This window comes from Pseudomonas sp. 22526 (assembly GCF_052044735.1).
GTDB lineage: Bacteria > Pseudomonadota > Gammaproteobacteria > Pseudomonadales > Pseudomonadaceae > Aquipseudomonas > Aquipseudomonas piscium.
Genome location: NZ_JBQENK010000009.1, coordinates 1 through 111,803 on the forward strand (window position 1 = coordinate 1; position 111,803 = coordinate 111,803).

Below are 111,803 nucleotides of genomic sequence, written 5' to 3' on the forward strand. Positions count from 1 at the left end.
AGGCCGTACGCAGGGGCAAGCGTTTTTTGGTTACTTTTTTTGGCGTTTGAAAAAAAGTGACCCGCCGTAAGGGCGGAACCCTAAGTGGCCGTTACCGCAGGAATGGATATGTACACCATCCAAAAAATGCAGCGCCAGAACAGACGCCATCGCGGGCAAGCCTCGCTCCTACAGATCCGTGGCGCACCAAAAACAGTCGCTGCGTCATCGAACGAGAGTGCCGACATGATTGATCCCATCAGTCCCAAAAAGGGAACGATAGGTCCCTTTCTGGGAACGATCAAGCCGTTCGACAGGACCTAGGACAACCCCGCCTTCACCAGCATCTCCTCCAACCCCAGCAGATCCGGGATCTTCGCCACCTGTTCCCCCACCTGCACCGCGGCCTTTTCCAGCCGGCACAGCGGCACGTCGACATAACTCAGCTGGCTGTCGAGCCGGCAGGAGCGCGGGATGCCCTGGATCACCAGGGCGATGAACTTCAGGCGCTCGCGGCCGCCCAGGGTGTTGAGTACGACGATGCGGGCGCGCTCGCCGATGGCCAGGGGCTGGCCGCAGGCGGCTTCGAAGCTGATCAGCGGCAGCTGGCGGTCGCGCCAGGCGACAGCGCGCAGGTACCAGGGCGGTGCGTCGCTGGCGGGTTCGCCGCGCTGGTAGTCGATCAGTTCGGCCACCGCGACGTTGGGCAGGATCAGGGTACGGTCGGCCAGGGGCAGCAGCAGTCCGGTAAGGAAGCTGGCGCGGTAGTCATGCATGGGGTCTGCTCCACTGGGCGATGCTTTCCAGCAGCACCGACTCCTGATAAGGCTTGCCGAGGTAGTCGTTGACGCCGATGGCCATGGCCCGGTCGCGGTGTTTCTGGCCGGTGCGCGAGGTGATCATGATGATCGGCAGCTGTTGCAGGCGCGGGTCGGCGCGCACCTGCATCGCCACCTCGAAGCCGTCCATGCGCGGCATCTCGATGTCCAGCAGCATCAGGTCCGGGGTGTGTTCCTGCAGCAGCGCCATGGCGTCGACCCCATCCTTGGCGGTCAGCACGTTCATGCCGTGGCGTTCCAGCAGGCGGCTGGTGACCTTGCGCACCGTCACCGAGTCGTCGACCACCAGCACCAGCCTCGGCCGCAGCGGCTCGACCTCGGCAATCACTTCATCGCCGGCCGCCATGCGCGGCACCGGCAAACGCGTTTGCAAGGCGCGGATATGCGCCAACAGATCGAGAATCAGCACCACCCGGCCATCGCCGAGGATGGTTGCGCCGGACAGGCCCTGCACCGCCGCGAACTGCGGACCCAGGCTCTTGACCACGATTTCCCGGGTACCGGCCATGGCGTCCACCTGCACGGCGATCCGGTGTTCGTTGTAATGCACCAGCAGCACCGGCAGCGGCAGGCTCTGCCCCAGCAGTTTCGGACGGGCCACGGTGTGCAGCAGCTCGCCGAGGTAACACAGCTCATAGCGCTGGCCGGCGTATTGGTAATGGGGCGAGTCGAGCTGGTAGTAGCTTTCCAGTTCGTGGGGCAGTACCCGGACGATGCCCTCGATGGTGTTCAGCGGGATCGCGTACTGCTCCTCCAGGCACTGCACCATCAACGCCCGGTTGACCGACAGAGTGAACGGCAGGCGAATGCGGAAATGCACGCCCTGCCCCGGGATCGAGTCGATGGTCATCGAGCCGCCGAGCTGGCGCACCTCTTCATGGACCACGTCCATGCCCACACCGCGTCCGGAAATCTGGGTGATTTTCTCCGCCGTGGAAAACCCGGGCTGCATGATGAACTGCAGCACGTCGCGGTCGCTGATCTCGACATTGGGGGCGAGCAGGCCACGCTTGATCGCCTTGCGCCGCACCGCCTCCAGCGGCACCCCGGCGCCGTCGTCGCGCATGTCGAAGACGATATCGCCGCCTTCGTGGGACAGGTCCAGGGTGATCCGCCCCTGCTCCGGCTTGCCCGCGGCGCGGCGCACCTCGGCGGATTCCAGGCCATGGTCGACGGCGTTGCGCAGCATGTGCTCCAGGGGCGCGACCATGCGTTCCAGCACATTACGGTCCATCTCGCCCTCGGCGTTGCCGACGCTGAACGCCACGTCCTTGCCCAGCTCCTCGGCCACCTGGCGGACGATGCGCTTGAGGCGCGGCACCAAGCGCTCGAAGGGCACCATGCGCGTGCGCATCAGGCCTTCCTGCAGCTCGGTATTGACCCGGCCCTGCTGCTGCAACAGGTTTTCCGCGTCCTGGTTGCGCCGGTCCAGGGTTTCCTTGAGGTCGAGCAGGTCGGACGCCGACTCGAACAAGGCCCGCGACAGCTGCTGCAACTGCGAATGGCGGTCCATCTCCAGCGGGTCGAATTCCTCGTACCCCAGGCGCTCGGCCTCGACCTGCTGGCGGCTGAGAATCCGACCCTGGGTTTCGGTGTCCAGGCGACGCAACTGGTCGCGGATACGCTCGATGGTGGTTTCCATTTCGCTCAGGGCCACCCGTGCATCGTTGACCTGCTGCTCGATGCGCCCACGGAAGATCGAGGTTTCCCCGGCCAGGTTGACCAGGTCGTCCAGCAGCTCGGCCGAGACCTTGACCATATCCCCGGCCACCGCGGCTTCCGCCGGCACCGCTGGCGGCTCGGGCTTGCTCGGCGGGCCAAGGTCGGGCAGCAGCAGAGGCGGCGCTTCGGCCTGGGCCGGATGGGTGAAGCCGCGAATCGCCTCGATCAGGCTGTCGGCCGGCTTGATCGGTTGTTCGGCACGGGCGGCGTCGAGCATCTGCGCCAGGCGGTCGTGACTTTTCTGCAACAGGCCGAACAACGCCGGGGTCGGTTGCAGCAGGCCCGCGGACAGGCCTTCGTAGAGAAATTCCAGCTCATGGGCCAGGTCGCCGATCGGCGCGATCTCCACCATGCGCGCGCCCCCCTTGAGGGTGTGCAAGTCGCGCAGCAGGGTTTCCACTTCCTGGCGGTTCGCCGGCTCGGCCTGCCAGCGCGTCAGCGCCGCCCCCGAACTGTCGAGGATGTCGAAGCCTTCTTCGAGGAAGATCTCCAGCAGCTCCGGATCCTGGGCGGCCGAATCGTCAGCCACCGCGGCCTCGGGCACCTCGCTGGTGATCCCGCTGCGCTGGCGAAAGCTGCGAATCGCTTCGATCAACGCCTTGGGATCGCTCAGCGCTTGCTGCGCCTGCAATTGCTGCAACAGCAGCGCCAGTTGCTCATGGCTGCGTCGCAGCAGCTCGGCCAGGGCCTCGCCATGCTGGTAACGGCGATCCACCAGGCCTTCGTAGAGGTTTTCCAGTTCCTGGGCCAGGTCGCCCACCGGCCCGACTTCGGCCATGCGCGCGCCGCCCTTGAGGGTGTGCAGGTCGCGCTGCAGGGAAGACAGCGGCGCTGTGTTGTCCGGGTCGGCCAGCCAGCGCTGCAAGGCCTGGCCAGCGCTTTCAAGAATATCCACCGCCTCTTCGAGGAAGATCGCCACGATTTCATCGTCCGGGCCCTCCACCTCGATCGGCGCCTGCTGCTCCATCTTGGCGGTGGCGCTAGCCAGGTCGGTGATGCTCAGGGTACGGCTGCCGTCGCTGCGGATCAGGCCCATGGCCGAGGGGTCGAGGCCTTCTTCGAGCAACTTGCGCAATGCGCGGATCAGGGCCGGCTGCGGGCTGACTTCCTGGCCGGCGGCCAGTTCGTCGAGCATGTTGATCAGGGCTTCGTGGGCGTTTTCCGCCTCATGGAAAAACCGCTCGCCCACCGCCAGGCTGCTTTCTTCCACGGCGCCGTACAGGTCCAGCAGCGCTTCGCACAGCTCGTCCATCGGCTGCAGGTCCGCCAGGTGCGCGCCTTCGCCGAGGGTGGTCAGTTCGTCCAGCAGCGCACTGAGCTCCTGGCGCTCGCCGGGGTGCTGCTGCCAGCGGCGCAGCAGGTTTTCGGCATCCAGCAGGATGTCCATGCCCTGGGCCAGGAAGCTGCTGATCAATTGCGCATCGCGCTTGACCCGCAGCCCGGTATTGGGCGCGCTGAGCAGGCTTTCCAGGCGCTCGGCGGTCAGCACCTTGACCCGTTCGATCAGGTCGGCGGCGCCTTCGATGGGCACCAGCGGATCGCTGCCCAGCTGTTGCAGGCCATGGCGAAACAGGCCCTCGGCTTCCAGCAGCAGCTCGACTTCGTCCAGGTCCAGGGCCATCAGGTGCGCGCGGTACTCCCGGGCCAGCAGGTCCAGCGGCGCCGCCAGCTCGGCGATCGGCAGCACGCCGGCCATATGGGCGCTGCCCTTGAGGGTGTGCAGGGCACGCTGCAATTCATCGCTGGCCTGCAAGGGCAGGTGCTCGGCAGCCTGCTCGAGAAAGCGCTTGATGCTCTCCAGATGGGTTTCGGCCTCGTTGCGGAAGATCTCCAGCAACTGCGGATCGAGCCCGTCTTCCAGCTCGTCTACCGACGCCGTGTCGCCCTTGGCCAGGGCGTGCGCCCGGGCAGCCAGGCGGTCGACATCGTCGCGCTGGCGCTGGGCCTGGGCGGCGAACTCGGCGACCAGCTCCGGCAGCAGTTGCAACACCTCGTCGAGCAATTGCCGCACCTCGGCCCCCGGCTCCACGCTGTGCTCCAGCACGCGATTGAGCAGGTTTTCCACGGCCCAGGCCAGCTCGCCCAATACCAGCGCGCGCACCATCCGCCCGCTGCCCTTGAGGGTGTGGAAGGCCCGGCGGATTTCGCCCAGCGCCGCCTTGCCGTGAGGGTCGGCGGCCCAGCGCGGCAGGTACTCGCGCAGCACGTCGAGCACTTCGTCGGTCTCTTCGAGGAAGACTTCGCGCAGCTCGTCGTCCACCGGCGCTTCATCGCCCGGCGGCGGCAACAGGCTGCCCGGGGTGTCCAGCGCCGGCGGGTTGAGCGCCGAGACCGGGCTGGCCAGCACCTCGGCCAGGGACTGCGCCACTTCCGGGCTGTCCAGCTCCTGCAGGTCCTGCATCACCAAGGCTTCGTTGGGGCTGAGCACATCGCTGAGCAGCGGCACCTGCTCGCTCGCTACCCACTCGTCCGGTGCCTGTTTTTGTGGCTCATAGCCCAGCGCGGCCAGGCCCTGCTCGGCCACGTCGAGAATCTTTTCCCCCGGCGCCTGGTGATCGTCGCTCAGGCGCTCCAGGTAGTACTCGATGCTGGTGATCACGTCGGCCAGATTGTCCAGTTGCTGCCAGCCGGGCTGGCGCGGGTCCAGCAACAGGTGTTCGCGCACAAAGCCGATGCAGGCTTCCAGCAGGCCCGCCGCCCGGCTCAGGGGAATCATCGCCAGGGCGCCACGCACCTGGGTCAGCAGCTCCGGCAGCGCCTGCAAGTGCTCGCGGTCCCAGCCGGCGTCGATGTAGTCGACGATCAGGTCCTTGGCCTGCTGCAGGCAGATCCGCGCCTCCTTGATCACCAGTTGGTGGATCTGGGTCAGGTCGGTGGTCGGCAGGCGGCTTTCTTCGCGGCTCTCGGGCTCGGCCGGGCCGATCATGCCGGCCAGTGTCGCCTCGACATACAGCAGGGCCCCGGCCACATCCATCAGCACCGCGTCATTCGGTTCGCGCTGGCCCTGGGCCAGGCTCAGCACCACCGCCAGCTGGTCGATGATGACCTTGCGCGGCTGGCCGAAACCCAGCACTGCCAGGGTGTCGGCGATCTGCCGCAGGGGCGCCAGCAGGCTGTCCAGGTCCGACGCATGCTGGCGGTCGCTGCGCACGAACAGGTCCAGGCGTTCCTTGACCCGCACCAGTTCCTCGCACAGGGCCGACAGCACCGAGCGCATGGCGTCGCGGTCCGGGCCGGCCATGCGGGCCCGCTCCTGGTCCACCAACGCAGTGTCGGGCAAAGCGTCATCGAGTCCGTAAGCGTCTTTCATGGTCTGCATCTGCGCGGTGGGATAGCGGGCCTTGGCGATGTAAAACAGCAGGCTTTTCAGCAGTTCGTCGGGGGCCGGCTGGTTGATCCCGGCGATGCCTTGTTCATAGAGGCGCTTGAGCTCCCGGTCGGCATCCTTGAGCAGGCTGCGCACCGCCGGGCTGTTGGCGATCGCCCCGCTGCCCATGCCTTCCACCAGGGCCAGGGCGATCTGCCACAAGGGCCCCAGCGGAGCGTTCTGGCACAACACCTGGAGGCGCTCGAAGACCTTGGCCATGTAGCCCAGGCTGTTTTTCACATCCTGTTCGCGCAGCAGGTCGACCAGCGCGGTTTGCAGCATGTGCCGCAACTTGCGCAGCAGGATGGTCAGGTCGGGGGGCGCCAGGCGGTTCAGCGTCGCCTCGTCCAGCGCCGGCAGGTCCGGCAGCTGCGGGCTGAACAGGCTGGTTTCGCTCAGCAGGCCCTCGCCCCGGGCGCTGCGCAGGTCGTTGAGCAGCGGCAAGACCACCAGCGGCAAGTCGCGACGCGCGCTTTGCACCCGGTCGAGGTACTGCGGCAACTGGCTGATGGCTTGGCGCAGCAGGTAGATCGCCTCGTCGCGCTGGGCCACGCGGTACTCGCGCAGGGCCAGGGTCAGGGCTTCCATTTCTTCGGCGAGCAGCGCCGCGCCATAGAACTCGACCATCTGCAGGCTGCCGTGGACCTGGTGGATGCAGTCCAGGCACTGGTCGAGGGCCTCCACCGCCTGCGGCTCGTCGACCAGATGATCGAGCGCCTGGTGGGCCTGCTTCAGCGTTTCGGCAATTTCGCCCTTGACCCATTCCAGGGCCACATAGTCGTGCCGATCACCCATTACCATTCCCATCAAAGTCGTGCTCCGGCCTCAGCGGCTTTCCCGCGGCGTCTGCTCGCGACTGGCCGGCAAGGTGAAACCGGACACCGAGCGCCGCAGCTGGCTGGCCATTTTCGCCAGGTTGCCGATGCTTTCGGCCGTCGCGGTCGAGCCGGACGAAGTCTGTGAAGTAATCTGCTGGATCACGTTCATGGTCAAGGATATCTGTCCGGCCGACGAAGTCTGCTGCTGGGCGGCGTTGGAGATGCTCTGGATCAGCGCCGCCAGGGTCTTGGAGACGCCTTCGATTTCTTCCAGGGCCACCCCGGCATCCTGCGCCAGCCGGGCGCCGCGCACCACTTCCGAGGTGGTCTGCTCCATGGAGATCACCGCCTCGTTGGTGTCGGTCTGGATCGCCCGCACCAGGGTCTCGATCTGCCGGGTCGCAGCCGAAGAACGCTCCGCCAGGCGCTGCACCTCATCGGCCACCACCGCGAAGCCGCGCCCGGCATCCCCGGCCATGGAAGCCTGGATCGCCGCGTTGAGCGCCAGGATATTGGTCTGGTCGGCAATGTCATCGATCAGGCTGACAATATCGCCAATTTCCTGGGAAGACTCGCCCAGGCGCTTGATCCGCTTGGCAGTGTCCTGGATCTGCTCGCGAATGTTGTCCATGCCATGGATGGTGTTGTGCACCACCTCGTTGCCCTTGTTGGCGATCTCCACCGAACGCTCGGCCACTGCCGAGGACTCGGCGGCGTTGGCCGACACCTGGTCGATGGACTGGGCCATTTCGTTGATCGCGGTGGAGGCTTCGGAAATCTGCTGGGCCTGATGCTCCGAGGCTTCGGCCAGTTGCATGGCGGTGGCCTGGGTTTCCTGCACCGCGCCGGCGACCTGGCCGGCGGTGAGGTTGATGGTCGCCACCAAGTCGCGCAACTGGTCCACGGAATAGTTGATCGAGTCGGCGATGGTGCCGGTGAAATCCTCGGTCACCGAGGCGGTCACCGTGAGGTCGCCGTCGGCCAGGTCCTCGATCTCGTCCAGCAGACGCATGATCGCGTTCTGGTTGCGCTCGTTCTTCTCCGCGGTCTCATGCAGCTGGCGATTGGTTTCACGCACCATCACCAGGCCGATCAGGATGATCGAGGCCAGCGCCGCCAGGCCCAGGACATAACCGCCGATGGTGTCCAGCGAACGGCCGCCGGCCAGGTTCTCGAAGCCGATGGCCAGGTGCGAGGCTTCATCCAGCAGGGTCTGCGACAGGCTGAAGATATTGCTCGCCGATTCGCGGACCTGGAACAGCTCGGGAGAGGTTTCAAGGATTTCGTCCACCGAGCCGGAAACGAACTGGAACAGCTCGCTGATTTCGGTCAGTCGCGCCCGCGCATCGCGGTCCTCGACCTGGCTGATCTTCAGGGTCGGGTTGCCCTGGAGCATACCGCTCAGCACCTGGCCGAAACGCGCCGCGTCACGGCCAAAGGCGTCGGCGGCCTGCACCGCGTTCTCGTCGCCGGCCAGCACGGTATTCACCGCGCCGAGAATCCGCTCGGCGAGCAGCGACTGGCGTTGCGCCATGGCCACCTGGGAGGCCGGAGCACCGCGCTGCAGGAGGATCTCCACGACCTTTTCATACTCGACCTGCAACTGCGGCACGGTTTCCGCCAGGGTCGCGGCCACCTGATGCAGGGACAGCACAGTCTGTTCGCTGGCCAGGATCGCGTCGGCGTTGTGCAGCAGCTTGTCCCAGTCCTGCTGGACCGCGTGCATTTCCTGGCGCACCGCCACCGGCGCGGCGGGCAGCCCGGTGGCCGGGTCGCCTTTTTTCAGGTAGCCCCAGCGCTGGGCGAAATCGTTGCGCGCATCGCCCAGCAGCTTGAAGGCCGCGGCCTTGCCCGCCGCGGCTTCCGTGGCGTTCTTGGCGATGCGCTGGGACAACACCCGCAGCTCGCCGGCGTGGCCGATGTACTGCTTGTCGTAATTGGCCTGGGTGTTGAGGTAAGCGAAGTTGGCGAACAGCAGCATGATGAACACGATCAGGGCGATGAACAGCACGATGATCTGCGAGCGGCTGCGCGATCCTTCCATTGGCTTGCCTGGGTTGGCTTTTAGCATCTGCACACCTGAATTCCGGTTGTTCTGTTGCCCGCGTTATCCATTGCGCGGGCAAGGGCTAGGCGCCCCCTGCTCCTACAGCGCTACATCCAGAAACCCCGGCGACTGCGCCAGGGCGAAGGGACTGAATACCCACCAGACCTGCTCGCAGGGGAAATACCCGCGCAGGTACGGCGTGATGGCGCCCTGTTCATTACCGCTGGCAGCCGTCTTCAGGCTGCTCTGCTCGAAATGCTGCATGCCGGCCACCTCGTCCACCATCAAGCCGGCGAACACCTCTTTGTGCTCGACCACCAGCACCCGCCGCTGCTTGCGCAGCGCCGACAGCTCATAGCCGAAGAAGCCGCACAGGTCCATGATCGGCAGCAGCCGCCCGCGCAGGTTGGCCACGCCCTTGACCCAGGGCTTGACCCCGGGCAGCAGGGTGTAACGGGGCTCGTGCAGGACTTCGCTGACTTCGCCCATCGGCGCCACATACCAATGCTCGCCGATGCGAAAGCCAATGCCGCTCCAGCCATGCTGGCGGGTTTCCTGGGAGGGCAGGTCGGCCGCCAGCAGGCGGCAACGCTGGTCGATTTCGAGCAGCAGTTCGAAGGCGGTTTGCGACTCGGCCATGGCGCGGGCGGTCAGCCGGCCAGGACGTTGTTCAGGGTCTTGATCAGGGTGTCTTCGTCGACCGGCTTGGTCAGGTAATCCTTGGCGCCCTGGCGAGTCCCCCAGACCTTGTCGGTTTCCTGATCCTTGGTGGTGATGATGATCACCGGGATATGGCTGGTTTCCGCGTCCTTGGTCAACTGACGGGTGGCCTGGAAGCCGTTGAGGCCGGGCATGACGATGTCCATCAGGACCGCGTCGGGTTTTTCCTGGCGCGCCAGGGCCACGCCGTCGGCGCCGTTTTCGGCCTTCAGGACTTCATGACCGTGCTTTTCCAGCATGCCGGTCAGTTTGTACATTTCAGTCGGCGAGTCATCGACGATCAGAATACGAGCCATGGTCTTCCCCATACGAATAGGCGTGCGGCCCGCTGGCCGGACCTCAATGTGCTTGTTCTACTGCGGCGAACCCCGGCACATGGGCCTTGATCGCGCTCAGCAGCTCTTCCTTGCTGAAAGGCTTGGTCAAAAACTGGTCAGAGCCGACGATGCGACCCTTGGCCTTGTCGAACAGACCGTCCTTGGAGGACAGCATAATCACCGGTGTGGACTTGAACGCGCTGTTGTTCTTGATCAGTGCACAGGTCTGATAGCCATCGAGCCGCGGCATCATGATGTCGACGAAGATAATGTCCGGGTGGTGGTCGGCGATCTTGGCCAGGGCCTCGAAACCGTCGATCGCGGTAATGACTTCACAACCCACATTCTTCAGCAACGTTTCGGCCGTGCGGCGAATCGTCTTCGAATCATCGATCACCATCACCTTGAGGGCGCTGGATTGCTGTTCCATATCTGCTCTACCATCGCCACAGCGAATCGATTTTCTGCCCGTACTGGTGGCCAGTGCCTCAAGCCCTTGATGTTCAAGGCCTGAGCACGGCATGCGAGCCTTTTTAGCATACTCTCCCCATGCAATCTATCGGCCGACCGGCGCGGTGGTTTTTCCTTGACCGGGAACCGCCTGAGCGCCACTCTGACGCCACTTTTTCAAGCCATTGCGCCCACTAATTTTCGAGGAAACCGCCCATGAGCGTTCGCGTCGGGATTGTCATGGACCCTATCGCCAGCATCTCCTATAAGAAGGACAGCTCGCTGGCCATGCTGCTGGCCGCCCAGGAGCGCGGCTGGACCCTGTTCTATATGGAACAGCGGGACCTGTACCAGGCGACCGGTGGCGTGGCCCGGGCGCGGATGCGTCCGCTGAAGGTGTTCGCCGACCCGCAGAAGTGGTTCGAACTGGAAGCCGAGACCGACAGCGCCCTGAGCGAACTGGACGTGATCCTGATGCGCAAGGACCCGCCGTTCGATATGGAGTTCGTCTACTCCACCTACCTGCTGGAGCAGGCCGAGCGCGACGGCGTGCTGGTGGTCAACAAGCCGCAGAGCCTGCGCGACTGCAACGAAAAGCTGTTCGCCACCCTGTTCCCGCAGTGCACGCCGCCGACCATCGTCAGCCGTCGCCCGGACGTGTTGCGCGAATTCGCCGACCATCACGGCGACGTGATCCTCAAGCCGCTGGACGGCATGGGCGGCTCGTCGATCTTCCGCCACACCGCCGGCCACCCGAACCTCTCGGTGATCCTCGAAACCCTGACCCAGCATGGCAAGCAGCAGATCATGATCCAGGAGTATCTGCCGGCCATCGTCGATGGCGACAAACGCATCCTGATGATCGACGGCGAACCCGTGGATTATTGCCTGGCGCGGATTCCCGCCCAGGGTGAAACCCGTGGCAACCTCGCCGCCGGTGGCCGTGGCGAAGCCCGACCGCTGACCGAGAAAGATCGCTGGATCGCCGCCCAGGTCGGCCCGACCCTGCGCGAGAAAGGCCTGCTGTTCGTGGGGCTCGACGTGATCGGTGAGCACCTGACCGAAATCAACGTCACCAGCCCGACCTGCATCCGCGAGATCGACAACGCCTTCGGCACCAATATCGGCGCAATGCTGATGGATGCCATCGACAAGAAGCTGCAAGCGGCGAGCCGCAAGCCATAAGCTTGACGTGCATCACATGCAGCTTGTCGCTTGAAGCTTGAGGCTTACGGCTTGAAACCAACATTGCGTTATCATGCGCCGCCTGTGAAACCCGCAATGTTGGTCTTGTGAAGTTTTTTGTGATGTTGAACCGCTGATGACTTTTGTGAACCGCTGATGGCTCTCCCTTCCGATCTGCCCCCCGAGCTGGCCCACAGCGGCGTGCGCCCGGTCGATCGCCTGGGATTTACCCTGTTCCTGGCCGCCCTGCTGCATATCGCGCTGATTCTCGGCCTGGGTTTCTCCTTCGCCGAACCCAAGCAGATCAGCAAGACCCTGGAAATCACCCTGGCCACCTTCAAGAGCGAGACCAAGCCGAAGAAGGCCGATTTCCTTGCCCAGGAAAACCAGGAAGGCAGCGGCACCCTGGACAAGAAGGCGATCCCGAAGACCACCGAAGTGGCGCCGTTCCAGGAAAACAAAGTCAACAAGGTCACCCCGCCGCCTCCGGCCAAGACCGAGGTCAAGGAAGCCGCGCCCAAGGCCGCGGTCGCCACCACCGCGCCGAAGCCGAAAAAGACCGTCACCAAGCGTGAAGAGGTCAAGACCGAGGCCAAACCCAAGGTTCCCGTACCGACGTTCGACAGCGAGCAGCTGTCCAGCGACATCGCCAGCCTGGAGGCCGAACTGGCCCAGGAGCAGCAGCTGTACGCCAAGCGCCCGCGCATCCACCGCCTGAGCGCGGCCTCGACCATGCGCGACAAGGGCGCCTGGTACAAGGACGAATGGCGCAAGAAGGTCGAGCGCATCGGCAACCTCAACTACCCGGAAGAAGCCCGGCGCAAGCAGATCTACGGCAACCTGCGGCTGATGGTGTCGATCAACCGCGACGGCTCGCTGTACGAGGTGCTGGTACTGGAGTCCTCCGGCCAGCCGCTGCTGGACCAGGCGGCCCAGCGCATCGTGCGCCTGGCGGCGCCGTTCGCACCCTTTACCGGCGACCTGTCGGATATCGACCGGCTGGAGATCATCCGCACCTGGAAGTTCGCCCGCGGCGACAGGCTGTCCAGCAACTGATCCCCCTACCTCTTGTAGCCGCTGCCGAGCCTGCGAGGCTGCGTACGGGCGCGTAGCGGCCGCAAAAAATGTCCATGCAGTGTGCCAGGCGAAACGTGCGGGCAGATTTGCGCCTGCTGCGCAGTCGTACGCAGCCTCGCAGGCTCGGCAGCGGCTACAGGGTTCGTGGGCAATGGGAGCATCCCCAGCTTGTCAGTTCGCCCCTCCACCGCCACACTAGCGCTCATGAAGAACGTCAGCCCCAGCTACCTCAAGCATCACTTCCTGATCGCCATGCCGCACATGGCCGACCCGAACTTTGCGCACACCTTGACCTACATCGTCGAGCACAATGCCAATGGCGCCATGGGGTTGGTGGTCAACCGTCCGCAGGACCTGAACCTCGCCGACATCCTCGAACAACTGCGCCCCAATATCGACCCGCCTGCGCTCTGCCAGCATGTGCCGATCTTCATCGGCGGCCCGGTGCAGACCGATCGCGGCTTTGTCCTGCACCCCAGCGGCCCGACCTTCCAGGCCACGGTCGAGCTTGACGGTCTGTCGCTGTCGACGTCCCAGGATGTGCTGTTCGCCATCGCCGACGGCGTCGGCCCGGCGAAAAGCCTGATCGCCCTGGGTTACGCCGGCTGGGAAGCCGGGCAGCTGGAAGCCGAACTGGCGAATAACGCCTGGCTGACCTGCCCGTTCGACGCCGACATCCTGTTCAACACCAGCAGCGAACTGCGCCTGGAAGCGGCGGCCAAGCACCTGGGCATCAACCTCGCCCTGCTGACCAGCCAGGCGGGCCACGCCTGATGGCCCTGCGACTGATCCTCGGGTTCGACTACGGCACCAAGCAGATCGGCGTGGCGGTCGGCCAGGCGATTACCGGCCAGGCCCGCGAGCTGTGCACCCTGAAGGCGCAGAACGGCGTGCCGGACTGGAATCAGGTCGAAGCCCTGATCAAGGAATGGAAGCCGGATGCGGTGGTGGTCGGCCTGCCGCTGAACATGGACGGCACCCCGAGCGAGATGTGCGTGCGCGCCGAGAAGTTCGCCCGACGCCTCAACGGTCGCTACAACCTGCCCTTCTATACCCATGACGAACGCCTGACCACCTTCGAGGCCAAGGGCGAACGCCTGGCCCGTGGCGGCCAGAAAGGCAGTTACCGCGACAACCCGGTCGACGCCATCGCCGCCGCCCTGCTGCTGCAAGGCTGGCTCGACGAAAACGCAGCGCTGTTGAACAACTGAAACGCCGAATCCTGAAGATGCGTGGTCAACCCCCGGCCACGCGCCTCCTGGCCACAACACCAGCCGTAAGACCCTGCGCCTTGCTGCACGCAACCAGGCGCGGGCCCACGAAGGAGCAATCATGAGCCTGCCCAATCCCGCCGAACTGATCAGCCAGATGGCCGTGCGTCTCACCGCCCACCTGGAACAACGCGCCATCAGCGAGCCCCGCTATATCGGCATCCGTACCGGCGGCGTCTGGGTCGCCCAGGCCCTGCTCGCCGAACTGGGCAGCGACGCGCCGCTGGGCACCCTGGATGTGTCCTTCTACCGCGACGACTTCAGCCAGAACGGCCTGCACCCGCAGGTGCGCCCTTCCGAGCTGCCATTCGAGATCGAAGGCCAGCACCTGATCCTGATCGACGACGTGCTGATGAGCGGCCGCACCATCCGCGCTGCCCTCAACGAGCTGTTCGACTACGGCCGCCCGGCCAGCGTGACCCTGGTCTGCCTGCTGGACCTGGACGCCGCCGAGCTGCCGATCCGCCCGAATGTAGTCGGCGCCACCCTGTCGCTGGCCGCCCACGAGCGGGTAAAATTGTCCGGTCCTGCGCCGCTTCAACTCGAGCTTCAAGACCTCGCCCTTTAATTTGCCCATCCAAAGAGTCCATTGCGATGACGCCTCTAGACGCCAAGCGCCCGCTGCAGCTCAACGATCAGGGCCAGCTGCGCCACTTCCTCTCGCTCGACGGTCTGCGTCGCGAGCTGCTGACGGAAATCCTCGATACCGCCGACTCCTTCCTCGAAGTCGGCGCCCGGGCGGTGAAGAAAGTCCCGTTGCTGCGCGGCAAGACCGTGTGCAACGTGTTCTTCGAGAACTCCACCCGCACCCGCACCACCTTCGAACTGGCGGCCCAGCGCCTGTCGGCGGACGTGATCACGCTCAACGTGTCCACCTCCTCGGCCAGCAAGGGTGAAACCCTGCTCGATACCCTGCGCAACCTCGAAGCCATGGCCGCCGACATGTTCGTCGTGCGCCACGGCGACTCCGGCGCCGCGCACTTCATCGCCGAACATGTGTGCCCGCAGGTGGCGATCATCAACGGCGGCGACGGCCGCCACGCCCACCCGACCCAGGGCATGCTCGACATGCTCACCATTCGTCGGCACAAGGGCGGCTTCGAAAACCTCTCGGTGGCCATAGTCGGCGACATCCTGCACTCGCGGGTGGCGCGCTCGAACATGCTGGCCCTGAAAACCCTGGGTTGCCCGGACATCCGGGTGATCGCGCCCAAGACCCTGCTGCCGATCGGCATCGAGCAATACGGGGTGAAGGTCTACACCGACATGGCCGAAGGCCTGAAAGACGTCGACGTGGTGATCATGCTGCGCCTGCAGCGCGAGCGCATGCAGGGCGGCCTGCTGCCGAGCGAGGGCGAGTTCTACCGCCTGTTCGGCCTGACCACCGCGCGCCTGGCCGGCGCCAAGCCTGACGCCATCGTCATGCACCCGGGGCCGATCAACCGCGGCGTGGAGATCGAGTCGGCGGTGGCCGACGGTCCGCACTCGGTGATCCTCAACCAGGTGACCTACGGCATCGCGGTACGCATGGCCGTACTGTCCATGGCCATGAGCGGGCAGACCGCCCAGCGACAATTCGAGCAGGAGAACGCCCAGTGAAGCTCAGCATTCTCGGCGCCCGTGTCATCGATCCAAGCAGCGGCCTGGATCAAATCAGCGATATCCATCTGGAAGCCGGCAAGATCGTCGCCATCGGCGCCGCGCCCGCCGGTTTCAGTGCAGTCGAAAGCCTCGACGCCAAGGGCCTGGTGGCCGCGCCCGGGCTGGTGGACCTGAACGTCTCCCTGCGCGAGCCGGGCTACAGCCGCAAAGGCAGCATCGCCAGCGAAACCCGCGCCGCCGCCGCCGGTGGCGTCACCAGCCTGTGCTGCCCACCGCGCACCAAGCCGGTGCTGGACACCTCGGCAGTGGCCGAGCTGATCCTCGATCGCGCCCGCGAAGCCGGCAATACCAAGGTGTTCCCGATCGGCGCCCTGAGCAAAGGCCTGGACGGCGAACAGCTGGCCGAGCTGATCGCCCTGCGCGACGCCGGTTGCGTGGCCTTCGGCAACGGCCTGGAGAGCTTCCGCAGCACCCGCACCCTGTGCCGGGCGCTGGAATACGCGGCGACCTTCGACCTGACGGTGATTTTCCACTCCCAGGACCGCGACCTGGCCGAAGGCGGCCTGGCCCACGAAGGCGCCACCGCCAGCTTCCTCGGCCTGCCGGGCATTCCGGAAACCGCGGAAACCGTGGCCCTGGCCCGCGACCTGCTGCTGGTGGAGCAAAGCGGCGTGCGCGCCCACTTCAGCCAGCTGACCAGCGCCCGGGGCGTGGCCCTGATCGCCCAGGCCCAGGCCCGCGGCCTGCCGGTGACCGCCGATGTGGCGCTGTACCAGCTGATCCTCACCGACGACGCGCTGATCGACTTCTCCAGCCTCTATCACGTACAGCCGCCGCTGCGCTCGCGCGCCGACCGCGAAGGCCTGCGTGAAGCGGTGAAGTCCGGGGTGGTCCAGGCCATTTCCAGCCATCACCAGCCCCATGAACGGGACGCCAAGCTGGCGCCTTTCGGTGCCACCGAGCCGGGCATCAGCAGCGTCGAGTTGCTGCTGCCCCTGGCCATGACCCTGGTGGAAGACGGCCTGCTCGACCTGCCGACCCTGCTGGCACGCCTGAGCAGCGGCCCGGCCGATGCCCTGCGCCTGCCAGCCGGCAAGCTGGCGGTGGGCGCTCCGGCGGACCTGGTGCTGTTCGACCCGAGCACCTCCACCGTGGCCGGCGAACACTGGCTGTCGAAAGGCGAGAACTGCCCGTTCCTCGGCCATAGCCTGCCGGGCGTGGTGCGCTACACCCTGGTGGATGGGCGGATCAGCCACAAGGGCTGACGGCCATGATCGCGAGCAAGCTCGCTCCTACAGGTACGGCGCAGACCCCATTGGCGCCGTACTTCTTCTGTAGGAGCGAGCTTGCTCGCGATGGCGTTCCTGCATTCAACGCCGCTGCGCGTTACGCAACGACACCTGGTCGTTCAGCGTCCAGAAGTCATACAAGACCCCCAGAAAGAACACCCCGCCAGTCAGCAGGTACAGCAGGCCGCTGATCCATTTGCCCTGATACATGCGGTGCACGCCAAAGATCCCGAGAAAGGTCAGCAGGATCCAGGCGACGCTGTATTCGATAGGTCCCGGGGTAAAACGCAGGTCGGCCTCGCGGTCCATGGCCGGGATCAGGAACAGGTCGATCAGCCAGCCGATGCCCAGCAAGCCCAGGGTGAAAAACCAGATAGTCCCGGTAATCGGCTTGCCGTAATAGAAGCGGTGAGAGCCGGTAAAACCGAAAATCCACAACAGGTAACCGATCACCTTGCTGTGGGTGTCATGGGTCGAGCCGTCGGCGCGATAGGTGTTCATTGAGTACCTCGTTCCACGCAATAGATAAATTTTCTTTAATTCTTTGTGACTTTTTTACAGGCGGCCGACGTGTGGCGAATGTTAAGGTCTCTGCCGTGAAACCCTTGCACTGCCTGACTTCTGTCGGACAATTGCGTCAATTTGCCGCCTCTTCAGCGAATTTGACCTCCAGGTTGAATCGACCAACGGCCTGAGAAGTGACAAAAAAGCTGTTATAAAGTTGCGCGCTAACCCATATGAGCCTTGCCTAATGCGTCCATTTTTCAAGACATGGCTAACCATTTGCCTATTGATGCCACTGGCCGCCCACGCCACCAACCGTGAGCAACGTCTTCCTAACGTGAACGGCTTCACTCCAAAAGCCCACGTCACCCAAGTCAGCAAGAACAGCTCCAAGAACAAGCTGTCGGTCAAACGCCCGACTCACCTGAGCAGCGTCAGCAGCAAGCCGGTGCCGCAGATGGCGGCCAAGCAGAGCAGCACAGTGCTCAGCCGTGCCGTCAACGTACTGGGTACCCCTTACCGTTGGGGCGGCAGCAGCCCAAGCAAAGGCTTCGACTGCAGCGGCCTGGTGAAATACGCCTTCAACGACGTCGCCGCCGTCGATCTGCCGCGCACCTCCAATGCCATGGCCAACGGTCACGGGCAGAAAGTCGAGCGCAAGGACCTCAAGCCTGGCGACCTGCTGTTCTTCAACCTCAAGAGCCGCCGGGTCAACCACGTCGCCATCTACCTGGGCAACGATCGTTTCATCCACGCGCCGCGCCGCGGCAAATCGGTGACCATCGACACCCTGAAGAAGCCCTACTGGGACAAGAACTACGTAGTGGCCAAGCGGGTCCTGCCCAAAGAGCAGAACACCCTGCGCATTGTTCAGCGCTGATCCGCTTTCCCTGATCGCGAGNTCGCGATTGCATTTGCCGCCCCTCAAATACTCTCCGGCGCCCGCGCCTTCTCCCGGGCGTGCTCCCGGCTGACCAGCCCAGCATCCACCAGCGCCTTCAGGCTCATGTCCAGGGTCTGCATCCCCAGCGCCCCGCCGGTCTGGATCGCCGAGTACATCTGCGCCACCTTGTCCTCGCGGATCAGGTTACGGATCGCCGCAGTCCCCAGCATGATCTCGTGAGCCGCTACCCGGCCGCCGCCGATACGCTTCACCAGTGTCTGAGAAATCACCGCCTGCAGCGATTCCGAGAGCATGGAGCGGACCATCGCCTTCTCCTCGGCCGGAAACACGTCCACCACCCGATCCACGGTTTTCGCCGCCGAAGTGGTGTGCAGGGTGCCGAACACCAGATGCCCGGTCTCCGCGGCGGTCAGCGCCAGGCGGATGGTTTCCAGGTCGCGCATCTCGCCGACCAGGATCACATCCGGGTCTTCGCGCAGGGCCGAACGCAGGGCCGTGGAGAAGCTGCGGGTGTCGCGATGCACCTCGCGCTGGTTGATCAGGCACTTCTTCGATTCGTGGATGAACTCGATGGGATCCTCGATGGTGAGGATGTGCTGGTGCCGGCTCTGGTTCAGGTGATCGATCATCGCCGCCAGGGTGGTCGACTTGCCGGAACCGGTCGGCCCGGTCACCAGCACCAGGCCGCGGGGTACTTCGCTGATGCGGCGAAACACCTCGCCCATGCCCAACTCGTCCAGGCCCGGCACCTTGGCGGGAATGCTGCGAAAGACCGCGCCGCCGCCGCGCTGATGGTTGAAGGCATTGACCCGGAAGCGCGCCAGGCCCGGCACCGCGAAGGAAAAGTCGATCTCCAGCGCGGCCTTGAACTCGGCCCGCTGTGGGTCGCTCATGCTGGCCAGGATCAGCTCGTGCACCTGTTGCGCCTCCAGCACCGGCAGGTTGATCCGGCGAATATCGCCGTCGATGCGAATCATCGGCGGCAAACCGGCCGAGAGGTGCAGGTCCGAAGCGCCCTGTTTGACGCTGAAGGCCAGCAACTCAGTGATATCCATAGCGTTCCCCAATTCCAGTAGAATGCCGCGAACCCAAGACCCGCTGGCGTACATCGAATGTCCACGATAGCAGACAACATCGCCCTGGTTAGCGCACGGATCCGTGCCGCGGCGCAGGCCTCGCAACGTGACGCAAGCAGCATCCGCCTGCTGGCCGTGAGCAAGACCAAGCCCGCCGCGGCGCTGCGCGAAGCCTACGCTGCCGGGCTGCGCGACTTCGGCGAGAACTACCTGCAGGAAGCCCTGGGCAAACAGGCGGAACTCGGCGACCTGCCCTTGAGTTGGCACTTCATCGGCCCCATTCAGTCGAACAAGACGCGTGCTATCGCCGAGAACTTCGCCTGGGTGCATTCCGTGGATCGCTTGAAAATCGCTCAACGCCTGTCCGAGCAACGCCCGGCCGACTTGCCGCCGTTGAACATCTGCATTCAGGTCAATGTCAGTGGCGAGGCCAGCAAGTCCGGCTGCGCACCGGCCGACCTGCCCGCCCTGGCCAGCGCCATCGGCGCCTTGCCGCGCTTGAAACTGCGCGGGCTGATGGCGATTCCCGAGCCGACCGAAGATCGCGCCGCCCAGGACGCCGCCTTTGCGGCCGTACGCCGCCTGAACGAAAGCCTGGACCTGCCAACCGACACACTTTCCATGGGCATGAGCCACGACCTCGAAGCGGCCATCGCCCAAGGCGCCACCTGGGTACGTATCGGTACCGCCCTGTTTGGTGCCCGCGATTATGGCCAGCCATGACCGTGGCGGCCTCACCTCTGAATAAGGACCTGTCATGAGCAAGACTCGTATCGCCTTTATCGGCGCCGGCAACATGGCTGCCAGCCTGATCGGCGGCCTGCGCGCCAAGGGCCTGGACGCCAGCCAGATCCGCGCCAGCGACCCGGGCGCCGAAACCCGCGCCAAGGTCCAGGCCGAGCACGGCATTGAAGTGTTCGCCGACAACGCCGAGGCCATCGCCGGCGTCGACGTGGTGGTGCTGGCGGTCAAGCCACAGGCCATGAAGGCCGTGTGCGAAGCCCTGCGCCCCAGCCTGAAGCCGCACCAGCTGATCGTGTCCATCGCCGCCGGCATCACCTGCGCCAGCATCAACAAATGGCTCGGCGAGCAGCCGATCGTGCGCTGCATGCCCAACACCCCGGCCCTGCTGCGCCAGGGCGCCAGCGGCCTGTACGCCACCGCCGCGGTGAGCGCGGAGCAACGCCAGCAGGCTGAACAACTGCTGTCGGCCGTGGGCATCGTCCTGTGGCTGGAACAGGAGCAGCAACTGGACGCGGTAACCGCCGTGTCCGGCAGCGGCCCGGCGTATTTCTTCCTGCTGATCGAAGCCATGACCGCCGCCGGCGAGAAACTCGGCCTGCCACGGGAAACCGCCCGCCAACTGACCCTGCAGACCGCGCTGGGCGCGGCGCACATGGCAGTGTCCAGCGACGTCGACGCGGCCGAACTGCGCCGCCGCGTGACCTCGCCGGCCGGTACCACCGAGGCGGCGATCAAGTCGTTCCAGGCCAGCGGCTTCGAAGCCCTGGTGGAAAAAGCATTGGGTGCCGCAGCGCACCGCTCGGCCGAGATGGCCGAACAACTGGGCCAATAAGGAGCCAATGATGATTGGATTGAACACTGCGGCGGTGTACGTGCTGCAAACCCTGGGCAGCCTGTACCTGCTGATCGTGCTGCTGCGCTTCGTGCTGCAACTGGTACGCGCCGACTTCTACAACCCGCTGTGCCAGTTCGCCGTGCGCGCCACCCAGCCGCTGCTCAAGCCGATGCGCCGGGTCATCCCGAGCCTGTTCGGCCTGGACATGTCGTCGCTGATCCTGGCGATCGTCGTGCAACTGCTGCTGATGGCCCTGACCCTGCTGCTGACCTACGGCACCACCGGCAACCCGGTGCAGTTGCTGATCTGGTCGATCATTGGCGTGACCGCGCTGTTCATGAAGATTTTCTTCTTCGCCCTGATCATCAGCGTGATCCTTTCCTGGGTCGCCCCGGGCAGCCATAACCCTGGCGCCGAGCTGGTCAACCAGATCTGCGAGCCGGTCCTGGCGCCATTCCGCCGCATCCTGCCGAGCATGGGCGGCCTGGATATCTCGCCGATCCTGGCGTTCATGGTGCTCAAGCTGATCGACATGCTGGTGATCAACAACCTGGCAGCGATGACCATGATGCCGGAAATCCTGCGCCTGCTGATCTGACCCGGCCTCTGTGATGAGCTACTTTCGCTGGGACGGCGACGACCTGATCCTGGAGTGTCACCTGCAACCTGCGGCCCGTAGCGATGACTTCGCCGGGCTGCATGGCGAGCGCCTGAAGATCCGCCTCACCGCGCCGCCGGTGGAGGGCAAGGCCAACGCCCACCTGATGGCCTTCCTGGCCAAGGCGTTCGGCGTGTCCAAAAGCCAGGTGAGCCTGATCAGCGGCGAGCTGAACCGGCAGAAACGGGTGCGGATCAACGCGCCGAAGAAGCTGCCGGATCTGCCGGAATTACAGCGTCCGTCCGCCTGATTTCATCATCGTTCATCGCGGGCAAGCCTCGCTCCTNGGAGCGAGGCTTGCCCGCGATTGCCTCACTGCGCTTCAACTGCCTGAAATCAGCCCCGGCCTTTGCTTGCCGCTGGGGGCAGCGGTCTTTAGACTTACGCCTCATTTAAACGAGAGCAGGGTCGATGCCAACTGCCTTTCCCGCCGATTCCGTTGGTCTGGTGACGCCGCAAGTGGCGCACTTCAGCGAGCCCCTGGCCCTGGCCTGCGGCCGCTCCCTGCCAGCCTATGATCTGATCTTCGAGACCTACGGCCAGCTGAACGCCACGGCGAGCAATGCCGTGCTGATCTGCCACGCCCTGTCCGGCCATCACCACGCCGCCGGCTACCACAGCCCCGACGACCGCAAGCCGGGTTGGTGGGACAGCTGCATCGGCCCGGGCAAGCCGATCGACACCAACAAGTTCTTCGTCGTCAGCCTGAACAACCTCGGCGGCTGCAACGGCTCCACCGGCCCGAGCAGCGTCAACCCGGACACCGGCAAGCCGTTCGGCGCCGATTTCCCGGTGCTGACCGTGGAAGACTGGGTGCACAGCCAGGCGCGCCTGGCCGACCGCATCGGCATCCACCAGTGGGCCGCCGTGATCGGCGGCAGCCTGGGCGGCATGCAGGCCCTGCAGTGGACCATCACCTACCCGGACCGGGTGCGCCATTGCCTGGCCATCGCCTCGGCGCCCAAGCTGTCGGCGCAGAACATCGCCTTCAACGAAGTGGCGCGCCAGGCCATCCTCACCGACCCCGAATTCCACGGCGGCTCGTTCCAGGAACAGGGCGTGATCCCCAAGCGCGGGCTGATGCTGGCGCGGATGGTCGGGCACATCACCTACCTGTCCGACGACTCCATGGGCGAGAAATTCGGCCGTGGCCTGAAGAGCGAAAAGCTCAACTACGACTTCCACAGCGTCGAGTTCCAGGTCGAAAGCTACCTGCGTTATCAGGGCGAGGAGTTCTCCGGGCGGTTCGACGCCAACACCTACCTGCTGATGACCAAGGCACTGGATTACTTCGATCCGGCGGCGAACTTCGACGATAACCTGGCGAGAACCTTCGAAGGCGCCAAGGCCAAGTTCTGCTTGATGTCCTTCACCACCGACTGGCGCTTCTCCCCGGCCCGCTCGCGGGAGCTGGTGGACGCCCTGATGGCCGCGCGCAAGGACGTCAGCTACCTGGAAATCGACGCCCCACAGGGCCACGACGCCTTCCTGATCCCGATCCCGCGTTACCTGCAGGCGTTCGGCAACTACATGAACCGAATTACCCTGTGAGGAGCCCGTCATGAGAGCGGATCTGGAAATCATCCAGGAATGGATCCCCGCCGGCAGCCGCGTGCTCGACCTCGGTTGCGGCAATGGCGAACTGCTGAGCTGGCTGCGCGATCACAAGCAAGTCACCGGCTACGGCCTGGAAAACGACCCGGAGAACATCGCCGAGTGTGTGGCCAAGGGCATCAACGTCATCGAACAGGACCTGGACAAGGGCCTGGGCAACTTCGCCAGCAACAGCTTCGATATCGTGGTCATGACCCAGGCCCTGCAGGCCGTGCACTACCCGGACCGGATCCTCGACGAAATGCTGCGGGTCGGCCGCCAGTGCATCATCACCTTCCCCAACTTCGGCCACTGGCGCTGCCGCTGGTACCTGGCCAGCAAGGGACGGATGCCGGTCTCGGAGTTCCTGCCGTACACCTGGTACAACACGCCGAACATCCACTTCTGCACATTCGAGGACTTCGAAGAGCTTTGCCGCGAACGTGAAGCCAAGGTCATCGATCGCCTTGCGGTGGATCAACAGCACCGCCACGGGTGGGCCAGTAAGCTATGGCCTAATCTGTTAGGTGAGATCGGCATCTACCGCGTCAGCAGCCCCGGCCTGCAGGATCACCAGATCGCGGTATAAACCAGATTCAAAGCAAGGAGAACGATCATGGGTCGCTTGGTTACTTTTCTATTGGCAGCGTGCCTGAGCGCGTCGGCGATGGCCGCGGAGCCCATCAAGGGCGAGCGCCAGGAAGTGTTCGGTGACGTGACAGTGCACTACAACACCTTCAACTCCACCTTCCTGCAACCGGACATCGCCAAGGCCGCGGAGCTGGTGCGCAGCAAGAACCAGGGCGTGATCAACGTTTCCGTGCTCAAGGCCGGCAAACCGCTGGTCGCCCAGGTCACCGGGACCGTCAAGGACCTGACCAGCCAATCGGTGCCGCTGAAATTCAAGCAAATCACCGAACAGGGCGCGATCTACTACATCGCCCAGTACCCTGTGGAACAGCAGGAAACCCGCACCTTCGAAATCAAGGTGCAGACCGGTGACGCGATCAACACCATCAATTTCAACCAAGAGCTTTTCCCCGGCGAATGATGACTTTTACCCAACTCGTACTGGCCAGCCATAACGCCGGCAAACTCAAGGAACTCCAGGCCATGCTCGGCGACTCGGTGCACCTGCGCTCGATCGGCGAGTTCAGCAGCGTCGAACCGGAAGAGACCGGCCTGTCGTTCGTCGAGAACGCCATCCTCAAGGCCCGCAACGCTTCGCGCATTTCCGGCCTGCCGGCGCTGGCGGACGATTCGGGCCTGGCGGTGGACTTCCTCGGCGGCGCGCCGGGTATCTACTCGGCGCGTTACGCCGACGGCCAGGGCGACGCAGCGAACAACGCCAAGCTGCTGGACGCCCTGAAGGATGTACCCGAGGCCGAGCGCGGCGCGCAGTTCGTCTGCGTGCTGGCGCTGGTACGGCATGCCGAGGATCCGCTACCGATCCTCTGCGAAGGCCTGTGGCACGGGCGCATCCTCACGGCCGCCAGCGGTGAGCACGGTTTCGGCTACGACCCGCTGTTCTGGGTGCCGGAACGCAACTGCTCCAGCGCCGAACTGGACCCGATCCAAAAGAACCAACTCAGCCATCGCGCTCGCGCCATGGCCATTCTGCGGCAACGCTTGAGCCTGCAATGACCATAGATTCGTCCGCGCAACCGCTGATTCTCGGCGGTGCGCAAACGCCCCGGGCGGCCCTGCCCCAGCTGCCGCCCCTGGCGCTGTACATCCACATCCCGTGGTGTGTACGAAAATGCCCTTACTGCGACTTCAACTCCCACGCCGCCAGCCCGGTGCTGCCGGAAGAAGAGTACGTCGACGCCCTGCTGGCCGACCTCGACCAGGACCTGCCCGCCGTCTACGGCCGCGAGCTGAGTTCGATCTTCTTCGGCGGCGGCACGCCGAGCCTGTTCAGCGCCCAGGCCCTGGGCCGACTGCTCAAGGGCGTGGAGCAACGCATCCCGTTCGCCCACGACATCGAGATCACCCTGGAAGCCAACCCCGGGACCTTCGAGCAGGAGAAGTTCACCGCCTATCGCGCCCTGGGCATCAATCGCCTGTCGATCGGCATCCAGAGCTTCCAGGAAGACAAGCTCAAGGCCCTGGGCCGCATCCACAACGGCGACGAAGCAGTCCGCGCCGCCGGCATGGCGTGCCAGGCCGGGTTCGACAACTTCAACCTGGACCTGATGCACGGCCTGCCGGATCAGTCCCTGGACGACGCCCTGAGCGACCTGCGCCAGGCCATCGCCATGAAGCCGACCCACCTGTCCTGGTACCAGCTGACCCTGGAACCCAATACGGTGTTCTGGAACCAGCCGCCGACGCTGCCGGAAGACGACACCCTGTGGGACATCCAGGAAGCCGGCCAGGCGCTCCTGGCCGAGCACGGCTACGCCCAGTACGAAGTCTCGGCCTATGCCCAGCCCGGCCGGGCGGCCCGGCACAACCTCAATTACTGGAGCTTCGGCGACTTCATCGGCATCGGCGCCGGCGCCCACGGCAAGCTCAGCCATCCGGACGGGCGCATCGTGCGCACCTGGAAGACCCGACTGCCCAAGGACTACCTCAACCCGGCGAAAAACTTCAAGGCCGGCGAAAAGGACCTGAGCAACGAAGAGCTGCTGTTCGAGTTCCTGATGAACGCCCTGCGCCTGACCGCAGGCGTCGAGGCCCGGCTGTATCCGGAGCGCACCGGGCTATCCCTGGAAAGCCTCGCCGAAGGTCGCCGTGAAGCCGAACAAAGCGGCCTGTTGCAGGTCGAACCGTCACGCCTGGCGGCCACCCCGCGCGGCCAACTCTTCCTCAATGACTTGCTGCAGAAATTTCTGAGCTGATTTCAGCCCTAAGGGAAAACGCATGGATTTGATACTCGACCTGCTCGCCACCGTGTCCCGCTGGAGTCGCAGCAACCTTTCAGAAATCTCCCTGGCCCTCGTCGGCTGCCTGCTGGTGCTGTTCGGCGCCGATATCAAAGGCTGGGTCGAAGCGCGCCTGGGCGGTCTCGCCGGCGCCCTGCGCGTACCGATGATGGCGCTGCTGTGCATGATCGGCAGCGGCGCGGCGCTGATCTACGCCACGCCATGGATCGTCCGCGGCCTGAGCCAGTTCAACAACTACAGCCTGGCGCCGGTGCTGCTGGTGGTGCTGGTGCTGATCGGGGTGGTCGCCGACCGCCGCTGACCTGTAGCCGCTGCCGCAGGCTGCGATTGGCTGCGCAGCAGCCATAAACCCAGACACTGCGTTACACCTGACGTATCGCATCGACAGGCTTGGCGGTCGCTTCGCAACCGATCGCAGCCTGCGGCAGCGGCTACATGACTTATGCACAAGGATGAATATGAGCAGGAAAGCCGCCGAAGAAGTCAGCAAATTCCTCAGCTACGTGCTGCGCCATGAGCCGCAGGCGATTGGCCTGCAGCTGGACAGCGAAGGCTGGGCCGGGGTCGATGCCTTGATCGAGGGTGCCGCCAGGGATGGACGCCAGCTGACGCCCGAATTGATCGCCGAGGTGGTCGCCAGCAACGACAAGAAACGCTTCGCCCTGTCCGAGGACGGCCAGCGCATCCGCGCCGTGCAAGGCCACTCCAGCAAGAGCGTGAACCTGCAACTGGCCGAACAGCAGCCACCGGCCGTGCTTTACCACGGCACCGCCACGCGGTTCATGGACTCGATCAACGAGAAAGGCCTGATCCCGGGCGCACGCCATCACGTGCACCTGTCACAGGACCTGGCGACCGCCGAAGCGGTGGGGCAGCGTTACGGGAAGGTGCTGATACTCAAGATCGCCGCACAGGACATGCAGGCGCAAGGCTTCAAGTTCTATCAGGCGGAGAACGGGGTCTGGCTGACCGATCAGGTTCCCGTCGGATTTATCGAAGCGCTGTTGTAGGAGCGAAGCTTGCTCGCGAGCAAACTCCGCTCCTACCGATTGGCTCAAGCCAGCTTTTCGAACTTCAGATCCCACACACCATGCCCCAGGCGCTCGCCGCGGCGTTCGAACTTGGTGATCGGGCGCTCGGCCGGGCGCGGCACGCACTTGCCGTCTTCGGCCAGGTTGCGGTAACCCGGCGCGACATTCATCACTTCCAGCATGTACTCGGCATAAGGCTCCCAGTCGGTGGCCATATGCAGGATGCCGCCAACCTTCAGCTTGCTGCGCACCAGCTCGGCGAAGGACGCCTGGACGATACGACGCTTGTGGTGACGGCTCTTGTGCCACGGATCGGGGAAAAACAGCATCAGGCGATCCAGGCTGTTATCGGCGATGCAGCGGTTGAGCACCTCGATCGCATCGCAATCGTAGACCCGCAGGTTGGTCAGGCCCTGGGTCAGCACGCCGTTGAGCAGCGCGCCGACACCCGGACGGTGCACTTCCACACCAATGAAATCCTGCTCCGGCGCGGCCGCTGCCATTTCCAGCAGCGAGTGGCCCATGCCGAAGCCGATTTCCAGGGAGCGTGGCGCCGAGCGGCCAAACACCTGATCGAAATCCACCGGCGCGTCGGCCAGCGGCAGCACATACAGCGGCGCGCCCTGCTCCAGGCCGCGCTGCTGGCCTTCGGTCATGCGCCCGGCGCGCATCACGAAACTCTTGATGCGGCGGTGTTGGCGCTCGTCGCCGGCTTCCGGCTGGATTGGCGTGTCGTTTGATTCAGTCATCAATGGCTCTTACTTGATCAGACCATCCAGCGGCGAGGAGGCGCTGGCATAGAGTTTCTTCGGCATGCGGCCGGCGAGGTACGCCAGGCGGCCTGCCACAATGGCGTGCTTCATGGCTTCGGCCATCAGCACCGGTTGTTGCGCATGGGCGATGGCCGAGTTCATCAGCACCGCTTCGCAGCCCAGCTCCATGGCGATGGTGGCGTCGGAGGCAGTGCCGACACCGGCATCCACCAGCACCGGGACCTTGGCTTCTTCGAGGATGATCTGCAGGTTGTACGGGTTGCAGATCCCCAGGCCAGTACCGATCAGGCCGGCCAGCGGCATGACCGCGATGCAGCCCATTTCCGCCAGCTGGCGGGCGATGATCGGGTCATCGCTGGTGTACACCATCACGTCGAAACCTTCCTTGACCAGCACTTCGGCGGCCTTGAGGGTTTCCAGCACGTTGGGGAACAGGGTTTTCTGGTCGGCCAGCACTTCCAGCTTCACCAGGTTGTGGCCATCGAGCAGCTCACGGGCCAGGCGGCAGGTGCGCACGGCCTCGACCGCGTCATAGCAGCCGGCGGTATTCGGCAGGATGGTGTAGCGATCCGGCGGCAGGATATCCAGCAGGTTCGGTTCGCCCGGGTTCTGGCCGATATTGGTCCGGCGCACGGCGACGGTGACGATCTCGGCACCCGAGGCTTCGATGGCCAGGCGGGTTTCTTCCATGTCACGGTACTTGCCGGTGCCTACCAGCAAACGCGACTGGTAGGTACGACCGGCCAGGACGAAAGGCTTGTCGCTGCGAACGTTGCTCATCGGAAATCCTCTGTTGGGGTGAGGTTCTTGCAGAATGCGTGAGTGGGGCCAGCCCTGGCCCGGGTGGCTAGCCGCCGCCGATGGCGTGTACAACTTCGACCTGATCGCCCTCGTTGAGGGTGGTCTCGGCGTGCTGGCTGCGCGGAACGATATCCAGGTTGAGTTCGACCGCGATCCGGCGTCCGGTCAGGTCCAGACGGGTCAGCAGGGCCGCAACGGTTTCGCCGTCGGGCAGTTCAAAGGATTCGCCGTTCAACTGAATGCGCATGCCGAATGCCGCCATCATTTTTAGGGGCCAGCATTCTAGCCCGATCAGTCTGGCCGACCCAAGCCATTCGTCTCGAAATGGACCTGCCGGTCAGCTCAACCGCCAGGCGGCAAGACCCAGGCACAACCAGCCGATCAGGAAGGCCAGGCCACCAAAGGGGGTAACGATGCCCAGCTTGCTGAAACCGGTCAGGGTCAGCAGGTAGAGGCTGCCGGAAAACAGCAGGATGCCGATGGCGAACGAAGCGCCGGCCCAGGTCACCAGACGGCCGGGGATCTGCGTGGCCAGCAGCGCCACGCCCAGTAGCGCCAGGGTGTGCACCAGCTGGTAGGTGACGCCGGTATGGAAAATCGCCAGGTATTCCGCGCTCAGGCGATTTTTCAGGCCATGGGCAGCGAATGCGCCCAGGGCAACGCCGGTAAAGCCGAAAAAGGCGGCCAGCATCAGGAAACCACGCAGCATGAGGAACTCCAGTCAGAATCGTCGGTCGGGCCTGTATAATGGCGCGCTCAACGGGTTCGGCCAAGCCATCTCTATGCTGCGTTTATTTTTCCGTCGTTTCTCTAAAGCCCTGCTCTGGTTCGCCGTCGGCAGTGTTTTGCTGGTGCTGGTGCTCCGTGTCGTACCGCCTCCGGGCACGGCCTTGATGGTCGAACGCAAGATCGAATCCTGGGTCGACGGCGAGCCCATCGACCTGCAACGCAGCTGGACACCCTGGGACGAGATCTCCGATGACCTGAAGGTGGCGGTGATCGCCGGCGAAGACCAGAAGTTCCCCGAACACTGGGGGTTCGACATCGGCGCGATCCAGGCCGCCTTCGCCCATAACGAGCGCGGCGGCTCGATTCGTGGCGCCAGCACCCTGAGCCAGCAGGTGGCGAAAAACCTGTTCCTGTGGTCCGGGCGCAGCTGGCTGCGCAAAGGCCTGGAAGCCTGGTTCACCGGGCTGATCGAGATCTTCTGGCCCAAGCAACGGATTCTCGAGGTCTACCTCAACAGCGCCGAGTGGGACGAAGGCGTGTTTGGCGCCGAGGCCGCGGCGCGGCATCACTTCGGCGTCAGCGCGGGTTCGCTGTCGCGGCAACAGGCCAGCCTGCTGGCCGCGGTCCTGCCCAACCCACGGGTATGGAGCGCCAGCCATCCGAGCAGTTATGTGGCGCGCCGCGCCGGCTGGATTCGCCGGCAGATGGGCCAGCTGGGCGGGGACAGCTACCTGCTGGGGCTGAACGATTCGCGCAAGGCGCTGTGGGCGCAGTGACGTTCAAGATCTGATCGCGAGCAAGCTTCGCTCCTACAGAANTTGCTCGCGATAGCGCCCTCACAGACACCGCCGCCCCAACGCCACAAACAAAAACGCCCCGATCGGATCGGGGCGTTTTTTATTGCGCTGCGTATTACGCGGAAATCGACAACTTGAGCTTGTTCATCGCGCTCTTCTCGAGCTGACGGATACGCTCGGCCGAGACGTTGTACTTCTGCGCCAGGTCGTGCAGCGTGGCTTTCTCTTCCGCCAGCCAGCGCTGGTAGAGGATGTCACGGCTGCGGTCGTCCAGCACTTCCAGCGCCTCGTGCAGGTTGCTGGTGGAGTTGTCGGTCCAGTCGGCATCTTCCAGCTGACGGGCCGGGTCGTACCGGTGGTCTTCCAGGTAGTTGGCCGGCGATTGGAAGGCGCTGTCGTCATCCGCTTCGGCGGCTGGGTCGAAGGCCATGTCATGGCCGGTCAGGCGGCTTTCCATCTCGCGCACTTCGCGCGGCTCTACACCAAGGCTTTCCGCCACACGATGGACTTCTTCGTTGTTCAACCAGGCCAGACGCTTCTTCTGGCTGCGCAGGTTGAAGAACAGCTTGCGCTGGGCTTTGGTGGTCGCGACTTTCACGATGCGCCAGTTGCGCAGGATGAACTCGTGGATTTCCGCCTTGATCCAGTGCACGGCGAACGAAACCAGACGCACACCCATTTCCGGGTTGAAGCGTTTTACAGCCTTCATCAGGCCAACGTTGCCTTCCTGGATCAGGTCGGCCTGGGCCAGACCGTAGCCGGAATAACTACGGGCGATATGTACGACAAAACGCAGGTGGGCGAGCACCATCTGCCGAGCCGCCTCAAGATCCTGCTCATAGTAGAGACTCTCGGCCAGTTCACGCTCCTGCTCGGGCGTCAGCAATGGAATGCTGTTCACCGTGTGCACATAGGCCTCCAGGTTCGCACCCGGGACCAAGGCATAAGCAGGTTGCAAAGAAGTGGTCATACGAAAAAACCTCCGACTCACATAACTCGTGCTTATTCAGCACTGCTGAAAATTGACCGGGAACCACAAAACAAGTTCCCAAAAATACTAAAAGGTCAATACAAGCAAAAAGACACTATTTCGGCGCCAGCTCCCGCAAGTGACGGGCCACCGCAATCCACGCACCGATATACCCCAACAACACCGCGCCAAGCAAGAGTGATAGACCATCGGCGACCGGCACGCCAGCCAGGGCGAAATCACTGCCGTACAAGCCGGCCAGCCCCACTACCGCGTCATTCAGCCAGTCGAGGCCGAACGCCAGAACACCCCAGGACAGAATCCCCGCACCGAAGCCATACAAGGCGCCCATATAAAGGAAGGGACGCCGTACATAACTGTCCGTGCCGCCGACGAGTTTAATCACTTCTATCTCGGTGCGGCGGTTTTCAATATGAAGACGAATGGTATTGCCTATCACCAAAAGTAATGCAGAAACCAGCAACACCGTCAGGCCGAAGACAAACCGGTCGCCCAGCTTGAGGATCGCCGCCAGCCGCTCGACCCACACCAGGTCCAGTTGCGCCTGCTGCACCTTGGGCATTTCCGCCAGGCGCTGACGCAAGGCTTCCAGGGTCGCCTTGTCCACTTCGTTCGGCGTGACCAGGACCACACCCGGCAGCGGGTTCTGCGGCAACTCCTTGAGCGCCTCGCCCAGTCCGGACTGCTGCTGGAACTCGTCCAGGGCCTTGTCCTTGCCGATGAACTCGGCATCCGCCACACCCGGCATGGCCTTGATCTGCTCGCTCAGGCTTTCGCCCTCGGTGGCGCTGGCATCGAGCTCCAGGTACAGGGAAATCTGCGCCGCGCGCTGCCAGGAACCACCCAGGCGCTCGACGTTGTTGAGCAACAACGACAAGCCCATCGGCAGGCTCAGGGCCACGGCCATCACCAGGCAGGTGAAGAAGCTGCCGATCGGCTGCTTGCCCAGGCGACGCAGGCTGTCCAGCAGGCTGGCGCGATGGCTTTCGATCCAGGCGTGCAGCAGGGTGCCGAAATCCGGCCCCTCGTCTTCGTTGCGTTTTTTCTTCTGCGGCGGTTGATCCGGGGCTTTCGGAGCCACGCGTTCGGCCACTTTAGGGCTGCGGGTCGCACTCATACGCTAGCCTCCCCGTCGCCGATCAATCGGCCGCGTTGCAGGGTCAGCATGCGATGGCGCATGCGCGCGATCAGCGCCAGGTCGTGACTGGCGATCAGCACGCTGGTGCCCAGACGGTTGATATCTTCGAATACGCCCATGATTTCCGCCGCCAGACGCGGGTCGAGGTTACCTGTGGGTTCGTCCGCCAGCAGCAAGGCCGGGCGGTGCACGATGGCGCGGGCAATGCCGACGCGCTGCTGCTGACCGGTGGACAGGTCGCCCGGGTAGAGGTCGGTCTTGTCCGAGAGCGCCACGCGCTCCAGGGCCGAGTCCACGCGCTTGGCGATTTCGGCCTTGGACAGGCCGAGGATCTGCAGCGGCAAGGCGACGTTGTTGAAGACGGTGCGATCGAACAGCAGCTGGTGGTTCTGGAACACCACGCCGATCTGCCGCCGCAGGAACGGAATCTGCGCGTTGCTGATGGTGCTCAGGTCCTGACCGGCCAACAGCAGCTTGCCGCTGGTTGGACGCTCCATGGCCAGCAGCAACCGCAGCAGCGTGGACTTGCCGGCGCCGGAGTGGCCGGTGACGAACAGAAATTCGCCGCGACGAACCCGGAAGCTCAGCTCGTGCAGGCCGACATGGCCGTTCGGGTAACGCTTACCGACCTGTTCGAAACGAATCATGAACGCTCCCGCTCGGCAAACAGTGCCTGGACAAAGGGTTCGGCTTCAAAGGCGCGCAGGTCGTCGATGCCCTCACCGACGCCGATGTAGCGGATCGGCAGGCCGAACTGCTTGGCCAGGGCGAAGATCACCCCGCCCTTGGCGGTGCCGTCGAGCTTGGTCAGGGCCAGGCCGGTCAGCTCGACCGTCTGGTTGAACTGCTTGGCCTGGTTAATGGCGTTCTGGCCGGTACCGGCGTCGAGCACCAGCAGCACTTCGTGCGGCGCATCGGCGTCGAGCTTGCCGATCACCCGGCGAACCTTCTTCAGCTCTTCCATCAGGTTGTCTTTGGTGTGCAGGCGACCGGCGGTGTCGGCGATCAGCACATCGATGCCACGGGCCTTGGCGGCCTGCACGGCGTCGAAGATCACCGAGGCCGAGTCGGCGCCGGTGTGCTGGGCGATCACCGGAATCTTGTTGCGCTCGCCCCAGACCTGCAGCTGTTCCACCGCCGCGGCGCGGAAGGTGTCGCCCGCGGCGAGCATGACCTTCTTGCCTTCGAGCTGCAGCTTCTTGGCCAGCTTGCCGATGGTGGTGGTCTTGCCGGCGCCGTTGACGCCCACCACCAGAATCACGAACGGCTTGGTTTGCGACGCGATCTGCAGCGGCTGCTCCACCGGCTTGAGCATGCTCGCCAGCTCGGCCTGCAGTGATTTGTACAGCGCATCGACATCGGTCAGCTGCTTGCGCGCGACCTTCTGGGTCAGGTTCCGAATGATCACCGCGGTGGCTTCCACGCCCACGTCGGCGGTCAGCAGGCGGGTCTCGATATCTTCCAGCAGCTCGTCGTCGATGGTCTTCTTGCCCAGGAACAGGCTGGCCATGCCTTCGCCGATGCTGGCGCTGGTCTTGGACAGGCCCTGCTTGAGGCGGGCGAAGAAGCCGACCTTGTTTTCCTCGGCACGGGGCAGCTCGACGGCAGCGGGCACTTCGACCGCCGCGACTGGAGCAACTGGAGCAACTGGAGCAACTGGAGCAGCGACAACAGGCGCAGGCTCCGGCGCTCGAACAGGTTCGGGCTGCACGAAGGCCGCGATCACCGGTTGTGGCACGTCCTCCTCTTCGATCAGCGCCTGGGCCTCAGCTGGCTCGCTGCTATGGGCCAACTCGGCCACCAACAGCTCGGCGGCTTGCTGCACGTCGGTCGCGGCCGGAATCGGCGGGGTGATGTGCGGCGCCTGCTCGTCTTCCACCAGCGCCACCGGCTCTTCCGCCACCGGCAGGGTCAGCCAGGGTTTGTGTTGGGGCTCGGGGGTCAGCGGCAGCTCCGGTGCGGGAGCAGGTTCGGCCGCTGCCGCAGGCTGTTCAGGCTGCAGGATCGGCTCGGCGATCGGCGACACCACAGGCGCCGCGACTTCGGCAACCGGGGCTGCTTGTTCTATAACGGGAGCGGGAGCCGGGGCAGGCTCGACGGGGACTTGTGGCTGTTCGACGACGGTTTCCTGCGGCTTTTTGCGCAGCCATCCGAACAGGCCTTTCTTCTCGCCAGCCGCAGCTGGGGTCTTCTTGTCGTCGTTGGAACCAAACATGGAGGACGGCTATCTCAAGGTAGCGACGCGCCATCAAGGCGCACCGGCAAATAAATATTCGATGCAGAACAGACTGCGTTTCCGCCGGCTTGTTCACGCGCAACATTTTGTCGAGATGCCCAATGGCATCTCAAGGATCGATTTTACTAAAGGACTGAAACGGCAAAATCGGCGAAAAGTCGAAGTCTAGTCGATAAAACAGCGCTTCTTGCCGGGAACCCATACAACCTGCTCAAGCACACGTTGATCCATGCGAGCCTGATAGGCGTGGCCGCCAGTAAAACGGATCAGTATCCTAGCACCTCCTCGCCCGTAGGCTAAGACCAAGCGGGCAGTCCAACAGGTTTAAAAAACGAATGAATGCTCTAGCCCGCCGCGCCGCAGGCCTGCTGCTCAGTACGGTTTGTCTGCCCCTTTCAGCCTTGGCTGCCGATCCACAACCCACCCACGAATTCAGCCTCGACAACGGCCTCAAGGTCGTGGTCCGGGAAGACCATCGGGCTCCGGTCGTGGTCTCTCAGGTCTGGTACAAAGTCGGCTCCAGCTACGAAACCCCGGGCCAGACCGGTTTGTCCCACGCCCTGGAACACATGATGTTCAAGGGCAGCGAAAAGGTCGGCCCCGGCGAAGCCTCGCTGATCCTGCGCGACCTGGGCGCCGAAGAGAACGCCTTCACCAGCGACGATTTCACCGCCTATTACCAGGTGCTGGCCCGTGACCGCCTGGGCGTGGCCTTCGAGCTGGAAGCCGATCGCATGGCCAGCCTGCGCCTGCCGCCGGACGAGTTCAGCCGTGAAATCGAAGTGATCAAGGAAGAGCGCCGCCTGCGCACCGACGACAAGCCGATGTCCAAGGCCTTCGAGCGCTTCAAGGCTATGGCCTACCCGGCCAGCGGCTACCACACGCCGACCATCGGCTGGATGGCCGACCTCAACCGGATGAAGGTCGAGGAACTGCGCCACTGGTACGAGTCCTGGTATGTGCCGAACAACGCCACCCTGGTGGTGGTCGGCGACGTCACCCCGGACGAAGTCAAAACCCTGGCCCAACGTTATTTCGGTGCCATTCCCAAGCGCGCCGTGCCCGCGGCGAAGATTCCCCTGGAACTGGCCGAGCCCGGCGAACGGCAGATCACCCTGCGGGTGAAGACCCAGCTGCCGAGCGTGATGCTGGCCTTCAACGTGCCGAGCATCGCCACCGCCGAAGACAAGCATTCGGTGCACGCCCTGCGCCTGATCGCCGCGCTGCTCGACGGCGGCTACAGCGCCCGCATCCCGACCCGCCTGGAGCGCGGCGAAGAGCTGGTGTCCGGCGGCTCGTCGAGCTTCGACGCCTACACCCGCGGCGACAGCCTGTTCCTGCTTTCGGCCATGCCCAATAGCCAGAAGAAAAAAACCATCGCCCAGGCCGAAGCCGGGCTGTGGCGTTTGCTCGAAGAGCTGAAAACCACCCCGCCGACCGCCGAAGAGCTGGAGCGCGTGCGCGCCCAGGTGATCGCCGGCCTGGTCTACGAGCGTGACTCCATCACCAGCCAGGCCACCGCCATCGGTCAGCTGGAAACCGTCGGCCTGTCCTGGAAACTCATGGACACCGAACTCGCCGAACTGCAAAGCGTGACCCCTGAAGACATCCAGAAGGCCGCTCGTACCTATTTCACTCGCGAACGCCTGAGCGTTGCCCACGTATTGCCTGAGGAGTCCGCTCATGAGTAAGCGCAAAAGCGCCAGCCCGGTCCTGCTCGGCCTGGCACTCGTGGCCCTGATCATCGCTGCCGGCCTTTATCTGCTGCGGGCGAACGAATCCAACGCCAGCCAGGCGCTGGACAAGGCCAAGAGCAGCCAGAAGCTGCAATCCCTGGCCGAGCTCGACGGCAAGGCCCCAAGCCGCCGCAGCCTCGACATCAAGACCTGGAGCACCGCCGAAGGCGCCAAGGTGCTGTTCGTCGAAGCCCATGAGCTGCCGATGTTCGACATGCGCCTGACCTTCGCCGCCGGCAGCAGCCAGGATGGCGACGCGCCGGGCCTGGCGATGCTGACCAACGCCATGCTCAACGAAGGCGTGGCCGGCAAGGATGTCGGTGCGATTGCCGAAGGTTTCGAAGGCCTGGGCGCCGACTTTGGCAACGGTGCCTACAAGGACATGGCCATCGCCTCCCTGCGCAGCCTGAGCGCGCCGGACAAGCGCACGCCGGCCCTGCAACTGTTCGCCGATGTCGTCGGCAAGCCGACCTTCCCGGCCGACTCCCTGGCGCGCATCAAGAACCAGGTGCTCGCTGGCTTCGAGTACCAGAAGCAGAACCCCGGCAAGCTGGCGAGCCTGGAACTGATGAACCGCCTGTACGGCAGCCATCCGTATGCCCATTCCAGCGATGGCACCGCCCAGAGCGTGCCGCCGATCAGCCTGGCCCAGCTGCGAGCGTTCCACGCCAAGGCCTATGCCGCCGGCAACGTGGTGATCGCCCTGGTGGGCGACCTGTCGCGCAGCGACGCCGAGGCGATTGCCGCGCAGATCTCCGCCGCCCTGCCCAAAGGCCCGGCGCTGGCGAAAATCCCGCAACCAACCGAGCCACAGGCCGGCATCGGCCATATCGAATACCCGTCCAGCCAGACCAGCCTGCTGCTGGCGCAACTGGGCATCGATCGTGACGACCCGGATTACGCGGCGCTGTCCCTGGGCAACCAGATCCTTGGCGGCGGCGGTTTTGGCACCCGGCTGATGAGCGAAGTGCGCGAGAAGCGCGGCCTGACCTACGGCGTCTATTCCGGCTTCAGCCCGATGCAGGCCCGTGGTCCGTTCATGATCAACCTGCAGACCCGCGCCGAAATGAGCGAAGGCACCCTCAAGCTGGTGCAGGACGTGCTCGCCGACTACCTCAAGACCGGCCCGACCCAGAAGGAACTCGACGACGCCAAGCGCGAACTGGCCGGCAGCTTCCCGCTGTCCACCGCCAGCAACGCCGATATCGTCGGCCAACTGGGCGCCATCGGCTTCTACAACCTGCCGCTGAGCTATCTTGAAGACTTCATGCAGCAGTCCCAGAGCCTGACCGTGGAGCAGGTCCGGGACGTACTGAACAAGCACTTGAGCGCGGACAAGACGGTCATCGTCACCGCCGGCCCGACCGTGCCGCAAAAGCCGTTGCCGGCCCCTACTGAAAAACCCGCCGAGCAGCCGCTCGGGGTTCCGGAGCACTAATGGCCAGCCCATCGCGTCCCAGCAAGAAACCCGTCCATAACCAGCACAACGGTGTGGGCCAACTGCGCATCATCGGCGGCGAGTGGCGCAGCCGCCGCCTGAGCTTCCCCGATGTGCCGGGCCTGCGCCCGACCCCGGACCGGGTGCGCGAAACCCTGTTCAACTGGCTGGCGCCTTATGTCCCCGGGGCCAAGGTGCTCGACCTGTTCGCCGGCAGCGGCGCGCTGTTTCTCGAAGCCCTGTCCCGCGGCGCCGCCATGGGCCAGGCGCTGGATGCCAGCAACCTGGCCGTGTCGCGCCTGCGCGAGCACCTGGGCACCCTGCGCTGCACCGTCGGTCAGGTGCAGACCGCCGACGCCCTGCGTTATCTGGAAACCCAGCCCGCCAGCCGTTTCGACCTGGTGTTCCTCGACCCGCCATTCCATCAGAACCTGCTGCCGGCCGCCTGTGCCCTGCTGGAAGAACGCGACTGGCTGGACGACGACGCCTGGGTCTATACCGAAAGTGAAAGCGCGCCGTCGACCTTGGGCCTGCCGGCGAACTGGCGCCTGCACCGCGAGCAAAAATCCGGGCAGGTGTACTACGCCTTGTGGCAACGTATGGCAGAGATCGCCGGCTGACCCACCGGCCTGAAAAAGGTGCGCAGCCCGCCGGGGGATGCGCACCGCTGCTACGAGAATCACCGTGCCTACTCCGTCAGATCCTTTCATTCCCGCCTTCGGCCTCGGCAACCCGCACCTGCAAACCCTGTGGGGCCCGCTGTGGCGCAAGACCACTCACCTCGAGCGCCAGCGCGAACGCCTGTGGCTCGACGACGGCGACTTTCTCGATCTCGACTGGCACGGCCCGCACTCCGCCACCGCGCCCCTGGTGCTGGTGCTGCACGGCCTGACCGGCTCTTCCAACTCGCCCTACGTGGCCGGCCTGCAAAAGGCCCTGGCAAACCAGGGCTGGGCCAGCGCGGCGCTGAACTGGCGCGGCTGCTCGGGCGAACCCAACCTGCTGCCGCGCAGCTATCACTCAGGCGCCAGCGAAGACCTGGCCGCCGCCATCGACCACCTGCGCAGCAAGCGCCCGCTGGCCCCGCTGTTCGCGGTGGGCTACTCGCTGGGCGGCAATGTGCTGCTCAAGCACCTGGGGGAAAGCGGCAGCGCCAGCCAGCTGCAAGGCGCCGTCGCGGTCTCGGTGCCGTTTCGCCTGGACCAGTGCGCCGACCGCATCGGCCAGGGGTTTTCCAAGGTTTACCAGGCGCATTTCATGCGCGAGATGCTGGCCTACATCAAGGACAAGCAGCGCCAGTTCCAGCACGACGGGCGCCATGAAGGCCTGGCCGTGCTGGAGCGACTCGGGCCGCTGGAGAAAATGCGCACCTTCTGGGACTTCGACGGCCGGGTCACCGCACCACTGAATGGCTTTGCCGATGCCCAGGACTATTACCGGCGCGCCTCCAGCCGTTATTTCCTCGGGGAAATCCGCACCAGCACCCTGATCATCCAGGCCGCGGACGATCCCTTCGTGTTCCCCCACAGCCTGCCGGAAGCCCGCGAGCTGTCCGGCAGCACCCACTTCGAGCTGCAGGCCAAGGGCGGGCACGTCGGTTTTGTCGATGGCTCGGTGAAAACCCCGGGTTATTACCTGGAACGGCGCATTCCCCAGTGGTTGTCCGACCTGGGGGGCGAGCGGCGATGAACAGCGGCCAGGGCGAATCGATCCGTTTCTGGCAAACCGCGCCCCTGGCCGGAGTGGAGTTGCTGGCCGCGCGTTATATCGAGCATCGTTTCGTGCCCCATGTGCATGACGGCTATGTGATCGGCATGATCATGGACGGCGCCCAGCGCTACCGTTATCGCGGCGCCGAGCACCTGGCGGGGCGCGGCACCCTGGTGCTGATCAACCCGGACGAGCTGCACACCGGCCACAAGGGCACCGAGGACGGCTGGCTGTACCGGGCGTTTTATCCGGACAACGCGCAGATCCTCGCCATGCTGGGCGAGCTGGAATTGCCCACCGACAGCCTGCCGGCCTTCGGCGCCACGCTGTATCGCGACCCCGATCTGGTCAGCGGTTTCTGCCAACTGCATCAACTATTGGAAAGCCCGGCCACCGCCCTGCAGCAACAGACCCTGTGGCGGGAAATGATGCTTTTGCTGCTGCGGCGTCATGCCGGGGTCAAGGCGCCGGGCGAACCCGGGCGGGAACACCGGGCGATCGTCCAGGCCAAGGAGTTGCTGCAAGCGCAGCTGGCCGCCCCACCCTCCCTGGAAGAGCTGGCCGCGGCGGTGAATCTCTCGCCCTTCCATTTCGCCCGGGTATTCCGCCGCGCCACCGGCATGCCGCCGCACACCTGGCTGATGCAGCAACGCATCGCCCAGGCCCGGGCGCTGCTGCGCGACGGCTGCCTACCGCTGGAAGTGGCGACGCAACTGGGGTTCGCCGACCAGAGCCATCTGAGCCGGCAGTTCAAGCAGGTCTACGGCGTGGGGCCGGCGGCCTATCGCAGCGCCCGCCAGTCCCTCTGAAACAACGCCTGTCTTCTGTAGGAGCGAAGCTTGCTCGCGAAAAATANTATCCCAGGCGACGCGATCCAGCAGAAACAACGCAGCGCCTGGATCGCGAGCAAGCTTCGCTCCTACGGTGAGGGGGCTCAGTCGCCCGTGGCGACCGCGCGCTGCGGATCGGTGATCCATTCGCTCCAGGAGCCGGCATACAGGCTGCCCAGTGGATAACCGGCCAGGCACAGGGCGAACAGGTTGTGACAAGCCGTCACGCCCGAGCCGCAGTACGACACCAGCTCGCTCGGCGAACGCTCGCCCAGCTTCGCGGCAAAACGCTTCTTGAGCTGATCGGCCGGCAGAAAACGGCCGTCGCTGCCCAGGTTGTCGGTGAAGGCCGCGCATTGCGCGCCGGGGATATGCCCGGCCACCGGGTCGATCGGCTCCACTTCGCCGCGAAAGCGTGGCTGGGCGCGGGCGTCGAGCAGGGTCAGGGTCGGCTGGCCGAGGCGTTTTTGCAGTTGCTCGGCACTCAGCAGCAGGGATTTGTCGGGCTGGCCCGTGAAGTGGCCGAGAACGTTGGTCGGCGGATCCAGGCTCAACGGCAGGCCGGCGGTGTGCCAGGCTTTCAGGCCGCCATCGAGAATGAACACAGCATCGCGCTTGCCCAGCCAGGCCAACAGCCACCAGGCCCGAGCGGCATAGGCACCGGGGCCGTCGTCGTAAAGCACGATGTCACTGTTGGCGTCGATGCCCCAGGCCTGCAGGCGGGCGATCAGCGTCGCCGGTTCGGGCAGCGGATGGCGCCCGGTCACGCCCTTGACCACCGGGCCACTGAGATCGCGCTCCAGGTCGGCAAAATGCGCGCCGGCCAGATGCCCTCCGGCATAACTGCGCTGGCCGTAATCCGGGTCTTCCAGGGCAAAACGACAATCGAGAATCACCAGCCCGGGCTGCTCCAGGCGAGCGGCCAATTGCTGTGGACTGATCAGTTGCGCGATGGGCATGACGGGCTCCAGTAATTGAACGATGACTTGATCCAGATCCTACTGCACTTCTTCCAGGGCTTGCGCCAGGGGCACGTAAAACTCGTGGTACAGCGCGTCGACCGCCTCCCGGGCGTGGTCGGTGACAAATCCGGCTTCCAGCACCAGCACCTGATACACGCCGCGCTTGATGGCCTCTTCGCTCAGGTGCGCGGAGTTTTCCCGGGTGGTGCACAAAAAACGCACCCAGGAGGTGAGGATGATCCAGGCATTGAGGGTCAGGGACTCGATCTGCACCTTGTCCATCCTGAGGATGCCGGCCTCGACGAAACCGGCGTAGATCGCCGTGCCGTGGATCAGGCAGCGCTGGGAGAAGCGTCGGTAACGGGCGGCCAGTTCGCCGTCGCTGTCGAGCAGGTGTTCCAGGTCGCGGTGCAGGAAGCGATAGCGCCACATGGCGGCCAGCAGCTCCTGCAGGTAATAGCGCTTGTCCTCCACGGTCACGGTGCGGCCCTGGGGCAGGCGCAGGAAGCTGTCGACCAGGGCTTCGTACTCGCAGAACAGCACGGCGATGATCGCCTGCTTGTTGGGGAAGTGGTAATACAGGTTGCCCGGCGAAATCTCCATGTGGGCGGCAATGTGGTTGGTGCTGACACTGCGTTCGCCTTGCTGGTTGAACAGCTCCAGACTGTTCTGGACGATACGTTCGCGGGTTTTTATGCGTGGGGCCATGAGCGTGGGCTTTAATCGAGAAGGCGTTGCCCGGCATCTTACGACCTATCCCCAACGGGATAAATCAAAGCTGGCCCGGGATGTCATTTGACATTTTAGAGCATAAACTCTAAAAATCCCCCACCCCATGAAAACCGGAGCCGCCCATGTCTGCCGAAATCGCCTACTTGCCGGAAGCCCACCAGCAGTTGGATGAGCTCCATCGTCTGTTCGCCACCCAGCGCCAGGCCTTCGCGGCCAACCCCATGCCCCCGGCCGCCCAGCGCCAGCAATGGCTCAAGAGCCTGCGCGACCTGCTCGACAGCGAGCGCCAGGCCCTGATCGAGGCCATCAGCGAAGATTTCAGCCATCGCAGCGCCGACGAAACCCTGCTCGCCGAAATCATGCCCAGCCTGCATGGCATCCACTACGCCAGCAAACACCTCAAGGGCTGGATGAAACCTTCCAGGCGCAAAGTCGGCGTGGCCTTCCAACCGGCCTCGGCCAAGGTCGTCTACCAACCGCTGGGCGTGGTCGGGGTGATAGTGCCGTGGAACTACCCGCTGTACCTGGCCATCGGCCCGCTGGTGGGCGCGCTCGCCGCCGGCAACCGGGTGCTGCTCAAGCTCAGCGAATCGACCCCCGCCACCGGCCTGCTGCTCAAGCGCCTGCTGGCCAAGGCGTTCCCCGAGGACCTGGTCGCCGTGGTGCTGGGCGAAGCCGACGTGGGCGTGGCCTTCTCCCGGCTGCCCTTCGATCACCTGCTGTTCACCGGCGCCACCAGCATCGGCAAGCACGTGATGCGCGCCGCGGCGGAAAACCTGACCCCGGTGACCCTGGAACTGGGCGGCAAGTCCCCGGCCATCGTTTCCGACGACGTGCCGCTCAAGGACGCCGCCGAACGCATCGCCTTCGGCAAGACCATGAACGCCGGCCAGACCTGCGTCGCCCCGGACTACGTGCTGGTCCCGGAACACCGCGTCGGCGCCTTCGTCGACGCCTATCGCCAGGTGGTCCGTGGTTTCTTCCCGACCCTGGTCGACAACCCCGACTACACCGCGATCATCAACCCGCGGCAACTGGCGCGCCTGAACAGCTACATCAGCGACGCCACCAGCAAGGGCGCGCTGCTGATCCCGCTGTTCGAGGAGAACCAGGAACGGCGCATGGGCCACAGCCTGATGCTGAATGTCAGCGACGACATGACGGTGATGCAGGACGAGATCTTCGGCCCGATCCTGCCGATCGTGCCCTACACCGGGCTGGACCAGGCCTTCGCCTACATCAACCAGCGCCCTCGCCCCCTGGCGCTCTACTACTTCGGCTACGACAAGGCCGCGCAGGAGCGGGTGCTCAACGAAACCCACTCGGGTGGAGTCTGCCTCAACGACACCCTGCTGCACGTCGCCCAGGACGACATGCCGTTCGGCGGCATCGGCCACTCGGGCATGGGCCATTACCACGGCCATGAGGGCTTCCTGACCTTCAGCAAGGCCAAGGGCGTGCTGAGCAAACAGCGCCTGAATGCCGCGCGACTGATCTACCCGCCCTATGGCAAACCTATCCAGAAGCTGATCCAGAAGCTGTTCATCCGCTAACCAGACCATTGCCGGGGAATAACAATAATGACTCCCAGCCTGCCTGCAGCCCCCGTACTGTCGCGCCGTGGCCTGTTGAAAATCGGCCTGTGCGCCAGCGCGTTCCTGACCACCGCCGGCCTCGGCGCCAGCCTCAGCGGCTGCTCGTCCAGCACCGCGGCCAGCGGCTTTGCCGTATTGCGCAGCAGCGACCTGCCGGTGCTGCGGGCGCTGCTCCCGGTCATGCTCGACGGCGCCGTGGCCGCCGAGAAGCTGCCGGCGGCGCTCGGCGCCACTCTGAAAAGCCTGGATCACAGCCTCGACCATCTGTCGCCGGAAATGCTCACGCTCACCCGCCAGCTGTTCGACGTGCTGGGCATGGGCATCACCCGCGGCCCCCTGACCGGCATCTGGGGCAGTTGGGAAAACGCCAGCGCCGAGGATATCCGGCACTTCCTCAAGCGTTGGGAAAACAGCTCCCTCAGCCTGCTGCGCATGGGCCACGCGTCCTTGCTGCAACTGGTGATGATGGCCTGGTACAGCTGCCCCGAATCCTGGGCCCATTGCGGTTATCCCGGGCCGCCCAGGATCTGATATCTGTAGCCGCTGCCGCAGGCTGCGATAAGCCCCGCAGGGGCTTCTGAGAAGCACGCCTGCTCGCAGCCGATCGCACGGCTACAAAAATACAGAACAACAAGAGAGCGCCTGATATGCCCGTACCCGATCTGTTTCGCGAAGGCCTGGCCCGAGGCTGGAAAACCTACAACGGCTCGCACTTGCAGGAGGACCTGACCCTCGAAGCGGATGTCGCCATCATCGGCAGCGGCGCGGGTGGCGGCACCAGCGCCGAGATCCTCAGCGCCGCCGGCTACAAGGTGCTGCTGATCGAAGAAGGGCCGCTCAAGACCAGCGACGACTTCAAGATGCTCGAGGACCAGGCCTACGCCAACCTCTATCAGGAAGGCATCGGCCGCATGAGCAAGGATGGCGCCATCACCATCCTGCAAGGCCGCGCGGTCGGCGGCACCACCCTGATCAACTGGACCTCCAGCTTCCGCACACCCGAGCCGACCCTGGAGCACTGGACCAAGGAGCACGACGTCAAGGGCCACAGCCCGGCCGAGATGGCGCCCTGGTTCGCGAAGATGGAGCAACGCCTGGGGGTCGCCCCGTGGATCATGCCGCCCAACGCCAACAACGACGTGATCAGGATCGGCTGCGAGAAGCTCGGCTACAGCTGGCATGTGATCCCGCGCAACGTGCGCGGTTGCTGGAACCTCGGCTATTGCGGCATGGGCTGCCCGACCAACGCCAAGCAGTCGATGATGGTCACCACCATTCCCGCCACCCTGGAGAAAGGCGGCGAGCTGCTGTACCTGGCCCGCGCCGAGCGCCTGCAAATCAAGGGCGACCAGGTCGAGAGCCTGCTCTGCCTGGCCATGGACGAACGTTGCGTGGCGCCCACCGGGCGCACCATCAAGGTCAAGGCCCGGCACTACGTGCTGGCCGGCGGCGGCATCAACAGCCCGGCCCTGCTGCTGCGCTCCGATGCGGCCGACCCGCACAAACGCCTGGGCAAACGCACCTTCCTGCACCTGGTGAACTTCTCCGCCGGGCAGTTCGATCAGGTGATCAACCCCTTCTACGGCGCGCCGCAGTCGATCTACTCCGATCATTTCCAATGGCAGGACGGCGCCACCGGCAAGATGTCCTACAAACTCGAGGTGCCGCCGCTGCAACCAGCGTTGGCCGCCACCCTGCTCGGCGGTTTCGGCCCGCAGAGCGCCCTGAACATGCAGCAACTGCCCCACACCCACGCCATGCTCGCGCTGCTGCGCGACGGTTTTCACCCGGACAGCAGCGGCGGCAGCGTGGAACTGCGCGGCGACGGCTCGCCGGTGCTCGACTATCAGGTCTCGGACTACGCCTGGGATGGCCTGCGCCGGGCCTTCCACAGCATGGCGGAGATCCAGTTCGCCGGTGGCGCCAGGGCGGTCATGCCGATGCACAGCGATGCCCGCTACGTGAAGACCCTGGCCGAGGCCAGGACCCTGATCGACGGCCTGAACCTTGCGCTGTACCGTACCCGCCTGGGCAGCGCCCATGTGATGGGCGGTTGCGCCATGGGCGAAGACCCGAAAAACGCCGTCACCGACAGCCTGGGCCGGCATCACCAGCTGGCCAATCTGTCGATCCACGACGGTTCGCTGTTCCCCACCAGCATCGGCGCCAACCCCCAATTGTCGGTCTACGGCCTGACCGCGCAACTGGCCACGGCCCTGGCCGAACGGCTGAAAAGCGGGTGAAAACACCGCTTATTTTCGTCGTCTATAGTGCTTTCTTCCGTTACAGGCGACTTGGCCGACCGGAAAGGCTGCGATACCATCCGACTCCCCAACGGACTCCCGCCAGGACGACGCGATGAACCGAGTGTTGTACCCAGGTACCTTCGACCCTATTACCAAGGGCCATGGCGATCTGGTCGAACGCGCCTCGCGCCTGTTCGATCATGTGATCATCGCCGTCGCCGCCAGCCCGAAGAAAAACCCGCTTTTCCCCCTGGAACAGCGTGTGGAACTGGCTCGCGAGGTCACCAAGCATCTGCCGAACGTTGAAGTCGTCGGTTTTTCCACGCTGCTGGCGCATTTCGCCAAGGAGCAGAACGCCAATGTCTTCCTGCGGGGGCTGCGGGCGGTTTCGGACTTCGAATACGAATTCCAGCTGGCCAACATGAACCGCCAACTGGCGCCGGACGTGGAAAGCCTGTTCCTCACGCCGTCGGAGCGTTATTCGTTCATTTCCTCGACCCTGGTCCGGGAAATCGCGGCATTGGGCGGCGATATCAGCAAGTTCGTGCATCCGGCCGTGGCCGACGCCCTGACCCTGCGCTTCAAGAAATAAGCCCCGCGGGAGCCCGCGCCGGCTTCCGCGCAGTCAGCCTGCAAACGCTCCTCCCATCGAGCCCGCGTGCACTGCGCTCGCCAATGCGGCACAATTGCGCCATTGGTTTTTCAAATGCCTGGGCCCGCCGCCCCGGCCGGAGTGCCCCATGTCCCTGATCATCACCGACGACTGCATCAATTGCGACGTCTGCGAACCCGAGTGCCCGAACGCCGCGATCTCTCAAGGCGAAGAGATCTACGTGATCGACCCGAACCTGTGCACCCAATGTGTCGGCCACTATGACGAGCCGCAATGCCAGCAGGTCTGCCCGGTGGATTGCATCCCACTGGACGAGGCCCACCCGGAAACCGAAGAAGAGTTGATGGCCAAGTACCGGAAGATCACCGGCAAGGCTTGAGAAATTTGGCGTCTGGCTGGACGCCTTCGCGGGNCCCGCGATGCTTTTCAGCTCTGGCATTTAGGGCAGAAAACGCTCGCACGCTGCCCCAGCTTGATCTCCCGCAGCCCCGTGCCACAGACCTTGCAGTGTTCCCCGCCGCGCCCGTAGACGAACAGTTCCTGCTGGAAATAGCCCGGCTGCCCATCGCCGCCGATAAAGTCGCGCAAGGTGGTGCCACCGCGCTCGATGGCCGCGGCCAGGATGCGCTTGATCTCGATCGCCAGCTTCAGGTAGCGCGCCCGGGAAATCCCCTTGGCTTCGCGACGCGGGTCGATGCCAGCGGCGAACAGCGCTTCGGTCGCGTAGATATTGCCCACCCCCACCACCACCGCGTTGTCCATGATGAACGGCTTGACCGCCATCGAACGTCCTCGCGACAGCTGATACAGGCGCTCGCCGTCGAACAGGTCGGTCAGCGGCTCCGGCCCCAGGCGGATCAGCAGCTCGTGATGGAGCGGGTCGAGGCTCCAGAGCATCGCGCCAAAGCGCCGCGGGTCGGTGTAGCGCAGGGCCAGGCCGGACTCCAGCTCGATGTCCACATGCTCATGCTTGGCCGCCGGCAGGCCGACTTCCACCAGGCGCAGGTTGCCCGACATGCCCAGGTGACTGATCAAAGTGCCGACTTCGGCATTGATCAGCAGGTACTTGGCGCGGCGCTCGACCTTGACGATCTGCTGGCCGGACAGGCGCACATCGAGATCTTCCGGAATCGGCCAGCGCAGGCGCCGCTCGCGCACGATCACACGGCTGACGCGCTGCCCTTCCAGGTGCGGCGCAATACCGCGCCGGGTGGTTTCGACTTCCGGTAATTCAGGCATGTGCGCCTCGTGTTCTCTATAACGTGGTCGGGAATCAGTGCGCGCCCAGTTCGCGCACGGTTTCCTTGAGGTTCTCGAAGTCGTAGTCGGACAGGCCGACGTAATCGAGGATCAGATGGCCGATGCTGTTCCATTCATGATCATCGACCTGATTGCCCAGCACCCGGTAGGACGCGCAGATATGCTCGGCCATTTTCAGGATCGCCAGCAGGTTCTTCAGCTGGCTGTTGCGCGACGACTCGTCGCTGAAGATCGCCAGGGCGTTGTGGTGATTGGCGATGGCGTTGGTCACATGCTCCGGCAGGCGCCAGGACTTGGCCGTGTAGTAACCGACCACCGCGTGGTTGGTGTTGAACACACGGTTTTCCGTATCCACCACCCGGTTCTCGGGGCCCGCGCTGGCGTAGGCCTGTTCCAGCACCGTCATGTAGTCGGGGAAGCGCTTGAGCATCAGCGGCACGCCGCAATCGTGGAACAACCCCAGGGCATAGGCTTCGTCGACCGCTTGCGAACCGGTGCGCTTGGCCAGGGTCAGGCAGGTCATCGCCACGTCCTGGGCGGTGTCCCAGAAACGGTTGAGGGTGACGATGGTTTCGTCGCTCATCTCGCCCTTGATCGACTGCGCGTTGATCAGGTTGATGATCGAACGGCTGCCCAGCAGGTTCACCGCGCGCTGGATCGAGGCAATCTTGTTGCTCAGCCCGTAATACGGCGAGTTGACGATTTTCAGCAGGGCGCCGGAAAGCCCCGGGTCCTGGGAGATCAGCCGCGCGATCACTTCCAGGTCGGGGTCGGGCATGTACTGCTCCATCTGCAAATCCACCATGATCTGCGGTTGGGGCGGCACGCTGATGCCTTGCAGGGCCTGTTGAATCTGTTCGGCGGAAAGCTCTTGGGACATAAGTACACACTCTGGGCTAGGCGGCGATTCTAACCCTTTAAAAGGCGCCCATGGCCACCCGAAAGGAACTTTACAATAGGCGCCTCAGGGCAACGCCGGGCCAGGCGCGGGATATCCATGGCGGGCCTGCCCTGTCACCGCATATCCACTCGCCAGCCTCTCGGCGAGCGCAACACGTTATACTCCCGCTCTTTTTTCCGGAGCGACGTCATGTCCCTGCCAAGCCTGCGCCTCAAAGCCAACGCCGATCGCCGCCTGCGCGCCGGCCACCTGTGGGTCTACAGCAACGAAATCGATGTAGCCGCCACCCCACTCCACGGCTTCAAGGCAGGCGACCAGGCAGTGCTGGAAGCCGCCGGCGGCAAGCCGCTGGGCGTCGTCGCCATGAGCCCGAACAACCTGATCTGCGCCCGCCTGCTGTCGCGCGACGCCAAGCTGGCGCTGGACAAGTCGCTGCTGGTGCACCGCCTGAACGTGGCCCTGTCGCTGCGCGAGCGCCTGTTCGACAAACCGTTCTACCGCCTGGTCTACGGTGATTCCGACCTGCTGCCGGGCCTGGTGGTCGACCGTTTCGGCGACATCCTGGTGGTGCAGCTGGCGTCGGCGACCATGGAGCAACACAAGGACGACGTGATCGCCGCCCTGGTCCAGGTCCTCAAGCCAAGCGGCATCCTGTTCAAGAACGACTCCGCCGCGCGCGACGCCGAAGGCCTCAACCGCTACGTGGAAACCGTGTTCGGCCTGGTGCCGGAGTGGGTCGCCCTGGAAGAGAACGGCGTGAAGTTCGAGGCCCCGGTGATGGAAGGCCAGAAAACCGGCTGGTTCTACGACCACCGCATGAACCGCGCCCGCCTGGCGCCGTACGCCAAGGGCAAGCGCGTGCTGGACCTGTTCAGCTACATCGGCGGCTGGGGCGTGCAGGCCGGCGCCTTCGGTGCCAGCGAAGTGTTCTGCGTCGATGCCTCGGGCTTCGCCCTCGACGGCGTTGAGCGCAATGCCGCGTTGAACGGCATTGCCGAGAAAGTCACCTGCATCGAAGGCGACGTATTCGAGGCCCTGAAAGAACTCAAGGCCGCCGAAGAGCGTTTCGACGTGATCGTGGCCGACCCGCCCGCCTTCATCAAACGCAAGAAAGACCTGAAGAACGGCGAAGGCGCCTACCGCCGCCTGAACGAACAGGCCATGCGCCTGCTGAGCAAGGACGGCATCCTGGTCAGCGCTTCGTGCTCGATGCACCTGCCGGAAGACGACCTGCAGAACATCCTGCTCACCAGCGCCCGCCACCTGGACCGCAATATCCAGCTGCTGGAACGCGGCGGCCAGGGCCCGGACCACCCGGTGCACCCGGCCATCCCGGAAACCCGCTACATCAAGAGCATCATCTGCCGCCTGCTGCCTAACAGCTGAGGCAGCGCCGCTTCGCGGCTGATCGCGAGCAAGCTCGCTCCTACAACGTTGAGCCAATCGCTACACAAGGCGTCACAAAACCTGTAGGAGCGAGCTTGCTCGCGAAAAACGTCAACGATAACGCGCCCTCCCTGCCGAATCGCGGTGCCTGATGTTTTTTCGCGAGCAAGCTCGCTCCTACAGATACATCCTGTCCCATTGTCACTACCACAGCCTTCTTCACAGCACCTACCGTTGCTCTTCCATCCACCGAAGAGGACAACGGAATGTCCAGTACTCCACACGCCCATCGCCTGCGCCTCGGCCGCTACTCGGAATCGGGCCGTATCTACCTGCTCACGGCTGTCACCCGAAACCGTTCAGCGATCTTCCACGACTGGCGCCTCGGTCGCCGGGTAGTCAACGAACTCAAGCATGCCCAGCAAACAGGCGCAGCAATCTCGCTAGCCTGGGTGGTGATGCCCGACCATTTCCACTGGCTGGTCGAACTGCACAACGGCGATCTGCCGCGGCTGATGCAAGCCACCAAATCCCGTAGCGCCAGAGCCATCAACCGAACCCGCAAAAGCTCGGAGCCTGTCTGGCAGCAAGGCTATTTCGATCGCGCACTGCGGCGTGACGAAGACCTGAAAGCCATGGCTCGCTACATCATCGCCAACCCGCTGCGCGCCGGGCTGGTCCGACGCATTGGCGACTATCCGTTGTGGGATGCCATCTGGCTCTGACCTTACGGCCCCCCACGAATCCCCTGTAGGAGCGAGCTTGCTCGCGAAAAATCTCCAGGACGCCGCACACATCCTGCATGCCCGCGTCATCATTGACGTCCTTCGCGAGCAAGCTCGCTCCTACAGGTACAGGTCACCCGTCCTGCCACAACGCTTCACGGCATTCCTTCCTGGCGCCAGCGGTGTAGAATCGCGAGATTCATCGCCAGTCATCCCCCGGCGGGTTTATGAGCTCAGGCTGAGGCGCGCGGCGATCCCGCGGCGTCATCGGCAGCTTCAGGACACACGGCCATTTCTGAGTGTTCCAGAGGTCAATAGAAGCTCACTCCCCATTTGTTACCTGATTAGCCGCCCGGAGTGCTCCATGCCTGATTACCGCTCGAAAACATCCACCCACGGCCGCAACATGGCCGGCGCCCGCGCACTGTGGCGCGCCACGGGGATGAAAGATGACGACTTCAAGAAGCCGATCATCGCCATTGCCAACTCCTTCACCCAGTTCGTACCGGGCCATGTGCACCTCAAGGATCTGGGCCAGCTGGTCGCCCGCGAAATCGAACGCGCCGGCGGCGTGGCCAAGGAATTCAACACCATCGCCGTGGATGACGGCATCGCCATGGGCCACGACGGCATGCTGTATTCGCTGCCGAGCCGCGAGATCATCGCCGACTCCGTGGAATACATGGTCAACGCCCACTGCGCCGACGCCATCGTCTGCATCTCCAACTGCGACAAGATCACCCCCGGCATGCTGATGGCCGCCCTGCGCCTGAACATCCCGGTGATCTTCGTTTCCGGCGGCCCGATGGAAGCCGGCAAGACCAAGCTCGCCTCCCACGGCCTCGACCTGGTCGACGCCATGGTGATCGCCGCCGACTCCAGCGCTTCTGACGAGAAGGTTGCCGAGTACGAGCGCAGCGCCTGCCCGACCTGCGGTTCCTGCTCCGGCATGTTCACCGCCAACTCGATGAACTGCCTGACCGAGGCCCTGGGCCTGGCCCTGCCGGGCAACGGTTCGATCCTGGCCACCCACAGCGACCGCGAACAGCTGTTCCTGCAAGCTGGCCGTACCATCGTCGAGCTGTGCAAGCGCTACTACGGCGAGAACGACGAGTCGGTGCTGCCGCGCAACATCGCCAACTTCAAGGCGTTCGAGAACGCCATGATGCTCGACATCGCCATGGGCGGTTCGACCAACACCATCCTGCACCTGCTGGCCGCCGCCCAGGAAGCCGAGATCGATTTCGACCTGCGCGACATCGACCGCCTGTCCCGCAGCGTGCCGCAACTGTGCAAGGTGGCGCCGAACATCCAGAAGTACCACATGGAAGACGTGCACCGCGCCGGCGGCATCTTCAGCATCCTCGGCTCCCTGGCCCGCGGCGGCCTGCTGCACACCGACCTGCCGACCGTGCACAGCCGCAGCATGGAAGAAGCCATCGCCAAGTGGGACATCACCCAGACCGACGACGAAGCGGTGCACCACTTCTTCAAGGCAGGCCCGGCCGGCATCCCGACCCAGACCGCGTTCAGCCAGTCGACCCGTTGGGAAACCCTGGACGACGACCGTGAAAATGGCTGCATCCGCAGCGTCGAGCACGCCTACTCGAAAGAAGGCGGCCTGGCCGTGCTGTACGGCAACATCGCCCTGGACGGCTGCGTGGTGAAGACCGCCGGCGTCGACGAGTCGATCCACGTCTTCGAAGGCAACGCGAAGATCTTCGAAAGCCAGGACAGCGCGGTGCGCGGCATCCTCGCCGACGAAGTGAAGGAAGGCGACATCGTCATCATTCGCTACGAAGGTCCGAAAGGCGGCCCGGGCATGCAGGAAATGCTCTATCCGACCTCCTACCTGAAGTCCAAGGGCCTGGGCAAAGCCTGCGCCCTGCTGACCGACGGCCGCTTCTCCGGCGGCACCTCAGGCCTGTCCATCGGCCACGCTTCGCCGGAAGCTGCCGCGGGCGGCGCCATCGGCCTGGTTCAGGACGGCGACAAGGTGCTGATCGACATTCCGAACCGCTCGATCAACCTGTTGGTCAGCGACGAAGAACTGGCTGCCCGTCGTGTCGAGCAGGACAAGAAAGGCTGGAAGCCGGTGGAAAAACGCCCACGCAAGGTGACCACCGCCCTGAAAGCCTACGCCCTGCTGGCCACCAGCGCCGACAAGGGCGCGGTGCGCAACAAGGCAATGCTCGACGGCCTGTGATTTTCAGCCGCTGAATGAAAATGCCCCGCCAGGTGCGGGGCATTTTTTTTGCCTGGAAGAGCGGCCTCTGCGAGGCTTGCCCGCGATGGATTCAACCCGCTGTTACTGAATGTCCTCCGGCTTGACGATCACCCAGTTCTTGTCCGCCGTCACCGGCAGCCCTTCCTTGGCCTGGGCCGCGGCGTGCTTGGCCATCATGCCGTTGATCTGGGCCATGTACTTGTCCTTGCGGTTGACCCACAGGTGGATGCCGCCCTTGGCCACGTCGACATCGTGGAACAGCATGTAGCCGTCGCTGGTCGGGGTGTCGCCGCCCACCAGCACCGGTTTTTTCCACTCGTCGATGTAGGTCAGGATCGCCGCGTGCTTGCCGGCCATCCAGGTCGCCGGGGTCCACAGGTAAGGGGTCAGTTCCAGGCCGAGGTTGGCCTTCTCGTCATATTTGCCGGCGGTGATCTGCTTGCGCGCGGTGGTCAGCTCGCCAGTCTTGCGGTCCTTGAGCAGGGTGGTCACGCCGATGACGTTCTGCGGCTTGACGTTGTAGCCGTACTTCGGATCGGAGGCGACCATGCGCACCAATTCCTCGGAGGCGGCGGTCATCACGTAGACCTCGATGCCGTTCTCCATCAGCTTGTTGTACAGCTCTTTCTGGCCGGTGAAGATTTTCGGCGGATTGATCTCGGTGTTCTTGACCACGTCGCCTTCGAAGTAAGTGGCCGGCACCGGTTTGCCCGAAGCCATCAACTCATCGACATAACCCTTGAGTTCCTTGAGGGTGAAGCCGGAGAACACCTGCGCGACCCAGGGGTAGCAGACCATGTCGTCGACTTCACAGAGGCGGTAGTAGTAGCTGAACAGGCTTTCCTTGTGCTCGGCGGTGTCCTTGAACGGCATCAGCTTCAGGGAGGGGTCGAGGGTCTCGCGAGTGATCAGGCCCTTGTTCTCCATGAACGGCAGCAGCGACTCTTCCAGGTCGTAGCGGTAACTGGTGTTGTCCATGTCGAACACCGCGTAGTTACCCTTGTTGGCATTGGCCGCGATCATCGCGTCCAGTTGCTTGGCCTGGTCCGCGGGCCAGTGCTTCAAGTCGGTGGCGAGAACCTGGCCGGCAAGGCCCAGGCAGAGTGCGGCAACCAGAAATTTCGGAGCGAGTTTCATCGGCGTTTTCTCCCTGATTTAAAGAGATCGACGCTAACAAATCGCTGTGACAATCCTCGCCTGTGGGCGACCGCCCGCGTCCTGATTCCGCCACCGGCATGTGCCTGAGCGTCAGCGGCTTATTCCAAAAACGACAGTCTCAATGCGTTTTTGATATTAATTCATTAGATATCAAGCTGTTAGGCTTGCCGGTTCGCAATCGCAGTCATAAGCGATTGGCACAAGTCTTATGGAGCCTTAATGAACCTGCCGCTGATCCTCAATCTGCTGGTGTTCCTCGCCTTGCTGCTGGGCCTGGCACAAACCCGTCACACCACCTGGAGCCTGGCCAAGAAGGTCCTGCTGGCGCTGGTGCTGGGCGTGGTCTTCGGTGTTGCCCTGCACAGCATCTACGGTGCCGGCAACCCTATCCTGAAAACCTCCATCGGTTGGTTCGACCTGGTGGGCAACGGTTACGTGCAGTTGCTGCAGATGATCGTGATCCCGCTGGTGTTCGCCTCGATCCTCAGTGCCGTGGCGCGCCTGCACAACGCCTCGTCCCTGGGCAAGATCAGCTTCCTGACCATCGGCACCCTCCTGTTCACCACCGCCATCGCCGCGGTGATCGGCATCGCCCTGACCAACCTGTTCGGCCTGACCGCCGAAGGGCTGGTGGCCGGTACTCAGGAAATGGCTCGCCTGCAGGTGATCCAGAGCGATTACGCAGGCAAGGTCGCCGACCTGAATATCCCGCAGCTGCTGCTGTCGTTCATTCCGCAGAACCCCTTCGCCGACCTGGCCCGGGCCAAGCCGACCTCGATCATCAGCGTGGTGATCTTCGCCGCCTTCCTCGGCATCGCCGCCCTGCAACTGCTCAAGGACGACGCCGACAAGGGCCAGAAAGTGGTAAACGCCATCGACACCCTGCAAGCCTGGGTCACCCGCCTGGTGCGCCTGGTGATGAAGCTGACCCCCTACGGCGTGCTGGCGCTGATGACCAAGGTGGTCGCCAGCTCCAACCTGCAGGACATCATCAAGCTCGGCAGTTTCGTGGTGGTGTCGTACATCGGCCTGGGCCTGATGTTCGTGGTTCACGGCCTGCTGGTGTCGCTGGCCGGGATCAACCCGCTGCGCTTCTTCCGCAAGATCTGGCCGGTGCTGACCTTCGCCTTCACCAGCCGCTCCAGCGCCGCGACCATCCCGCTGAGCATCGAGGCGCAGACCAGCCGCCTGGGCATTCCGCAGTCCATCGCCAGCTTCGCCGCTTCGTTCGGCGCGACCATTGGCCAGAACGGCTGCGCCGGCCTGTACCCGGCCATGCTGGCGGTGATGGTGGCCCCGACCGTGGGCATCGACCCGCTGGACCCGCTGTGGATCGCGACCCTGGTGGCGATAGTGACCTTGAGTTCGGCCGGTGTGGCCGGGGTAGGCGGTGGCGCGACCTTCGCCGCGCTGATCGTGCTGCCGGCCATGGGCTTGCCGGTGTCCTTGGTGGCGCTGCTGATTTCCGTGGAGCCGCTGATCGACATGGGCCGTACTGCGCTGAACGTCAGCGGTTCGATGACCGCCGGGGCGATCACCAGCCAGATCATGCAGCAGACCGACAAGGAAAAGCTCGATGCCGATGAGCATGCGGAGCTGGCGCAGGCTTAAACGCGGCGCCCTTTAGATCGCTATCGCGGGNNCTTGCCCGCGATGCTTTTAACGCTTCTCCCACACCTCGAAGCTGTAGGCCGGCTTGTCCCCTTCCGCTGGATTCGGCACGTTCGACACCAGTTGCCACTGGTTCAGGTCGAACTCCGGAAACCACGCATCGCCCTCCGGGCTCAGCGCCACGCGCGTCAGGTACAGGCGATCGGCCTGCTCCAGGCCCTGGGCATACAGCTGCGCCCCGCCGATCAGCATCAGCTCGGCGACGCCCTGCTCCAGCGCCCACTCCTCGGCACGCGCCACCGCGGCTTGCAGCGACGGGAACACCTCGGCGCCTTCGAGCCGCAGGTCGGCCTGGCGGCTGACCACTATATTCAACCGCCCGGGCAGCGGACGCCCCAGCGAATCCCAGGTCTTGCGACCCATGATGATCGGCTTGCCCAGGGTGGTGGCCTTGAAGTATTTGAAATCCCCCGGCAAGTGCCAGGGCATGCTGTTGTCGACGCCGATCACGCGGTTTTCACCGAGGGCCGCGATCAGGCTGAGAGGGAGAGATTTTTTCATGCCGGCGAGGATACCAGAGGCTCGATGCCCCGCAACGTACCCCGACAGGCGTGACAGCGGTTATGCTCACCCCTCATTTGAGCAACGGAATGACGCGTGACAGCACTGACCCCACTGGAAAGACTCTGGCTCACCGAAGCCGTACGCCTGCGTGAAGAACACGCCGGCGCCCTGGAGGACCAGGAAGCCAATCGCCTGGCGCGCACCGCTGGCGGCGATCTGGCAAGCCGCCTCCAGTACCGCGCGCTGTGGCTGGCCGAACGCGACGGCCTGGCCGCCGCCCTGCGCCACTGGGTCCAGGGCGCGCGCCTGGCGCTGATGCTGCTGGCGCTGCTGGCCATCGTCAGCGGCGCCGGCCTGGCCTTCGCCGCCCTGGGTAACGGGCAGGCGCCGGTCAATGTGTTCTGGGCCCTGGGCAGCCTGCTCGGCCTCAACCTGCTTCTGCTGCTGGGCTGGGCCTTGGGCCTGCTGTTCGCCGGCGAACAGGGCGCCAGCCTCGGCCGCCTGTGGCTGTGGCTCAGCGCCAAACTTGCCCGCGATGCCAAGGCCGCGCAGCTGGCGCCGGCCCTGCTGCTGTTGCTGCAACGGCGCAAACTCAATCGCTGGGCCATCGGCACCCTAGTCAACGGCCTGTGGCTGCTGGCCCTGCTCAGCGCCGTGGCGATCCTGCTGATGCTGCTGATCACCCGGCGCTACGGGTTCTATTGGGAAAGCACCCTGCTGGGCGCGGATGCGTTCGTGGCAATGACCAACGCCCTCGCGGCCATACCCCGTGCCATAGGTTTCGGCGTACCGACTGTAGAGATGATCCACGCCAGCACCCGGGATGTTTACAACACCGAGCTGGTGCGCCAGTCCTGGGCCGTCTGGCTGGTGGCCTCGCTGATCATTTACGGGGTGCTGCCGCGCCTGCTGCTGATGCTGTTCTGTCGCTGGTGCTGGAAGCACGGGCAGGCGCGCCTGCAACTGGACCTCAACCTCCCCGGCTACAGCCAGCTGCGCGAAGCGCTGATGCCCAGCAGCGAGCGCCTGGGGATCAACGATGCCGCCCCCGACTTGCTGCACCGTATCGAAGGCGGCGTCAGCGCGCAGGACAGCGATGGCGCCCTGCTGGTGGCCATCGAACTGGACGACCAGCGCCCCTGGCCACCGCAGTTGCCAGCCACGGTGAAAGACGCCGGCATCCTCGACAGCCGCGAATCCCGGCACAAGCTGTTGGAACAGATGAGCCGCTTTCCGCCGGCGCGCCTGGCCATCGCCTGCGATCCGCGGCGCTCGCCGGACCGTGGCAGCCTGGCGCTGATCGCCGAGCTGGCCCGCAGCGCCAGCGCCACCCGGGTCTGGCTGTTGCAGGCGCCGCCGGGCCAGGCGCTGGATGCCGAACGCCTGGGTGACTGGCACGTAGCCTTGCAACAACTGGAGCTGCCGTTCGCCGATTGCGTGCCGCTGAACTGGCTGGAGACCGGGCATGACTGATCCTCGCAAACCGCCGTTGAAGCTGGCGGTGGTCGGCCACACCAACGTCGGCAAGACCTCCCTGCTGCGCACCCTGACTCGGGATGTGGGGTTCGGCGAGGTCTCCCATCGCCCCAGCACCACTCGCCATGTCGAGGGCGCGCGGCTGTCGGTGGACGGCGAACCGCTGCTCGACCTGTACGACACCCCCGGCCTGGAAGACGCCATCGCCCTGCTCGATTACCTGGAACGCCTGGAGCACCCCGGCGAGCGCCTGGACGGCCCGGCCCGCCTGGTGCGGTTTCTCGAAGGCAGCGAGGCGCGCCAGCGTTTCGAGCAGGAAGCCAAGGTGCTGCGCCAGCTGCTGGACTCCGACGCCGGGCTGTATGTGATCGATGCCCGCGAACCGGTACTGGCCAAGTACCGCGACGAACTGGAAGTCCTCGCCAGCTGCGGCAAGCCGCTGCTGCCAGTGCTGAACTTCGTCAGCAGCGCCAACCACCGCGAGCCGGACTGGCGCGAAGCCCTGGCCCGCCTGGGCCTGCACGCGCTGGTGCGGTTCGACAGCGTGGCGCCGCCGGAGGACGGCGAGCGGCGGCTGTATGAAAGCCTGGCGTTGCTTCTGGAAAGCTCGCGGCCGCAGCTGGAACGCCTGATCGCCGACCAGCAGGCGCAGCGCCTGGCCCGCCAGCAAAGCGCCGCGCGGCTGATCGCCGAACTGCTGATCGATTGCGCCGCCTGCCGGCGCAGTGTGGTCAGCGAGGTCGAGCAGGAACAGCAGGCCATCGGCGAACTGCGCAAGGCCGTGCGCCAGCGCGAACAACGCTGCGTCGAGGCACTGCTCAAGCTCTACGCCTTCCGCCCGCAGGATGCCGCCGCCAGCGATGTGCCGCTGCTCGACGGACGCTGGGGCGATGACCTGTTCAACCCGGAAACCCTCAAGCAACTGGGGGTCCGGGTCGGCGGCGGGATCGCCGCCGGCGCGGCGGCCGGGGCTGGCGTCGATCTGCTGGTGGGCGGCCTGACCCTGGGCGCGGCGGCCCTGGCCGGGGCGATCGCCGGTGGCGCGCTGCAAACCGCCCGCAACTACGGCGGCCGCCTGCTGGGCAAGCTCAAGGGCCAGCGCGAGCTGACCCTGGACGACAGCGTGCTGCGCCTGTTGGCCCTGCGCCAACGGCAACTGGTGCAGGCGCTGAATGTGCGCGGTCATGCGGCGCTGGGCAGCATCCAGCTGGCCACGCCCCAGGACCAGAGCTGGCGCGAGGGCAAGTTGCCGGAGGCGCTGAACAAGGCCCGCGCCCATCCGCAGTGGTCGTCCCTCAACCCGGCGCCGCGGCTGAGCCAGGCGGAGCGCCAGGAGCAGATCGAGGTGTTGGCGCAGAAGCTGGTGGTCGGGGATTAGGTCGGCGCTGTTCTCGCGGACGCCATCGCGGGNGCGAGGCTTGCCCGCGATAACTATCGTCCAGACAGCACAGGGTCAGGCAGCCAACAACCGCACCGCCTTGTCCTTGAGCACCTGCAAATCCATCACCGGCACCCACAGCTCCTTGGCCTGTTCGTCCCAATGGCGCAGACGCAGGCTGACCGCGCACAGCGGGTCCTGCTCGAAGGCGTGGGCCTCTTCGGCGTTCATCACTCCGCCCTGGTATTCCAAGGTGCGCCGGCTGGCTTCGCTGAGCCGCTGGTAGTAGCCCGGTTCCTTGAAGGTCAGGTAACGCTTGGCCTGCACGTGGTATTCCACCAGCCGCGCCAGGCGCTCGCTGAAGCCGGCGCGACGCAGGTAGTCCGCGCCCAGCCGCTCATGGCTGACCACGCCGAAACCGCCCATGTTCTCGGCATCCTGCACGCAGATATGCCCGATATCGTGGAAGAACGCCGCCAGCACCACTTCGTCGTCGAAACCCTCGGCCATGGCCAGTTGCGCGGCCTGGGACATGTGTTCGATCTGCGACACCGGCTCGCCGATGTAGTCGCTGTCGCCAAAACGCTCGTACAGGCCGAACACCTCGGCGATCCGCTGCTCAGGCCCCATCAGGCTTCCTCCAGCAAACGGGCGATATTGCCCTCGGCCATGGCCGGACCGACGCTCATGCCCACGCCGGTGTGCATCAGGGCCACGCTGACCCCGGCGGCCGGCCGCAGGAACGAGAACGGCCCCGGGCCGCGGGCGCCATAGACCCCCTGCCAGCGCTCGAGCACCTGCACCTTGCAGCCCAGGGTGTGCTCGGCCAGTTCGAGCATCCAGTTGTCCACCTGTTCAGCATTGAACGGCGAGGGATCGCTGCCGTAATGGTGGGAATCACCGATGATCAGCTCGCCATAGGGCGTCGGACTGATCAACAGGTGGATGCCGTTTTCGTGCAGGTGCGGCGCATCCCGCAGGATCTGCGCCTGCACCGCCGCCGCTTCAGGCAGGTCGGCAAAGGCGCCGTAATGCACGCAGCTCAGGCCGGTAAGCAGTGCGTGTTGCAGGTCCAGCTGCACCTCGGGCCGGGCGCGGAGCATTTGCAGGCGACAGACCTGCGGCGCCAGCGCGGCAATCGGCTCGGCCAGCAGGGTCTGATAGTCATGCCCGGAACAGACCAGGATCTGCGCCGCGCGAAAGCTGCCGGCGGTGCTGTGCAACTGGCCGGGCTCGATGTCGCGCACCAGGGTGGAGAAATGAAACTCCACCCCCAGGTCGCGGCGCAGGTAGTCGATCAGCATCGGCAGGGCTTCCCGGGAATACAGCTGCTGGTCGTCCAGGCCATGCAGCGCCGCGCGATGATGGCGGAAGCGGCCGCCGTACAGATTGTTCAAGGCCGCGCCGCGCAGCAGCTCGACGCGGTAACAGTATTCCCGCGCGCGTCCGGCGCAGAAGGCCTGCAGCAATTGCTCTTCGGCCTCGGTGCGGGCGAACAGGTAAGAGCCGTTGCGCTTGAGCGGCAGGCCGGCCAACTCGGCCCAGTCGCCCCAGATGCCGCGGCTGGCCCTGGCCAGGTCGAGCATCACGCCAGGCGGCTGGCCGGTCACCAGGGCCTGGCCGAAATTGCGCACCGACGCGCCCAGGGGCGTGGCGCTGCGCTCGAAAACCTTGACCCGCAAACCGCGCTTGGCCGCGGCATAGGCATGGGACAGCCCGAGGATGCCGGCGCCGACGATCAGCAGGTCGTTGTGGTTGCTCATGTGTGTGGTCCTTGGGAGATGACCTCGGCGAGGTCGAATCGCGGGCAAGTCGGATCGCCGCCCGCTCGCTCCTACGGATCACCTTCATCGGTAGAAGCGAGGCCGTCCGCGATAACGGTCTGGCGGTTACTTGGCGGCGACCTTCTCGGACTTGCCGTCATAACGCTTGCGCCACTCGGCGAGGATCTCGTCGCGGTTCTTCGAGGCCCAGGCGAAGTCGTTCTTGATCAGGCGCTGCTCGTAGTCGGCCGGCAGTTCGGTCTGCGGCTTGGCGATCCCCGGCTGGGCCAGAACGGCGAAGTTTTCCTTGTACAGCTCCATAGCCGCGGGGCTGGCGGAGAAGTCGGCAAGCTTCTTCGCGGCTTCTTCATGAGGGGTGCCCTTGATCACCGCGGTGGCTTCGATTTCCCAGCCCAGGCCTTCCTTCGGCAGCACGATGTCCAGCGGCGCGCCCTGGCGCTTGAGCTGCACGGCCGGGTATTCGAAGGAGATGCCGATCGGGAATTCGCCAGCCGCCGCCAGCTTGCACGGCTTGGAACCGGAGTGAACGTACTGGCCGATGTTCTGGTGCAGGTCGTCCATGTACTGCCAGCCCTGCTTCTCGCCGAAGGTCTGCAACCAGGCGCTGACGTCGAGGAAGCCGGTGCCGGACGAGGCCGGGTTAGGCATGACGATCTTGCCCTTGTACTCAGGCTTGGTCAGGTCCTGCCAGCTCACCGGCTTGGTCAGGCCCTGCTTTTCGGCTTCGACGGTGTTGAAGCAGATGGTCGCGGCCCAGACGTCCATGCCGACCCAGGCCGGTGGGTTGGCGGCGTCGCGGTAATTGACCCCGATCTTGCCCAGGTCCTTCGGCGCATAGCTTTGCAGCATGCCCTGCTGATCGAGGATCGCCAGGCTGGAGGCGGCCAGCCCCCACACCGCGTCCGCCTGCGGCCGGGCTTTTTCCGCCAGCAGCTTGGCGGTGATGATCCCGGTGGAATCGCGCACCCATTTGATTTCCACGTCCGGGTTGGCGGCTTCGAAGGCCTGCTTGTAGCTCTTCAGTTGCTCGGCTTCGAGGGCGGTATAGACCGTCAGTTCGGTCTTCGCGGCAAAGGCGTTCATGCTGAAAGCAGTGAGGACAGCAGCGGCAACAGCCAGGGGCTTGAACATGGTGCGGTTCCTTTCTGTGGTAGTGGGGTTGGACAGATTCAGTGGCCGGGCGCGGTCTGCCGCCAGGCCTGGGAGCGGCGCAGCAAGCCGCGCGAAGCCCAGGCCAGGAGCAGGGACACGCCCACCGAGGTAAAGAGGATCAGGGTCGACATGGCGGCCGCACCGCCGACGTTGCCGGCGTCGTCCATGTTCAGCACCGCCACCGCCGCGAGGATGGTGTCGGGGCTGTAGAGGAAGATCGCCGCCGAGACGGTGGTCATGGCCGAGACGAACAGGTAGCGCAGGATATCCAGCAGCGCCGGCAGGCAGATCGGCACGGTGACCCGCAGGTAATGGCGATACAGCGGCGCCTTGAGCGACAGCGCGGCGGCCTCGAACTCGGCGTCGAGCTGGCGCAATGCAGTGGTGGCGGTCATCTGCGCGGTGGTCAGGTAGTGGGCGATGGTGCACACCACCAGCAGGGTCATGCTGCCGTAGAACACATGCAACGGATTGCCGCTGAGGTTGAAGAAGAAGACATAGCCCAGGCCCAGCACCAGGCCCGGCACCGCCATCGGCACGAAACTGAGCATGCGCAGCGCCAGGTTGAGGCCGCGCTGGGTGTGAGTCTTCTCCATCAGGTAGGCGCCGGTGAAGATCAGCAGGCTGCCGATCAGCGCCGTGCACAGGGCCATGGTCAAGCTGTTGCGATAGGCCAGCCAGCCGCCACCGGCGGTGTCGTTGAACTGGTAGTGGTTGAGCGACAGCGAAAGGTTATAGGGCCAGAACTTCACCAGCGACGAGAACACCGCCATGCCGAACACCAGCAGCAGCGCCGCGCAGATCAGCAGGACGATTGCCAGGTAGCAGCCGTCCCTCACGCGAGAGGGCGCCGGTTTGAAGACTTGGGCCCGGCCGCTCATGGAGTCGCCATGACGGCGGCGCAGCCAGGCATCGACGCCGAAGCTGAACAGCGCCGGCAGCAACAGCACCATGCCGATCAGGGCACCACGGCCGAACTGCTGCTGGCCGACCACGGCCTTGTAGGCTTCCAGCGCCAGCACCTGATAGTCGCCACCGACCACCACAGGCACGCCGAAATCGGTGATGGTCAGGGTGAACACCAGGCAGAACGCGGCGAACACCGCCTGCCGGGTGGCCGGCCAGGTGATGCTGCGAAACGCCTTGGCCGGGCTGGCGCCCATGCTCGACGCGGCGTCGAACAGCCGCGCATCGGCCAGGGACAGGGCCGACAGCAGGATCATCAGGGCGTGGGGAAAGGTGTAGATCACTTCGCCGAGGACGATGCCCCAGAAGCCGTAGATATTGTCCGAGAGCAGCCCGCGCAGCATGCCCTGGTTGCCGAACAGATAGACCAGGGCGATCCCCGGCAGCATCGACGGCGCCATCAGCGGCAGCAGCGACAGGCCGCGCCAGATTGCCTTGCCGGGAATCAGCGTGCGTTGCAGGGCATAGGCGAACAGGTAGGCCAGCGGCACCACTATGGCGGCGACGCTGAGGGAGACTTTCAGGCTGTTGCCCAACAGCCAGTGGAAGTTGGCGCTGGTCACCAGCTCGCGGGCGGCGACCAGGCCACCGCCCTGCCCGGCTTCGCCGCTGAAGCCGCGCCAGAAGATCGCCAGCAACGGCAGCAGCACCGCCAGGCCCAGCAGCAGAAGCAGCACCAGCTTGCCGCCAAGCACGAAGATACGGTCGCCGATTTCCGCACGGGCAACCTGGCGCGCCCGTTTCGCGGGTAGCGGCAGGGTCAGGTCAACGGCCATCTCAGGCAAACACCTGCAGACTGCGCGGTGGCAAGGCGACCCAGATGTCCTGGGCACCGAGGCGCGGCATGGCCTCCGGGGTCAGCTCGGCCAGCAGCGGATGGCCGGGCAACTCGTTGAGCTCGAAACTCATGCGGCAGCGGTTGCCGAGGAAGGTGATCTCCCGGACCTTGGCCGGGAACAGGTTTTCCTCGTGCACCGGCGGGTTGACGTTGATCGCCTCCGGGCGACAGAACAACCGGCCCGAAGCCGCCTTGCCGGAGTCGGCCGCCAGCCGCAGGTTCATCCCGCCGACCTGGGCGTGGCTGTCGCTGCTGCGGCGGAACGGCAGCCAGTTGCCCTGGCCGACGAATTCGGCGACGAACGGAGTGGCCGGGCGATCGTAGATTTCCTGCGGCGTGGCGTACTGCTCGACCTTGCCGTTGTTCATCACCGCGATGCGGTCGGCCATCAACATGGCCTCGTCCTGGTTGTGGGTCACCATCAGGGTGGTGATGCCCAGGCGCCGCTGCAGCTGGCGCAGTTCGGTGCACAAATGCTCGCGCACCCGGGCATCCAGCGCCGACATCGGTTCATCCAGCAGCAGCAACGAAGGCGCCGGAGCCAAGGCGCGCGCCAGGGCCACCCGCTGTTGCTGGCCGCCCGACAGCTGGCCGGGATATTTCTTTTCGCTGCCGGTCAGGCCCACCAGTTCCAGCATCTGCGCCACGCGCTTGCGCACTTCGTCGCGGCCGCTGCCGGCCAGGCCATAGGCGATGTTGGCTTCGACGCTGAGGTTGGGGAACAGCGCATAGGACTGGAACAGGATGCCGTAGTCCCGGGCCTGGGGCGCCAGGTGCGAGACGTCGCGGCTGCCCAGGTACAACTCACCCTGATCCTGGCGCTCGAGGCCAGCGATGCAGCGCAGCAAGGTGGTCTTGCCGCAGCCCGACGGGCCGAGCAGGCACACCAGCTCGCCGGCCGCCACGTCCAGGGAGACGTTATCCAGCGCGGTGAAAGCGCCAAAGCGTTTCTGCATGCCGCGCACTTTCATCGGCGCGCCGGGGTTGCTCAGGGCAGTTGCGATCGGGTTGTTCATGGACGGACCTCATCAAGCTGATGCAGGCCATCCTAGGGAGTGAATGCGTAGTTACTGTGGCAGTGAGGCAAAAGCTGCCGATAGTGGTATTGGCGGATTTGGGTTGAGTACGGTGCTAGTCGTTCCGACGCCTTCGCGGGCAAGCCTCGCTCCTACGGGGGCNGGGCCAGGTCGTTTGCGATGATCGTGTGCGACGGGGCTTCTGTAGGAGCGAGGCTTGCCCGCGGTCACCTGCGCAGCAGGTGGCTATTCAGGCCGGCGCCATTTCCTGCGCCAACCCAAGGAAGGCCGCCGGCAGGCGCGCGCCCTTGCGCTCCTTGAGGCAGTACAGGTACTCGGCGATCTGCGGCGCGTTCTCTATGGTCAGCACCCGCAACTGCGGATCGTGGGGCACTTCCTGGCGGGCAATGATGCTGATGCCGATATTGCGCAGCACCGCCTCGCGGATCGACTCGCGGCTGCCGATTTCCAGCAGCGGCCCGAAGCTGACCCGAGCGCTGTCGAGCAATTCTTCGGTCAGGCGCCGGGTGGTGGAGCCCGGCTCGCGCATCAGCAGGGTATGCCCGGCCAGGGCGTTCAGGGGCACGTGATCGAGGGCTGCCAACGGATGATTACGATGTACCGCCAGCACCAGCGGATCGCTGCCAAGCACCCGGCGGATCAAGCGCGAGTCCTCCAGCAATTGCGAGGACGCGGCGATGTCGACCCGGTACTCCTCCAGCGATTCCAGGACCTGCTGCGAGTTGCCGATTTCCACCGACACCTCCACCTGGGGCAGGCGCTCCCGGAAGGTCTTCACCAGATCGAGGATGTAATAAGGCGCCGTGGCGGCGATCCGCAGGGTGCCTTGCAGCTGGCCGCTGTTGCGCAGGAAAAACTCGATATCGGCTTCCTGCTGCAACAGCGCCTTGACCATCGGCAGCAGCCGGGCGCCCTCTTCGCTGACGCTGAGACGACGACCGCCCCGGTAAAACAGCTCCACCGAATACTGGCTTTCCAGATGGCGGATCTGGGTGGTCACCGTGGGCTGGCTCAGGCCGAGCTTTTTCGCCGCCAGGGTGATGCTGCCCAGGCGGGCCACCATGTAAAACGCCTTCAGCTCGGCACTCAGCACTGCATTCTCACGTTACCCATCAGCTCATCCTCTATTTGCGCAACAGGCGCAAACCGTTGAAGACCACCAACAGACTGACGCCCATGTCGGCGAACACAGCCATCCACATGGTGGCCAACCCGAAGAAGGTTACCCCAAGAAAGATCGCCTTGATGACCAGGGCCAGGGCGATATTTTGTACGAGGATGTTCGAGGTCTGGCGGGACAGCCGGACAAAGGCCGGGATCTTGCGCAGATCGTCGTCCATCAGGGCGACATCGGCGGTCTCGATGGCGGTGTCGGTACCCGCCGCGGCCATGGCGAAACCGATCTCCGCGCGGGCCAGGGCCGGGGCGTCGTTGATGCCGTCGCCGACCATGCCGACCCGGTGCCCCTGGGCATACAGATCTTCGATGGCTTGCAGTTTGTCGGTGGGCAACAGGTCGCCGCGGGCCTGGTCGATGCCCACTTGGGCGGCGATGGCCTCGGCGGTGTGCGGGTTGTCGCCGGTCAGCATCAGGGTCTTGATGCCCAGCTCGTGCAACTGCTGGATCGCCTCGCGACTGGACTCCTTGACCGTGTCCGCCACCGCGAACAGGGCCAGGGGACCGGCGCTGTCGAGCAACAGCACCACGGTCTTGCCCTGTTTCTCCAGGGCGAACAGCTTCTCTTCCAGCTCCGGCGAGCACAACCCCAGCTCCTCCACCAAGCGATGGTTGCCCAGGTGATAGAGCTGGCCGTTGATTTCCCCGCGCACACCGCGACCGGCCAAGGCCTCGAAGTTATCCACAAGGTGCAGGCTCAGCTGCTTATCCACAGCCGCATTAGCAATGGCCAGGGACACCGGGTGGTCAGAACGGGACGCCAGGCTGGCGGCGATGGCCGGGGCGCTGCTGTCCGCCAGCGGGTCGAGGGACAGGAAATCGGTCTGCACTGGCTTGCCGTGGGTGATGGTGCCGGTCTTGTCCAGCGCCAGGTAATCAAGCTTGTAACCGCCCTCCAGGTAGACCCCGCCCTTAATCAGGATGCCTTTGCGCGCCGCCGCGGCCAGGCCGCTGACGATGGTCACCGGGGTGGAAATCACCAGGGCGCAGGGGCACGCCACCACCAGCAGCACCAGGGCGCGGTAGATCCAGTCGAACCAGGCGGCGCCCATGAACAATGGTGGAATCACTGCCACGGCCAGGGCGAAGGCAAACACCGCGGGGGTGTAGATTTTCGAGAAGCTGTCGACGAAGCGCTGGGTCGGTGCGCGCGCGCCCTGGGCCTGCTCCACGGCATGGATGATCCGCGCCAGGGTCGAGTTATTGGCCGCCGCGGTCACCCTGTACTCCAGGGAACCAGCCTGGTTGATGGTGCCGGCGAAAACCTTGTCGCCCAGGGTCTTCTCCACCGGCAGGCTTTCGCCGGTGATCGGCGCCTGGTCGATGGTCGAACTGCCGGCCACCACCTCGCCATCCAGGCCGATGCGTTCCCCCGGACGCACCCGTACCAGCGCGCCGAGTTCGATGCTTTTCGCTTCCCGTTCGACCCAACTGCCATCCGCTTCCTGCACCGTGACCCGTTCCGGGGTCATCTGCATCAGACCGCTGATGGCATTGCGCGCGCGGTCCAGGGACTTGGCCTCGATCAGCTCGGCCACGGTGAACAGGAACATCACCATCGCCGCTTCCGGCCACTGGCCGATCAGCACGGCGCCGGTCACGGCGATGCTCATCAGCGCATTGATGTTGAGGTTGCGGTTCTTCAGGGCGATCCAGCCCTTCTTGTAGGTGCCAAGGCCGCCGCTGAGGATCGAGATCAGGGCGATCACCGCCACCACCCAGTTCGGCGCGGCGCTGGTGAAGTGGATCACTTCCGCGGCCAGCGCGCCGATACCGGACAGCGCCAGCGGCCACCAGTGCTTTTTCACCGGCGCCGCGGCCGGGGCATCCGACTCACCGCCCAGGCCGATGGGCTCGGCCTCCATGCCCAGGGACTTGATGGCGGCGATGATCGGGGCCGTGTCCTGCAGGTCGTGGGTCACGCCCAGCACCCGGTTGATCAGGTTGAACTCCAGCTGCTGCACACCCGCCAGCTTGCCCAGCTTGTTCTGGATCAGCGTCTGCTCGGTCGGGCAGTCCATGGCCTCGATGCGAAAGCTGCTCAGGCGCGCATTGGCGCTCGGCGCCGTACTGAGCTTGACTAGCGACGGCACGGCGGCCGACGCACAGCAGGAATCGCCATGGTTGTCAGCCTGGGGCTCGCTCAACTGGACCAACGACGGCGACGAGCAGCAGGAACCGCCGTGGCCAGCATGATCGTGTTTTTTCACCGGCTGCAGTTTTGCGCCATGGCCGTGATCGTGATCGTGATCGTGATCGTGATCGTGATCGTGGCCAGCATGCTTGGCGTCAGCGCCGGGCTTACCGTGGGTGTGCAGGGAATCGCTCATAAGGTCGCGTCCGAAAAGGTGCCTGTTGCCAAGTGAACACCCTGTAGCCACTATAGGGTCAAGCACCCTTTCGGAGATTGTCGCGATGAAAATTGGCGAGCTGGCGAAACTGACCGACTGTCAGGTCGAAACCATCCGTTACTACGAGCGCGAAGGCCTGCTGCCGGAACCGGCCCGCAGCGAAGGCAATTACCGCCTGTATACCCAGGCTCACACCGAACGCCTGACCTTCATCCGCAACTGCCGCAGCCTGGACATGACCCTCGAGGAAATCCGCAGCCTGCTGAACCTGCGCGACAGCCCACAGGACCAGTGCCAGAGCGTGAACGCGCTGATCGACGAGCATATCCACCACGTCAAGGCGCGGATCGATGGGCTCTTGGCCTTGCAGACACAGCTGCTCGACCTGCGCCAACGCTGCAGCGAAGAGCCGGATCTGGATCAATGCGGGATTTTGCAGCGCCTGGAAGTCAGCGGCTCGGTAGCCCCCAGCGAAGCCGAGGGCTCTCATGTGGGCCGTAGCCACGGCCACTAGACAAACCTTGTAGGAGCGAGCTTGCTCGCGATAGCGGTAAGGTGAGCACCGCAAATCTCAGCCTGGCGGCTGATCGCGAGCAAGCTCGCTCCTACAGAGGGTGGGTCAGACCGCCATTGGCGCGGTCATCGGTGCGTGGTGCTCGTAGCCTTCCAGCGAGAAGTCGCTCGGCTCGACCTTTTCCAGCCACTCCGGCTCGTACACGCCGGTCTTGGCGAACTCCGGCACACGCTCGGAAATCACCAGCTTCGGCATCGGGAACGGCTCGCGCTTGAGCTGTTCGTTGAGCATGTCCAGGTGGTTTTCGTAGACGTGGGCGTCACCGATGAAATAGGTGAACCAGCGCGGGGTGTAGCCGGTCAGGCGACCGATCAAGCTCAGCAGCGCCGCGCCTTCGGTGAGGTTGAACGGTGTGCCCAGGCCCAGGTCGTTGGAGCGGATGTAGAGGGTCAGGGAAACTTCCTTGGTCTCGACATTTGGGTGGAACTGGTACAGCAGGTGGCACGGCGGCAGGGCCATTTCATCCAGCTGGGCGCAGTTCCAGCCGTGGAACAGGATGCGGCGGCTGCCCGGGTCCTTGATGATGGTGTCGACGCACTGGCGCACCTGGTCGATGGCCTTGTACAGCACCACGTAGGCCTGGCCGTTTTCCTCGCCTTCGGCGATCTGCCGGTAGCCCTGGCCCAGGGTCTGCTCGATGGCGGCCGGGTTGCTCAGGGGGATCTGCTTGTACGCCGGCCACTTGCGCCATTGCACACCATAGATCTCACCCAGGTCGTCCTCGCCCTGGCGGAAGGGGTTGGCCAGCCATTGCGCGTTTTCGTTGGCGTTCTGGTCCCAGACCTTGCAGCCCAGGGCACGGAATTCGGCGGCGTTGTTCACCCCACGAAGGAAACCGCACATCTCGCCGATGGCCGACTTGAAGGCCATCTTGCGGGTGGTGATCGCCGGGAAACCTTCTTTCAGGTCGTAACGCAGCATCGCGCCGGGAAAGCTGATGGTGTTCACGCCCGTGCGGTTGGCCTGCTTGGTGCCGTTCTTGATGACGTGGGCGACCAGATCGAGATATTGCTTCATGTATTACCTGTGTCCTTGAAGGCAGGGCTCGCGCCCTGCGATCCGAATTAGAGCGCGGCGTCTTTCGCCGCCGGTGCCGCTGGAGCGCGGTGGTAAGCCAACCAGATCAGGAACAGGCCGCCAACGATCATCGGCAGGCACAGCACCTGGCCCATGGTCAGCCAGTTCCACGCCAGATAGCCCAGCTGCGCATCCGGGACCCGGACGAACTCGACGATAAAACGGAAAATACCGTAAAACAGGGCGAACATCCCGGAAACCGCCATGGTTGGGCGGGGTTTGCGCGAGAACAGCCAGAGGATGAGGAACAGCGCCACGCCTTCCAGGGCGAACTGATACAGCTGCGACGGATGGCGCGGCAGCTGGGCCGGGTCGCTGAACGACGGGAAGATCATCGCCCACGGCAGGTCGGTCGGCTTGCCCCACAGCTCGGCGTTGATGAAGTTGCCGATGCGCCCGGCGCCCAGGCCGATCGGCACCATCGGCGCGACGAAGTCCATCAGTTGGAAGAACGACTTGTTGTTCTTCTTGCCGAACCACAAGGCCGCCAGCATCACCCCGATGAAACCGCCGTGGAACGACATGCCGCCTTTCCAGACCTCGAAGATCAGCGTCGGGTTGGCCAGGTAGGCGCTCAGGTCGTAGAACAGCACATACCCCAGGCGCCCGCCGACAATGACCCCCATCGACATCCAGAACACCATGTCGGAGAGCTTCTCCTTGGTCCAGGTCGGGTCGAAGCGGTTCAACCGGCGCGACGCCAGCAGCCAAGCGCCACCGATGCCGATCAGGTACATCAGGCCGTACCAGTGAATTTTCAGCGGGCCGATGGCCAGGGCCACCGGGTCGATCTGCGGGTAAGGCAGCATTGCGACTCCTCGTTAGAGTGAAACTCGATTTCCGCCGCGACCATGCCACGCGCGGATTAAGCCAGGATTGCGAAACCTGTCAGAGCAGGAACGTCAGGCCGACCACAAACAACAGGCCAGCGAACAAGCGCTTCAACAGGCGCGCCGACAGCCGATGGGCCAACCGCGCGCCGAACCGGGCGAAGACCATGCTGGTCAGGGCTATGCCCAACAGCGCCGGCAAATACACAAAACCCAGACTATGAGCCGGCAACAACGGATCATGCCAGCCCAGAATCATGAAACTTATTGCACTGGCCACGGCAATCGGCAAACCGCAGGCCGAGGACGTGGCCACCGCCTGCTGCATCGGCACGCTGCGCCAGGTCAGGAACGGCACGGTCAGCGAGCCGCCGCCGATGCCGAAAATCGCCGAAGCCCAGCCGATCACACTGCCGGCCAGGGTCAGCCCGAGCTTGCCGGGAACGTCGCGGCTGGCCTTGGGCCGCAGGTCCAGGGTCATCTGCAGGGCGACCACCAGGGCAAAGACACCGATGATTTTCTGCAGGTTCGACCCGGAAATCGCTTCGGCCGTCAGCGCCCCGACCCCGGCACCGAGCAGGATACCCAGGGTCATCCAGGCAAAGATCGGCCAGCGCACCGCGCCCCTGCGCTGGTGTTCGCGAACCGCGTTGACCGAGGTGAAGATGATAGTCGCCAGCGACGTACCGACCGCCAGGTGGGTCAGGATCGACGGATCGAAACCTTGCAGGGTGAAGCTGAACACCAGCACGGGAACGATGATGATGCCGCCACCCACGCCAAACAGGCCGGCCAATACACCCGCGCAGGCCCCCAGCAGCAGATAGAGCAGAAATTCCATGGAGGCATCCAAAAAAGAGAGCGGCATGGTAACGGATGCATGGCCCTCGGCTCCACTGGATGGCGATGGATACCCAGTCGATCTGTGCGTAGAGTGGGCAAAAAACACAAAAGGGACGACCTGATGTGCTTGATCGTATTCGCCTGGCGGCCCGGCCACGCCCTGCCCCTGATAGTCGCGGCCAACCGTGACGAGTTCTATGCCCGCCCCAGCCTGCCGCTGGCGCAATGGCCCGAAGCCCCCGACATCTACGCCGGGCGCGACCTGGAAGCGGGCGGTACCTGGCTCGGCCTGGGCGCCGACGGACGCTTCGCCGCCCTGACCAATATCCGCAATCCCCACCAGCCCCCCGCGCGCCGTTCCCGAGGCGAACTGGTGGCGCGCTTTCTCAGCAGCAAGATGTCGATAGACGACTATTTCAGCGACGTTGTCGGCCGATCCCTGGAATATGCCGGCTTCAACCTGCTAGTGGGCACCCCTGAGCAGCTCTGGCACTACAACGCCCTGGCCCGTGAGCCGCAGCGACTGGGCAGTGGCCTGTACGGCCTGTCGAATGCCGGGCTCGACACACCCTGGCCCAAGCTGCTCAAGGCCAAGGCGGCGCTGCAGGAAGTGCTGGCCGACCCGCAACCCCAGGCTCTGCTCGCCCTGCTCAGCGATGCGCAGACCGCGCCCTTTGCCGACCTGCCCGATACCGGGGTCGGCCTGGCCACCGAGAGCCTGCTGTCGAGCGTGTTTATCGCCAGCCCCAGTTACGGCACGCGGGCCAGCACCGCGCTGATCGTCCGGGCCGATGGTTCGAGGCACATAGTCGAGCGCAGCTTCGGGCCCTATGGCGGGCATCTGGGGGAAGTGGAACTGAGGGTTTAGCGGCGGTTGGGCGGACGCTATCGNCGGCGGCTGTAGGAGCGAGCTTGCTCGCGATCGTTTTTAAAGGGTCTTGGCCGACGCCGGATTGATCATCCGCGCCAGGCCCAGGTTCTTCAGCGCCAGTTGCAGCGAGCTGTGGATAACTTGCGGGTTGTCGATGGTCATCAGCTCGGCCAGCAGTTCCCTGGCCTTGCTGAGATTGATCTGACGCAGCATCCACTTCACTTTCGGCAGGTTGGTGGCGTTCATCGACAGGCTGTCGAAGCCCATCGCCATCAGCAGCACCGCGGCTGCCGGATCGCCGGCCATCTCGCCGCAGATGCTCACCGGCTTGCCTTCGGCATGGGCGTCGCGCACCACGGTCTGCAAGGCTTGCAGCACCGCCGGATGCAGGTAGTCGTAGAGGTCCGCCACCCGCGGGTTGTTGCGGTCCACGGCCAGCAGGTACTGGGTCAGGTCGTTGGAACCGACCGACAGGAAGTCCACCTGGCGCGCCAGCTCCTTGGTCTGGTACACCGCGGCCGGGATCTCGATCATCACCCCGATCGGCGGCATCGGCACATCGGTGCCTTCGTCGCGCACTTCACCCCAGGCGCGGTGGATCAGGTGCAAGGCTTCTTCCAGCTCGTGGGTGCCGGAAATCATCGGCAGGAGAATGCGCAGGTTGTTCAGGCCTTCGCTGGCCTTGAGCATGGCGCGGGTCTGGACGAGGAAAATCTCGGGATGGTCGAGGGTGACGCGAATACCGCGCCAGCCGAGGAAGGGGTTGTCTTCCTTGATCGGGAAATACGACAGTGACTTGTCGCCGCCGATGTCCAGGCTGCGCATCGTCACCGGTTGCGGGTGGAAGGCGGAAAGTTGCTCGCGATAAATCGCCAGCTGCTCCTTTTCGCTCGGGAAGCGTTGGTTGATCATGAACGGCACTTCGGTGCGGTACAGGCCCACGCCTTCGGCGCCACGCTTCTGCGCCCGCGCCACATCCGCCAGCAGGCCGGTGTTGACCCACAGCGGCATGCGGTGGCCGTCCAGGGTCACGCACGGCTGGTCGCGCAGCGCATCCAGGCCCAGGGCCAGTTGCCGTTCTTCCTCGACCACATCGGCGAACTGCTTGCGCAGCACGTCGCTGGGGTTGGTGTAGACCTCGCCGTGGTAGCCGTCGACGATCATCTGGATGCCGTCGACTTTGGAATACGGCAGGTCGACCAGACCCATCACCGTCGGGATGCCCATGGCCCGGGCCAGGATCGCCACGTGGGAGTTGCCCGAACCCAATACCGAGACCAGGCCGACCAGCTTGCCTTCCGGCACCTCGCCGAGCATGGCCGGCGTCAGTTCTTCGCTGACCAGGATGGTGTTGTCGGGGTAGACCAGGGTTTGCTGGCGCTCTTCCTGCAGGTAGGCCAGCAGGCGGCGACCCAGGTCCTTGACGTCCGACGCCCGCTCGCGCAGGTAGGCATCGTCCATCAGTTCGAAACGGTTGACGTGATCGGTGACCACCTGGCGCAACGCGCCCTGGGCCCACTGGCCGGTCTTGATCACGGTGGTCACTTCGCTGCCCAGGGAGGCATCGTCGAGCATCATCAGGTAGACGTCGAACAGCGCCCGTTCTTCGGGGCGCAGCTGGGTGGCGAGTTTTTCCGAGAGGGTGCGCATGTCGGCGCGCACGCCTTCGATAGCTGTCTTGAACAGCGCCAGCTCGGCGTCGATGTCGGTGATGCTCTTGTCAGGCACCACGTCCAGGTCGGCCGGCGGCAACATGACCACCGCGGTACCGACCGCCGCGCCTGGCGAGCCGGGCACGCCGACGAACTTGGCTTCCTGGATGCCCTTGCCCTGCCGGCCCAGGCCACGGATCGAGCCGGTGGCTTCAGCGTGGGCGATAACCCCCGCCAGCTGGGCGCTCATGGTCACCAGGAAGGCTTCTTCGCCCTCGTCGAACTGACGACGCTCCTTTTGCTGGATGACCAGAACACCGACGACCCGGCGGTGGTGAATGATCGGCGCGCCGAGGAAGGAGGCATAACGCTCCTCGCCGGTTTCGGCGAAGTAGCGATAACGCGGGTGATCGGCGGCGTTTTCGAGGTTCAGCGGTTCTTCGCGCGTACCGACCAGGCCGACCAGACCTTCGTTGGGTGCCATGCTGACCTTGCCGATCGAGCGCTTGTTCAAGCCCTCGGTGGCCATCAGGACAAAACGGTTGGTCTCCGGATCCAGCAGATAGACCGAGCAGACCTGGCTGCCCATGGCCTCTTTGACGCGCAACACAATAATCCCCAACGCCGCCTTGAGATCCTTGGCGGAGTTAACTTCCTGGACGATCTTGCGCAGCGTATTGAGCATGGCTCGGGGTCGAACTCCGTCGTCAGTCGCGCGCTAGAAGGCGCGGGGCAAGCTCTTTGAGAGCGCGGCGATAAACCTCGCGCTTGAATGTCACCACCTGGCCCAGCGGATACCAATAACTGACCCAGCGCCAGCCATCGAATTCCGGTTTACCGGTCAAATCCATCCGCACCCGCTGCTCGTTGGAGATCAGGCGCAGGAGAAACCATTTCTGTTTCTGGCCGATGCACAGCGGTTGGCTGTGGGTACGGACCAGGCGTTGCGGCAAACGATAGCGCAACCAGCCCCGGGTGCAGGCGAGAATTTGCACATCTTCGCGTTCCAGGCCTACTTCTTCGTTCAACTCGCGGTACAGAGCGTCTTCCGGCGTCTCTTCGGGGTTGATTCCCCCTTGCGGAAACTGCCAGGCATCTTGATTGATACGGCGAGCCCATAGCACCTGGCCGGCATCATTCGTCAGAATGATCCCGACATTGGGGCGGAAACCATCGGGGTCGATCACGGCAACAACCTCGCAAACGCATGTCGCCGCATTGTTCCACAAAGGTTGTGAAAGCAGCAACGAGGCTTCCTACCTTATGTGCACTCTTGTGAAAAGACCGTATTCTGGTCGCCTTTTTTCAGACTTATCAGCGAGTAACCGTGATGCGCCTGGCTTTATTCGACTTGGACAACACCCTTCTGGGCGGCGACAGTGACCACGCCTGGGGCGATTACCTGTGCGAACGAGGCTTCCTCGACGCCGTCACCTACAAGGCCCGCAACGACGAGTTCTACCAGGACTACCTGGCCGGCAAGCTCGACCAGGCCGCGTACCTGAACTTCTGCCTGGAGGTTCTCGGCCGCACCGAGATGGACGTGCTCGATCAATGGCACCGCGACTACATGCGCGACTGCGTCGAGCCGCTGATGCTGCCCAAGGCCGCGCAATTGCTGGCCAAGCACAAGGCCGCCGGCGACAAGCTGGTGATCATCACCGCCACCAACCGCTTCGTCACCGCGCCGATCGCCGAACGCCTGGGCGTGGAAACCCTGATCGCCACCGAGTGCGAGATGCAGGACGGCCGCTACACCGGGCGCAGCACCGACGTCCCGTGCTTTCGCGAAGGCAAGGTCACCCGCCTGACGCGCTGGCTCGAGGAAACCGGCCACAACCTGGAAGGCAGCTACTTCTATAGCGATTCGATGAATGACTTGCCGCTGCTGGATCTGGTGGCGAACCCGATCGCCGTGGACCCGGACCCGAACCTGCGCGCCCTGGCCCAGCAGCGCGGCTGGCCGGTAATCAGCCTGCGCGACTGAGGACGCCATCGCGAGCAAGCTCGCTCCTACAGACCGGCGTCGAACGCAAATGCGCTGAACGACGCCCTTTCCCTGTAGGAGCGAGCTTGCTCGCGATCAGGCCGCCAGGCCGTCAGACCGGCTTGGCCCCCATCAATCCGGCGATCGCGACAAACCCCAGCAAACTGACGATCGCCAGCGCCAGGGTGAAATTCAGGCTGCCGCCCTTGCCCAACCGCAGACGATTGAGCCGCGCCACCAGCCAGAACCAGCACAGCGCCGCCACCGTATAGATGATGCTGGAGCCCAGAATCCAGGTTTGCCCCAGCGGCCAGCCGATCAGGTGCACCAGCCACCAACCGGTGAACGGCATGCTGACCAGGCTTATGCCCATCAGCAGCCACACGAACACCCACGGGCGCTGCACGGTAACGGCCGGGCCGGCGCTGCGTTTGCGCCAGGCCAGTAGCGCCAGGCCGAGACCGCTGAGCAACAGCAATGCGGTGGCGGCGATGTGGATAACCTTGAGGGTGGTCAGCGTTTCCATGGTTTCGATTCCTTAAAGGCGCCCAGTCAGCGTAGCCGTTCAGCCGAGGAACAGCTGATACGCCGGGTTATCACTCTCGTCCCAGTACGGGTACCCGATCTGCGCCAGCGCCGCCGGCACCAGATGGCGTTCGTTCGCCGGCACTTGCAGGCCAGCGACCACCCGGCCATCGGCCGCGCCATGGTTGCGGTAGTGGAACATCGAGATGTTCCAGCGCCCGCCGAGCTTGTTGAGGAAGTTGAACAGCGCGCCCGGACGTTCCGGGAACTCGAAGCGGAACACCACTTCGTCGCTGACCCGCGCGGCATGCCCACCGACCATATGACGGATATGCAGCTTGGCCAGTTCGTTGTCGGTCAGATCGGTCACCGGGAAGCCCTGTTCGGACAGGCTGGCGATCAGCGCGCTGCGCGGATCGTTTTCCGGGTGGGTCTGCACGCCAACGAAGATGTGCGCTTCGCTGCCGGTGTTGTAGCGGTAGTTGAACTCGGTGATCTGGCGCTTGCCGATGGCTTCGCAGAACGCCTTGAAGCTGCCCGGCTGCTCGGGAATGGTCACCGCGATGATGGCTTCGCGGCCCTCGCCCAGTTCGGCGCGCTCGGCGACATGGCGCAGGCGGTCGAAGTTGACGTTGGCGCCGGAGTCGATGGCCACCAGGGTCTGCCCGCTGACGCCGCGCTGCTCGACGTATTTCTTGATCCCGGCCACGCCCAGGGCGCCAGCCGGTTCGGTGATGGAGCGGGTGTCGTCGTAGATGTCCTTGATCGCCGCGCAGATCTCGTCGGTGCTGACGGTAATCACTTCATCCACGTAGTCCTTGCAGATGTCGAAGGTGTGCTGGCCGATCTGCGCCACCGCGACGCCGTCGGCGAAGATGCCCACGGTTGGCAGCACCACGCGCTCGCCGGCGGCCATGGCCGCTTGCAGGCAGTTGGAATCGTCCGGCTCGACGCCGATGATCTTGATTTCCGGCCGCAGGTATTTGACGTAGGCCGCAATGCCGGCGATCAGGCCGCCACCGCCGACCGGCACGAAGATCGCGTCCAGGCGCCCCGGATGCTGGCGCAAAATTTCCATCGCCACGGTGCCCTGCCCGGCGATGGTGTGCGGATCGTCATAAGGATGGATATAGACGTAGCCTTTTTCGTCCACCAGTTTCAGCGAGTAGGCCAGGGCTTCCGGAAAGGAATCGCCGTGCAGCACCACTTTGCCACCGCGGGAACGCACGCCTTCGACCTTGATCTCCGGGGTGGTCTTGGGCATCACGATGGTCGCCTTCACCCCCAGCACCTTGGCCGCCAGGGCCAGGCCCTGGGCATGGTTGCCGGCCGAGGCGGTGACCACGCCACGGGCGCGCTCCGCGTCGCTGAGCTGGGTCAGCTTGTTATAGGCGCCGCGAATCTTGAACGAGAACACCGGCTGCAAGTCTTCGCGCTTGAGCCAGATCTGATTGCCCAGCCGCTCGGAGAGCTGGCGGGCAGTCTGCAACGGGGTTTCTACGGCAACGTCGTAAACGCGCGAGGTGAGGATCTTTTTGACGTACTGTTCGAGCATCGGAAAGCATCACTGAGCGGGTTGGGCAGGGCCAGCGAGTCTAACCCAGCGTTTGCCCGGGCGACCACACGAATCCAGAGGTTTAACCCTCTGTAGCCGCTGCCGAAGGCTGCGATAGGTCCGCAGGAGCTGCAGCGCACTCTCGGGCGTCACGGCCTCGCGGCCGATCGCAGCCTGCGGCAGCGGCTACAAAAGCGGTTTGCCAAACGGGCAATGACCTGCTCAGGACAGCGGCCTATAATGCCGGCCTTTCCGTTCCCCCTTGCCCGCTTCCGGAGCCCGCATGACCCAGGATCAACTCAAACAGGCCGTGGCCCAGGCTGCCGTCGACCTCATCCTCCCGAAACTCGATGACAAGAGCATCGTCGGGGTCGGCACCGGCTCCACCGCCAACTGCTTCATCGACGCCCTGGCCCAGCACAAGGCTGCCTTCGACGGTGCGGTCGCCAGCTCCGAAGCCACCGCGGCGCGCCTCAAGGGCCACGGCATCCCGGTGTACGAACTGAACACCGTCAGCGACCTGGAGTTCTACATCGACGGCGCCGACGAAAGCGACGAGCACCTGAACCTGATCAAGGGCGGCGGCGCGGCCCTGACCCGCGAGAAGATCGTCGCGGCCGTGGCCAAGACCTTCATCTGCATCGCCGACGCCAGCAAGCTGGTGCCGGTGCTGGGCGCCTTCCCGCTGCCGGTGGAAGTAATCCCGATGGCCCGCAGCCATGTAGCCCGCGAGCTGGTGAAGCTCGGTGGCGACCCGGTCTACCGGGAAGGCGTGATCACCGACAACGGCAACATCATCCTCGATGTGCACAACATGCAGATCACCAACCCGGTGGAACTGGAAGCGCAGATCAATGCGATTGTCGGCGTGGTCACCAACGGCCTGTTCGCCGCCCGCCCGGCCGACGTACTGCTGCTGGGCACCAGCGAAGGCGTGAAGACCCTCACCGCCTGAAGCCACCGATTTCGCCCCTGCCGCAATGGCGGGGGCGAATGCCTTCGATCCGTATCCGGTCCGACACCCTTCCTTCCCCCTCCCGCACCAACTTCGTCCATACCGCTACTTTTCGCCGCATTTAGCCGCAGGAATATCCAGATTCGCCCACCAGGTCTCAGCACGGCCCACGACTTCCGGTATCAAATCCGTTACAAATTACCGCCAGGCGACGTTCGGTTTAAGCAATGCGCCAATACAGGGTCGCCCAAGGAAAGAGGCGCGCATTGTGCAACGGCCCCCGTTTTTCACCCCCAAGGAAGATCACCGTGCTCAAACCTCTCACGCTTGCTGTCAGTCTTGCCGGCGTTCTGCTGTCCACCCAGGCCCTCGCCTATGAATATGGCGAACACGCGGCCACCACCCTCGACAAACTGATCAACGACTACCCGGGCCGCTACCGCGGCACCAGCAACTTCGCCGGTGCCGCCGACTGGATGCAGAGCCAGATGGGCAGCGCCTACGACATCAGCCGCCAGGACTTTTCCTGGACTGCCGGTGGCAGCAGCCGCAGCTCGCAAAACGTGGTGGCCTACGCCGCCGGGAGCAAGCCGCAGTACGTGGTGGTCGGCGCGCACTTCGATACCTATTTCGGCCGCCCGACCCTGCAAGGCCTGGACGACAACGGTTCCGGCGCCAGCGTCCTGACCGAAATCGCCCGCAACCTCGGCGGGCTGCAGCTGGAAAACGGCTTGCAGGTGGTCGGCTTCGGTGCCGAGGAGGAAGGCCTGCGCGGCTCCAGGGCGTTCGTCGACGCCCTCAGCGCCAGCCAGCGCGCCAACATGTTGGCCATGATCAACCTCGACAGCCTGATCACCGGCGACATGATGTATGCCCATGCCGGCCAGAACAGCACCGCCAACCCGGCCCTGGCCTCGTTGCGCGAACACACCCTGCAGATCGCCAGGGAACTGCAGATCAATCTGTTCACCAACCCCGGCCTCGACCCGGCCTACCCCGCGGGCACCGGCTGCTGCAGCGATGGCGAAGCCTTCGAAGGGCTGAACATCCCGATTCTCTACATCGAGGCCACCAACTGGGAAATCGGCGACCTGGACGGCTACACCCAGACCACCAACCCGGCCATCCCCGGCGGCTCCACCTGGCACGATCCCGCCGAGGACAATAAGGCGGTGCTGACCAACGCCTTCGGCCAGGAGCGCATCGACCAGCGCCTGCGGGATTACTCGCGCCTGCTCAGCCGCCTGGTCCTGGAGCTGACCAACGCCGACCTGCTGGCCTCCACCGCTTCCGGCGGCGCCGTGGCGCGCAACCAGCAGGATCATCTGCAACGCCAGCATCAGGCCATGGTCCGGCTGCACGACCGGCGCTGGCTGACCCTGCAGGCGATGGGTCGGGAAGTCGGCAGTTTCGATGGCGAGATCGGCATCGACGGCGAATACAGCCCCGACAGCGGTTTCGACAGCGCGCCCAATCCCGAGGCGCGTCGGCTGGGGGTGCATGCCCTGGGCGACTACCAGCTCAATTCGAGCCTGAACCTCGGCGCCAGCCTCAGCTACCAGAACGGCCGCGACAAGCTCGAGCATCGCGGCAAGCTCGACAGCGACACCTGGCAGGCCGCGGTCTACGCCTTGCTCAATGACGGCGGCCCGCAATGGCTGGCCGGCGACCTGAGCGTCGGGCGCACAAGCTTCGAATCCAAGCGCAACCTGGTGATCCAGGCCAACGGTGGCCCGGTGCTGCTGAACCAGAAACTGACGGGCGATACCGACGCCCTGACCCTGGGCGCCCGCGTGCTCGGCGGTTACGACCTGGATTTCGGCGCGATCAAGAGCGGCCCCTTCGCCGGCCTGGATTACACCCACTACCGCATCGACCAGTTCCACGAGAAGCAGGACCTGCGCACGGCACTGAGTTATGAGGAGCAGTCATTCGATTCGCTGGAAGCCAGCCTCGGCTGGCGCGTTCGCGGTGCCGTCGCCCTGCCCTACGGCATGAGCCTGTTGCCTTATGGCGACCTGGCCTGGGTCAAGGAATTGGGGGATGGCCGCCTGGACGACCTGGACCTGACCAGCCGCGCCGATGATCAGGTGCGCGTGGCCCGCCTGGGTGGCGTGGACAAGAGCTTCGGCCGCGCCCAGCTCGGCAGCCAGCTGGCGATCACGCCGCAGCTGGGACTGTACGCCGAGGTCAACGGCCGGATCGGTCACGCCGAAGGCAGCCAGACCGGCTATTCCCTCGGCGTGCAGTGGCAGTTTTAAGCGGTAGCCTATAGCCGGTCTTTGTAGCCGCTGCCGAGCCTGCGAGGCTGCGATCGAGGACGCAGTCCTCGCTGATCCGGGTACGCGAATTGCCTGACAGAATGGGTTGCCTGGTTTACGGCCGCTGCGCGCCCGGACGCAGCCTCGCGTTGCTCGGCAGCGGCTACAGGGCTACGGGGCTACCGCTGGTTTCTTGAAGACGTAGAACAGGTTCGGCTCACTGACCAGGTACAGGGTGCCGTCGTCGTCCATGGCAATGCCTTCGGCCTGCGGCACCGTGGCCTGCAAGCCTTGCCGGCCCTTGCGCAGCGACATGGTGCTCAGGGGCCGGCCATCCACATCCAGTTCCAGCACCAGCCACGACTCATCCGACAGCGCCAGCAGATGCCCGGTGCGCTCGTCGTATTGCAGGCTGGACAGGTCACGCACGAACAACCCGGCATCGCGCTTGGGGTTGTTGACCACATGCACCGCGTAGGACTTCTCCGGGTCGTAATGCGGGAAGCCCTTGACCTCGTAGATCAGCATCGGGTCGCGTTCCTTGGCGACGAACAGGCGCTTGCCCACCGAATCGTAGGCCAGACCTTCGAACCCCTTGTTGCCGCTCATGTGCACACCCAGGGTCATCTGCTCGGCGTCCGCGGCGTCGAGGAACACCGTGTCTTCCTGCAGATGAATCTTGATCAGCCGCTGCTGGCGCTCGTCGGTGATCACGTAGGTGTCGGCGCTGATGAACTCGACCGCTTCCGGATCGCCGAAACCGGTCAGGGCGATGCGGCGCAGAATGCGCCCGTCGAGCGACAGCTCGATCAGCTCGGAATTCTTGTTGGTCACGGTGAACAGGCTTTTGCGCACCGGGTCGTAGGTCAGCGCCGAGACGTCATCCAGGCCCTCGATCTTTTGCCCTTCGAGGGTCACCCGATAACCATCCAGGCCAATCGCGTCGGTGTTGACCGGCTGCGACATGACCCGCCAGTTGAACCACAGGCGCTCGAAGTAACGGTGGTGCTGCCCGGCAATGCCCAACAGCACCAGCAGGATAAAACACAGGAGGAGAAACAGCGGTTTGGGATAGGCGAGTCGACGCATGCTGGCAAGCTCAAATACAAATCAGGCGGATGAAATATCACAGCCGGATGAATTTAAACTTAATCGCAGCGGGCGTATGCCGGATTTATGGCCCTTTGCCGCCAGAAACTTCTGAATCAGTGCTTCTCAAAGCGATAGAACAGGTTGGGTTCGCTGACCATGTACAGGTTGCCCTGCTCATCCATGGCCACGCCCTCGGCCCGCGGAATGGTGTTTTTCAGGCCGTTGAAACCGCCCAGCAAGGTCATGAAGCTGACCTGCTCGCCGGTTTCGTCCAGCTCCAGCAACATGTGCGAATCGGCGGACAGCACCAGGGTGTGACCGGTGCGCGGGTCGATGCTCAGGGCGGACAGGTTGCGCAGGTCCAGCTCATCGCTTTCCAGTTTCTGCTTGTCGCCCTTGAGGGTCTGGCTACCGTCGCTGCTCCAGGTGAACAGCGCCGGTGGACGCTCCTCGCCCAGCAGCAACTGCTGCTTGCGCGGGTCCCAGGCCACGGCTTCGAACGCCTTGTTCTGGTCCTGCGAAGGCCCCAGGTCGTATTTCGGGAAATCGGAAATATTCAGCTCGCGGGTATTGGCATCCACCTTGACGATGGTCAGCAGGTGATCGCGCTCGTCGACAATCCCCAGAAGGCCGTTCTCCATGACCGTCACCCCTTCCGGGTTGCTCCAGCCCACCAGCGGCATCTTGCGCAGCACATCGCCCTGCAGGTTCAGCTCGACCAGGAAGGGGTTCTTGCCCATCACCGAAAACAGGGTCTTGGTCTGCGGGTTGTAGGCCAGATCGGAGGCCTCGTCCTTCTCCATGCCCGGCAGCGCCTTGGCATCGATCACCGCGCGGTAATCCGGCAGCCAGACACTTTCCTGGCGTTCGGCCGGGGTTTCGAAACGCTCCAGCACCCAGAGCAGGCCACGGTCGTCCCAGTGCATGGCGATCGCAATGCCATACATCACCACGCCCGACAGCAACAGCCAGGAATACCAGCGCATGGCGAACAAACCGCGACGGCGAACAGTTTGAAGCTCGGGGGTGTGAGGCATGGACATGGGGAGCGTTCCAGAAAACCAGCTATGGGTAATAGCACATCGGGGCAGACTCAGACGTCTGTAATCAGAAAATTATCCAGAACGGATGTGAAAAAAACGGCAAAACGTCTGAAATGTCCCAGGGATCAGCACTTTCGCCGAAGAGGCCCGCCCATTGCAGGCAAGCCTCACGCCAGAAACCGCTGGATCAGCTAACGCGACTTTCGAAGCGGCTGACGCCCGGCAGTTCCAGCACCAGCTCATCGCCGACGTTCAGCGGACCGACGCCCACCGGAGTGCCGGTGAGGATCACGTCGCCCGCCTGCAGGGAGAAGCAGCCGGCCATGTACTGGATCATCGGTACGATCGGGTTGAGCATGATGCTGCTGTTGCCGTCCTGACGGACCTCGCCGTTGATGGTCAGGCGAATATTGATGTCGGTCAGGTCCGGGAAGGTGCTGCCGACCACAAAGGGCGCCAGCACGCAGGCGCCGTCGAAGCACTTGGAGATTTCCCAGGGCAGCCCCTTGGCCTTGAGCTCGGCCTGCTTGTCGCGCAGGGTCAGGTCCAGGGCCGGGGCGAAACCGGAGATGGCATCCAGCACTTCTTCGCGGCTGGGCTTGGTCGACAGCGGCTTGCCGATCAATACCGCGATTTCCGCCTCGTAATGCACGGAGCCACGCTCGGTGGGGATGGCAAAGCCGCCTTCCAGTGGCACCACGCAACTGCCCGGCTTGATAAACAGCAGCGGCTCGGTCGGCACCGGATTGTCCAGTTCCTTGGCGTGCTCGGCATAGTTACGCCCGATGCACACGATCTTGCCGACCGGGAAATGAATACGGGTACCGTCGACATACTGGTGCTGATAGCTCATTACCGACTCCTGCTCGTTTGGTTCATCAGGTACCGCTGCTTGATTGACCCTGGGGTCAAACAGCGAAAATCTTGCCCGGGTTCATGATCCCGTTCGGGTCGAACACCGCCTTGACCGCCTTCATGTAGTCGATTTCCACCGGCGAACGGCTGTAGGTCAGGTAATCGCGCTTGGTCATGCCCACGCCGTGCTCGGCGGAAATCGAGCCGTTGTACTTCTCGACGGTTTCAAACACCCACTTGTTGACGGTGGCGCACTTGGCGAAGAACTCGTCCTTGCTCAGGTCGTCCGGCTTGAGGATGTTCAGGTGCAGGTTGCCGTCGCCGATGTGGCCATACCAGACCACTTCGAAGTCCGGGTAGTTTTCCGCAACGATCGCGTCAATATCCTTCAGGAAAGCCGGCACCTTCGACACGGTGACCGAAATGTCGTTCTTGTATGGGGTCCAGTGCGAGATGGTTTCGGAGATGTACTCGCGCAACTTCCACAGGTTCTGCAGTTGCTGCTCGCTCTGGCTCATCACGCCGTCCAGCACCCAGCCCTGCTCCACGCAGTGCTCGAAGGTGGCCAGGGCGTCGTTGGCCACGTCCTCGTTGCTGGCTTCGAACTCCAGCAGCACATAGAACGGGCAGTCGGTCTCGAACGGCGCCGGTACGTCACCGCGACCAAGGATCTTGGCCAGGGCCTTGTCGGAGAAAAATTCGAAGGCGGTCAGGTCGAGCTTGCCCTGGAAGGCATGCAGCACCGGCATGATCGAGTCGAAATCCGGAGTCCCGAGCACCATCGCCGTGAGGTTGTTCGGCGCGCGCTCCAGGCGCATGGTGGCCTCGACCACGAAGCCCAGGGTGCCCTCGGCGCCGATGAACAGCTGACGCAAGTCGTAGCCGGTGGCGTTCTTGACCAGGTCCTTGTTCAGCTCCAGCAGGTCGCCCTTGCCGGTGACCACCTTCATGCCGGCCACCCAGTTGCGGGTCATGCCGTAGCGAATCACCTTGATCCCGCCGGCATTGGTGGCGATATTGCCGCCAATCTGGCTGGAACCGGCGGAAGCGAAGTCCACCGGGTAATACAGGCCGTTTTCTTCGGCGCGGTTCTGCAGCTGCTCGGTCACCACGCCCGGCTGGCAGACCGCGGTGCGGTCGGTCAGGTTCAGGTCGAGGATCTGGTTCATGTAGTCGAAAGACACCACCACTTCGCCATTGGCCGCCACCGCGGCAGCCGACAGGCCGGTACGGCCGCCGGACGGCACCAGCGCGACCTTGTGCCGGTTGGCCCAGCGCACGATGGCCTGGACCTGCTCGATGGTCTTGGGAAAGACGATGGCGCTCGGCGCCGGGGCGAAGTGTTTGGTCCAGTCCTTGCCGTAAGCGTTGAGGGAGTCGGCATCGGTCAGGACCTTGCCCGCCTCGACCAGGGTCTTCAGCTCATCAATCAGCGCAGGATTGGTCATCGACAGAACTCTCGAACAATTCATGGTCATCCTGAGAACGCTTCACGTCGCAGGAACGAGTGTTTCGCGGGGTCCGTATGCTAGCATACGACCCCCCGCAGAATAGTGCCGAAGGGCGTTCTGCGGCGACGGCTTTCCTGCCGTCCGGGTCAGCATCTGTTGACCATTTCCTGCCATTTTTCTCCGGGACACAGGTTTACGCAGATGAGCAAGACTTCTCTCGATAAGAGCAAGATCAAGTTCCTTCTTCTCGAAGGCGTCCACCAATCGGCTGTCGACGTCCTCAAGGCCGCGGGCTACACCAGTATCGAGTACCTCACCGGTTCTCTGCCGGAAGCCCAGTTGAAGGAAAAGATCGCTGATGCGCACTTCATCGGCATTCGCTCCCGCACCCAACTGACTGAAGAAATCTTCGATCACGCGAAGAAGCTCGTCGCTGTTGGCTGCTTCTGCATCGGCACCAACCAGGTCGACCTCGACGCGGCTCGCGAGCGCGGTATCGCGGTGTTCAACGCACCCTACTCCAACACCCGTTCCGTAGCCGAACTGGTGCTGGCCGAAGCGATCCTGCTGCTGCGCGGTATCCCAGAGAAGAACGCCTCCTGCCACCGTGGCGGCTGGATCAAGAGCGCGGCCAACTCCTTCGAGATCCGTGGCAAGAAGCTGGGCATCGTCGGCTACGGCTCGATCGGCACCCAACTGTCGGTCCTGGCCGAAGGCCTGGGGATGCAAGTGTTCTTCTACGACACCGTGACCAAGCTGCCACTGGGTAACGCCACCCAGGTCGGCAACCTGCACGAGCTGCTGGGCATGTCCGACATCGTCACCCTGCACGTTCCGGAAACCGCTGCCACCCAGTGGATGATCGGCGAGAAGGAAATCCGCGCCATCAAGAAGGGCGGCATCCTGATCAACGCCGCCCGCGGCACCGTGGTCGAGCTGGACCACCTGGCCGCAGCGATCAAGGACAAGCACCTGATCGGCGCCGCCATCGACGTGTTCCCGGTGGAGCCACGCTCCAACGACGAAGAGTTCGAAAGCCCGCTGCGTGGCCTGGACAACGTGATCCTGACCCCGCACATCGGCGGTTCGACTGCCGAGGCCCAGGCCAACATCGGCCTGGAAGTGGCGGAGAAGCTGGTCAAGTACAGCGACAACGGTACTTCGGTATCCTCCGTGAACTTCCCGGAAGTGGCCCTGCCGGCTCACCCTGGCAAGCACCGCCTGCTGCACATCCACGAGAACATCCCGGGTGTGATGAGCGAGATCAACAAGGTCTTCGCCGAAAACGGCATCAACATCTCCGGTCAGTTCCTGCAGACCAACGAGAAGGTTGGCTACGTGGTGATCGACGTCGACGCCGAATACTCGGAGCTGGCGCAAGAGAAGCTGCAACACGTCAACGGCACCATCCGCAGCCGCGTGCTGTTCTAAGCGCTCGCTGGCAATAAGAAAGGGAGGCCCTGGGGCCTCCCTTTTTTTTACAAGCAGTTTTATTTACCGGCAGTTTTATTTACCGGCAGCTTTGTTTGCCGCCCGCTTACTTGACGGTGATGGTGATCTTTTCCGAAACGATCGGCGGGTCGAACGGCACGTGGTTCTTGTCGCCCAGCTCCAGCTGCAGGGTGTGCTTGCCCGGGGCCAGGGTCAGTTCGGTTTCGGTCTGGGCCTTGCCGAAGTGGATGTGCTGGGCGTCGGCCGGGATCGGCATATTCTCGGCCGGCAGTTTGTCGACGTCGACCAGCAGGTGGTGGTGCCCGGTGTGCGGAGTCTGGTCGCCGGCGGGAGCCAGGGAGATGTCGCTGACGCCGAACTTGACCTTGAAGGTCTTGGCCACGGTATCGCCATTGACCGGGGTGACGATAAAGACAGAAGCGCCTTCCGGCGCCTTGGTGCGAGGAATATCCGCCGCAGAAGCCAACATCGAAGCCCCCAGCATCAGGCCGGCCAATGCAGCACGAGACATAAAGGTTTTCATTCTACTCTCCAGTTTTTCCGCAAAATCGGTACGGTTATGACAACTTCGTGGCATATCGTTGTCGAAGGGCAATCAACACCATAGCAAAGCGAGCCTGAACAGCGCATCGCACATACAAATTCAAGGAGTGACCATGCGTTTTCTGCCTGGCCTGATACTTTTGCTACCTCTTGTGAGCACTTACGCTCAAGCCGAACTGATCGACGAAGTGAATGACCGCGGGGAACTGCGTATCGCCCTGGAGGCCAACACCCCGCCCTTCAACTTCAAGGACGACGGCAAACTCACCGGCTTCGAAGTCGAACTGGGCCAACTGCTCGCTCGCGAGCTGGATGTGCGGGCGGACTTCGTGGTCACCGACGCCGCCGACCTGCTGCCAGGCGTCGAAAGCGGCCGCTACGACATCGCCATCAATCACATAGCAATGACTGCGGAACTCAAGGATCGTTTCGACTTCAGCGAGCCTTACAGTTATTCCAGCGCACAATTGATCGTACGCAAGGAAGAAAAGCGCGCGCTGGCCAGCCTGCAGGCGCTCCAGGGCCAGGCACTGGGCGTGGCCCAGGGCAGCCAGTTCGTCGAGCAGGCGCGCACCGTGGACGGCATCGACCTGCGCAGCTACCCGAACGCCCAGCAACCCATCAAGGATGTGGCGGAAAAGCAGCTCGACGCCGCCATCAGCGACCGCTTGCTGATCCCTTACGCCATTCGCGACAGCCGCCTGCCAGTGAAGGAAGGCGCCAAGGTCGGGCCGACCCTGAGCCTGGCGATCCCGTTCCAGAAAGGTAATCCGGCGTTCCAGGCGAGCCTCGACGGCGCGCTGCAGCGCATCAAGGCCGATGGCCGGCTGATGGCGTTGTCGGAAAAATGGTTCGGCATGGATGCGAGCAAGCCGCCCAAGCCTTGAGACTGTAGCCGCTGCCGCAGGCTGCGATCGGCCGGTACGGCCGCGATCTTGCGACCGCTGAGGTCCTTCGGACCTATCGCAGCCTTCGGCAGCGGCTACAGGGAGAGGGCGGCCAGGGCCGCGGCGGCCTCGGCCAGTTCCAGCTCGCTGAACACTTGCACCCCGGCCCGCTTGAGCAAGGCGGCGGTGACGCCCTCGCCGCTGACCTTGACCCCGCTGAAGCTGCCGTCGTAGGTCAGCAGGTTGCCGCAGGATGGGCTGTTGGCCTTGAGCACGGCGATGCGAATCCCATGCTCGCGCACCAGATCCAGCGCCTGCCGGGCACCGCTGAGGAACTCGGCGCTGACATCCTCACCCTCGGTAGTGATGACCTGCGCCAGGCCATCGAGCACTTCGCCGCCCTGGCCGCCGGGTATTTCCGCGGCCGCCCGTGGCGTCGGCAAGCCACCGGCGACTTCCGGGCAAAACGCGACCACCCGCCCTTCGGCCTGCCAGCTCGCCAGTTGCTCGAACGGCCCGCTGGCCGCGCCGTCGTAACGCACGCGGTGGCCCAGCAGGCAGCGACTGACCAGGATCTTGTGCATGATCAGAACGGCTCGTTGCCGCGACGGCGGAACCAGCCCGTCAAGGACAGGCGCTCCCGGGTCGCGGGCAGGACTTCGTGGGGCACCTCGCCGGAGAGGAACACCACCAGCCGGCCGCCGGCGGGATCCACGTCGTATTCGCTCTCGCCATCGAGGTACATGCGCAGTTGCCCGCCCTGCTCCGGCAGCCAGTCCTGGTTGAGGTAAATCACCGCCGACACCATGCGCCGGTCATCGTCGCGAAAACGGTCGACGTGCTTGAGGTAGAACGCCCCTGGCGGGTACAGGGCGAAATGGCTTTCGAAGTCTTCCAGGCCTAGGAACAGCCCGCGGTTCAGCGCCTCGCGCAGGCTGTCCATCAAGCCCAGGTAGGTATCGCAGCAGTCGGCCTGGCCGGGCTCGAGCCACTGGATGTGATCGCCACGGATCCCCTCGCGAATCTCCTGCGCCGGGCCACGGCCAACCGCCGCCGGCGCCAGCTCGCCTTCGGCCGCGCGCTTGCGGCACTCGGCCGCCAGTTCCAGGGTCAGGGCTTCTGGCAGGAAGATGTTCTGCTGCGACCAGCCACGGGTGGCCAGGTCATCGACAATGCGTAACAGCAGCGGGTGATCAGAGGGTATTTGCATGGCGCGCATAGTATCCACACCCAGATGAATCCGACAGATCCTCAAGATAATTCTGACCAAGCAGCTTGGCTGCTGTCTCTGTTCGTCGTTCGATCGGACAGTTTGCGTACTGAACCTGATACGAATTCTCGACAACCATCGCCTCGCCCCGGAGAATAGTGGGCTGCCGACAGGAGTCCTTATGCGCCGTTTGCTTTTTTCACTGTTGATGTTCTGTGTGTTGCCCGCCTGGGCAGACGGCCACGACCAGTTGTACAAGGTCGCCGGCTGGCCGGAACAACGCGCGCATTTCAACGATGCCCTCACCGCCGCCCAGCAGCGTTACCAGAATAGCCTGCCGCCAGCGGTCTATCAGGCGCTGGTCAATAACAGCAACCAGCGCTTTGCCCCGCAGGCCATGGACCGCCGTGCCCAGGCACAGTTGCGGCAGAACCTCGCCGACCCGAAGCCGGCCCTGAAGTTTTTCCAATCGCCGCTGGGGCGCAAGATCATCGCCGCCGAATTGCTGGCGACCCGCCGCGACCAACTGGCGAAGAATGCCCAGGGCTTGCCGAAGATGCAGGCCAGCGATACCCGTCAATTGATCATCGGTCACCTGGCCCAGGCGCTGCCGGCCCGTGAAGCCGGCGCGGAAGTCAGCCTGGCGATCGCCGGGGTGGCCGCCGACAGCCTGAGCCAGATGATCCCCGGCCTGCTGGGGGCCGGCCAGGCGCAGAACATGCTCAACGGCCAGCGCCAGCGGCTGATGGCGCAGATCGGCAACGACCTGAACAACACCCTGCTGTACGTCTATCGCGACCTGTCCGACCCCGAGCTGGAAGAGTTCGCCAACTTCGCCGAGTCCGCCGAAGGCAAGGCCTACTACCAAGCCGCCCTGGCCGCGATCCGCGCCGGGCTGGCTGTAGGCCAGAGCACTTCCAGCCTCGCACCCTAAGCGCCCCCCAAAAAACGCCGCCTAAACACTGCCTGTAGCCGCTGCCGTAGGCTGCGATCGACCGGTACGGTCGCGGCGATCTTGCGACCGCTGAGGTCCTGCGGACCTATCGCAGCCTGCGGCAGCGGCTACAAGTGCGTGAATCCGTTCAAAGATGCTGGTTCAGGAAAGCGAAGTATTCCTGGCGAATGCGCGCCGCTTCGTTCGCCAGGTGATGCCGCGCCTCGGGCAGCATCAGCACCTGGGGCTGCTGGAACTTCTGCTGGATCACCTGCAGGTTGTGCTGCCAATCCACCGTCATGTCCGCCTGCCCCTGAACGATCAGGGGCTGCCGGTTGCTGCGCGGGGCCAGCTCGATGCGCTTGATCCACTGCGCCAACGCCCCGACCCAGGCGGTCGGCAAGCGCAGGGGCTGCAACGGGTCGCGCTGCAGGAACGGCAGGAAATCGGGGTCGGTGGAGTTCTCGCTGAAGCGCCGGGCGATGCCTTTGACGAAGGGCCGAAGCATGTAATAGCTGAGCTTCGACCAGCCCCAGGCACGCGGGCGTACCAGCGGCGATAGCAGGATCACTTGGCCTTGGGCCGGGCTCTGGGCGCCCTGGTTGAGCAGGTGATCGATCACGATCGCGCCGCCCGTGCTTTGCCCGCACAGGTGCCAGGGCTGCGGCAGATCGAGAGACCGGGCCTCGTCGAACAAGCCTTGCAGCACCGCCTGGTACACCGCGAAATCATCGATGCTGGCGCGCTCGCCGCTGGACAGCCCATGACCCGGCAAGTCGCAGGCAATCACCACCCACTGCCGCTCCAGCGCCCATTCGATCACATGCCGGTACAAGCCCATGTGATCGTAGAAACCGTGCAGCAGAAACAAGGTCGCCACCGGCTGTTCGGGCCACCAGACCTGGCCGACCACCTCAAAACCGCCGACCGAAAAACGCCCCAGCCCACGCTTGACCGGCAGATCCAGCCCGTAGAAACGCTGATAGGCCTGGGCCTGGGCCGAGAGCGGCTGCGCCTCGGCCAGGGGCCGCAGGCTGGCGCGCAGAAGGTCGGGGTCGAAGGTCGCAGGCATAAGGGTTTTCCCAGGGTGGCGCGGAACGCGAAACAGGCTTTATCGGCCTGCGATATTCATCTGTCGGGGCAAGCATGGCAAGCTACGCGACCTTCGAGGAATGATCCGTATGCGTCTGCCCTACCGCACGACCCTGCTTGCCAGCCTGCTCGCCCTCCTGTGCGCCGGGGTGCTGTGGGTCGCCTACGACTGGTTCCAGGGACGTTTCCTGCGGACCTTCAGCGAACACACCGCGGTGTTTTCCGGCGACCCGCTGCAACTGCCTCCCGGCCTCGCCGGCGAAGGCGCCATCCGCCTAGTGCACTTCTGGGACCCGGCCTGCCCGTGCAATGTCGGCAACCAGCAGCACCTGGCCGAGCTGATCGAGCATTACGGCCCGCAGGGCGTGGAGTTCTACTCGGTACAGAAGGCCGGCAGCCACGGCCAGTTGCCCGCCACCCTGAGCCGCCTGAAAGTCCTCGACGGCCTGCCCGGCTCGGAGCAGATCCCCGCCAGCCCGGCCGTGGCGATCTGGGACCGCAACGGCACCCTGGCCTACTTCGGCCCCTACAGCGAAGGCCTGACCTGCAACTCCAGCAACAGCTTTATCGAACCTATCCTCCAGGCCCTGCACGAAGGCCGCGCAGTGAACGCCACCCACACCTTGGCGGTGGGCTGTTATTGTCCATGGCCGAAACAGACGGATTAAGGCATTCCTGACTTTTCGCAGACAACGGATGCCCGGCACAGAAGGCCTGTGCTAAATGTTTGCCTTCCCCCACGGCAGGCAAACCGCAGAAAGAACAAGGAGTCACCATGAAACGCAGCCTGACCGTACTCGCCGTCCTGATCCTCGCCCTCGCCGCGGGAGGGGGCTGGTACCTGTACAGCAAGCAGCCGTCGCGCCAGGGCCAGGTCGAGCTGGAGCGCCTGCAGGGCTCGGTCACGGTGCGTTACGACGAACGCGGCGTGCCGCATATCCGCGCGGAAAACGAAACCGACCTGTACCGCGCGCTGGGCTACGTCCACGCCCAGGACCGGCTGTTCCAGATGGAAGTCATGCGGCGCCTGGCCCGCGGTGAACTGGCCGAGATACTTGGCCCCAAACTGCTCGACACCGACAAACTGTTCCGCAGCCTGCGCATCCGCGAGCGCGCCGACAGCTACGTCGCCGGGCTGGATCGCCAGTCCCCTGCCTGGAAGGGCCTGCAAGCCTACCTGGACGGGGTCAACCAGTATCAGAACAGCCACCCGCAACCGATCGAGTTCGACGTCCTCGGCATTCCCAAGCGCTCCTTCACCGCCGAAGACAGCATCAGCGTCGCCGGCTACATGGCCTACAGCTTCGCCGCGGCCTTCCGCACCGAGCCGCTGCTGACCTACGTGCGCGACCAGCTCGGCAGCGATTACCTGAAAGTCTTCGACCTCGACTGGCAGCCCAAGGGCGCCCTGGCCAAGGGCCGCGGCCCGCTGGCGCCAAGCCTGGCCGCCAGCGACTGGCAGGACCTGGGCGCCATCGCCCGGCTGAGCGAACAGGCCCTGGCCGACGCCGGCCTGCCGCAATTCGAGGGCAGCAACGCCTGGGCGATATCCGGCACCCGCACCAAGAGCGGCAAGCCGTTGCTGGCCGGCGACCCGCACATCCGCTTCGCGGTGCCGTCGGTATGGTACGAGGCCCAGCTGTCGGCGCCGGGCTTCGAACTCTACGGTCATCACCAGGCGCTGGTGCCCTTTGCCTTTCTCGGCCACAACCTGGACTTCGGCTGGAGCCTGACCATGTTCCAGAACGACGACCTGGACCTGATCGCCGAGAAGGTCAACCCGAACAATGCCAACCAGGTCTGGTACCGCGGCAAGTGGGTCGACCTGGTCAACAGCGAGCAGCAGATCGCGGTGAAGGGCCAGCCGCCGGTCACCCAGATCCTGCGCCAGTCGCCCCACGGGCCGATCATCAACGACGTGCTCGGGGCCAATGCCGGCAAGACGCCGATCGCCATGTGGTGGGCCTTCCTCGAGACGCCGAACCCGATCCTCGACGGTTTCTACCAGCTCAACCGTGCCGACACCCTGGCCAAGGCCCGCAGCGCCGCGTCCAAGGTCCAGGCGCCGGGCTTGAACATCGTCTGGGCCAATGCCAAGGGCGATATCGGCTGGTGGGCCGCGGCGCTGTTGCCCAAGCGCCCGATCGGCGCCAAGGGCGCGTTCATCCTCGACGGCAGCACCTCGCTGGCGGACAAAGAGGGCTTCTACCCGTTCAGCGCCAACCCGCAGGAAGAAAACCCGGCGCGCGGCTATATCGTTTCGGCCAACTTCCAGCCAGTCTCGCCTACCGGCATGGAGATTCCCGGCTACTACAACCTCGCCGACCGCGGCCAGCAACTGGACCGCCAGCTCAGCGACAAGAGCCTGAAGTGGGATATCGAAGCCAGCCAGAAGCTCCAGCTGGGCACCACCACCGCCTACGGTCCGCGCCTACTGGCGCCGCTGCTGCCGGTGTTGCGCGAGGTGGTGAGCGACCCGCGGGAGCTCAAGCTGGTGGAACAACTGGCGCAGTGGAAAGGCGACTACCCGCTGGATTCCACCAGCGCCACCCTGTTCAACCAGTTCCTGTTCGACCTGACCGACGCGGCCTTTCACGACGAGTTGGGCGACGCCTTCTTCGACACCCTGCTGTCCACCCGGGTGATCGACGCCACGCTGCCACGCCTGGCCGCCTCCGCCGACTCACCGTGGTGGGACAACCGCAACACCCTGGGCCAGGAAAGCCGCGCCGACACGGTCAGGGCCGCCTGGCGCGCCAGCATCAATCATCTCAAGGCAACCTTTGGCGACGACCCGGCGAAATGGCTGTGGGGCCAGGCGCATACCCTGACCCATAGCCATCCGCTGGGCCTGCAGAAGCCCCTGGACCGGCTCTTCAACGTCGGCCCATTCGCCGCGCCGGGCACCCACGAGGTGCCGAACAACCAGTCGGCGAAGATCGGCCCGGCGCCCTGGCCGGTGACCTACGGCCCTTCGACCCGACGCCTGATCGACTTCGCCGACCCGGCCCACAGCCTGACCATCAACCCGGTCGGGCAAAGCGGCGTGCTGTTCGACAAGCACTATCAGGATCAGGCCGAGGCCTATATCGAAGGGGTGTACCAGCAGGCGCACTTCAACGAAGAAGAAGTCACGGCCAATACCCACAGCACCCTGAAGCTGTTGCCGGCGCGGACGGCGCAGTAAGCCACAGGAGCCCGCTGGCTGGCGGTCCAGCGGGTTGTGTCAGCGGCGCCGTCTCGCGAGCAAGCTCGCTCCTACAGGGGCCGCCAGGCGCGCATTGCGTCGGCAAGTAGGCGGACCGGGCAACCCGAAGCGCCCGGATGGTCAAGGTAGCCGCTGCCGCAGGCTGCGATAGGTCCGAAGGACCTCGGCGACCTTGAGACCGCTGCGACCGTTCTCCGAACGCGGCCCGGGTCGATCGTCCGAACGCGGCCCGAGCCTGCGGCAGCGGCTACCCCCGAAAACGACATCGCCCCTGAACAGGGGCGATGTCTTGTCACGGTCAAAGCCTTCCGGCTGTCGCTTATCAGGCAGCTTCCGGGGCCTGCGCGCGACGCACGTCCGGCTGTTTCCAGGAATCGGCCGCAGCCTCTTCGATGGCCTGCTGGATGGCGCGCTTGCGGCGCTCTTCGGCCCGACGGCTGAAGTACCAGACCAGGAAGGTCACCAGCGACACCGCCAGCAGGATCAGGCTGGCCACCGCGTTGATCTCCGGCTTCACGCCGAGGCGCACCGCCGAGAATACTTCCATCGGCAGGGTGGTGGAGCCCGGGCCGGAAACGAAGCTCGCCAGTACCAGGTCGTCCAGGGACAGGGCAAAGGACATCATGCCGCCCGCCGCCAGCGAGGGCGCGATCATCGGGATGGTGATCAGGAAGAACACCTTCCACGGCCGCGCACCGAGGTCCATGGCCGCCTCTTCGATGGACAGGTCCAGCTCACGCAGGCGCGCCGACACCACCACCGCCACATAGGCCGCGCAGAAGGTGGTGTGGGCGATCCAGATGGTGACGATGCCACGCTCCTGCGGCCAGCCGATCATCTGCGCCATGGCCACGAACAGCAGCAACAGCGACAGACCGGTAATCACTTCCGGCATCACCAGCGGCGCGGTGACCAGGCCGCCGAACAGGGTGCGGCCCTTGAAGTGGGTGATCCGGGTCAGCACAAAGGCCGCCAGGGTGCCCAGGGCCACCGCGGCGATCGCGGTGTAGCAGGCGATCTCCAGGGAACGCACCACCGAGCCCATCAGTTGCGAGTTGTCCAGCAGGCCGACGTACCACTTCACCGACCAGCCGCCCCAGACCGTCACCAGCTTGGAGGCGTTGAACGAGTAGATCACCAGGATCAGCATCGGCAGGTAGATGAACAGCAGCCCCACCACCAGCATCAGGCTCGAGAAACTGAAGCGCTTCATTCCTTGCCCTCCATTTCTTTGGCCTGACTGCGGTTGAAGAGGATGATCGGCACAATCAGGATCGCCAGCATCACCACTGCCAGGGCCGAAGCCACCGGCCAGTCACGGTTGTTGAAGAACTCTTGCCAGAGCACTTTACCTATCATCAGGGTTTCCGGACCGCCGAGCAGTTCCGGGATCACGAACTCGCCCACCACTGGGATGAACACCAGCATGCAGCCGGCGATGATGCCGTTCTTCGACAGCGGCACGGTGATTTTCCAGAAGCTGTTGAAGTGGCTCGAACCCAGGTCCGAGGCGGCTTCCAGCAGGCTGGTATCGTGTTTCACCAGGTTGGCGTAGAGCGGCAGGATCATGAACGGCAGGTACGAATAGACCACGCCGATATACACCGCCAGGTTGGTGTTGAGGATCTGCAGCGGCTCGTCGATCAAGCCCATGCCCATCAGGAAGCCGTTGAGCAGGCCGTTGTTGCTGAGGATGCCCATCCAGGCATAGACGCGGATCAGGATCGCGGTCCAGGTCGGCATCATGATCAGCAGCACCAGCACGGTCTGCAGCTCTTTGCGGGCGCTGGCGATGGCATAGGCCATCGGGTAGCCGATCAACAGGCACAGCAGGGTGCTGAAGAAGGCCATCTTCAGCGAGCCGAGGTAGGCGGCGATGTAGAGTTCGTCGTCGCCGAGCATCGCGTAGTTGCCCAGGTTGAGCAGCACCTGCAGCTTCTGGTCGATGAAGCTGTAGATCTCGGTGTACGGCGGAATGGCCACGTCCGCTTCGGCAAAGCTGATCTTCAGGACGATGAAGAACGGCAGCATGAAGAACAGGAACAGCCAGAGGAACGGGACCCCGATGACCATCTGACGGCCACCGGGAATTATTCGACTGAGGCGGCGCTTGAGCTTTCGCATGTTCATGAGCGCAGTACCACGCCGCTGTCGTCTTCCCACCAGACGTACACCTGGTCGCCCCAGGTCGGACGCGCGCCGCGCCGCTCGGCGTTGGCCACGAAGGACTGCACCAGCTTGCCGCTCGGCAGCTCGACGTAGAACACCGAGTGGCCTCCCAGGTAGGCGATGTCGTGCACCTTGCCGCTCGACCAGTTGTATTCGCAGGTCGGCATGTCCGGGGTCACCAGGAGTTTTTCCGGGCGGATGGCGTAGGTCACCGACTTGTCCTGCACCGAGGTGCTGATGCCGTGGCCCACGTAGATGTTGCGATCCAGGTCCTTGCAGGTGATGGTCGCGTGGCCTTCGGCGTCGTCGATCACTTCACCTTCGAAGATGTTGACGTTGCCGATGAATTCGCAGACCAGGCGGCTGGTCGGGGTTTCGTAGATGTCGATCGGGCTGCCGATCTGGGCGATCCAGCCCAGGTGCATGATCGCGATACGCTCGGCCATGGTCATGGCCTCTTCCTGGTCGTGGGTCACCATCACGCAGGTCACGCCGACGCGCTCGATGATCTCCACCAGTTCCAGTTGCATCTGCGAACGCAGCTTTTTATCCAGGGCGCCCATCGGCTCGTCGAGCAGCAGCAGTTTCGGCCGCTTGGCCAGGGAACGGGCCAGGGCCACGCGCTGGCGCTGGCCGCCGGACAGCTGGTGCGGCTTGCGCTTGGCGTACTGGCTCATCTGCACCAGCTTGAGCATCTCGGCCACGCGGGCATCGATCTCGGCCTTGGAAATCTTGTCCTGCTGCAGGCCGAAGGCGATGTTCTGCGCCACGGTCATGTGCGGGAACAAGGCATAGGACTGGAACATCATGTTGATCGGCCGCTCGTAGGGCGGCATGTCGGTGATGTCCACACCGTCCAGGTAGATGCGCCCCTCCGTGGGCCGTTCGAACCCTGCGAGCATGCGCAGCAGGGTGGACTTACCCGAGCCGGAACCGCCGAGCAGGGCGAAGATCTCGCCTTTCTTGATTTCCAGGGACACGTCGTCCACGGCAATCGTCTCGTCGAACTTCTTCGTGACCCGGTCGATCTTGACCAACACCTGCTTCGGTGTCTGGTCGCCCTCGAGGGCTTTCTTGTAGGCGCCGGAGGCAACTGCCATTTACGAAACTCCCAACAGAATTTGCAGTTCGCCCCATGCGGGCGAACTCTGGATAGTTTGAGCGATTGACGCTATTTGCCCGACTTGACCTTGGTCCAGCTGCGGGTCATGAGTCGTTGGATCTTGGGCGGCAACTCTGAGTTGACGTACAGCTTGTCGACAATCTCCTGCGCGGGGTAAACCGCTTCGTCCTTGCGCACCGATTGGTCCATCAGCTCGCCCGCCTTGGGGTTCGGGTTGGCATAACCGACGGAGTCGCTGACCTGGGCGATCACCTCAGGCTTGAGCAGGTAATTGATGAAGGCATGGGCCTGCTTGACGTTACCGGCGTCCTTGGGAATGGCCAGCATGTCGAACCAGAGGTTGCCGCCTTCCTTGGGAATCACATAGGCGATTTCGATGCCCTTGCCGGCTTCGGCGGCACGCGCCTTGGCCTGGAACACATCGCCGGAGAAGCCCGCAGCCACGCAGATTTCGCCATTGGCCAGGTCGGAGATGTATTTCGAGGAGTTGAAGTAGGTCACGTAAGGCCGCACCGCCAGCAGCTTGGCTTCGGCCTTCTTGTAGTCGTCGGGGTTCTGGCTGTTGGGGTCCAGGCCCATATAGTTGAGTACCGCCGGGAGCATTTCATCGGCGGAGTCGAGGAAGGCCACGCCGCAGCTCGACAGTTTCTTGATGTTTTCCGGCTCGAACAGCATGGCCCAGGAGTCGATCTTGTCCACGCCCAGCGCGGCCTTGACCTTCTCGACGTTGTAGCCGATGCCGTTGGTGCCCCACAGGTAAGGCACGGCGTACTGGTTGCCCGGGTCGTTCTTCTCCAGGCGCTTGAGCAGAACCGGGTCGAGATTCGAATAGTTGGGCAGCTGCGCCTTGTCGAGCTTCTGGAACGCCCCGGCCTTGATCTGCTTGCCCAGGAAGTGGTTGGACGGCACGACCACGTCATAACCGGTACGACCGGCGAGCAACTTGCCTTCCAGGGTTTCGTTGGAGTCGAACACGTCGTACAGCGGCTTGATGCCGGTGGCCTTTTCGAAGTCCGCCAATGTGCTCTGACCGATATAGTCGGACCAGTTATAAATATGCACGGTCGGCGCGGCATAGGCGCTGACGGCCAGCGTCAGTCCGGCGCCCACCAGCATGGCTTTGCGAAATAAAGAAATAGGCAAGTGGAGGTCCTCTCAACAATTGGGCCTGAGTTGCCCGCACTAAATGACAGCCAAGAGCTGCCCAGCAACAAAACCGGCGCGCAACTTACCTTCGATAAACCGATCCAGCAAAACTTTCTGTCATTTAATTGCACCGCTGACCGCCCTCGCGGGGACGACGGCCAGCGGTTGCTGCCTCAAACCGGCTTATTTGCCGGATTTGATCTTGGTCCAGCTGCGGGTCAGCTCACGCTGGGTAGCGGCCGGCAGATCGGCGATCGCATACAGCTTGGCCTGCACGTCCGCTGGCGGGTAGATGCCTGGATCGCTGGTGATGTCTTTTTCCACCAGCGCCGTTGCGGCGGCGTTGCCGTTCGGGAAACGCACGGCGTTGGTGATGCTGGCCATGACTTCAGGCTTCTGCAGGAAGGTCATGAACTTGTAGGCACCCTCGACGTTCTCGGCATCCTTCGGAATGGCGACCATGTCGAAGAAGCTGCCGGCACCTTCTTTCGGAATGACGTAGCTGACTTTCACCTTGTCGCCGGCTTCGGCGGCACGAGACTTGGCCTGCTGCACGTCACCCGAGTAACCGACCGCTACGCAGATGTTGCCGTTGGCCAGGTCCGAGATGTACTTGGAGGAGTGGAAGTAGGTGATCGAAGGACGGATCTTGAGGAACAGCTCTTCGGCTTTCTTGATGTCGTCTTTCTTCTGGCTGTCGGTCGGCAGGCCCAGGTAATGCAGGGCGACCGGGAGCATTTCGGTCGGCGAGTCGAGGAAGCTCACGCCGCAGCCCTTGAGCTTGGCGATGTTCTCGGGCTTGAGCAGGGTGTCCCAGGAATCGATCTTGTCCACGCCCAGCGCGGCCTTGACCTTCTCCGGGTTGTAACCGATGCCGATGGAACCCCACATGTATGGGAAAGCGTGCTTGTTGCCCGGGTCACTGACCGAAACCGCCTTGAGCAGATCCTGGTTCAGGTTTTTCCAGTTGGGCAACTTGGAGACGTCCAGTTCCTGATAAACACCGGCCTTGATCTGCTTGGCCAGGAAGTTGTTCGACGGCACGACCACGTCGTAACCGGACTTGCCTGCCAGCAGTTTGGCTTCCAGGGTCTCGTTGCTGTCGAAAACGTCGTAGACCACCTTGATCCCGGACTCTTTCTCGAAGTTCGCGATGGTGTCCGGTGCGATGTAGTCGGACCAGTTGTAAACGTGCAACACCTTGTTGTCCGCCTGGGCCGCTGCCGCCATCACGCCCATCAGGGACATGGCGAGGAGGGTCTTGCCAGCTTTCTTCATACCTAATGCCTTCATGCGTCATGCTCCAATTATTCTTTTTAACCTTGTGTTCAGCGACCGGTTGCCAGGCAACTAAAAACAGGCGGTAGTCTGGCAAGTTCCAAGGCGGGCTTTCAACAAAAGACCCAGCCTTTATGGCCGCCCCGGGCGAAGTACCGCGAAGTACTTCGCTCAGAGCCTAGCACTTAGCCCTGCAACGCACTCAGGGTCAGGTCCAGGCACTTGCGGGCCTTGCTCACCAGCTCATCGATCTCTTCCTTGGTGATCACCAGGGGCGGAGCAATGATCATGGTGTCGCCCACGGCGCGCATGATCAGGCCGTTGTCGAAGCAGAACTGCCGGCAGATCATGCCGACGCCCTTTCCGACATACCGCGCCCGGGTGGCCTTGTCCTGAACCAGCTCGATGGCGCCCAACAGGCCGACTCCGCGAACCTCACCCACCAATGGGTGATCGTTCAGTTCCCGCAGGCGTTTCTGCAAATAAGGTGCCGCTTCTGCCTTGACGCGCTCGATAATTTTTTCGTCGCGCATGATGCGCAGGTTTTCCAGGGCCACGGCGGCGGCCACCGGGTGCCCGGAATAGGTGAAACCGTGAGCGAAGTCGCCGCCCTCGTTGAGCACCGCCACCACTTCGTCGCGAACGATCAGGCCACCCATGGGGATGTAACCGGAGGTCAGGCCCTTGGCGATGGTCATCATGTCCGGCTTGAGGTCGTAGAAATCGCTACCGAACCACTCACCGGTACGCCCGAACCCACAGATCACCTCGTCGGCGACGAACAGGATGTCGTACTTGGCGAGGATCTCCTTGATCCGCGGCCAGTAGCTGTCCGGCGGTATGATCACACCGCCCGCGCCCTGGATCGGCTCGGCAATGAAGGCGCCGACGTTATCGACGCCGAGTTCGAGAATCTTCTCTTCCAGCTGGTTGGCCGCCCAGATCCCGAATTCGTCCGGGGTCATGTCGCCGCCTTCGCCGAACCAGTAAGGCTGCGGGATATGCACGATGCCCGGGATCGGCAAGTCGCCCTGTTCGTGCATATAGGTCATGCCGCCCAGGCTCGCGCCGGCCACGGTGGAACCGTGATAGCCGTTGACCCGGCTGATGATGGTTTTCTTCTGCGGCTGGCCCTTGATCGCCCAGTAGTGGCGAACCATGCGCAGCATGGTGTCGTTGCCTTCGGAGCCGGAACCGGTGAAGAACACATGGTTCATGCCCTGCGGGGCGACATCGGAGATGGCCTTGGCCAGTTCCAGCGCCGGTGGGTGGGCGGTCTGGAAGAACAGGTTGTAGTACGGCAGCTCGCGCATCTGCTTGCTGGCGGCGTCGGCCAGTTCTTCGCGGCCGTAACCGATGGCCACGCACCACAGCCCGGCCATGCCGTCGAGGATCTTGTTGCCCTCGCTGTCCCAGAGGTAAACGCCCTCGGCGTTGGTGATGATCCGCGGCCCCTTCTCCTTCAACTGTTTGAAGTCGCTGAAGGGTGCCAGGTGGTGCTCGCTGCTGAGGGTTTGCCACTCACGGGTTTGCGGGTTGTTGCTGGTCATTGGAACTCTCCTGATTTTCCGGTGAGGGCGCCGCCAGTGACGGCGGCGCCCCGCGCATCAGACGGCGAAGAGCAGGAATTCCCGCTCCCACGAACTGATGACGCGCTTGAAGTTTTCATGCTCGGCCCGCTTGACCGCGACGTAGCCAGTGATGAATTTCTTGCCCAGGTACTTCTCGATGGTCTTGCTGTTTTCCATGCGTTCCAGAGCGTCCTCGATGGTCAACGGCAGGCGCAGGTTGCGCCGCTCGTAACCACGGCCGACCACCGGCGCGCTCGGGTTGTGGCCTTCGACCATGCCGATGAAACCGCACAGCAGGCTGGCGGCGATGGCCAGGTAAGGGTTGGCGTCGGCGCCCGGCAGGCGGTTTTCCACCCGGCGGTTCTGCGGCCCGGCATCCGGGACACGCAGGCCCACGGTGCGGTTCTCTTCGCCCCACTCCACGTTCACCGGCGCCGAGGTATCCGGCAGGAAGCGGCGGAACGAGTTGACGTTGGGCGCGAACAGCGGCAGCAGCTCGGGGATGAACTTCTGCAGGCCGCCGATGTGGTTGAGGAACAGCTGGCTCATGGTCCCGTCGTCATTGGAGAAAACGTTCTTGCCAGTCTCGATGTCGATGATGCTCTGGTGCAGGTGCATGGCGCTGCCCGGCTCGCCGGTCATCGGCTTGGCCATGAAGGTGGCGGCCACCTCGTGCTTGAGCGCGGCTTCGCGCATGGTGCGCTTGAACACCAGGATCTGGTCGGCCAGGGACAGGGCGTCACCGTGACGGAAGTTGATTTCCATCTGCGCCGTGCCGTCTTCGTGGATCAGCGTGTCGAGGTCCAGCTCCTGCAGTTCGCACCAGTCGTAAACGTCCTCGAACAGCGGGTCGAATTCGTTGGCCGCTTCGATGGAGAACGACTGGCGACCGGTTTCCGGGCGACCGGAGCGGCCGACCGGCGGCTGCAACGGGTAGTCCGGGTCGTCGCTGCGCTTGGTCAGGTAGAACTCCATCTCCGGCGCCACGATCGGCTGCCAGCCGTGGTCGGCGTAGAGTTTCAGTACCTTCTTGAGCACGTTGCGCGGCGACAGCTCGATCGGGTTGCCCTGCTTGTCGTAAGTGTCGTGGATCACCTGGGCGGTCGGCTCGATGGCCCAGGGCACGAGGAATACCGCGTTCTGGTCCGGGCGGCAGACCATGTCGATGTCGGCCGGGTCCAGCAGTTCGTAATAGATGTCGTCTTCGACATAGTCGCCGGTCACCGTCTGCAACAGCACGCTCTCGGGCAGGCGCATGCCTTTTTCGGCGATGAACTTGTTGGTTGGCGAGATCTTGCCCCGGGTGATCCCGGTCAGGTCGCCAATCATGCATTCGACTTCTGTGATCTTGTGGTCTTTCAACCAATCGGTGAGCTGGTCGAGGTTGTTACTCATAAATGCCTCTAGGCGTGAGTTTCCTGACTCTTATAAGCCAGGTTTTTGTGACGCATTGGCGTCGCGTTGCATTACCCGCTTGCGACAGGCATCGCCAAATGCCTGGAAGATCGCGAGGTAGTGGGGGTTAGAGCTTACCTGCCATTCAGGGTGCCATTGCACCCCCAAAGCAAAAGCCTTGCCTCCCTCGATCGGCGCCCCCTCGACGGAGAAGGCTTCGATCAGGCCGTCGGGTGCCAGGGCCTCTATCCTAAGGCCCGGCGCCAGACGTTCAACGCCTTGGCCATGAATCGAATTGACTGCAATCTGCGCCGGCAGGCCGAGGCCGGCCAGCACCCCGCCCGGCTGTACATGCAGCGCATGGGCCGGACCGTATTGCACTTCCACCGGCTGGCTATCGTCCTCGCGGTGGTCCATGAACGGGCCGGCTTCGTGGACCCGCTGATGCAGGCTGCCGCCGAAGGCCACGTTCATTTCCTGGAAGCCGCGGCAGATCCCCAGCACCGGAACCCCGGCCGCCACCGCGGTGCGGATCAGCGGCAAGGTGCTGGCATCACGGGCAGGATCGTGCGCGGTTCCCGGCGCGCTGGCGGGACCTTTATAGTGGAAAGGCTCGATATTGGAGGGTGAACCGGTAAAGAGGATGCCATCCAGACTGTCCAGAATATCGGACGGGCTCAGAATATCGGCCAGGGACGGGAGGATCATGGGCACGCCCTTGGCTGCTACTGCCACTGCGCGAACGTACTTGTCGCCACTGATGTGATAAGCATGCAGACCGATCTGCCTGGAGCAGGCGGTGACGCCGATTAACGGCAGGCGAGACATGAAACACCCCGGTATTATTGCTGTTATGGGTTTGAATCGAGCTTAGCCTTGTTCATTTTTTTACACAACACCCCCGTAAAAAATACAACACGGCCCGCTCAAGTATGCAGTGGCCAAGGCCTGCGAAGGCAAAAAAGCGCCCCAAAAATGCCCCGCCGGCGCTTTTTTAGGGCAAAAAAGCCCTCGCTTGACTTCGGCATGCCGTTCGGGTTGACTGAAACCTGAAAAGATCAATGATTGATATTTTTAACAACAAAGGTGTTGCATCATGTCGGTACCCCCGCGTGCCGTTCAGCTTAACGAAGCGAACGCGTTCCTTAAGGAACATCCTGAGGTTCTGTACGTTGACCTTCTGATTGCGGATATGAATGGTGTGGTGCGCGGCAAGCGCATCGAACGCACCAGCCTCCACAAGGTTTACGAGAAAGGCATCAACCTGCCGGCCTCTTTATTTGCCCTGGATATCAACGGCTCGACGGTGGAAAGCACCGGCCTGGGCCTGGACATCGGCGACGCCGATCGAATCTGCTACCCAATCCCCGATACCCTGAGCAATGAACCCTGGCAGAAGCGCCCCACCGCGCAACTGCTGATGACCATGCACGAACTCGAAGGCGATCCTTTCTTCGCCGACCCGCGCGAAGTGCTGCGTCAAGTCGTTGCCAAGTTCGATGAGCTGGGCCTGACCATCTGCGCCGCCTTCGAGCTGGAGTTCTACCTGATCGACCAGGAGAACGTGAATGGCCGGCCACAGCCGCCACGCTCGCCGATCTCCGGCAAGCGCCCGCATTCGACCCAGGTCTACCTGATCGACGACCTCGACGAATACGTCGACTGCCTGCAGGACATTCTCGAAGGCGCGAAAGAACAAGGCATCCCGGCCGACGCCATCGTCAAGGAAAGTGCTCCGGCGCAGTTCGAAGTGAACCTGCACCACGTCGCCGACCCGATCAAGGCTTGCGACTATGCGGTACTGCTCAAACGCCTGATCAAGAACATCGCCTACGACCATGAGATGGACACCACCTTCATGGCCAAGCCTTACCCAGGCCAGGCGGGCAATGGCCTGCACGTCCACATTTCGGTCCTGGACAAAGACGGCAAGAATATTTTTGCCAGCGAGGATCCCGAGCAGAACGCCGCACTGCGTCACGCGATCGGCGGTGTGCTCGAGACCCTACCGGCGCAGATGGCTTTCCTCTGCCCGAACGTCAACTCCTACCGTCGTTTCGGCGCGCAGTTCTACGTGCCGAACTCACCAAGCTGGGGCCTGGACAACCGCACCGTCGCCCTGCGCGTGCCGACCGGTTCCGCCGACGCGGTCCGCCTGGAGCACCGCGTGGCCGGCGCCGACGCCAACCCGTACCTGCTGATGGCTTCGGTCCTGGCGGGCGTGCACCACGGCCTGACCAACAAGGTCGAACCGGGCGCACCTACCGAAGGCAACTCCTACGAGCAGAACGAGCAAAGCCTGCCGAACAACCTGCGCGACGCACTGCGCGAGCTGGACGACAGCGAAGTCATGGCCAGGTACATCGACCCGAAATACATCGATATCTTCGTCGCCTGTAAGGAAAGCGAGCTGGAGGAGTTCGAACACTCGATCTCCGACCTCGAGTACAACTGGTACCTGCACACCGTGTAAGCGGCTGCAGCAAAAAACGACGCCACAGGTTGCATAAGCCTGTGGCGTTTTTTTATGGCCGCCTTGCGGCGGATCGCGGGCAAGCCTCGCTCCTACAGGATCGGGGTGTACGCCATTTCTNCACCACCCCGTAGGAGCGAGGCTTGCCCGCGAAGGCGTGCTGGCAGACAACACCCGACACGCCTCGTACAATGCCCGCTGCCCCGCAGGAGACTCCAATGACACGCGTAGCCACCCCCCGCAAACCCCGCGCACGCAGCCAGGCCCGGATCGACTCGATACTCGATGCCGCCCGCACCCTGCTTGCCGCCGAGGGCGTGGCCAGCCTGTCGATCTACAGCGTGGCCGAACGCGCGGAGATCCCGCCCTCCTCGGTCTATCACTTCTTCGCCAGTGTCCCCGCCCTGCTCGAAGCCCTGACCGCCGACGTCCACGCCGCGTTCCGCGCCTGCCTGCAAGAGCCTATCGACCACGCGGCCCTGAGCAGTTGGCACGACCTGTCGCGCCTGGTCGAGCAGCGCATGCTCGCCATCTACAGCGCCGACGCCGCGGCCCGCCAGTTGATCCTGGCCCAGCATGGCCTCACCGAGGTCACCCAGGCCGACCGCCAGCACGACATCGAACTGGGCGACCTGATGCACAAGCTGTTCGACCAGCACTTCCAGCTGCCGGCGCTGCCCACGGATGTCGACGTGTTCGCCCTGGCCATGGAACTGGGCGACCGCGTCTACGCCCGCTCAGTCCAGCAGCACGGGCAGATCACCGAGCGCATGGCCGAGGAAGGCATGCGGGTGTTCGATGCCTACCTGGGGCTGTACCTGCCGCCTTACCTGCCCAAGCGCGAGATAGCACGGTCGGGCTGATGCCCTATCGCGAGCTTGCTCGCGATGGCAGCCTTGACCTCTCCACACCGCTCAAGCCCGGCCCCACAAAAAAGCCCCGAAGGGCTCACGCCATCCGGGGCCGGTTGTCGCGCATCGATCACAACTTGGCGATCGACACCTCGGTGGATTTCACGAACGCGATCACTTCGCTGCCGATCGCCAGCTCCAGCTCCCGCACCGAACGGGTGGTAATCACCGAAGTGACGATGCCGGAGGCAGTCTGCACGTCGATTTCCGAGAGCACGTCGCCTTCGACGATTTCCTTGATGGTGCCTTTGAACTGGTTGCGAACGTTGATGGCCTTGATAGTCATGGTATTTCTCCTCGGGTCAAAATTAGCGGCAAGTTTCAAGCTGCAAGTAAAAGCACTCGACTCCTTCTTGCAGCTTGAAGCTAAAAGCTTGCCGCTGCTTTTATTGCGCCCAGCGCAGTTGCGTGGGCAAGGGTGAAACGGGTTCCGGCTCGGGTGGTGACCCGGGCAGCGACAGCACGCGGTTGAGTACTTCGGCTTCCAGCGCCGCCAGTCGATGGGAGCCACGCACCCGTGGGCGCGGCAGCTCCACCAACAGATCGAGACCGACCTCGCCTTCTTCGATCAGGATCACCCGGTCGGCCACCGCCACCGCTTCGCTGACATCGTGGGTCACCAGCAGGACGGTGAAGCCATGCTGCTGCCACAGGCGCTCGATCAGTTGCTGCATCTCGATCCGGGTCAGGGCATCCAGTGCGCCCAGAGGCTCGTCCAGCAGCAACAGGCATGGCTGGTGAATCAGCGCCCGGGCCAGGGCCACGCGCTGCTTCTGGCCACCGGACAAGGCGGCCGGCCACTCATTGGCGCGATCGGCCAGGCCCACCGCCTCCAGGGCTTCCAGGGCCTGGGGACGCCAGTCGCCCTTGAGGCCCAGGCCGACGTTGTCGATGACTTTCTTCCAGGGCAGCAGGCGCGCCTCCTGGAACATCAAGCGGGTGTCCTCGATGGCCTGGCTCAGCGGCGCGGCACCGGCCAGCAGTTCGCCGCCGGTGGGTTTGTCGAGGCCGGCCAGCAAGCGCAGCAAGGTGCTCTTGCCGCAGCCGCTACGGCCGACCACCGCGACGAATTGCCCGGCCGGAATATGCAGGTCGATCTCGCGCAGCACCTGGCGCGAGCCGAAGGTCTTTTGCAGCTTGCGCACCACCAGCGGAATCCCGCGCAGCAGGCGTGGAGGTTGTTGAGCCGTCATTGCGCACCCCCCTTGGCCACTTGATAGGCCGGATGCCAACGCAGCCAGGCACGTTCCAGACCGCGCGCGGCGAGGTCCGCCAGTTTGCCGAGCACGGCGTACATGACGATGGCCAGCACCACCACATCGGTCTGCAGGAATTCCCGGGCGTTCATTGCCAGGTAGCCAATGCCGGAGCTGGCGGAGATGGTTTCCGCGACGATCAGCGTCAGCCACATGAAGCCCAGGGCGAAACGCACGCCCACCAGGATCGAAGGCAAGGCGCCCGGCAGTATCACCTGGCGGAACAGACTGAAGCCGGACAAGCCATAGCTGCGCGCCATTTCCACCAGCGCCGGGTCGACGTTGCGGATGCCGTGATAAGTGTTCAGGTAGATCGGGAACAGGGTGCCCAGGGCCACCAGGAAAATCTTCGCCGACTCGTCGATGCCGAACCACAGGATCACCAGGGGAATCAGCGCCAGGTGCGGCACGTTGCGGATCATCTGCACCGAGCTGTCGAGCAGGTGTTCGCCCCACTTCGACAGGCCGGTGATGAAGCCCAGGGCCAGGCCGATGCCGCCGCCGATCAGGAAGCCGATCGCCGCGCGCCAGCCGCTGATGGCCAGGTGGGTCCAGATTTCGCCGCTGCGGATCAGGCCGACGCCAGCTTCGATCACCGCGCTGGGTGCCGGCAGGATCCGCGTCGACAGCCAGCCGGCCGAGACCGACAACTGCCACACCGCCAGTAACAGCAACGGCAGGGCCCAGGGCGCCAGGCGATGGAACAAGGATTGTCTGTTCATGGCCACGCCTCAGCTCTGGGACGCAGCTTTGGGAATGATGTCGTTGGCGACCATTTCGCCGAACGGGCTGACGTACCCGGCGCCCTTGGGCAGCTCGGGACGCTGGATATCCAGGTGCGGGAACAGCAGCTCGGCCACCCGGTACGACTCTTCCAGATGGGGGTAACCGGAGAAGATAAAGGTGTCGATACCCAGGTCTGCGTACTCCTTCATCCGTGCCGCCACGGTCGGGCCATCGCCGACCAGCGCAGTGCCGGCGCCCCCCCGCACCAGGCCGACGCCGGCCCAGAGGTTGGGGCTGACTTCCAGCTTGTCACGGCGCCCACCGTGCAGGGCGGCCATGCGTTGCTGGCCGACCGAATCGAAGCGCGCCAGGGAAGCCTGGGCCCGGGCGATGGTGTCGTCGTCCAGATGGGAGATCAGGCGCTCGGCCGCTTGCCAGGCTTCGGCGTTGGTTTCCCGCACGATCACATGCAGGCGAATGCCGAAGCGCACGCTGCGCCCCTGCTTGGCGGCCTTGGCCCGGACCTGCTCGATCTTTTCGGCCACCGCGGCCGGTGGTTCGCCCCAGGTCAGGACCATGTCCACCTGTTCGGCAGCCAGATCCTGCGCGGCTTCCGAGGAGCCACCGAAGTACAGCGGCGGACGCGGCTGCTGGATCGGCGGATAGAGCAGCTTGGCGCCCTTCACGCTGATGTGCTGGCCGTCGTAGTCGACGGTTTCGCCTTCCAGCACCCGGCGCCAGATGCGGGTGAATTCCACCGAAGCCTGGTAGCGCTCTTCATGGCTGAGGAACAGGCCGTCGCCGGCCAACTCGTCCGGATCGCCACCGGTCACCAGGTTGAACAGTGCCCGGCCGCCGGACAGGCGATCCAGGGTTGCCGCCTGGCGTGCCGCCACCGTCGGGGAAATGATCCCGGGGCGCAGGGCGACCAGGAACTTCAGACGCTGGGTCACCGGAATCAGCGAGGCTGCCACCAGCCAGGAATCCTCGCAGGAACGCCCGGTGGGGATCAGCACGCCACCGAAACCGAGACGGTCGGCCGCCTGGGCGATCTGCTGCAGGTAGCCGTGGTCGACGGCGCGAGCGCCTTCGGCGGTGCCAAGGTAATGGCCGTCGCCGTGGGTAGGCAGGAACCAGAAAATATTGAGGCTCATGGAGTTGTCTCCTAAGGGGATCGAGTTACGGCGCTTTGGCAACGGCGGCTGGAGGCGTCCAGATCACGTCTTTGATGCTCAGGGGTTTGGGAATCAACTTGAGCTGGTGAAAGCTGTCGGCGATTTTCTGCTGGGCCGCCACCACGTCCGGGGTCAGGAAGTGCGCGCCATAACCCTGGCGTTTCACCGAGGTCAGGGTGATGTCCGCCGGCAGGCCAAGCAGTGGCGCCACCTGTTGGGTCACTTCGTCCGGGTTGGCCTTGGACCACTCGCCCACCGCGCGCACTTCTTCCACCAGGGTCTTGATCACCTCGGGGTGCTGTTGCGCGTAGGGTTTGGTCGCCAGGTAGAACTGGTGGTTGTCGACGATGCCGCTGCCGTCACGCAGGGTGCGGGCTTGCAGCTGCTTCTCGGCCGCCGCCTGATAGGGGTCCCAGATCACCCAGGCATCGACGCTGCCACGCTCGAAGGCGGCGCGGGCATCGGCGGGCGGCAGGAATACGGTCTGGATGTCGCTGTACTTGAGGCCGGCGTCTTCGAGGGCGCGGACCAGCAGGTAATGCACGTTGGAGCCCTTGTTGAGGACCACCTTCTTGCCCTTGAGCTCGGCGACCGACTTGATCGGCGAATCCTTGGGCACCAGGATCGCTTCGCTGGTCGGCGCCGGCGGCTCGTAGGCCACGTACAGCAGGTCGGCACCGGCAGCCTGGGCGAATACCGGCGGGGTCTCGCCGGTGACGCCGAAGTCGATGGAGCCGACGTTCAGCCCCTCCAGCAGCTGCGGGCCACCGGGAAATTCGGTCCATTGCACCTGCACGCCCTGCTCCGCCAGGCGCTTCTCCAGCGAGCCCTTGGCCTTGAGCAGCACCAGGGTGCCGTATTTCTGATAGCCGATACGCAGGGTTTCGGCCGCTTGGGCTTGAACGATGGCGTCGAAGGACACAGCCGCAGCAAACAGAGCGACCAGACCACGACGCAAAATCACAGGGCGCATGGCGCTCTCCTTTTTGCTGTTGGGTTTTGGCTGCACCTGCTAAGCCGTTGGCGGCGAAGTAAGGCCAGTACTTCAGATTCGGGTGGGGCTCAAATGCTCCAGCGAGCACTCAACAAACGGTCATTCAACAGATTCGGGTCCAGCGGCTTGGGCCGCCGCGCCATGGCGCTGTGGAACTGTTCCAGGGCTTCGCGCAGACGCTGTTCCAGCGCCGGCGCTAGCTGCGCCTGGGCACTGCCTTCGCCGTAGGCGATCTGGCTGTCCTCGGCGAAGATGCCCTGGAGCATCTCCTGGGCCTTGAGGGCCGACAGCACCGGCTTGAGCGCGTAGTCCACCGCCAGCATGTGGGCGATGCTGCCGCCCGTGGCCATCGGCAGCACCACCTTGTGGTTCAGGGCGCGTTCCGGCAGCAGGTCGAGCAGGGTTTTCAGCGCGCCGGAAAACGATGCCTTGTAGACCGGGGTGGCGATCAGCAAG

General features: G+C 64.1%; 107 protein-coding genes (1 of these 107 running past the window's edge). 49 read left to right on the top strand and 58 right to left on the bottom strand.

All coding sequences use genetic code 11. The features are described 5' to 3' along the window. Positions 1-299 precede the first annotated feature (299 nt). From ACTJKT_RS15005 to pilG, 6 genes are all read right to left on the bottom strand, one after another. Positions 300-755 carry a chemotaxis protein CheW gene (locus ACTJKT_RS15005; protein WP_063433298.1) on the bottom strand — a complete coding sequence of 152 codons (456 nt, stop codon included), beginning with the start codon at positions 753-755 and terminating at the stop codon, positions 300-302. Further along, complete coding sequence (locus ACTJKT_RS15010) at positions 748-6,702, bottom strand: Hpt domain-containing protein (protein WP_440787638.1); 5,955 nt, start codon at positions 6,700-6,702, stop codon at positions 748-750. Before ACTJKT_RS15010 ends, ACTJKT_RS15005 begins: the two co-directional genes overlap by 8 nt. Before the next feature lie 30 nt (positions 6,703-6,732). Further along, positions 6,733-8,796 (bottom strand): methyl-accepting chemotaxis protein, encoded by a 2,064-nt coding sequence (locus tag ACTJKT_RS15015; protein WP_440787639.1) that lies wholly within the window; start codon positions 8,794-8,796, stop codon positions 6,733-6,735. A 75-nt stretch (positions 8,797-8,871) separates the two neighbouring features. Beyond that, a complete protein-coding gene (locus ACTJKT_RS15020; RefSeq protein ID WP_440787640.1) occupies positions 8,872-9,411 on the bottom strand; it encodes a chemotaxis protein CheW in 540 nt (179 codons plus the stop codon). 11 nt (positions 9,412-9,422) lie between these two features. Then, entirely contained in the window at positions 9,423-9,788 is a 366-nt protein-coding gene (pilH, locus tag ACTJKT_RS15025) for a twitching motility response regulator PilH (protein WP_007953328.1), read from the bottom strand. Positions 9,789-9,831: 43 nt separating this feature from the next. Further along, entirely contained in the window at positions 9,832-10,239 is a 408-nt protein-coding gene (pilG, locus tag ACTJKT_RS15030; RefSeq protein ID WP_440787641.1) for a twitching motility response regulator PilG, read from the bottom strand. A gap of 236 nt (positions 10,240-10,475) precedes the next feature. Here pilG and gshB point away from each other — a divergent pair, with 236 nt between their 5' ends. The 7 genes from gshB (at position 10,476) to ACTJKT_RS15065 (ending at position 16,659) form a co-directional block, all read left to right on the top strand. After that, positions 10,476-11,444 carry a glutathione synthase gene (gene gshB, locus ACTJKT_RS15035; RefSeq protein WP_440787642.1) on the top strand — a complete coding sequence of 323 codons (969 nt, stop codon included), beginning with the start codon at positions 10,476-10,478 and terminating at the stop codon, positions 11,442-11,444. A 156-nt stretch (positions 11,445-11,600) separates the two neighbouring features. After that, the gene (locus tag ACTJKT_RS15040; protein WP_097306617.1) at positions 11,601-12,500 is read left to right on the top strand and encodes an energy transducer TonB; all 900 of its coding nucleotides are present in this window, start codon (positions 11,601-11,603) and stop codon (positions 12,498-12,500) included. Between the two features lie 225 nt (positions 12,501-12,725). Then, entirely contained in the window at positions 12,726-13,295 is a 570-nt protein-coding gene (locus tag ACTJKT_RS15045; RefSeq protein WP_440787643.1) for a YqgE/AlgH family protein, read from the top strand. After that, positions 13,295-13,732: a Holliday junction resolvase RuvX gene (gene ruvX / locus ACTJKT_RS15050; protein WP_009046019.1), complete on the top strand. Its 438-nt coding sequence runs from the start codon at positions 13,295-13,297 to the stop codon at positions 13,730-13,732. Before ACTJKT_RS15045 ends, ruvX begins: the two co-directional genes overlap by 1 nt. Positions 13,733-13,853: 121 nt before the next feature. After that, entirely contained in the window at positions 13,854-14,360 is a 507-nt protein-coding gene (pyrR, locus tag ACTJKT_RS15055) for a bifunctional pyr operon transcriptional regulator/uracil phosphoribosyltransferase PyrR (RefSeq protein WP_007929976.1), read from the top strand. A 26-nt stretch (positions 14,361-14,386) separates the two neighbouring features. Then, positions 14,387-15,391 carry an aspartate carbamoyltransferase catalytic subunit gene (locus ACTJKT_RS15060; protein WP_007929978.1) on the top strand — a complete coding sequence of 335 codons (1,005 nt, stop codon included), beginning with the start codon at positions 14,387-14,389 and terminating at the stop codon, positions 15,389-15,391. After that, entirely contained in the window at positions 15,388-16,659 is a 1,272-nt protein-coding gene (locus ACTJKT_RS15065) for a dihydroorotase (protein WP_440787644.1), read from the top strand. Before ACTJKT_RS15060 ends, ACTJKT_RS15065 begins: the two co-directional genes overlap by 4 nt. Positions 16,660-16,764: 105 nt before the next feature. Here the strand turns inward: ACTJKT_RS15065 and ACTJKT_RS15070 are convergent, their stop codons facing one another. Next, positions 16,765-17,184, bottom strand: a complete 420-nt coding sequence (locus ACTJKT_RS15070) for an NINE protein (protein ID WP_053281272.1) — start codon at positions 17,182-17,184, stop codon at positions 16,765-16,767. 250 nt (positions 17,185-17,434) lie between these two features. On the opposite strand from ACTJKT_RS15070, the gene ACTJKT_RS15075 reads away from it, so the two are divergent. Next, positions 17,435-18,067 carry a C40 family peptidase gene (locus tag ACTJKT_RS15075; RefSeq protein WP_440787645.1) on the top strand — a complete coding sequence of 211 codons (633 nt, stop codon included), beginning with the start codon at positions 17,435-17,437 and terminating at the stop codon, positions 18,065-18,067. Between the two features lie 44 nt (positions 18,068-18,111). Here the strand turns inward: ACTJKT_RS15075 and ACTJKT_RS15080 are convergent, their stop codons facing one another. After that, on the bottom strand, positions 18,112-19,146 hold the full coding sequence (locus ACTJKT_RS15080; RefSeq protein WP_440787646.1) for a type IV pilus twitching motility protein PilT: 1,035 nt from the start codon (positions 19,144-19,146) through the stop codon (positions 18,112-18,114). A gap of 57 nt (positions 19,147-19,203) precedes the next feature. Between ACTJKT_RS15080 and ACTJKT_RS15085 the strand changes: the two genes are divergently transcribed. From ACTJKT_RS15085 to ACTJKT_RS15135, 11 genes are all read left to right on the top strand, one after another. After that, positions 19,204-19,890, top strand: a complete 687-nt coding sequence (locus ACTJKT_RS15085) for a YggS family pyridoxal phosphate-dependent enzyme (protein WP_440787647.1) — start codon at positions 19,204-19,206, stop codon at positions 19,888-19,890. A 34-nt stretch (positions 19,891-19,924) separates the two neighbouring features. Further along, positions 19,925-20,743, top strand: a complete 819-nt coding sequence (proC, locus tag ACTJKT_RS15090) for a pyrroline-5-carboxylate reductase (protein ID WP_440787648.1) — start codon at positions 19,925-19,927, stop codon at positions 20,741-20,743. A gap of 10 nt (positions 20,744-20,753) precedes the next feature. Continuing rightward, complete coding sequence (locus ACTJKT_RS15095) at positions 20,754-21,344, top strand: YggT family protein (RefSeq protein WP_124352966.1); 591 nt, start codon at positions 20,754-20,756, stop codon at positions 21,342-21,344. Positions 21,345-21,357: 13 nt separating this feature from the next. Continuing rightward, positions 21,358-21,654 (top strand): DUF167 domain-containing protein, encoded by a 297-nt coding sequence (locus ACTJKT_RS15100; protein ID WP_097306613.1) that lies wholly within the window; start codon positions 21,358-21,360, stop codon positions 21,652-21,654. Between the two features lie 161 nt (positions 21,655-21,815). Continuing rightward, positions 21,816-22,955 (top strand): homoserine O-succinyltransferase MetX, encoded by a 1,140-nt coding sequence (gene metX, locus ACTJKT_RS15105; protein WP_440787649.1) that lies wholly within the window; start codon positions 21,816-21,818, stop codon positions 22,953-22,955. A 10-nt stretch (positions 22,956-22,965) separates the two neighbouring features. Continuing rightward, complete coding sequence (metW, locus tag ACTJKT_RS15110) at positions 22,966-23,586, top strand: methionine biosynthesis protein MetW (RefSeq protein ID WP_025807181.1); 621 nt, start codon at positions 22,966-22,968, stop codon at positions 23,584-23,586. Between the two features lie 27 nt (positions 23,587-23,613). Further along, on the top strand, positions 23,614-24,048 hold the full coding sequence (locus ACTJKT_RS15115) for a DUF4426 domain-containing protein (protein WP_053281278.1): 435 nt from the start codon (positions 23,614-23,616) through the stop codon (positions 24,046-24,048). Further along, on the top strand, positions 24,045-24,641 hold the full coding sequence (rdgB, locus tag ACTJKT_RS15120; RefSeq protein WP_009046030.1) for an RdgB/HAM1 family non-canonical purine NTP pyrophosphatase: 597 nt from the start codon (positions 24,045-24,047) through the stop codon (positions 24,639-24,641). The genes ACTJKT_RS15115 and rdgB overlap by 4 nt, the downstream gene beginning before the upstream one ends. Beyond that, complete coding sequence (gene hemW, locus ACTJKT_RS15125) at positions 24,638-25,840, top strand: radical SAM family heme chaperone HemW (RefSeq protein ID WP_440787650.1); 1,203 nt, start codon at positions 24,638-24,640, stop codon at positions 25,838-25,840. The genes rdgB and hemW overlap by 4 nt, the downstream gene beginning before the upstream one ends. A 22-nt stretch (positions 25,841-25,862) precedes the next feature. Further along, positions 25,863-26,186: a DUF3392 domain-containing protein gene (locus tag ACTJKT_RS15130; protein WP_007921199.1), complete on the top strand. Its 324-nt coding sequence runs from the start codon at positions 25,863-25,865 to the stop codon at positions 26,184-26,186. Positions 26,187-26,343: 157 nt separating this feature from the next. Continuing rightward, complete coding sequence (locus ACTJKT_RS15135; protein ID WP_440787651.1) at positions 26,344-26,895, top strand: RNA 2'-phosphotransferase; 552 nt, start codon at positions 26,344-26,346, stop codon at positions 26,893-26,895. A gap of 44 nt (positions 26,896-26,939) precedes the next feature. Here ACTJKT_RS15135 and trmB read toward each other — a convergent pair whose 3' ends face one another. From trmB to ACTJKT_RS15155, 4 genes are all read right to left on the bottom strand, one after another. Beyond that, complete coding sequence (trmB, locus tag ACTJKT_RS15140; RefSeq protein ID WP_016704842.1) at positions 26,940-27,665, bottom strand: tRNA (guanosine(46)-N7)-methyltransferase TrmB; 726 nt, start codon at positions 27,663-27,665, stop codon at positions 26,940-26,942. A gap of 9 nt (positions 27,666-27,674) precedes the next feature. Next, positions 27,675-28,469, bottom strand: coding sequence for a thiazole synthase (locus tag ACTJKT_RS15145; protein WP_007921204.1), 795 nt, complete (start codon positions 28,467-28,469; stop codon positions 27,675-27,677). A 67-nt stretch (positions 28,470-28,536) separates the two neighbouring features. Then, positions 28,537-28,737, bottom strand: coding sequence for a sulfur carrier protein ThiS (gene thiS, locus ACTJKT_RS15150; protein WP_007921206.1), 201 nt, complete (start codon positions 28,735-28,737; stop codon positions 28,537-28,539). A 90-nt stretch (positions 28,738-28,827) separates the two neighbouring features. Further along, positions 28,828-29,199 (bottom strand): DUF423 domain-containing protein, encoded by a 372-nt coding sequence (locus ACTJKT_RS15155; protein WP_007921208.1) that lies wholly within the window; start codon positions 29,197-29,199, stop codon positions 28,828-28,830. A 73-nt stretch (positions 29,200-29,272) separates the two neighbouring features. Between ACTJKT_RS15155 and mtgA the strand changes: the two genes are divergently transcribed. Then, on the top strand, positions 29,273-29,995 hold the full coding sequence (gene mtgA / locus ACTJKT_RS15160; RefSeq protein ID WP_440787652.1) for a monofunctional biosynthetic peptidoglycan transglycosylase: 723 nt from the start codon (positions 29,273-29,275) through the stop codon (positions 29,993-29,995). Positions 29,996-30,131: 136 nt separating this feature from the next. Here the strand turns inward: mtgA and rpoH are convergent, their stop codons facing one another. The 4 genes from rpoH to ftsY form a co-directional block, all read right to left on the bottom strand. Then, positions 30,132-30,986: an RNA polymerase sigma factor RpoH gene (gene rpoH, locus ACTJKT_RS15165; RefSeq protein ID WP_025807175.1), complete on the bottom strand. Its 855-nt coding sequence runs from the start codon at positions 30,984-30,986 to the stop codon at positions 30,132-30,134. A 115-nt stretch (positions 30,987-31,101) separates the two neighbouring features. Next, positions 31,102-32,124, bottom strand: a complete 1,023-nt coding sequence (gene ftsX, locus ACTJKT_RS15170) for a permease-like cell division protein FtsX (RefSeq protein ID WP_440787653.1) — start codon at positions 32,122-32,124, stop codon at positions 31,102-31,104. Continuing rightward, complete coding sequence (gene ftsE, locus ACTJKT_RS15175; RefSeq protein ID WP_009051326.1) at positions 32,121-32,792, bottom strand: cell division ATP-binding protein FtsE; 672 nt, start codon at positions 32,790-32,792, stop codon at positions 32,121-32,123. The genes ftsX and ftsE overlap by 4 nt, the downstream gene beginning before the upstream one ends. Further along, complete coding sequence (ftsY, locus tag ACTJKT_RS15180) at positions 32,789-34,360, bottom strand: signal recognition particle-docking protein FtsY (RefSeq protein ID WP_440787654.1); 1,572 nt, start codon at positions 34,358-34,360, stop codon at positions 32,789-32,791. The genes ftsE and ftsY overlap by 4 nt, the downstream gene beginning before the upstream one ends. Positions 34,361-34,716: 356 nt before the next feature. Between ftsY and ACTJKT_RS15185 the strand changes: the two genes are divergently transcribed. The 5 genes from ACTJKT_RS15185 (at position 34,717) to ACTJKT_RS15205 (ending at position 40,074) form a co-directional block, all read left to right on the top strand. After that, a complete protein-coding gene (locus ACTJKT_RS15185; RefSeq protein ID WP_009051328.1) occupies positions 34,717-36,072 on the top strand; it encodes a M16 family metallopeptidase in 1,356 nt (451 codons plus the stop codon). Continuing rightward, positions 36,065-37,555, top strand: a complete 1,491-nt coding sequence (locus ACTJKT_RS15190) for a M16 family metallopeptidase (RefSeq protein ID WP_440787655.1) — start codon at positions 36,065-36,067, stop codon at positions 37,553-37,555. The genes ACTJKT_RS15185 and ACTJKT_RS15190 overlap by 8 nt, the downstream gene beginning before the upstream one ends. Beyond that, entirely contained in the window at positions 37,555-38,175 is a 621-nt protein-coding gene (gene rsmD, locus ACTJKT_RS15195; RefSeq protein ID WP_440787656.1) for a 16S rRNA (guanine(966)-N(2))-methyltransferase RsmD, read from the top strand. The genes ACTJKT_RS15190 and rsmD overlap by 1 nt, the downstream gene beginning before the upstream one ends. Before the next feature lie 64 nt (positions 38,176-38,239). Then, a complete protein-coding gene (locus ACTJKT_RS15200; protein ID WP_440787657.1) occupies positions 38,240-39,244 on the top strand; it encodes a hydrolase in 1,005 nt (334 codons plus the stop codon). Next, a complete protein-coding gene (locus ACTJKT_RS15205; RefSeq protein ID WP_053281287.1) occupies positions 39,241-40,074 on the top strand; it encodes an AraC family transcriptional regulator in 834 nt (277 codons plus the stop codon). The genes ACTJKT_RS15200 and ACTJKT_RS15205 overlap by 4 nt, the downstream gene beginning before the upstream one ends. Before the next feature lie 125 nt (positions 40,075-40,199). On the opposite strand, the gene ACTJKT_RS15210 is transcribed toward ACTJKT_RS15205, so the two are convergent. Next, a complete protein-coding gene (locus tag ACTJKT_RS15210) occupies positions 40,200-41,054 on the bottom strand; it encodes a sulfurtransferase (RefSeq protein ID WP_440787658.1) in 855 nt (284 codons plus the stop codon). 39 nt (positions 41,055-41,093) lie between these two features. Further along, complete coding sequence (locus ACTJKT_RS15215) at positions 41,094-41,765, bottom strand: TetR/AcrR family transcriptional regulator (protein WP_440787659.1); 672 nt, start codon at positions 41,763-41,765, stop codon at positions 41,094-41,096. Positions 41,766-41,911: 146 nt separating this feature from the next. Between ACTJKT_RS15215 and ACTJKT_RS15220 the strand changes: the two genes are divergently transcribed. From ACTJKT_RS15220 to ACTJKT_RS15240, 5 genes are all read left to right on the top strand, one after another. Further along, complete coding sequence (locus ACTJKT_RS15220) at positions 41,912-43,342, top strand: coniferyl aldehyde dehydrogenase (RefSeq protein WP_440787660.1); 1,431 nt, start codon at positions 41,912-41,914, stop codon at positions 43,340-43,342. A gap of 27 nt (positions 43,343-43,369) precedes the next feature. After that, positions 43,370-43,915, top strand: coding sequence for a twin-arginine translocation pathway signal protein (locus ACTJKT_RS15225; protein WP_440787661.1), 546 nt, complete (start codon positions 43,370-43,372; stop codon positions 43,913-43,915). A gap of 116 nt (positions 43,916-44,031) precedes the next feature. Then, on the top strand, positions 44,032-45,627 hold the full coding sequence (locus ACTJKT_RS15230) for a GMC family oxidoreductase N-terminal domain-containing protein (RefSeq protein ID WP_440787662.1): 1,596 nt from the start codon (positions 44,032-44,034) through the stop codon (positions 45,625-45,627). A 115-nt stretch (positions 45,628-45,742) separates the two neighbouring features. Beyond that, a complete protein-coding gene (gene coaD, locus ACTJKT_RS15235; RefSeq protein ID WP_003229157.1) occupies positions 45,743-46,222 on the top strand; it encodes a pantetheine-phosphate adenylyltransferase in 480 nt (159 codons plus the stop codon). A gap of 148 nt (positions 46,223-46,370) precedes the next feature. Further along, on the top strand, positions 46,371-46,622 hold the full coding sequence (locus ACTJKT_RS15240) for a YfhL family 4Fe-4S dicluster ferredoxin (protein ID WP_007921257.1): 252 nt from the start codon (positions 46,371-46,373) through the stop codon (positions 46,620-46,622). Positions 46,623-46,669: 47 nt separating this feature from the next. On the opposite strand, the gene mutM is transcribed toward ACTJKT_RS15240, so the two are convergent. Both mutM and ACTJKT_RS15250 read right to left on the bottom strand, forming a co-directional pair. Then, positions 46,670-47,482, bottom strand: a complete 813-nt coding sequence (gene mutM, locus ACTJKT_RS15245; protein ID WP_097306597.1) for a bifunctional DNA-formamidopyrimidine glycosylase/DNA-(apurinic or apyrimidinic site) lyase — start codon at positions 47,480-47,482, stop codon at positions 46,670-46,672. Between the two features lie 34 nt (positions 47,483-47,516). Then, on the bottom strand, positions 47,517-48,329 hold the full coding sequence (locus ACTJKT_RS15250) for an HDOD domain-containing protein (protein WP_440787800.1): 813 nt from the start codon (positions 48,327-48,329) through the stop codon (positions 47,517-47,519). A gap of 264 nt (positions 48,330-48,593) precedes the next feature. On the opposite strand from ACTJKT_RS15250, the gene ACTJKT_RS15255 reads away from it, so the two are divergent. The 3 genes from ACTJKT_RS15255 to ilvD all read left to right on the top strand — a co-directional run bounded on the left by ACTJKT_RS15255 (position 48,594) and on the right by ilvD (position 52,721). Then, positions 48,594-49,790: a class I SAM-dependent rRNA methyltransferase gene (locus ACTJKT_RS15255; RefSeq protein WP_025807152.1), complete on the top strand. Its 1,197-nt coding sequence runs from the start codon at positions 48,594-48,596 to the stop codon at positions 49,788-49,790. Positions 49,791-50,056: 266 nt separating this feature from the next. After that, positions 50,057-50,515, top strand: a complete 459-nt coding sequence (locus tag ACTJKT_RS15260; protein WP_440787663.1) for an REP-associated tyrosine transposase — start codon at positions 50,057-50,059, stop codon at positions 50,513-50,515. Between the two features lie 364 nt (positions 50,516-50,879). Beyond that, positions 50,880-52,721, top strand: coding sequence for a dihydroxy-acid dehydratase (gene ilvD / locus ACTJKT_RS15265; RefSeq protein WP_440787664.1), 1,842 nt, complete (start codon positions 50,880-50,882; stop codon positions 52,719-52,721). Between the two features lie 102 nt (positions 52,722-52,823). On the opposite strand, the gene ACTJKT_RS15270 is transcribed toward ilvD, so the two are convergent. Beyond that, positions 52,824-53,879, bottom strand: coding sequence for a phosphorylcholine phosphatase (locus ACTJKT_RS15270; RefSeq protein WP_025807147.1), 1,056 nt, complete (start codon positions 53,877-53,879; stop codon positions 52,824-52,826). 240 nt (positions 53,880-54,119) lie between these two features. Here ACTJKT_RS15270 and ACTJKT_RS15275 point away from each other — a divergent pair, with 240 nt between their 5' ends. Continuing rightward, positions 54,120-55,511: an L-cystine transporter gene (locus tag ACTJKT_RS15275; protein ID WP_440787665.1), complete on the top strand. Its 1,392-nt coding sequence runs from the start codon at positions 54,120-54,122 to the stop codon at positions 55,509-55,511. Between the two features lie 48 nt (positions 55,512-55,559). Here ACTJKT_RS15275 and ACTJKT_RS15280 read toward each other — a convergent pair whose 3' ends face one another. Further along, positions 55,560-56,072, bottom strand: a complete 513-nt coding sequence (locus tag ACTJKT_RS15280) for a dihydrofolate reductase (RefSeq protein ID WP_440787666.1) — start codon at positions 56,070-56,072, stop codon at positions 55,560-55,562. Between the two features lie 96 nt (positions 56,073-56,168). Between ACTJKT_RS15280 and ACTJKT_RS15285 the strand changes: the two genes are divergently transcribed. Together ACTJKT_RS15285 and ACTJKT_RS15290 are read left to right on the top strand one after the other, a co-directional pair. Next, entirely contained in the window at positions 56,169-57,548 is a 1,380-nt protein-coding gene (locus ACTJKT_RS15285) for a DUF2868 domain-containing protein (protein WP_440787667.1), read from the top strand. Continuing rightward, the gene (locus ACTJKT_RS15290) at positions 57,541-58,929 is read left to right on the top strand and encodes a GTPase/DUF3482 domain-containing protein (protein WP_440787668.1); all 1,389 of its coding nucleotides are present in this window, start codon (positions 57,541-57,543) and stop codon (positions 58,927-58,929) included. The genes ACTJKT_RS15285 and ACTJKT_RS15290 overlap by 8 nt, the downstream gene beginning before the upstream one ends. A 75-nt stretch (positions 58,930-59,004) precedes the next feature. Here the strand turns inward: ACTJKT_RS15290 and ACTJKT_RS15295 are convergent, their stop codons facing one another. The 7 genes from ACTJKT_RS15295 to ACTJKT_RS15325 all read right to left on the bottom strand — a co-directional run bounded on the left by ACTJKT_RS15295 (position 59,005) and on the right by ACTJKT_RS15325 (position 67,975). Further along, entirely contained in the window at positions 59,005-59,559 is a 555-nt protein-coding gene (locus ACTJKT_RS15295) for a phosphonate degradation HD-domain oxygenase (RefSeq protein ID WP_440787669.1), read from the bottom strand. Further along, a complete protein-coding gene (locus ACTJKT_RS15300; protein ID WP_440787670.1) occupies positions 59,559-60,692 on the bottom strand; it encodes a TIGR03364 family FAD-dependent oxidoreductase in 1,134 nt (377 codons plus the stop codon). The genes ACTJKT_RS15295 and ACTJKT_RS15300 overlap by 1 nt, the downstream gene beginning before the upstream one ends. A 126-nt stretch (positions 60,693-60,818) precedes the next feature. Further along, complete coding sequence (locus ACTJKT_RS15305) at positions 60,819-61,844, bottom strand: putative 2-aminoethylphosphonate ABC transporter substrate-binding protein (RefSeq protein ID WP_097306587.1); 1,026 nt, start codon at positions 61,842-61,844, stop codon at positions 60,819-60,821. Between the two features lie 38 nt (positions 61,845-61,882). After that, the gene (locus ACTJKT_RS15310) at positions 61,883-63,607 is read right to left on the bottom strand and encodes a putative 2-aminoethylphosphonate ABC transporter permease subunit (RefSeq protein ID WP_440787671.1); all 1,725 of its coding nucleotides are present in this window, start codon (positions 63,605-63,607) and stop codon (positions 61,883-61,885) included. A 1-nt stretch (position 63,608) separates the two neighbouring features. Beyond that, positions 63,609-64,685, bottom strand: a complete 1,077-nt coding sequence (locus tag ACTJKT_RS15315) for a putative 2-aminoethylphosphonate ABC transporter ATP-binding protein (protein WP_440787672.1) — start codon at positions 64,683-64,685, stop codon at positions 63,609-63,611. A 250-nt stretch (positions 64,686-64,935) separates the two neighbouring features. Next, the gene (locus ACTJKT_RS15320; RefSeq protein ID WP_025807134.1) at positions 64,936-65,799 is read right to left on the bottom strand and encodes a LysR family transcriptional regulator; all 864 of its coding nucleotides are present in this window, start codon (positions 65,797-65,799) and stop codon (positions 64,936-64,938) included. 31 nt (positions 65,800-65,830) lie between these two features. Next, complete coding sequence (locus ACTJKT_RS15325) at positions 65,831-67,975, bottom strand: heavy metal translocating P-type ATPase (RefSeq protein ID WP_440787673.1); 2,145 nt, start codon at positions 67,973-67,975, stop codon at positions 65,831-65,833. Positions 67,976-68,002: 27 nt separating this feature from the next. Between ACTJKT_RS15325 and ACTJKT_RS15330 the strand changes: the two genes are divergently transcribed. Together ACTJKT_RS15330 and cadR are read left to right on the top strand one after the other, a co-directional pair. Beyond that, positions 68,003-68,248 (top strand): hypothetical protein, encoded by a 246-nt coding sequence (locus ACTJKT_RS15330; RefSeq protein WP_440787674.1) that lies wholly within the window; start codon positions 68,003-68,005, stop codon positions 68,246-68,248. A 49-nt stretch (positions 68,249-68,297) separates the two neighbouring features. Beyond that, positions 68,298-68,747, top strand: a complete 450-nt coding sequence (cadR, locus tag ACTJKT_RS15335) for a Cd(II)/Pb(II)-responsive transcriptional regulator (RefSeq protein ID WP_097306584.1) — start codon at positions 68,298-68,300, stop codon at positions 68,745-68,747. Between the two features lie 105 nt (positions 68,748-68,852). Here the strand turns inward: cadR and ACTJKT_RS15340 are convergent, their stop codons facing one another. The 3 genes from ACTJKT_RS15340 to ACTJKT_RS15350 all read right to left on the bottom strand — a co-directional run bounded on the left by ACTJKT_RS15340 (position 68,853) and on the right by ACTJKT_RS15350 (position 71,555). After that, complete coding sequence (locus ACTJKT_RS15340; RefSeq protein WP_440787675.1) at positions 68,853-69,824, bottom strand: thymidylate synthase; 972 nt, start codon at positions 69,822-69,824, stop codon at positions 68,853-68,855. A gap of 47 nt (positions 69,825-69,871) precedes the next feature. Then, a complete protein-coding gene (gene lgt, locus ACTJKT_RS15345; protein ID WP_440787676.1) occupies positions 69,872-70,693 on the bottom strand; it encodes a prolipoprotein diacylglyceryl transferase in 822 nt (273 codons plus the stop codon). A 79-nt stretch (positions 70,694-70,772) separates the two neighbouring features. Beyond that, positions 70,773-71,555, bottom strand: coding sequence for a sulfite exporter TauE/SafE family protein (locus ACTJKT_RS15350; RefSeq protein WP_440787677.1), 783 nt, complete (start codon positions 71,553-71,555; stop codon positions 70,773-70,775). A gap of 123 nt (positions 71,556-71,678) precedes the next feature. Here ACTJKT_RS15350 and ACTJKT_RS15355 point away from each other — a divergent pair, with 123 nt between their 5' ends. After that, positions 71,679-72,425: an NRDE family protein gene (locus ACTJKT_RS15355; RefSeq protein ID WP_440787678.1), complete on the top strand. Its 747-nt coding sequence runs from the start codon at positions 71,679-71,681 to the stop codon at positions 72,423-72,425. Between the two features lie 60 nt (positions 72,426-72,485). Here the strand turns inward: ACTJKT_RS15355 and ptsP are convergent, their stop codons facing one another. Together ptsP and ACTJKT_RS15365 are read right to left on the bottom strand one after the other, a co-directional pair. Continuing rightward, the gene (ptsP, locus tag ACTJKT_RS15360; RefSeq protein WP_097306579.1) at positions 72,486-74,765 is read right to left on the bottom strand and encodes a phosphoenolpyruvate--protein phosphotransferase; all 2,280 of its coding nucleotides are present in this window, start codon (positions 74,763-74,765) and stop codon (positions 72,486-72,488) included. 22 nt (positions 74,766-74,787) lie between these two features. Beyond that, entirely contained in the window at positions 74,788-75,267 is a 480-nt protein-coding gene (locus ACTJKT_RS15365) for an RNA pyrophosphohydrolase (protein WP_007927344.1), read from the bottom strand. 143 nt (positions 75,268-75,410) lie between these two features. Here ACTJKT_RS15365 and ACTJKT_RS15370 point away from each other — a divergent pair, with 143 nt between their 5' ends. After that, positions 75,411-76,067 (top strand): HAD family hydrolase, encoded by a 657-nt coding sequence (locus ACTJKT_RS15370; protein ID WP_025807127.1) that lies wholly within the window; start codon positions 75,411-75,413, stop codon positions 76,065-76,067. 112 nt (positions 76,068-76,179) lie between these two features. On the opposite strand, the gene ACTJKT_RS15375 is transcribed toward ACTJKT_RS15370, so the two are convergent. Both ACTJKT_RS15375 and ilvA read right to left on the bottom strand, forming a co-directional pair. Next, entirely contained in the window at positions 76,180-76,593 is a 414-nt protein-coding gene (locus tag ACTJKT_RS15375; protein WP_440787679.1) for a DUF2269 family protein, read from the bottom strand. A gap of 39 nt (positions 76,594-76,632) precedes the next feature. After that, positions 76,633-78,147: a threonine ammonia-lyase, biosynthetic gene (gene ilvA / locus ACTJKT_RS15380; RefSeq protein WP_025807125.1), complete on the bottom strand. Its 1,515-nt coding sequence runs from the start codon at positions 78,145-78,147 to the stop codon at positions 76,633-76,635. A gap of 283 nt (positions 78,148-78,430) precedes the next feature. Between ilvA and rpiA the strand changes: the two genes are divergently transcribed. Beyond that, the gene (gene rpiA / locus ACTJKT_RS15385; RefSeq protein ID WP_009051359.1) at positions 78,431-79,102 is read left to right on the top strand and encodes a ribose-5-phosphate isomerase RpiA; all 672 of its coding nucleotides are present in this window, start codon (positions 78,431-78,433) and stop codon (positions 79,100-79,102) included. A gap of 308 nt (positions 79,103-79,410) precedes the next feature. Then, on the top strand, positions 79,411-81,363 hold the full coding sequence (locus ACTJKT_RS15390) for an autotransporter domain-containing protein (protein ID WP_440787680.1): 1,953 nt from the start codon (positions 79,411-79,413) through the stop codon (positions 81,361-81,363). A 171-nt stretch (positions 81,364-81,534) separates the two neighbouring features. On the opposite strand, the gene ACTJKT_RS15395 is transcribed toward ACTJKT_RS15390, so the two are convergent. From ACTJKT_RS15395 to ACTJKT_RS15410, 4 genes are all read right to left on the bottom strand, one after another. Continuing rightward, positions 81,535-82,452: an SdiA-regulated domain-containing protein gene (locus ACTJKT_RS15395; protein WP_440787681.1), complete on the bottom strand. Its 918-nt coding sequence runs from the start codon at positions 82,450-82,452 to the stop codon at positions 81,535-81,537. 116 nt (positions 82,453-82,568) lie between these two features. Continuing rightward, positions 82,569-83,498: an SdiA-regulated domain-containing protein gene (locus ACTJKT_RS15400; protein WP_440787682.1), complete on the bottom strand. Its 930-nt coding sequence runs from the start codon at positions 83,496-83,498 to the stop codon at positions 82,569-82,571. A 187-nt stretch (positions 83,499-83,685) separates the two neighbouring features. Beyond that, positions 83,686-84,351, bottom strand: coding sequence for a fumarylacetoacetate hydrolase family protein (locus ACTJKT_RS15405; protein WP_028683527.1), 666 nt, complete (start codon positions 84,349-84,351; stop codon positions 83,686-83,688). Between the two features lie 55 nt (positions 84,352-84,406). Beyond that, a complete protein-coding gene (locus ACTJKT_RS15410) occupies positions 84,407-85,801 on the bottom strand; it encodes an FAD-binding oxidoreductase (RefSeq protein WP_440787683.1) in 1,395 nt (464 codons plus the stop codon). 204 nt (positions 85,802-86,005) lie between these two features. Here ACTJKT_RS15410 and serA point away from each other — a divergent pair, with 204 nt between their 5' ends. Then, a complete protein-coding gene (serA, locus tag ACTJKT_RS15415) occupies positions 86,006-87,235 on the top strand; it encodes a phosphoglycerate dehydrogenase (protein WP_007932850.1) in 1,230 nt (409 codons plus the stop codon). Positions 87,236-87,341: 106 nt separating this feature from the next. Here the strand turns inward: serA and ACTJKT_RS15420 are convergent, their stop codons facing one another. Beyond that, a complete protein-coding gene (locus ACTJKT_RS15420; RefSeq protein WP_044465626.1) occupies positions 87,342-87,779 on the bottom strand; it encodes a DUF4399 domain-containing protein in 438 nt (145 codons plus the stop codon). Positions 87,780-87,912: 133 nt separating this feature from the next. Here ACTJKT_RS15420 and ACTJKT_RS15425 point away from each other — a divergent pair, with 133 nt between their 5' ends. Then, a complete protein-coding gene (locus tag ACTJKT_RS15425; RefSeq protein WP_440787684.1) occupies positions 87,913-88,686 on the top strand; it encodes a transporter substrate-binding domain-containing protein in 774 nt (257 codons plus the stop codon). A 95-nt stretch (positions 88,687-88,781) separates the two neighbouring features. Here ACTJKT_RS15425 and ACTJKT_RS15430 read toward each other — a convergent pair whose 3' ends face one another. Both ACTJKT_RS15430 and ACTJKT_RS15435 read right to left on the bottom strand, forming a co-directional pair. Beyond that, complete coding sequence (locus tag ACTJKT_RS15430; RefSeq protein ID WP_440787685.1) at positions 88,782-89,270, bottom strand: DUF523 domain-containing protein; 489 nt, start codon at positions 89,268-89,270, stop codon at positions 88,782-88,784. Between the two features lie 2 nt (positions 89,271-89,272). Further along, positions 89,273-89,905 (bottom strand): 2OG-Fe(II) oxygenase, encoded by a 633-nt coding sequence (locus ACTJKT_RS15435; RefSeq protein WP_023967934.1) that lies wholly within the window; start codon positions 89,903-89,905, stop codon positions 89,273-89,275. Between the two features lie 172 nt (positions 89,906-90,077). Between ACTJKT_RS15435 and ACTJKT_RS15440 the strand changes: the two genes are divergently transcribed. Then, positions 90,078-90,830 (top strand): DUF2059 domain-containing protein, encoded by a 753-nt coding sequence (locus ACTJKT_RS15440; RefSeq protein ID WP_025807116.1) that lies wholly within the window; start codon positions 90,078-90,080, stop codon positions 90,828-90,830. Between the two features lie 148 nt (positions 90,831-90,978). On the opposite strand, the gene ACTJKT_RS15445 is transcribed toward ACTJKT_RS15440, so the two are convergent. Continuing rightward, complete coding sequence (locus ACTJKT_RS15445; protein WP_440787686.1) at positions 90,979-91,902, bottom strand: alpha/beta hydrolase; 924 nt, start codon at positions 91,900-91,902, stop codon at positions 90,979-90,981. A 109-nt stretch (positions 91,903-92,011) separates the two neighbouring features. Here ACTJKT_RS15445 and ACTJKT_RS15450 point away from each other — a divergent pair, with 109 nt between their 5' ends. Beyond that, positions 92,012-92,590, top strand: a complete 579-nt coding sequence (locus ACTJKT_RS15450) for a DUF6436 domain-containing protein (RefSeq protein WP_440787687.1) — start codon at positions 92,012-92,014, stop codon at positions 92,588-92,590. A gap of 107 nt (positions 92,591-92,697) precedes the next feature. Beyond that, positions 92,698-95,109 (top strand): penicillin acylase family protein, encoded by a 2,412-nt coding sequence (locus tag ACTJKT_RS15455; protein ID WP_440787688.1) that lies wholly within the window; start codon positions 92,698-92,700, stop codon positions 95,107-95,109. A gap of 343 nt (positions 95,110-95,452) precedes the next feature. Here ACTJKT_RS15455 and ACTJKT_RS15460 read toward each other — a convergent pair whose 3' ends face one another. The 8 genes from ACTJKT_RS15460 to ACTJKT_RS15495 form a co-directional block, all read right to left on the bottom strand. Then, positions 95,453-96,343: an ABC transporter permease subunit gene (locus tag ACTJKT_RS15460; RefSeq protein ID WP_440787689.1), complete on the bottom strand. Its 891-nt coding sequence runs from the start codon at positions 96,341-96,343 to the stop codon at positions 95,453-95,455. Continuing rightward, a complete protein-coding gene (locus ACTJKT_RS15465; RefSeq protein ID WP_193725263.1) occupies positions 96,340-97,221 on the bottom strand; it encodes an ABC transporter permease subunit in 882 nt (293 codons plus the stop codon). Before ACTJKT_RS15465 ends, ACTJKT_RS15460 begins: the two co-directional genes overlap by 4 nt. A gap of 35 nt (positions 97,222-97,256) precedes the next feature. Further along, entirely contained in the window at positions 97,257-98,399 is a 1,143-nt protein-coding gene (locus ACTJKT_RS15470) for an ABC transporter ATP-binding protein (RefSeq protein ID WP_440787690.1), read from the bottom strand. 71 nt (positions 98,400-98,470) lie between these two features. After that, on the bottom strand, positions 98,471-99,565 hold the full coding sequence (locus ACTJKT_RS15475; RefSeq protein WP_009051375.1) for a polyamine ABC transporter substrate-binding protein: 1,095 nt from the start codon (positions 99,563-99,565) through the stop codon (positions 98,471-98,473). Positions 99,566-99,751: 186 nt separating this feature from the next. Beyond that, positions 99,752-100,846: a polyamine ABC transporter substrate-binding protein gene (locus ACTJKT_RS15480; RefSeq protein WP_440787801.1), complete on the bottom strand. Its 1,095-nt coding sequence runs from the start codon at positions 100,844-100,846 to the stop codon at positions 99,752-99,754. Positions 100,847-101,031: 185 nt separating this feature from the next. Continuing rightward, positions 101,032-102,396: an aspartate aminotransferase family protein gene (locus ACTJKT_RS15485; RefSeq protein ID WP_440787691.1), complete on the bottom strand. Its 1,365-nt coding sequence runs from the start codon at positions 102,394-102,396 to the stop codon at positions 101,032-101,034. Between the two features lie 57 nt (positions 102,397-102,453). Next, positions 102,454-103,812 (bottom strand): glutamine synthetase family protein, encoded by a 1,359-nt coding sequence (locus ACTJKT_RS15490; RefSeq protein ID WP_009051378.1) that lies wholly within the window; start codon positions 103,810-103,812, stop codon positions 102,454-102,456. A 30-nt stretch (positions 103,813-103,842) separates the two neighbouring features. Beyond that, a complete protein-coding gene (locus ACTJKT_RS15495; protein ID WP_440787692.1) occupies positions 103,843-104,640 on the bottom strand; it encodes a gamma-glutamyl-gamma-aminobutyrate hydrolase family protein in 798 nt (265 codons plus the stop codon). A gap of 268 nt (positions 104,641-104,908) precedes the next feature. Between ACTJKT_RS15495 and ACTJKT_RS15500 the strand changes: the two genes are divergently transcribed. Beyond that, positions 104,909-106,285, top strand: coding sequence for a glutamine synthetase family protein (locus tag ACTJKT_RS15500; RefSeq protein WP_440787693.1), 1,377 nt, complete (start codon positions 104,909-104,911; stop codon positions 106,283-106,285). A gap of 218 nt (positions 106,286-106,503) precedes the next feature. After that, complete coding sequence (locus ACTJKT_RS15505; RefSeq protein ID WP_440787694.1) at positions 106,504-107,148, top strand: TetR/AcrR family transcriptional regulator; 645 nt, start codon at positions 106,504-106,506, stop codon at positions 107,146-107,148. 118 nt (positions 107,149-107,266) lie between these two features. Here the strand turns inward: ACTJKT_RS15505 and ACTJKT_RS15510 are convergent, their stop codons facing one another. The 6 genes from ACTJKT_RS15510 to ssuE all read right to left on the bottom strand — a co-directional run. Continuing rightward, entirely contained in the window at positions 107,267-107,482 is a 216-nt protein-coding gene (locus ACTJKT_RS15510) for a TOBE domain-containing protein (RefSeq protein WP_007928303.1), read from the bottom strand. A 100-nt stretch (positions 107,483-107,582) separates the two neighbouring features. Beyond that, the gene (gene ssuB / locus ACTJKT_RS15515; protein ID WP_440787695.1) at positions 107,583-108,389 is read right to left on the bottom strand and encodes an aliphatic sulfonates ABC transporter ATP-binding protein; all 807 of its coding nucleotides are present in this window, start codon (positions 108,387-108,389) and stop codon (positions 107,583-107,585) included. Next, the gene (gene ssuC / locus ACTJKT_RS15520) at positions 108,386-109,174 is read right to left on the bottom strand and encodes an aliphatic sulfonate ABC transporter permease SsuC (RefSeq protein ID WP_440787696.1); all 789 of its coding nucleotides are present in this window, start codon (positions 109,172-109,174) and stop codon (positions 108,386-108,388) included. The genes ssuB and ssuC overlap by 4 nt, the downstream gene beginning before the upstream one ends. 9 nt (positions 109,175-109,183) lie before the next feature. Beyond that, complete coding sequence (gene ssuD / locus ACTJKT_RS15525; RefSeq protein WP_210689948.1) at positions 109,184-110,332, bottom strand: FMNH2-dependent alkanesulfonate monooxygenase; 1,149 nt, start codon at positions 110,330-110,332, stop codon at positions 109,184-109,186. A gap of 25 nt (positions 110,333-110,357) precedes the next feature. Then, the gene (locus tag ACTJKT_RS15530; protein WP_440787697.1) at positions 110,358-111,326 is read right to left on the bottom strand and encodes a sulfonate ABC transporter substrate-binding protein; all 969 of its coding nucleotides are present in this window, start codon (positions 111,324-111,326) and stop codon (positions 110,358-110,360) included. A gap of 89 nt (positions 111,327-111,415) precedes the next feature. After that, on the bottom strand, positions 111,416-111,803 hold the 3' portion of the coding sequence (gene ssuE / locus ACTJKT_RS15535) for an NADPH-dependent FMN reductase (protein WP_038574950.1). The gene runs 206 nt beyond the window's last position; 388 of the gene's 594 nt are visible here — the last part of the coding sequence; its start codon lies off the right edge, out of view — the gene reads right to left on this strand; the stop codon is at positions 111,416-111,418.

Excerpts from the sequence above, each read along its gene's own strand:
- ACTJKT_RS15005 (WP_063433298.1), bottom strand. The coding sequence starts at position 755 with ATGCATGACTACCGCGCCAGCTTCCTTACCGGACTGCTGCTGCCCCTG.
- ACTJKT_RS15010 (WP_440787638.1), bottom strand. The coding sequence starts at position 6,702 with ATGGGTGATCGGCACGACTATGTGGCCCTGGAATGGGTCAAGGGCGAA.
- ACTJKT_RS15015 (WP_440787639.1), bottom strand. The coding sequence starts at position 8,796 with ATGCTAAAAGCCAACCCAGGCAAGCCAATGGAAGGATCGCGCAGCCGC.
- ACTJKT_RS15020 (WP_440787640.1), bottom strand. The coding sequence starts at position 9,411 with ATGGCCGAGTCGCAAACCGCCTTCGAACTGCTGCTCGAAATCGACCAG.
- pilH (WP_007953328.1), bottom strand. The coding sequence starts at position 9,788 with ATGGCTCGTATTCTGATCGTCGATGACTCGCCGACTGAAATGTACAAA.
- pilG (WP_440787641.1), bottom strand. The coding sequence starts at position 10,239 with ATGGAACAGCAATCCAGCGCCCTCAAGGTGATGGTGATCGATGATTCG.
- gshB (WP_440787642.1), top strand. The coding sequence starts at position 10,476 with ATGAGCGTTCGCGTCGGGATTGTCATGGACCCTATCGCCAGCATCTCC.
- ACTJKT_RS15040 (WP_097306617.1), top strand. The coding sequence starts at position 11,601 with ATGGCTCTCCCTTCCGATCTGCCCCCCGAGCTGGCCCACAGCGGCGTG.
- ACTJKT_RS15045 (WP_440787643.1), top strand. The coding sequence starts at position 12,726 with ATGAAGAACGTCAGCCCCAGCTACCTCAAGCATCACTTCCTGATCGCC.
- ruvX (WP_009046019.1), top strand. The coding sequence starts at position 13,295 with ATGGCCCTGCGACTGATCCTCGGGTTCGACTACGGCACCAAGCAGATC.
- pyrR (WP_007929976.1), top strand. The coding sequence starts at position 13,854 with ATGAGCCTGCCCAATCCCGCCGAACTGATCAGCCAGATGGCCGTGCGT.
- ACTJKT_RS15060 (WP_007929978.1), top strand. The coding sequence starts at position 14,387 with ATGACGCCTCTAGACGCCAAGCGCCCGCTGCAGCTCAACGATCAGGGC.
- ACTJKT_RS15070 (WP_053281272.1), bottom strand. The coding sequence starts at position 17,184 with ATGAACACCTATCGCGCCGACGGCTCGACCCATGACACCCACAGCAAG.
- ACTJKT_RS15075 (WP_440787645.1), top strand. The coding sequence starts at position 17,435 with ATGCGTCCATTTTTCAAGACATGGCTAACCATTTGCCTATTGATGCCA.
- ACTJKT_RS15080 (WP_440787646.1), bottom strand. The coding sequence starts at position 19,146 with ATGGATATCACTGAGTTGCTGGCCTTCAGCGTCAAACAGGGCGCTTCG.
- ACTJKT_RS15085 (WP_440787647.1), top strand. The coding sequence starts at position 19,204 with ATGTCCACGATAGCAGACAACATCGCCCTGGTTAGCGCACGGATCCGT.
- proC (WP_440787648.1), top strand. The coding sequence starts at position 19,925 with ATGAGCAAGACTCGTATCGCCTTTATCGGCGCCGGCAACATGGCTGCC.
- ACTJKT_RS15095 (WP_124352966.1), top strand. The coding sequence starts at position 20,754 with ATGATTGGATTGAACACTGCGGCGGTGTACGTGCTGCAAACCCTGGGC.
- ACTJKT_RS15100 (WP_097306613.1), top strand. The coding sequence starts at position 21,358 with ATGAGCTACTTTCGCTGGGACGGCGACGACCTGATCCTGGAGTGTCAC.
- metX (WP_440787649.1), top strand. The coding sequence starts at position 21,816 with ATGCCAACTGCCTTTCCCGCCGATTCCGTTGGTCTGGTGACGCCGCAA.
- metW (WP_025807181.1), top strand. The coding sequence starts at position 22,966 with ATGAGAGCGGATCTGGAAATCATCCAGGAATGGATCCCCGCCGGCAGC.
- ACTJKT_RS15115 (WP_053281278.1), top strand. The coding sequence starts at position 23,614 with ATGGGTCGCTTGGTTACTTTTCTATTGGCAGCGTGCCTGAGCGCGTCG.
- rdgB (WP_009046030.1), top strand. The coding sequence starts at position 24,045 with ATGATGACTTTTACCCAACTCGTACTGGCCAGCCATAACGCCGGCAAA.
- hemW (WP_440787650.1), top strand. The coding sequence starts at position 24,638 with ATGACCATAGATTCGTCCGCGCAACCGCTGATTCTCGGCGGTGCGCAA.
- ACTJKT_RS15130 (WP_007921199.1), top strand. The coding sequence starts at position 25,863 with ATGGATTTGATACTCGACCTGCTCGCCACCGTGTCCCGCTGGAGTCGC.
- ACTJKT_RS15135 (WP_440787651.1), top strand. The coding sequence starts at position 26,344 with ATGAGCAGGAAAGCCGCCGAAGAAGTCAGCAAATTCCTCAGCTACGTG.
- trmB (WP_016704842.1), bottom strand. The coding sequence starts at position 27,665 with ATGACTGAATCAAACGACACGCCAATCCAGCCGGAAGCCGGCGACGAG.
- ACTJKT_RS15145 (WP_007921204.1), bottom strand. The coding sequence starts at position 28,469 with ATGAGCAACGTTCGCAGCGACAAGCCTTTCGTCCTGGCCGGTCGTACC.
- thiS (WP_007921206.1), bottom strand. The coding sequence starts at position 28,737 with ATGCGCATTCAGTTGAACGGCGAATCCTTTGAACTGCCCGACGGCGAA.
- ACTJKT_RS15155 (WP_007921208.1), bottom strand. The coding sequence starts at position 29,199 with ATGCTGCGTGGTTTCCTGATGCTGGCCGCCTTTTTCGGCTTTACCGGC.
- mtgA (WP_440787652.1), top strand. The coding sequence starts at position 29,273 with ATGCTGCGTTTATTTTTCCGTCGTTTCTCTAAAGCCCTGCTCTGGTTC.
- rpoH (WP_025807175.1), bottom strand. The coding sequence starts at position 30,986 with ATGACCACTTCTTTGCAACCTGCTTATGCCTTGGTCCCGGGTGCGAAC.
- ftsX (WP_440787653.1), bottom strand. The coding sequence starts at position 32,124 with ATGAGTGCGACCCGCAGCCCTAAAGTGGCCGAACGCGTGGCTCCGAAA.
- ftsE (WP_009051326.1), bottom strand. The coding sequence starts at position 32,792 with ATGATTCGTTTCGAACAGGTCGGTAAGCGTTACCCGAACGGCCATGTC.
- ftsY (WP_440787654.1), bottom strand. The coding sequence starts at position 34,360 with ATGTTTGGTTCCAACGACGACAAGAAGACCCCAGCTGCGGCTGGCGAG.
- ACTJKT_RS15185 (WP_009051328.1), top strand. The coding sequence starts at position 34,717 with ATGAATGCTCTAGCCCGCCGCGCCGCAGGCCTGCTGCTCAGTACGGTT.
- ACTJKT_RS15190 (WP_440787655.1), top strand. The coding sequence starts at position 36,065 with ATGAGTAAGCGCAAAAGCGCCAGCCCGGTCCTGCTCGGCCTGGCACTC.
- rsmD (WP_440787656.1), top strand. The coding sequence starts at position 37,555 with ATGGCCAGCCCATCGCGTCCCAGCAAGAAACCCGTCCATAACCAGCAC.
- ACTJKT_RS15205 (WP_053281287.1), top strand. The coding sequence starts at position 39,241 with ATGAACAGCGGCCAGGGCGAATCGATCCGTTTCTGGCAAACCGCGCCC.
- ACTJKT_RS15210 (WP_440787658.1), bottom strand. The coding sequence starts at position 41,054 with ATGCCCATCGCGCAACTGATCAGTCCACAGCAATTGGCCGCTCGCCTG.
- ACTJKT_RS15215 (WP_440787659.1), bottom strand. The coding sequence starts at position 41,765 with ATGGCCCCACGCATAAAAACCCGCGAACGTATCGTCCAGAACAGTCTG.
- ACTJKT_RS15220 (WP_440787660.1), top strand. The coding sequence starts at position 41,912 with ATGTCTGCCGAAATCGCCTACTTGCCGGAAGCCCACCAGCAGTTGGAT.
- ACTJKT_RS15225 (WP_440787661.1), top strand. The coding sequence starts at position 43,370 with ATGACTCCCAGCCTGCCTGCAGCCCCCGTACTGTCGCGCCGTGGCCTG.
- ACTJKT_RS15230 (WP_440787662.1), top strand. The coding sequence starts at position 44,032 with ATGCCCGTACCCGATCTGTTTCGCGAAGGCCTGGCCCGAGGCTGGAAA.
- coaD (WP_003229157.1), top strand. The coding sequence starts at position 45,743 with ATGAACCGAGTGTTGTACCCAGGTACCTTCGACCCTATTACCAAGGGC.
- ACTJKT_RS15240 (WP_007921257.1), top strand. The coding sequence starts at position 46,371 with ATGTCCCTGATCATCACCGACGACTGCATCAATTGCGACGTCTGCGAA.
- mutM (WP_097306597.1), bottom strand. The coding sequence starts at position 47,482 with ATGCCTGAATTACCGGAAGTCGAAACCACCCGGCGCGGTATTGCGCCG.
- ACTJKT_RS15255 (WP_025807152.1), top strand. The coding sequence starts at position 48,594 with ATGTCCCTGCCAAGCCTGCGCCTCAAAGCCAACGCCGATCGCCGCCTG.
- ACTJKT_RS15260 (WP_440787663.1), top strand. The coding sequence starts at position 50,057 with ATGTCCAGTACTCCACACGCCCATCGCCTGCGCCTCGGCCGCTACTCG.
- ilvD (WP_440787664.1), top strand. The coding sequence starts at position 50,880 with ATGCCTGATTACCGCTCGAAAACATCCACCCACGGCCGCAACATGGCC.
- ACTJKT_RS15270 (WP_025807147.1), bottom strand. The coding sequence starts at position 53,879 with ATGAAACTCGCTCCGAAATTTCTGGTTGCCGCACTCTGCCTGGGCCTT.
- ACTJKT_RS15275 (WP_440787665.1), top strand. The coding sequence starts at position 54,120 with ATGAACCTGCCGCTGATCCTCAATCTGCTGGTGTTCCTCGCCTTGCTG.
- ACTJKT_RS15280 (WP_440787666.1), bottom strand. The coding sequence starts at position 56,072 with ATGAAAAAATCTCTCCCTCTCAGCCTGATCGCGGCCCTCGGTGAAAAC.
- ACTJKT_RS15290 (WP_440787668.1), top strand. The coding sequence starts at position 57,541 with ATGACTGATCCTCGCAAACCGCCGTTGAAGCTGGCGGTGGTCGGCCAC.
- ACTJKT_RS15295 (WP_440787669.1), bottom strand. The coding sequence starts at position 59,559 with ATGGGGCCTGAGCAGCGGATCGCCGAGGTGTTCGGCCTGTACGAGCGT.
- ACTJKT_RS15300 (WP_440787670.1), bottom strand. The coding sequence starts at position 60,692 with ATGAGCAACCACAACGACCTGCTGATCGTCGGCGCCGGCATCCTCGGG.
- ACTJKT_RS15305 (WP_097306587.1), bottom strand. The coding sequence starts at position 61,844 with ATGTTCAAGCCCCTGGCTGTTGCCGCTGCTGTCCTCACTGCTTTCAGC.
- ACTJKT_RS15310 (WP_440787671.1), bottom strand. The coding sequence starts at position 63,607 with ATGGCCGTTGACCTGACCCTGCCGCTACCCGCGAAACGGGCGCGCCAG.
- ACTJKT_RS15315 (WP_440787672.1), bottom strand. The coding sequence starts at position 64,685 with ATGAACAACCCGATCGCAACTGCCCTGAGCAACCCCGGCGCGCCGATG.
- ACTJKT_RS15330 (WP_440787674.1), top strand. The coding sequence starts at position 68,003 with ATGGTTGTCAGCCTGGGGCTCGCTCAACTGGACCAACGACGGCGACGA.
- cadR (WP_097306584.1), top strand. The coding sequence starts at position 68,298 with ATGAAAATTGGCGAGCTGGCGAAACTGACCGACTGTCAGGTCGAAACC.
- ACTJKT_RS15340 (WP_440787675.1), bottom strand. The coding sequence starts at position 69,824 with ATGAAGCAATATCTCGATCTGGTCGCCCACGTCATCAAGAACGGCACC.
- lgt (WP_440787676.1), bottom strand. The coding sequence starts at position 70,693 with ATGCTGCCTTACCCGCAGATCGACCCGGTGGCCCTGGCCATCGGCCCG.
- ACTJKT_RS15350 (WP_440787677.1), bottom strand. The coding sequence starts at position 71,555 with ATGGAATTTCTGCTCTATCTGCTGCTGGGGGCCTGCGCGGGTGTATTG.
- ACTJKT_RS15355 (WP_440787678.1), top strand. The coding sequence starts at position 71,679 with ATGTGCTTGATCGTATTCGCCTGGCGGCCCGGCCACGCCCTGCCCCTG.
- ptsP (WP_097306579.1), bottom strand. The coding sequence starts at position 74,765 with ATGCTCAATACGCTGCGCAAGATCGTCCAGGAAGTTAACTCCGCCAAG.
- ACTJKT_RS15370 (WP_025807127.1), top strand. The coding sequence starts at position 75,411 with ATGCGCCTGGCTTTATTCGACTTGGACAACACCCTTCTGGGCGGCGAC.
- ACTJKT_RS15375 (WP_440787679.1), bottom strand. The coding sequence starts at position 76,593 with ATGGAAACGCTGACCACCCTCAAGGTTATCCACATCGCCGCCACCGCA.
- ilvA (WP_025807125.1), bottom strand. The coding sequence starts at position 78,147 with ATGCTCGAACAGTACGTCAAAAAGATCCTCACCTCGCGCGTTTACGAC.
- rpiA (WP_009051359.1), top strand. The coding sequence starts at position 78,431 with ATGACCCAGGATCAACTCAAACAGGCCGTGGCCCAGGCTGCCGTCGAC.
- ACTJKT_RS15395 (WP_440787681.1), bottom strand. The coding sequence starts at position 82,452 with ATGCGTCGACTCGCCTATCCCAAACCGCTGTTTCTCCTCCTGTGTTTT.
- ACTJKT_RS15400 (WP_440787682.1), bottom strand. The coding sequence starts at position 83,498 with ATGTCCATGCCTCACACCCCCGAGCTTCAAACTGTTCGCCGTCGCGGT.
- ACTJKT_RS15405 (WP_028683527.1), bottom strand. The coding sequence starts at position 84,351 with ATGAGCTATCAGCACCAGTATGTCGACGGTACCCGTATTCATTTCCCG.
- ACTJKT_RS15410 (WP_440787683.1), bottom strand. The coding sequence starts at position 85,801 with ATGACCAATCCTGCGCTGATTGATGAGCTGAAGACCCTGGTCGAGGCG.
- serA (WP_007932850.1), top strand. The coding sequence starts at position 86,006 with ATGAGCAAGACTTCTCTCGATAAGAGCAAGATCAAGTTCCTTCTTCTC.
- ACTJKT_RS15420 (WP_044465626.1), bottom strand. The coding sequence starts at position 87,779 with ATGAAAACCTTTATGTCTCGTGCTGCATTGGCCGGCCTGATGCTGGGG.
- ACTJKT_RS15425 (WP_440787684.1), top strand. The coding sequence starts at position 87,913 with ATGCGTTTTCTGCCTGGCCTGATACTTTTGCTACCTCTTGTGAGCACT.
- ACTJKT_RS15430 (WP_440787685.1), bottom strand. The coding sequence starts at position 89,270 with ATGCACAAGATCCTGGTCAGTCGCTGCCTGCTGGGCCACCGCGTGCGT.
- ACTJKT_RS15435 (WP_023967934.1), bottom strand. The coding sequence starts at position 89,905 with ATGCGCGCCATGCAAATACCCTCTGATCACCCGCTGCTGTTACGCATT.
- ACTJKT_RS15440 (WP_025807116.1), top strand. The coding sequence starts at position 90,078 with ATGCGCCGTTTGCTTTTTTCACTGTTGATGTTCTGTGTGTTGCCCGCC.
- ACTJKT_RS15445 (WP_440787686.1), bottom strand. The coding sequence starts at position 91,902 with ATGCCTGCGACCTTCGACCCCGACCTTCTGCGCGCCAGCCTGCGGCCC.
- ACTJKT_RS15450 (WP_440787687.1), top strand. The coding sequence starts at position 92,012 with ATGCGTCTGCCCTACCGCACGACCCTGCTTGCCAGCCTGCTCGCCCTC.
- ACTJKT_RS15455 (WP_440787688.1), top strand. The coding sequence starts at position 92,698 with ATGAAACGCAGCCTGACCGTACTCGCCGTCCTGATCCTCGCCCTCGCC.
- ACTJKT_RS15460 (WP_440787689.1), bottom strand. The coding sequence starts at position 96,343 with ATGAAGCGCTTCAGTTTCTCGAGCCTGATGCTGGTGGTGGGGCTGCTG.
- ACTJKT_RS15470 (WP_440787690.1), bottom strand. The coding sequence starts at position 98,399 with ATGGCAGTTGCCTCCGGCGCCTACAAGAAAGCCCTCGAGGGCGACCAG.
- ACTJKT_RS15480 (WP_440787801.1), bottom strand. The coding sequence starts at position 100,846 with ATGAAGAAAGCTGGCAAGACCCTCCTCGCCATGTCCCTGATGGGCGTG.
- ACTJKT_RS15485 (WP_440787691.1), bottom strand. The coding sequence starts at position 102,396 with ATGACCAGCAACAACCCGCAAACCCGTGAGTGGCAAACCCTCAGCAGC.
- ACTJKT_RS15490 (WP_009051378.1), bottom strand. The coding sequence starts at position 103,812 with ATGAGTAACAACCTCGACCAGCTCACCGATTGGTTGAAAGACCACAAG.
- ACTJKT_RS15495 (WP_440787692.1), bottom strand. The coding sequence starts at position 104,640 with ATGTCTCGCCTGCCGTTAATCGGCGTCACCGCCTGCTCCAGGCAGATC.
- ACTJKT_RS15500 (WP_440787693.1), top strand. The coding sequence starts at position 104,909 with ATGTCGGTACCCCCGCGTGCCGTTCAGCTTAACGAAGCGAACGCGTTC.
- ACTJKT_RS15505 (WP_440787694.1), top strand. The coding sequence starts at position 106,504 with ATGACACGCGTAGCCACCCCCCGCAAACCCCGCGCACGCAGCCAGGCC.
- ACTJKT_RS15510 (WP_007928303.1), bottom strand. The coding sequence starts at position 107,482 with ATGACTATCAAGGCCATCAACGTTCGCAACCAGTTCAAAGGCACCATC.
- ssuB (WP_440787695.1), bottom strand. The coding sequence starts at position 108,389 with ATGACGGCTCAACAACCTCCACGCCTGCTGCGCGGGATTCCGCTGGTG.
- ssuC (WP_440787696.1), bottom strand. The coding sequence starts at position 109,174 with ATGAACAGACAATCCTTGTTCCATCGCCTGGCGCCCTGGGCCCTGCCG.
- ssuD (WP_210689948.1), bottom strand. The coding sequence starts at position 110,332 with ATGAGCCTCAATATTTTCTGGTTCCTGCCTACCCACGGCGACGGCCAT.
- ACTJKT_RS15530 (WP_440787697.1), bottom strand. The coding sequence starts at position 111,326 with ATGCGCCCTGTGATTTTGCGTCGTGGTCTGGTCGCTCTGTTTGCTGCG.